The sequence below is a fragment of the Streptomyces sp. NPDC033229 genome, from assembly GCF_055576875.1.
Window position 1 is genome coordinate 64,839 of record NZ_JBVIQR010000008.1, and the last position, 81,578, is coordinate 146,416.

Consider the following 81,578-nt stretch of genomic DNA (forward strand, 5'->3'; position numbering starts at 1 on the left):
TTGTGTGGGAGGCGTTCTTTAAGGGGTTGGGGTCTCCCCCCCCCCGTTTTGTCTGATTTTTGTGGTTTTTTCTGCACAACCTTTTTTTTCGTCTGGGGAGGGTCGGGGCGGGCCCCCCCCCCCCCCCCCCCCCCGACGCGCGTTTCCGGGGCCCGGCCTCAACGCCCCTTCCCCGCAAGCCAGTACGCGGTGTGGCCGGCCGCCGGCCGACGGGCCTCCACCCGTACGGGTGGAGTCGCGGGTGTGCCCCCGGGACGGGATCCACAGCCGGGTTCGATTCGGCGCCGTGCGCGGGGCGTGACACGATGTGGTCATGGCTTTTGAATCCAGGGGGGCCTCGGCGCTGACGGGCCTGTTCCGGTATCCGATCGTGCAGGCCCCCATGGCGGGCGGCACCTCGTGCCCGTCGCTCGCCGCGGCCGTGTCCGAGGCCGGTGGCCTCGGATTCCTCGCCGCCGGGTACAAGACGCCGACGGCGATGCGCGAGGAGATCGCGCGCACGCGTGCCCTGACCGACCGCCCCTTCGGTGTGAACCTCTTCATGCCGCAGCCGCCCGTGGCCGACCCGGCTGCCGTGGACGCGTACGGGCAGCGCCTCGCGGGCGAGGCCGCCCGGTACGGGGTGCCGCTCGGCGAGCCGGACCAGAGCCGCGACGACGCGTACGAGGCCAAGCTGGCGATCCTTCTGGAGGATCCCGTTCCGGTCGTTTCCTTCCACTTCGGCTGCCCGGAACCCGAGGTCTTCGCGGCGCTCGCCGAGGCCGGCACGCTGACCGTGGTGACGGCCACCTCGGCCGCCGAGGCGCTGGCCGCGCAGCGGGCTGGCGCCGACGCGGTCTGCGTCCAGGGCGTCGAGGCCGGCGGCCACCAGGGCACCCACCACGACGACGCGGGCGCGGACGGGACGGGCCTCGGTCTGCTCACCCTCCTCGCGGAGGTCCGCGACGCGGTGACCGTCCCGCTGATCGCGGCGGGCGGCCTGATGCGCGGCGACCAGATCGCGGCCGTCCTCGCGGCGGGCGCGTCCGCGGCGCAGCTCGGCACGGCGTTCCTGGTCTGCCCGGAGTCGGGCGCCCATGACCTGCACAAACGGGCCATGACCGATCCGCAGCTCACCCGCACCGAACTGACCCGGGCCTTCTCCGGCCGCCCCGCGCGCGGCCTGGTGAACCGTTTCATCCGCGAGCACGGCCCGTACGCCCCGGCCGCGTACCCGCAGGTGCACCATCTGACGTCCGGTCTGCGCAAGGCTGCCGCGCAGGCGGGCGACCACCAGGCCATGGCCCTGTGGGCGGGCCAGGGCCACCGCCTGGCGCGGGAGCTTCCGGCGGGACGGCTGGTGGAGGTCCTGGCCGCCGAACTGGACGTGGCACGGGCGTCGTTGACGCGAGGCAGTGAACTGCGAGGGAGCGAGACATGACAGCACCGGTCTTCCTGGTCGAGGAGGACTCCCTGACGGGCGTCTTCCCCGGTACGGTCTTCCCCCTCGACGGCCCGGAGGGGCGGCACGCGGTCTCCGTCCGCCGGCTGCGCGTGGGCGAGGAGATCGTCCTGACGGACGGTGCGGGCACGGGCGCCTTCGGCACCGTCGCCGCCGTCGAGGGCAAGGACCGCCTCGACGTGGCGGTCACCTCGGTCCGTGCCGAGCCCCTGCCCCAGCCGCACATCACGGTCGTTCAGGCCCTGCCCAAGGGCGACCGGGGCGAGTTGGCGGTCGAGACCATGACCGAGACGGGCGTCGACGGGATCGCCCCGTGGTCGGCGTCCCGGTGCGTCACGCAGTGGAAGGGCGAGCGCGGGCTGAAGGCGCTGGGCAAGTGGCGCGCGACGGCCCGAGAGGCCGGAAAGCAGTCGCGCCGCCTCCGATTCCCCCCGGTGTCCGACCTCCTGACGACGAAGCAGGTCTCCACCCTGCTCGCGGACGCCGCGTTCGCGGCGGTCCTCCACGAGGAGGGCAGCAGCGCCCCGCTGGCCACGGCCTCGCTCCCGCAGACGGGCAACATCGTCCTGGTCGTCGGCCCGGAGGGCGGCGTCTCCCCGGAGGAACTGGCCGCCTTCGCCGAGGCGGGCGCGAAGCCGTACCGCTTGGGCCCGAGCGTGCTGCGCACGTCGACGGCGGGCACGGCGGCGACGGCACTGCTGCTGGGCCGGACGGGACGCTGGTCCTGAGGGCCGTCGGATCGTCCCCCCAGCGCCGGGCAGCCGGGTGAACGGCTGAGCGGCGCTCGACAGCCCCGGCGGATCCCGGCAGCCCCAGCCGACCTCGACGGATCCTGACAGCCCCCGGCGGCCGGTCCGGCCCCGCCGGGCGGTCCGATGTGACCGAAAGTCGATCGCCGTCGTGCCCCGGTCTCGCCCGGAATCCTTCCGGCCGGGATGCTTGCGGCCATGGCACAGCTCAGCTCCCGGGATTACGAGCGCATGCTCGACCTTGTCGTCGCGGTCCTCGAGAGCGACGACCCGGACGCGTTATGGCACCTGGTCGCCGGTCACCTCCACGAGGCCTTCGGCTGCGACACGGTGCTGTTCGCGGGGATCGACCTGGCGGAGCGGGCCGGACGGGCCGAGGGGTGGGCGCCCGAGCGGATCGGCCATGCGGTGGAAGACCTCATCGCGCGGCGCATTCACCAGCACCATCCGCTGCTTCCCTATCTCAGGGCAGGTGAACGGCAGCCGGTGACCATGAGCCGGCTCTGCGAGCGGTGGCGCCACTCCCAGTGGCGCAGCGAAGCGCTCCGCGACTTCGGCACCACGCACCAACTGGGGCTGCCGATGCCCGGCGGGGCGAACGTGCTGCGCACCGTCTCCCTCGGGCGCAAGGGGGAGTTCACCGAGCAGGAACTCGCCTTCGCCGCACGGATCCAGCCACTGCTCGGCAGCGTCGACAGCCATGTGCGGGAGTTGCGCCGACTGCGCGAGGCCGCCGGTCGGGGACTCGTGGTCGCGGACGCCGACGGGCATGGGCTGACTCCTCGTGAGTTCACCGTTCTCGGGCTCCTCGCGGAAGGACTCACGGCCGAGGTGATCGGCCAGCGTCTCACCATCTCCCCGCACACGGTCAACCGGCACCTGGAGAAGATCTACCGCAAGCTCGGCACCAACAACCGCGTCTCCACGGTATCGCTGGCGAGGCGGACCGGGCTCGTGGTCTGAGTAGGAAGTTCTTCCTATGGCGACGCGCCGGGGGCGTGGCCATGCTCGGAAGGCAGAGGGAACCGACGCCGGTCACGGGGGAATCGGCGTCGGCCGGGGCCCGGCTTCCGGGCCCCGGGGCGGGGCGGGAGCCGCTTGGCCACCGGGTGGCCTGACGCGTTCTTCCGCGCCGCCCGCCCGAGTGGGAACCTCCCTCTATGAGGGCATTGAGGCGACTGCGGGGTCGGCGGGTGCTGTCCGCGGCGGGTGCCGCGGCGTTGACGGGCACGGCGGTCGTGGCGCTCGCCGCCTGTCAGCCCTCCGACGCGCTCGACACGGGTACCGTCTCCGTGGTCACCGATCAGCTGGCCACCCGGCAGCTGGAGCGTGAGCACATCCCCGTGCGCTGGCTGACCTGCACAGGCAAGGCAGAGACCGACGGCAGCACGGACAAGGACGGCAAGCGCAAGGTGACGGCCGTGGGCGTCGACTGCCAGGGCAGGACCGACAAAAACAAGAAGATCATCGCCTTCGGCAGGATCACCGGCATCAACGGCCAGTCTTGCGTCACGGGCTCGCTGACCGTGAAGGTCGACGGGAGGACCGTCTTCGCGGGCGGTGTCCTCGGCGACTGCGGACAGGCCGGCGGCGGCCAGGGCAAGCCCCCACCGCCCCCGTCCCCGACGTGCACCGACAAAAAGGGCGACGGCGGACACGGCGAGCACCACGGCGGCGGCCAGGGTGGCAAACACGGCGGGAACGAGGGCTCCCCGCAGGGAAAGTAGGGCCCCGGAAGTCGAGAGCGCCGATGTCGGCCCCGCCGACGTCGGCACGTCCGCGCCGGGCACGGGGCCGTCGCCGTCCGAGGTCGGCCCGGTAGCATCCGGACCGTACGAGCCGACGACCCGGGAGGAGCCCACCGGTGGCGGGAGAACCGCAGGCCGATTGCCTGTTCTGCAAGATCGTGGCGGGGGAGGTGCCGGCGACCGTCGTACGGGAGTCCGACACCGCCGTCGCGTTCCGTGACATCAATCCCCAGGCGCCCACCCACGTCCTGGTGATCCCCAAGGTGCACTACCCGGACGCCGCCTCCCTGGCGGCGGCCGAGCCGCAGATCGCCGCGGACATACTGCGCGAGGCCGGTGAGGTCGCGGTGCAGGAGGGCGTGGACGAGAAGGGCTTCCGCATCGTCTTCAACACCGGCGCGGGCGCCGGGCAGACCGTCTTTCACGCGCACGCCCATGTGCTGGGTGGCCGGGGCCTCAACTGGCCCCCCGGCTGACCGAACCACCCGGCACGACACCGCACCCACGGAACACCCACGAAAGCAGCCCCTTGTCCGTACGCGAACTCGTCGTCCTCGGCACCGCCAGCCAGGTGCCCACCCGGCACCGCAACCACAATGGCTACGTTCTGCTCTGGGACGGCGAGGGCCTGCTCTTCGACCCCGGTGAGGGCACCCAGCGGCAGATGCTGCGCGCCGGAGTGGCCGCGCACGACCTGAACCGGCTGTGCGTCACCCACTTCCACGGCGACCACTCCCTCGGCCTCGCCGGGGTGATCCAGCGGATCAACCTCGACCGGGTGCCGCACCCCGTCACCGCGCACTACCCCGCGAGCGGTCAGCGGTTCTTCGACCGGCTGCGGTACGCCACCGCCTACCGCGAGACGGTGAAGCTGCGCCAGGAGCCCGTCTCCGGGCCCGGCGGAGTGCTGGCCGCGGCCCCCTCGTACACGCTGGACGCGCGCAGGCTCTCGCACCCCGTCGAGTCCTACGGCTACCGCCTGGTGGAGCCCGACGGCCGGCGGATGCTGCCCGCGCTGCTCGCGGAGCGCGGGATCGGCGGGCCGGACGTGGGCCGGCTCCAGCGCGAGGGCGTGGTCGGCGGGGTGACGCTGGACGAGGTGAGCGAGGTGCGGCCCGGGCAGCGATTCGCGTTCGTCATGGACACCCGGCTGTGCGACGGCGTGTACGAGCTGGCCGAGGGCTGTGACCTGCTGGTCATCGAGTCCACATTCCTCGACGAGGACGAGGGGCTCGCCGTCGAGCACGGCCACCTGACGGCCGGCCAGGCGGCTCGGGTCGCGGCGGAGTCAGGCGTACGGCATCTGGTGCTGACGCACTTCTCGCAGCGGTACGCCGACCCCGCGGTCTTCGAGCAGCAGGCCCGGGCGGCGGGTTTCGAGGGTGAGCTGACGGTCGCCCGGGATCTGATGCGGGTGCCCGTGCCGAAGAGGCGGTGACGCCTGTGCCTTCGGCTGAGCTCAGCCACGCTCAGCCTGCCCGGCGTTTGAGGACGCGCCCGCAGGGCGCCGGCCGCCGCGGGCGGCGAGACGGGTGCCGGTAGCAGAACAACCGCCGATGTCGGCCGCACCACCGCTGCGCGGCGGTTTCCTCAATCGCCGGACGGGCCGAGTTTGGGCTGAGCTCAGCCCAAAACTCAGCCCGTCCGGCGATTCGTCGGGCCCGAACCCTACGGGAGGTAGTACATCGGGTTGGGGATCTTGTAGGTGCGGTCGGCGTGGCCGCCCTTCAGGTCGCTGTACTGGTCGCCGAAGTTGGCGACGATGTCGTACCCCTGGGACTCGATGTGCTTCCGCGTGCCCGCCTTGTACTCGACCGTGGTGCACGTGGCACCGCAGGGCAGGTAGGCCGGCGGGTTCTGCTTGTTCTTCAGGAAGAAGTGCGCGGGGTCGGCGACGGGCTTGTAGCCGACGTTCTTGAGGTTGCGCGCGCTCCACTCGCGCTGGTGCTCGGCGCGCCCGGTGACGTAGAAGACCTCGATGCCCTTGGCCTTGGCCCAGTTGACGAGCTTCGGCATGCCGAAGACCGGGGACATGTCGGTGGACTTCAGATAGGCGTCCTGCGACTCGGGCGTGAAGTGGAAGCCGACCTGGAGCTCGTAGTTGTACGACAGCAGGGTGGTGTCGTCCAGGTCCAGAACGATGGCGGGCTTGGCCTTCTTCCCCTGCTTCATCCCCTTGCCGTTCTTCACGACGCTCTCGAGGTGGGCCTTGGCCTTCTTCTCGATCTCCGCGACCTGCTTGGCGTAGTTGCTGTCGGGCGAGGCGTAGTGCTGGCCCGCCGCGTCGACAGTGTCGCCGTAGTACGCCTTGATCTTGTCGGTGACCTTGGTGAGGTTCGGGATCTCCTTGTCCGTACGCGGCGCGGCGTGGTCGGCGGAGGCCGCACCGGCCGCGAACAGACCGGCGCCGACGGCCACGGCGGCGGTGGCGGCCGCGATGCGGACGCGCTTCGAGGAAGAAGAAAGGGTCACGTGCGGGCTCCTGGAGAACAGGTGAGCGAGGGTGGTCGAACAGTTGTCTACGCGCGCAGACCGCTGCCGTCAATCTACGCGCGGAGACTGTGGTCGACCGGCGGGGATGACGGCACGTCAGTACCCCTCCGGCGGGCCGCTTCCGCTGCGCGTACGGTGTGGACTGACCAGCGATGAGAAGGGGACCCGCCATGGCGCAGGAAGTACGTGGAGTGATCGCACCCGGCAAGAACCAGCCGGTGCGGGTGGAGACGATCGTCGTGCCGGACCCGGGACCCGGCGAGGCCGTGGTGAAGGTGCAGGCGTGCGGCGTCTGCCACACCGATCTGCACTACAAGCAGGGCGGCATCAACGACGACTTCCCCTTCCTCCTCGGCCATGAGGCGGCGGGCGTCGTGGAGGCCGTCGGCGAGGGCGTGAGTGAGGTGGCCCCCGGCGACTTCGTTATCCTCAACTGGCGGGCCGTCTGCGGCCAGTGCCGGGCCTGTCTGCGCGGCCGCCCGCAGTACTGCTTCGCCACGCACAACGCCAAGCAGAAGATGACCCTGACCGACGGTACTGAGCTGTCCCCGGCGCTCGGCATCGGCGCGTTCGCCGAGAAGACACTGGTCGCCGCCGGGCAGTGCACGAAGGTCGACCCCTCCGTCTCCCCGGCGGTCGCCGGACTGCTCGGCTGCGGGGTCATGGCGGGCATCGGCGCGGCGATCAACACCGGACAGGTCGGCCGTGGCGACTCCGTCGCCGTCATCGGCTGCGGCGGCGTGGGTGACGCGGCCATCGCGGGCTCCCGGCTGGCGGGGGCGGCCCGGATCATCGCCGTCGACATCGACGACCGCAAGCTCCAGACGGCCCTGACCATGGGCGCCACCCACACGGTCAACTCGCGCACCACGGACCCCGTCGAGGCGATCCGCGAGCTGACCGGCGGCTTCGGCGCCGATGTCGTCATCGAGGCCGTCGGCCGCCCCGAGACGTACGAGCAGGCCTTCTACGCCCGTGACCTGGCCGGCACCGTCGTCCTGGTCGGCGTCCCCACGCCGGAGATGAAGCTGGAGCTGCCGCTGCTCGACGTCTTCGGCCGCGGTGGCGCGCTGAAGTCCTCCTGGTACGGCGACTGCCTGCCCTCCCGCGACTTCCCGATGCTCGTCGACCTGCACCTGCAGGGGCGGCTCGACCTCGGCGCGTTCGTCACCGAGACGATCGGGCTGGGGGACGTGGAGAAGGCGTTCGAGCGGATGCACGAAGGCGATGTGCTGCGTTCGGTCGTCGTGTTCTGATCACGGGAGCCCAACCGCCGGACGGACTGAAGTGAGCTCAGCTCCATCAAGCCCGTCCGGCGATTGAGGACGCGCCCGCAGGGCGCCCGCCGCCGCAGGCGGCACGGACGGCCCGCGGTCGGCACGACAACCCGCAGGCGGCACGGACGGCCCACCATCGGCAGGACAAACCGCAGATCCGCCGGACAGGCTTACGCCGGACAGGCGCGGTCCAGGATGCGGGCCGCGACGGCCGGGGAGTCGACCAGGGGGTGCAGGGCCATGGCGCGCAGCGCGGCGCCGTGGTTCTCGCCCACGGCCGCGTCGATGGCGGCCCGTTCGACGGCCTTGAGCTGGAGCATCAGCCCCAACTGGTCCTCACGCAAAGGGGCGCACGGCAGCGGCCGTGCGCCCCTCGCGCTCACCTCGCAGACCGTCTCGATGATCGCCTCGGGGTCCAGCGCCGGCACCGTCGTGCCGTTGCGGACGTTGAGGATCAGCCGGGTGCGCTCGTCCCTGGCGACCGCCCGCATCAGGGCCAGGGCCACCTGGTCGTAGCCACCGCCGTCCAGGTCGCAGGAGTCGCGCTGCCAGCCGCCGCTGGCCGCCCGGCTCTCGGCCATGTACGTCTCCTCGCGGTGCAGCCGGGTCCGCTCCCACAGCGCGTACGCCCGCTCCGGCTCGGCCGCGGCCGCCGCGAAGAAGCCGCCCTGCTGCTGGTCGAGGAACTCGCCCCGGGTCTCCGGCGACTCCAGCACCGCGTGCAGGGTCTCGCGGCGGAAGTAGTAATAGTGCAGGTATTCGTTCGGCAGCGAGCCGAGGGCCTGGAGCCACCGCGCGCCGAAGAGCTTGCCCTCCTCGAAGGAGGACAGGGCCGCCTCGTCCGCCAGCAGTCCCGGCAGCAGGTCCCGTCCGTCGAGCGTCAACCTCCGCAGCCAGCCCAGGTGGTTGAGGCCCACGTAGTCGAACCCGACCCGGTCCGGGTCGGCGCCCGCCGCCCGCGCGGCGCGCCGCACCAGCCCCACGGGTGAGTCGCAGATGCCGATCACCCGTTCACCCAGAACGGCCGACATCGCCTCGGTCACCATGCCCGCGGGATTGGTGAAGTTGATGACCCAGGCGTCCGGGGCGAGAGCCGCGACGCGCTCGGCGATGCGCAGCGCCACCGGGATCGTCCGCAGCCCGTAGAGCACGCCGCCCGCGCCGACGGTCTCCTGCCCCAACACGAGCTCGCCGAGCGGAATCCTTTCATCGCGCACCCGTCCGGCCGTGCCGCCCACCCGGATCGCGGAGAAGACGAAGTCGGCCCCGCGCAGCGCCTCGTCCAGGTCCTCGACGGCCGTCACGACGGGGGCGCCGGGGATGCCCTCCGCCTGCTCGGCCAGCACGGTCGCGATGACCTTCAGTCTCGCGGAGTCGGTGTCGTACAGCGTGAGTTCGGTGCAGCGTCCCGGTGCCTCGCGTCGCGCGTCGTCCAACAGGGCCCGGTGCACCAGAGGCACCCGGAAACCGCCACCGCCGAGAATCGTCAGCTTCATGGCCCGGAACGTATCGCAGCATCGGGCAGACTGTCGGGACCCGCACCCCGTGAAGAGGAGCAGCGAGCGAGCATGACGATTTTCTCGCCTCATGCGGCACCGCAGACGGCACTGTCCGGCGAGCGTTCCGAGGTGTTCGAGGGCGCAGCGCCGGTCCTCGACCCGCTGGCCGAGGTCCGGGCGGAGGGCGACCCGGAGACCGACGTCTATCTGACCGGGACCGTCTTCCTCGACATCATCTTCACCGGCCTGGACTCCGCCCCCGTGCGCGGCACCGAGTCCTGGGCGCGCGGCATGGGCTCCAGCCCCGGCGGCATCGCCAACATGGCCACCGCCCTCGCCCGGCTCGGCCTGCGGACCTCGCTCGCCGCCGCCTTCGGCGACGACATGTACGGGGAGTACTGCTGGGAGGCGCTCTCCCGCGGCGAGGGCATCGACCTGGGGCTCTCCCGCACGGTCCCCGGCTGGCACTCCCCGGTGACGGTCTCGATGGCCTACGAGGGCGAGCGCACGATGGTCTCGCACGGCCACGAGGCCCCGCCGCCCGGTGAGGGCGGCGTGCCCGCTCCCGAGTGCCCGCCGCCCGCCCGCGCCTGCGTGGCGCTGCTGGTGCCCGGTCGGCAGGAGGAGTGGATCGGCACCGCGGCCCGGCGCGGCAGCCGGGTCTTCGCCGACGTCGGCTGGGACGAGACCGGCCGCTGGGACCCCTCGGACCTGGCCGACCTGGAGCACTGCGAGGCGTTCCTGCCCAATGCCGAGGAGGCCATGCGCTACACCCGGACCGACTGCCCGCGCGCCGCCGCCCGGGCACTGGCCGAGAAGGTGCCGCTCGCCGTCGTCACGATGGGCGAGCGGGGCGCCTTCGCGGTGGACAGCCGCACCGGGGAGAGCGCCGAGGTGCCGGCCATCGCCGTCGAGGCGCTCGACCCCACCGGCGCGGGGGACGTCTTCGTCGCGGGGTTCGTGACCGGCACGCTGGCCGGCTGGCCGCTCGCCGACCGGCTGGCCTTCGCGGGACTGACCGCCGCCCTGTCCGTACAGGAATTCGGAGGGTCGCTCTCCGCGCCCGGTTGGGTGGAGATCGCCGCCTGGTGGCAGCACGTGCGGTCCTACGACGACTCCCCGTCCGCCCCGCGCCGCTACGCCTTCCTCGACGGCATCCTCCCCGCAGCCGCCCGCCCCTGGCCGCTGCGCCGGGCCGTGCCCACGCTGGGGTTCCGCCAGCCGTGAGGCGGCGGCCGCGGGTCCGCTTCGGCGGGCTCGCGGGGCCTGCGGTCACAGGCCCGCGAGGCCTGCCCCCCGTCCCCTGCCGGGCCTGCCGTAAAACCCCTCGGGTCGACCGGCGCACCGTCGTACCCTTGATATCCCAAGGATGTCCGGAGACATCGGGCGGATTTCGCTCGCTCCGGGCGCGTCGGATCGCAGGAAAAGAGGGGATGAGCAGGCCCGAGTGGCCGGCCCATGACTCAGACACCCACACGACCGCAGGCGACAGCCCGGTTCACGGTCCCGGCCAAGCACCCCATGGTGACGGTCCTGGGCTCCCGGGACGCGCTCCTGCGCGTGATCGAGAAGGCCTTCCCCCACGTGGACATCCACGTCCGGGGCAATGAAGTCAGCGCCGCCGGGGAGCCGCGGGAAGTCGCCCTCGTGCAGCGCCTGTTCGACGAGATGATGCTGGTGCTCCGCACCGGACAGCCGATGACGGAGGACGCGGTGGAACGCTCGATCGCGATGCTGCGGGGCGAGGGCGACGGGGACGAGACCCCGGCCGAGGTCCTCACACAGAACATTCTCTCCAGCCGCGGTCGCACGATCCGGCCCAAGACGCTCAACCAGAAGCGCTACGTCGACGCCATCGACAAGCACACGGTCGTCTTCGGCATCGGCCCCGCCGGCACCGGCAAGACGTATCTGGCCATGGCCAAGGCGGTCCAGGCCCTGCAGTCCAAGCAGGTCAACCGGATCATCCTCACCCGGCCGGCCGTCGAGGCGGGCGAGCGGCTCGGCTTCCTGCCCGGCACGCTCTACGAGAAGATCGACCCGTATCTGCGGCCGCTCTACGACGCCCTGCACGACATGCTCGACCCCGACTCCATCCCCCGGCTGATGGCCGCCGGGACGATCGAGGTCGCGCCGCTGGCCTATATGCGCGGCCGGACGCTCAACGACGCCTTCATCATCCTCGACGAGGCGCAGAACACCAGCGCCGAGCAGATGAAGATGTTCCTCACCCGCCTCGGGTTCGACTCCAAGATCGTCATCACCGGTGACGTCACCCAGATCGACCTCCCCGGCGGCACCAAGAGCGGTCTGCGGCAGGTCGTGGACATCCTGGAGGGCGTCGAGGACGTCCACTTCTCGCGGCTCACCAGCACGGACGTGGTCCGGCACAAGCTGGTCGGCCGTATTGTCGACGCGTACGAGCAGTTCGACGAGCGCAACGGAAAGTAAGTAATCGAAGCGATGGCAATCGACGTCAACAACGAATCCGGCACGGACATCGACGAGCAGGCGATCCTCGACGTCGCCCGCTACGCCTTGGCCCGGATGCGTATCCACCCGCTCTCCGAACTCTCGGTCATCGTCGTTGACGCCGACGCCATGGAGCAGCTCCACATCCAGTGGATGGACCTGCCCGGGCCCACCGACGTGATGTCCTTCCCGATGGACGAGCTCCGCCCGCCGGCCAAGGACGACGACGAGCCGCCGCAGGGCCTGCTCGGCGACATCGTGCTCTGCCCGGAGGTCGCGAAGAAGCAGGGCGAGGAGGCGCCGACCGGGCACTCCATGGACGAGGAGCTCCAGCTCCTGACCGTCCACGGCGTCCTCCACCTCCTGGGCTACGACCACGAGGAGCCGGACGAGAAGGCCGAGATGTTCGGCCTCCAGGCGGCGATCATCGACGGCTGGCGCACCGAGCGCGGGATCGAAGGAGCCTCCCCGGCTCCCACGATCACATGACCGGGCAGCTGATCGCCGCCGCGGTCCTGCTTCTGGTCGTCGCCTGGCTCGCCGCCTGCGCGGAGGCGGGCCTGGCCCGCACCACGCGGTTCCGCGCCGAGGAGGCCGTCCGGGCGGGCCGCCGCGGCAGCGCCAAGCTGATGGCCGTCGCCGCCGACCCGACCCGCTACCTCAATGTGGCGCTGCTGGTGCGCGTCGCCTGCGAGATGGCGGCCGGCGTCCTGGTGACGTACGTCTGCCTGCGCGAATTCGACAGGACCTGGCAGGCGCTGACCGTCGCCATCGGGGTGATGGTCCTCGTCTCCTACGTGGCCGTCGGCGTCTCCCCGCGCACCATCGGCCGCCAGCACCCGCTCAACACCGCGACCGTGTCCGCGTACGTCCTGCTGCCGCTCGCCCGGATCATGGGCCCGGTGCCGCGGCTGCTGATTCTCATCGGCAACGCCCTCACCCCCGGCAAGGGCTTCCGCATGGGCCCGTTCGCCTCCGAGGCGGAGCTGCGGGCCATGGTCGACCTGGCGGAAAAGGAATCGCTGATCGAGGACGACGAGCGCCGGATGGTGCACTCCGTCTTCGAACTCGGCGACACGCTCGTCCGCGAGGTCATGGTGCCCCGCACGGATCTCGTCGTCATAGAGCGCGGCAAGACCATCCGCCAGGCGCTGACCCTGGCGCTCCGCTCCGGCTTCTCCCGGATACCGGTCACCGGCGAGAGCGAGGACGACGTCGTCGGCATCGTCTACCTCAAGGACCTCGTCCGGAAGACGCACATCAGCCGTGACGCCGAGTCCGAGCTGGTCTCGACGGCGATGCGTCCCGCGGTCTTCGTGCCCGACACCAAGAACGCGGGCGACCTGCTGCGGGAGATGCAGCAGCAGCGCACCCACTGCGCGGTCGTCATCGACGAGTACGGCGGCACCGCCGGCATCGTCACGATCGAGGACATCCTCGAGGAGATCGTCGGTGAGATCACCGACGAGTACGACCGCGAGCTGCCGCCCGTGGAGGAACTCGACGACGACCGCTACCGCGTCACGGCCCGTCTAGACATCGGCGACCTCGGCGAGCTGTACGGCCTGGAGCTGGACGACGAGGACGTGGAGACGGTCGGCGGCCTGCTGGCCAAGTCCCTCGGCCGCGTCCCCATCGCCGGCGCCACGGCCGAGGTCGACCTCACCGCCGACACCACCGACCCCACGCTGCGCGCCCTGCGCCTGACCGCCGAATCCGCGGCGGGCCGCCGCAACCGCATCGTGACGGTCCTGGTGGAACCGGTCCGCACGCCGGAGCCGGCCGAGGACTGAGCGAGCACGACATAGCGACACCGATGCCCGGCTGCCCCTTGAGGCAGCCGGGCATCGGTGCGTTCGCCGGACGTCCGAAGTCAGCTGCCGTTGTACGAAACGACCTGCCCGTGCAGGCGCTCGGCGACGCGAGCCCCGAGCCCGTAGTCGCACAGGTTCACGGTCCAATTCCCGCCCGTCACCAGGGTGGCGGGCACCCCCTTGTACGCGATGGCCTTGCGCAGGGCAGCGTCCCGCTCGGCCCGAGTCGGGTACAGCGACAGCGTGGCGCAGTTCGGGGAACGTCCGACACGCTTGCCGGTAGTGCAGGTCAATACACCGGTGGGCCCTGTGCCGCGCTGCGTACAGCCGGCGGCGCTGTCCAGGTCGTCGGCGAGGGCATCGACGGACGTGTAGCGGGGAACGTCCGGGATCTTCGGTAGGGGGTAGTCGGGGATTTTCTCGCCCTCGGGTGGTAGGACGACACCGCGTAGGGCGGTGGCGATCTGAGGGGCGTAGCGGGGTTCGAGGACCCGGATGTACCAATTGCCTGCGGCCACGAGGGTGTGGCTGAAGGGGGGTTTACGGCGGGAGGCGATGGAGTTGCCGATGTCGTCGCGAGTGAAGACCTTGGGGTTGAGTGCGTGAATCTCGTTCTCGAATTTGATGCCCTGAAGTTCGGACAAGCACGTGAGGCTGGACCCACCGCTGCCGTCGCTCTGCGGGCGCCGGAGGACTCTGCAAGCAATGCCAGCCGAGTCGAGGGCACCCACGATGTCGTCAGCCGTGGTGAACCGAGGCGCCGCAGGCACGTTGCTGGGCATAGGTGTCGGTGGTGGCGGACCGCCGCCGTCCTTCCCTCCTCCGCAGGAGGTGAGAAGAACGGCTGTCGCCACGGCGAGCCATACGCGAATGGAGTTTTTCATGGATCAGCTGTCACCTGGGCGGAGTCGGGGCGGGGCCGGGAGCCGGAGAAGGGGTGCCGGGCTCGGGAGCGCCTGACCCGGTGCCGCTCGAAGGCCCACCGCCCACCTCGTATATCGGGTCGAGGCTCACGTGGTGCCCTTGAGGCGTCTGGCTTTCCAGATGCTTGAGTGCTTCGCGTCGCTGCTCATCGGTGAGAGCCTCCCAGCGCTGGGCGTCCTCGATGTGGGGCATCAATGCGTCCCAGTTCTTCGCGCGGTGGCGGATGGCCCCACCGCGTTCATCTGAGTCGTCGCCATATTTTTCGTTGGCCTCACGAACCTGGGGTGTGTCGGCAGCGTAGAGGATGAACAGCTGCTTGTCCGTCCCGGATCCGTAGGGGTTCTTCCTGAGGTCCTGGAGATGGTAGGCGCTCAGCCTGACGTCTTCGTTCGGGTTCTCCTCGATGTACTTCGTGAGTTCAGCGTCACTGAGACGGCCCAGATAAGTGCCTTGCACGGTGAACTCGTCCTGGTGATTACCAATGACCTGACGGGCGGTCTTCAGCTTCATATGCGTGATACCAAGCGACTTGTCCGGCTTGACGGTCTCTTCCAGAGACCAGTTGAAGACCCGCCCGGCACTCGGCAGGAAGCCACGCCCGTCCTTGTCGAAATTTTGGTACCACTGCTGCTCCTGCCAGAGAATGGCCAGAAGCAGAGTCTTACTCATCCCCGTCTCGCGGGAAGCACGGTCCACTGCCGCCAGTTGCGCGGCCGATACGTTGACGGGATGCAGGCCGCCCGAGCCGGCGGTCAGTCGCAGCGCGATATTGAGCGGGCTGCCGTCCTTGAGCGCCTGTTTGACGAGCTCCGGGTTTTTGATGTCCGTCAGGTTGCTGATGGCGCGGAGTGCGGCCGCTGCGGCGTTGTCGGCTGTCGTCGCCTTGCCCAGGGCGTCGGTGATGATGTCTTGGACGTGCCGGAGTTGTTGCGTAAGCGTGTCGTCACCGCCCGGGGGTGTGACGACGGGTTTGGTCGGCGCAACCCGGCCGCTGTCGTCGACGTGGAGTTCGTGGGAGCGCGCGTAGTCGAGGGCGCTGTTCAGATCCCGCTGGGCGGCCTCGATGGCGTCGGCCAGGTTGTCGTACACCTTGGTCAGGGCCCGGAGCGACAGGCCCGCTGCTTCGAAGTCGTCGGCGTGTTTGACGAAGACTCTACGAGCCTTCTCGCCTGTGTCGCCCACCCAGCACTGCTGGAGGGTGCGAGCCACGTCGTCGCGGGCCGCGATGCCGATCTCCTCGGAGTACTTGGCCGCGCGCAGTGCGTCGTCCGCGGCCTCCCGCCACAGGCGAGGCTGTGCGCTGTGCAGGTCCGGAACGGAAACCATCAGGCGCCTTCCAGTGCGTCGGCGCCCTTGCGCAGCGTCTCGGCTATGGAGGTGTCCACGCCGACGTAGTCGTCCATGGACTCCGTGATGGCTCCGGCGGCGGTCCGGGCGGACGCGCCCAGCTCGTGCAGTCGGTGGCGCCACGCCTTCACGCACGCGGCGTTCGGTGCTGCCACCGCCCAGCCGGAGTGGGCCTCTCCGGCGGTCGCGGGGTCGTCGAGCCTGATGCTGCTCTGCCCATTGGCGCTCTGTTCCTGGAACCTCGCCGCCACGCTCTTCGGCGTGGGCGGCTTGACCCCATAGCCCCCTAGTCCGTACATCGCACATCTCCCCCTCATTCGTCTGTCCGTTCGGCAGACTAGCCAAGGGTGCGGTCCGCGATCGTGGGGATTCTCGGTCGCCCTGATTGGGGGCGCGGACCGCCCGGCCGCGTCCGAGGCTGCCGGCACCGCCTCCGTGACGCCCGGTTTACTCTTGCGGGCCCGCTTCCCTCCGCTCACCTCAAGGAATCCCTGTGCGTCACCACCCGCGCCGTGGCGCATCCGCCGCCCTCGCCGCCGCCTCGGCCCTGCTGCTCGTCTCCGCCTGCGGCGGGGCGCCCGGCCGGGAGAGACCCACCGACGACGGGAGCCGGCCGGCGGCGACGCGCGAGGCCGCGAACGGTCAGGCGAACGGGACGCCGAAGGCCGAGCCCCTCACCCGCGAGCAGGCGAAGGCCGCTGTGCTCACCGCCAAGGACCTGCCCTCCGGTTGGAAGGTCATGGGCGACGTGAGCGACGCCTTCGGCCCGGGGCTGCTGCGGATCGGCACGACGGAGAAGAAGCCGTGCCAGCCGCTGTCGGCCCGGGGCTGCTGCGGATCGGCACGACGGAGAAGAAGCCGTGCCAGCCGCTGCTCGACGCCTTCGTCGGCCGGAGCGACGGCCCGAAGCCGGAGGCCCACGCCATGGCCGAGCTGGTCCAGGGCGGCGACGCCGGCTCCATGCTGGTCAACGGCGTCACCTCCTACCGCGAGTCCGACGCCATGAAGATCATGCGGGGCACGCTGGACGTCGACGCCTGCGACAGCTTCAGCGGCAAGCTCGGCGACGACCGCAGGGCCGACTTCACGGCCGAGCGACTGGATGTCCCCAGGACCGGCGACGAGTCGCGCGCCGTCCGGGTGACCGTCGCGGAGACCGCGAACGAGGCCAGCATGCAGCACGACATCGCGGCCGCCCGGGTCGGCGCGACGGTCGTGACCGTCGTGCGGACCAGCTTCAGCACGGCCGACAGCTCCAGCTTCGAGGACGCGCTCGCCAAGGTCGTCGAGAAGGTGAAGAAGGCGGAGAAGGCCGCGCGCCCGTAAGGCGTCCCGGCCCGGCGACCGGGGCCGGCTCCCCGTTCAATATGCTCCGCCGTATGACGGACAACGCCACGCTGGACCCCGAAGACCGCAAGCTGATCACGCTCGCCCGATCCACGCGCGCCCGTAACGCCGTGGCCGAGGGCGCCGCCGTGCGCGACGAGAACGGCCGGACGTACGTCGCCGGGACCGTCGACCTCGACTCGTTGAAGCTCAGCGCCCTGGCCACCGCCGTCGCGATGGCCGTGGCCAGTGGCGCGAAGTCGCTGGAGGCCGCCGTCGTCGTCTCCGAGGCCGAGGCCGCCTCCGAAGCGGACCGCGCGGCCGTCCGGGACCTGGGCGGGCCCGCGACGCCCGTGCTCCTCGCGGGCCCGGACGGGACCGTGCGCGCCGCCCTCACCGCGGGGTAGCCGGGCCGCTGGTCGGCGGGGGGCCGGGGATCGGGGAGAATACCGAGTATGGACAGTGCTGCCTCCCCCTCCCAGGCCCCTCACCGCGCGGGCTTCGCGTGCTTCGTCGGCCGCCCCAACGCGGGCAAGTCGACCCTGACCAACGCACTGGTGGGGACGAAGGTCGCGATCACCTCCAACCGGCCGCAGACCACCCGCCACACCGTGCGCGGCATCGTGCACCGCCCCGACGCCCAGCTCGTCCTCGTCGACACTCCCGGGCTGCACAAGCCCCGCACGCTGCTCGGCGAGCGCCTCAACGACGTCGTGCGGACCACCTGGGCCGAGGTCGACGTGATCGGCTTCTGCCTGCCCGCCGACCAGAAGCTCGGCCCCGGCGACAAGTTCATCGCCAAGGAGCTCGCGGGGATCAAGAAGACCCCGAAGATCGCCATCGTCACCAAGACGGACCTGGTCGACTCCAAGCAGCTCGCCGAGCAGCTCATCGCGATCGACCAGCTCGCCGTGGAGCTCGGCTTCGAGTGGGCCGAGATCGTCCCCGTCTCGGCGGTGGGCGACAAGCAGGTCTCGCTGCTGGCCGACCTCATCGCCCCGCTGCTCCCGGAGAGCCCGCCGCTCTACCCCGAGGGCGACCTCACCGACGAGCCCGAGATGGTCATGGTCGCCGAGCTGATCCGCGAGGCCGCGCTGGAGGGCGTGCGGGACGAGCTGCCGCACTCCATCGCCGTCGTGGTGGAGGAGATGCTCCCGCGCGAGGACCGGCCGGAGAACAAGCCGCTGCTCGACATCCACGCCAACGTCTACATCGAGCGGCCGAGCCAGAAGGGCATCATCATCGGCCCCAAGGGCGCGCGCTTGAAGGAGGTCGGCATGAAGTCCCGCAAGCACATCGAGGCCCTGCTCGGTACGCCGGTCTACCTCGACCTGCACGTCAAGGTCGCCAAGGACTGGCAGCGGGACCCCAAGCAGCTGCGGAAGCTCGGCTTCTGACTCTCATCCCACGCGTTACGCGCCTTCCTTCAGCACCAGCTGAATCAGCTCCCGCTGCTCCGGCGTGAGGTGCGGGTCGGCGCAGTGGATCGTACGGCTGTCCACCGTGATCTCGTAGTGGAAGCCGTCCGGCACACCGCGCGCGGTGGCACACCCTTCGGGGCCCGTGCCGAGCGCGCGGTGGGCCAGGGCCTTGACATGGGTCGCGTCGGGCCGGCCGGTCGTGTCCAGCTCGGCCCGGCGCTCGATACCGGCGAAACCGCCGGTACGGGTGATGGCAATCCGCATAACGCCATCCTTACCCCGTCCGCTCGTCTCTACGGGGCGGGGATCGTCTCTACGAGGTGGGGACCCCCACCTGTCCCCAGGCCTTGAGAACGGCCTCGAGTTCGCCCCCCTCGCCGAACCGGGCCCGCGCCGCCTCCACGGTCAGCCGCGCGAAGTCCTTGAAGTCGGCGTCCGAGGCCAGCTCGCCACCGGTCAGCGTGTCGTACCAGATGTGGCCCGCCCGCTCCCAAGCGTGCCCGCCGAGGGCGGTGGCCAGGAGATAGAAGGCGTGGTTGGGGATGCCGGAATTGATGTGCACGCCGCCGTTGTCGCGTGAGGTGCGTACGTAGTCCTTCATGGTGGCGGGCTGCGGGTCCTTACCGAGGACGTCGTCGTCATAGGCGGTGCCGGGCGCCTTCATCGAGCGCAGGGCCTCACCGCGGTCGACATTGGGGCCCAGCAGGCCCGCCCCGATCAGCCAGTCGGCCTGGTCGGCGGTCTGCCCGAGGGCGTACTGCTTGATGAGCGAGCCGAAGACGTCCGCGACGGACTCGTTCAGCGCGCCCGACTGGCCGTAGTACTCCAGGTTGGCCGTGTGCTGGACGACGCCGTGGGTCAGCTCGTGGCCGATGACGTCGACGGGGATGGTGAAGTCGAGGAAGAGGTCGTTGTCCCCGTCCCCGAAGACCATCCGCTCGCCGTCCCAGAAGGCGTTGTCGTAGTTCTCGCCGTAGTGGACCGTCGCGTTCAGCGGCAGCCCGGCGTCGTCGATGGAGTGCCGGCCGTAGACCTTGAGGAACAGGTCGAACGTCGCGCCGAGCCCCGCGTGCGCGCGGTTGACCGTGGCGTCCTGGGTCGGCTGGTCGCCCTCGGAGTGCACCTTCCGGCCCGGGATCGTCTCCTGGTGCCCGGCGTCGAAGATCGTGCGCTGCGGGGTGTCGGAGGGGGTGCCGAGCGGGGCCGCGACACCGCGCAGGGCGGTGATCCGGCGGCGGGTGCGCTGGAGGGAGTCGTGTTCCAGAGTGCGCCGCGCGGGCCCGGAGAGCCGCTCGTCCTCGGACTGCGCGAGCTTGTCCAGCACGTGCGGCGGAACGATGGTGCAGAAGACCTTGTGAGGTGTGACGTCCATGGCCTGAATGTGGCACTGGGTTTCCGTCGTGTCACTCCTTGCGGTCATGATTAATGAAATCGAGTGGTTGGGCTCCTTTTGGGTGGCACGCCTTCCGGATCCCGTCCGCGGCACGCGGCGCATCCCGCATGCTGATACGGGGCCTGCCGGGACCGGCCATCTCGGTTAGTGTGCTGTGCATCATGCGTTACGGGCTGCTTCTTCTTAGCTGCCGCGGCGAGGGTCTGTAAGTCGTAGGCCGACCCCCTCCCCGCGGAGTTCGGTGGTGCGCCATCCCGCCCCCCGTCGGCCGCTCGTTGCAGCGGACACATGAGGAGCCCTACGCAGATGACCGAGATTTCCGTCGGCAGGCCCACGCCCGTCACCGCGGCCACCGTGACCCAGAAGCCGTCCGGGATGCCGATCCACAAGTACGGCCGCTACGAGGCCGTGGACATCCCCGACCGCACCTGGCCGGACAACCGCGTCACCGCCGCCCCCCGCTGGCTCTCCACCGATCTGCGGGACGGGAACCAGGCGCTGATCGACCCGATGTCGCCGGCCCGCAAGCGCGAGATGTTCGACCTGCTGGTCCGCATGGGCTACAAGGAGATCGAGGTCGGCTTCCCCTCCTCCGGGGCCACCGACTTCGACTTCGTGCGGTCGATCATCGAAGAGGGCGCGATCCCCGAGGACGTGACGATCTCCGTCCTGACCCAGGCGCGCGAAGAGCTGATCGAGCGGACCGTCGAATCGCTGCGCGGTGCGCACCGCGCGACCGTGCATCTGTACAACGCCACCGCGCCCGTCTTCCGCCGCGTCGTCTTCCGGGGCTCGCGGGAGCAGGTCAAGCAGATCGCCGTGGACGGCACCCGGCTGGTCATGGAGTACGCCGAGAAGATCCTCGGCGACGGGACCGCGTTCGGCTACCAGTACAGCCCGGAGATCTTCACCGACACGGAGCTGGACTTCGCCCTGGAGGTCTGCGAGGGCGTCATGGACGTCTGGCAGCCCGAGGCGGGCCGCGAGATCATCCTCAATCTGCCGGCCACCGTGGAGCGGTCGACCCCCTCCACCCACGCCGACCGCTTCGAGTGGATGTCGCGGAACCTGTCGCGGCGCGAATTCGTATGCCTGTCGGCGCACCCGCACAACGACCGGGGCACGGCCGTCGCCGCCGCCGAGCTGGCGATCATGGCCGGGGCGGACCGGATCGAGGGCTGTCTGTTCGGGCAGGGCGAGCGGACCGGCAACGTCGACCTGGTCACCCTGGGCATGAACCTGTTCAGCCAGGGCGTGGACCCGCAGATCGACTTCTCGCAGATCGACGAGATCCGTCGCACCTCCGAGTACTGCAACCAGATGGAGGTCCACCCGCGCCACCCCTACGCGGGCGACCTGGTCTACACCGCCTTCTCCGGCTCCCACCAGGACGCCATCAAGAAGGGCTTCGACGCCATGGAGGCCGACGCGGCCGCCCAGGGCAAGACCGTGGACGACATCGAGTGGGCCGTGCCGTACCTGCCCATCGACCCCAAGGACGTCGGCCGCAGCTACGAGGCCGTCATCCGCGTCAACTCGCAGTCCGGCAAGGGCGGTATCGCCTACGTCCTGAAGAACGACCACAAGCTGGACCTGCCGCGCCGGATGCAGATCGAGTTCTCCCGCACCATCCAGGCCAAGACCGACGCCGAGGGTGGCGAGGTCACCCCGCAGCAGATCTGGTCGGTCTTCCAGGACGAGTACCTGCCCACGCCGGAGAACCCGTGGGGCCGTATCGCCCTGCGCGACACCCAGACCTCGACGGCCGGCGACGGCGTCGACTCGCTGACCGTCGAGGCCGTCCTGGACGGCCGGGACACCGTGCTGACGGGTACGGGCAACGGCCCGATCTCCGCGTTCTTCGACGCGCTCGGCTCGGTCGGCGTCGACGCCCGTCTGCTGGACTACTCCGAGCACACGATGAGCGAGGGCGCCAGCGCCCAGGCCGCCTCGTACATCGAGTGCGTGATCGACGGCGTGGTGCTGTGGGGCATCGGCATCGACCCCAACACCACCCGTGCCTCGATCAAGGCCGTCGTCTCCGCGGTCAACCGTGCCTACCGGAAGTGACCTTGGCCTGATCCCGGCCTGATCTTTTCCGGACGGAGGCCCGGCACCGATATGGTGCCGGGCCTCCGTCATGCCGTCGTCAATCAAGAGCCGCCGAAACCACCGGTTCTGATGGACTCGGTGGCATGTTCGGCCTGCTCTTGCCCGAAGACCCCCCGCAGGAGGTGCTGACGGGCATCACCGATGTGGCTAACATCACGTCAACGCGGCGACGAGGCCGTGGCGTTATGGAGGTGCGCCGTGATGCACGCGCAAGGCCGACACAGCCCGGATCGGTGTGTGGTGGGCGTACGCACCGTATGGCGCACCGTCGGGGACGGCGAGTTCTTCTGCCCCGGCTGTGGCGGTGACCGCAACTACCGGCGCCGCACGGGCCACCGCCGCCTCGTCGCCTTCGGGGTGCCCCTGCTGCCGCGCGGCCCCGTCGGGCCGATCGTCGAGTGCGCGGCCTGCCACGCCCGGTTCGGCATGGACGTCCTCGACCACCCCACCACCACCCGCTTCTCCGCGATGCTCCGCGACGCCGTGCACACCGTGGCCCTCGCCGTCCTCGCCGCGGGCGGCACCGAGGCACGCACGGTCCGCAGGGCCGCCGTCGGCGCGGTGCGCGCGGCGGGCTTCGCCGACTGCAGTGAGGAACAGCTGATCACCCTGATCGAGGCACTCGCCGCGGACACGGGGCGGCTGCCCGGCATGTTCGCCGGCGGCGCGTTCCCGGCCGGCGCCGGGGGAGGACGGGGCGGCTTCGACCCGTGCGGCACGGCTCTGGCCATCGAGCTCCACGAGGCACTGGAACCACTGGCCCCGCACCTCGCCCCTGCCGGGCGCGAGGCGATCCTGCTCCAGGGCGCCCGTATCGCCCTGGCGGACGGCCCGTACCGGCCGGCTGAGCGGGAGGTTCTGGCGACGGTGGGGCGGGCGTTGCTGATCTGCCCGGAAGACACGGATCGCCTGCTGGCAGCGGCGCGGATGCCGACGTAGTTTGTTTCGTCCTCAAGCGCCGGACGGGCTGCAGTGCTTTTGTCCTCAAGCGCCGGACGGACTTTTTCAGCCCGTCCGGCGCTCGAGGACAACGGGGGCCGGGGGCCCGCCCACGGTTCGGGAAGGGGAGGGCAGGGGAGAAGTCCGCCGGAGGCGCCCCCGGCCCGAGCCGCCCCGCCCGTACGGGACAATGGATCCATGAGTCTCTTCCGCGACGACGGCATCGTGCTGCGCACGCAGAAGCTCGGCGAAGCGGATCGCATCATGCTGTGTTCTTCCGGGGGGCGACCCCCGTACCCCCGGCCGGGTGTCCGTGGGGGTGGGCGATGAGTCTCTTCCGCGACGACGGCATCGTGCTGCGCACGCAAAAGCTCGGCGAAGCGGATCGCATCATCACTCTGCTCACCCGCGGTCACGGTCGCGTACGCGCGGTAGCCCGTGGCGTGCGGCGGACCAAGTCGAAGTTCGGGGCGCGGCTGGAGCCGTTCTCGCATGTCGACGTGCAGTTCTTCGCGCGCGGCAGCGAGCTCGTCGGGCGCGGGCTGCCCTTGTGCACGCAGAGCGAGACCATCGCCGCGTACGGTGGCGGGATCGTCACCGACTACGCCCGCTACACCGCCGGCACCGCCATGCTGGAGACCGCCGAGCGGTTCACCGACCACGAGGGCGAGCCCGCCGTGCAGCAGTATCTGCTGCTGGTCGGGGGGCTGCGGACGCTCGCCGCGGGCGAGCACGCGCCGCACCTCATCCTGGACGCCTTCCTGCTGCGCTCCCTCGCCGTCAACGGCTACGCGCCCAGCTTCGAGGCGTGCGCGAAGTGCGGTATGCCCGGGCCGAACCGATTCTTCTCGGTCGCGGCCGGCGGGGTCGTCTGCGGGGAGTGCCGAGTGGCCGGAAGCGTCGTACCCTCCTCGGAGTCGATCGAACTCCTCGGCGCGTTGCTGACCGGGGACTGGGCGACGGCGGACGCGTGCGAGCCGCGCCATGTCCGGGAGGGCAGCGGCCTGGTGGCCGCGTATCTGCACTGGCACCTGGAGCGGGGGCTTCGCTCCCTGCGCTACGTGGAAAAGTAACTTGGTATCGAGGAGAAGTGGCACGCATGGCACGACGCGGGATTCTGGGCCGTTCCCGACGCGAGTACCTCACCCCTGAGCCACACCCGTCCGGGGCGCGGCCGCCGAAGATCCCGGGCGAGCTGGTCCCCAACCACGTGGCGATCGTCATGGACGGCAACGGCCGCTGGGCGAAGGAGCGCGGGCTGCCGCGCACCGAGGGGCACAAGGTCGGCGAGGGCGTCGTCATGGACGTGCTCAAGGGCTGCCTGGAGATGGGCGTCAAGAACCTCTCCCTGTACGCCTTCTCCACCGAGAACTGGAAGCGCTCGCCCGAAGAGGTGCGCTTCCTGATGAACTTCAACCGGGACGTCATCCGCCGCCGCCGCGACGAGATGGACGAACTGGGTATCCGGGTGCGGTGGACCGGCCGGATGCCGAAGCTGTGGAAGTCGGTGGTCGAGGAGCTCCAGGTCGCCCAGGAGCAGACCAAGAACAACGACGCCATGACCATGTACTTCTGCGTCAACTACGGCGGTCGCGCGGAGATCGCGGACGCGGCGGCGGCGATCGGCCGGGACATCGCGGCGGGCCGGCTGGACCCGTCGAAGGTGAACGAGAAGACGTTCGCCAAGTACCTCTACTACCCGGACATGCCGGATGTGGACCTCTTCGTACGGCCCTCCGGTGAGCAGCGCACGTCCAACTACCTGATCTGGCAGAGCGCTTACGCCGAGATGGTCTTCCAGGACGTCCTCTGGCCGGACTTCGACCGCCGTGATCTGTGGCGCGCCTGCCTGGAGTACGCGCAGCGCGACCGCCGCTTCGGCGGCGCGATCCCGAACGAGGACGAGCTCGCCAAGGACCCCGCGTCGAAGGCGTGAGCCCCTCGCCGGTGCGGACATGACACTGCTCCGGGCGTCGGCCGACGCCCGGAGCAGTATTCGTCAGCTTTTGCGTCAGCTTCGGGAGCGCGCGGCGGCGCAGTCCCCGCAGGTGCCGAAGATCTCGATGGTGTGGGCCACGTCGACGAAGCCGTGGTCGGCGGCGATGGAGTCCGCCCACTTCTCCACGGCCGGGCCCTCGACCTCGACGGCCTTGCCGCACACCCGGCAGACCAGGTGGTGGTGGTGCCCACTGGAGCAACGGCGGTAGACCGCCTCGCCCTCGCTCGTGCGCAGCACATCGACCTCGCCGGCGTCGGCGAGGGACTGCAGCGTGCGGTAGACGGTGGTCAGACCGACCGAGTCGCCGCGGTGCTTGAGCATGTCGTGGAGCTCTTGCGCGCTGCGGAACTCGTCCACCTCGTCGAGCGCCGCCGCGACAGCGGCCCGCTGCTTGGTGGACCGGCCGCGTACCGGGGGACCCGCGGTCGCCACAGTTGCCTCCTCAAGCTCGCCTGAACACGCATCCGTACGTAGTGCCCGGCCAATTGTGCCAGGCCCGGCGTCATCCCCCGTACGACTGCGCGTCCCCGGCCCCCTGCGGGCGGCCGCGGGCGGGCCCCGTCAGGCCTCCACCCGTACGTCGTCCGCGGGGGTGCCCGGCACGTCCAGTGTGCAGTGCTTCTCGGCGTCGGCAACGCGCCTGGCCCGTTTGCGGGCCAGTGGCGCGGCGAGCGCGGTCAGGACCAGGAAGACGCCGATCGCGAGCAGCACGATGGTCGCGCCCGAGGGCACGTCCACGTAGTACGAGGTGGCGGTCCCGGAGACGGTCACCAGGACGCCGATGGCGACGGCCAGCGCGAAGGTGGTCGCGAAGCTGCGGGCGATGGCCTGCGAGGCCGCCACCGGGATCACCATCAGGGCGCTCACCAGCAGCAGGCCGACCACACGCATCGCGACGGTGACGGTCAGCGCGGCGGTGACCGCGACCAGCAGGTTCAACAGCCGCACGGGCAGCCCGGTGACGCGGGCGAACTCCTCGTCCTGGCAGATGGCGAACAGCTGCTTGCGCAGCCCCACCGTGGTGAGGATCACGAAGGCGGCCAGCACGCAGATCGCGACGATGTCCTCCTGCGCGACGGTGGTGATCGAGCCGAAGAGGTAGCTGATGAGGTTGGCGTTGGAGCCGCCGGACAGGTGCATCAGCATGACGCCGCCGGCCATGCCGCCGTAGAAGAGCATGGCGAGCGCGATGTCGCCGCGCGCCTTGCCGGAGGAGCGGATCAGCTCCATGACCACGGCGCCGACCACGCACACGGCGGTGGCCACCCACACCGGGCTGGTGTTGAGCAGGAAGCCGAGGCCGACGCCGGTGAGGGCGACATGGCCGATGCCGTCGCCCATCAGCGCCTGGCGGCGCTGGACGAGGTAGATGCCGATGGCGGGGGCGGTGATGCCGACCAGCAGGGCGGCGAGCAGCGCCCGCTGCATGAAGGCGGGATTCAGGATGTCCATCAGGTGAGCAACCCCGTCCGGATCGGTTCGGCAGCCGGGTCGGCGTGCGGGTGGACATGGTCGTGGCCGGGCAGCGCGTGCTGGCCCACGGCTTCCGGCGGCGGGCCGTCGTGGACGACACAACCGTCGCGGAGCACGACGGCCCGGTCGATGAGCGGCTCCAGGGCGCCCAGCTCGTGCAGGACGAGCAGCACGGTGGCGCCCCGGGAGACCTGCTCGCGCAGGGCGCTCGCGAGGACCTCCTGGCTGGCCAGGTCGACGCCGGCCATCGGCTCGTCCATGATCAGCAGCTCGGGTTCGCCGGCCAGCGCGCGGGCGATGAGCACCCGCTGGTGCTGGCCGCCGGAGAGCGCGTTCACGGAGTCCTGGAGCCGGTCGGCCATGCCGACCAGCTCCAGGGCCCGGACCACGGCCTCCCGGTCGGCCTTGCGGGTCGGGCCCAGCTTCGTACGGGCCAGCCGCCCGGCGGCGACGACCTCGCGCACGGTCGCCGGGACCCCGCTGGCAGCGGTGGTGCGCTGCGGTACGTACCCGAGGCGAGCCCAGTCGCGGAAGCGGCGCTTGGGGGTGCCGAACAGCTCCAGTTCGCCGCCGGTGAGCGGCACCTGGCCGACGATGGCCCGGACGGCCGTGGACTTGCCGGAACCGTTGGCGCCGAGCAGCGCGACGACCTCGCCGCGCCGCACGGTGAGGTCCACGCCGCGCAGCACGGGACGGGAACCGAGCGAGGCCGTGGCCCCGCGCAGCGCTATGACGGGCTCCGCCCCTTCACGCCCTCGGCTTGCCTCCGGGCGCTTCGATCCGGTCATGTCGGCCTCCGCCGGGTTCGTCTGACTCACTTGGTGCCGAGTGCCTTCCGCAGGGCGGCGAGGTTGGACTCCATGACCTCGAAGTAGTCGTCGCCCTTGGACTTGTCCGTGATCCCCTCGAGCGGGTCGAGCACGTCCGTCTTCAGCCCCAGGTCCGAGGCCAGGGTCTTCGCCGTCTTCGGGTCGGCGAGGGTCTCGAAGAAGATCGTCGAGACGTGGTGCTTCTCGGCGACCTCGTGGAGGTCCTTCATGCGGGCCGCGCTGGGCTCGGACTCCGGGTCGAGGCCGTTCACGGCCTCCTCGGTGAGGCCGTAACGCTCGGCGAGGTAGCCGAAGGCGGCGTGCGTGGAGATGAAGGTGTCGGAGGCCCGGTTCTTCAGACCCGCCTCGAACTTCTTGTGCAGCCCGTCCAGCTTATGCGCCAGCGCGTCGGCGTTCTTCTCGAAGTCCGCCTTGTGGTCGGGGTCGGCCTCGGTGAGGGTCTTGGCGACCCCCTTGGCGACCTCGGCGTACTTCACCGGGTCGAGCCAGATGTGCGGGTCGCCGCCCTCGTGCCGGTGCTCGTGACTCTCGTGCCCGCCCTCGGACCCGTGGTCGTGGCCGTCGACCTCGTCGCCGTGCTCCTCCAGCTCGGTGAGGGAGGCGGCGTCGGCGACGTGCTTGGCGCTGGACTGCTTGATCGCCTTGTCGACGGCGGGCTGGAGGCCCTTGAGGTAGACGATCGCGCCCGCCTCGTCGAGGGAGGCGGTCTGCTTGGGGGTGAGCTCCAGATCGTGGGGCTCGGTGCCGGGCTTGGTCAGGGCGGAGACGCTGACGTGATCGCCGCCGATCTCCCTGGCCAGGAACTCCATGGGGTAGAACGACGCCACCACCTTGAGCTTGCCCTCCGAATTTTTTCCGTCCGTCTCCGAGGAGCAGGCGGTGAGGGAGAGCAGCCCGAGGGCGGCGATCGCGGCGATCGCGCCGGTGGTTATTCGGGCGGATCGGGCGGATCGGGGAGAGGTCGGGCGTACGTTCATGACACTCATTTTCAACAAAAGTGGAAACGATTGTCAACTAGAGGCTCGCTCGGGGGGCCGGGTGAAGCCCAGGCCAGTGCCGATTTGATTAGGGGGGTGGCGCCGCCGGTAACCTGAAGCATTCGCTGTTCGTCGTCGCAATGAAGAGAGCACCGTGGCCGCCGACAAGATCGACACCATCGTCAGCCTGAGCAAGCGCCGTGGCTTTGTCTATCCGTGCAGTGAGATCTACGGCGGCCAGCGTGCCGCCTGGGATTACGGACCCCTCGGCGTGGAGCTCAAGGAGAACATCAAGCGCCAGTGGTGGCGCTCCATGGTCACCTCGCGCGACGACGTCGTCGGCCTCGACTCGTCGGTGATCCTGGCCCGTGAGGTGTGGGAGGCGTCCGGTCACGTCGCCACCTTCTCGGACCCGCTGACCGAGTGCACCTCCTGCCACAAGCGCTACCGCGCGGACCACCTGGAGGAGGCGTACGAGGCCAAGCACAACAAGCTGCCCGCGAACGGCCTCGCCGACCTCAACTGCCCGAACTGTGGCAACAAGGGCGCCTTCACCGAGCCCAAGCAGTTCTCCGGCCTGCTGGCCACGCACCTCGGCCCGACCCAGGACACCGGTTCGGTCACCTACCTGCGCCCCGAGACCGCGCAGGGCATCTTCACCAACTTCAGCCAGGTGCAGCTGACCTCGCGCAAGAAGCCGCCGTTCGGCATCGCCCAGACCGGCAAGTCCTTCCGCAACGAGATCACGCCGGGCAACTTCATCTTCCGCACCCGCGAGTTCGAGCAGATGGAGATGGAGTTCTTCGTCAAGCCGGGTGAGGACGAGGAGTGGCACGAGTACTGGATGGCGCAGCGCTGGAACTGGTACACCGGCCTCGGCATGCGCGAGGAGAACATGCGGTGGTACGAGCACGCCGCTGAGAAGCTCTCCCACTACTCGAAGCGCACCGTCGACATCGAGTACCGCTTCAACTTCGGCGGTTCGGAGTTCTCGGAGCTGGAGGGTGTGGCCAACCGCACCGACTTCGACCTCAAGGCGCACTCGAAGGGCTCCGGCCAGGACCTGTCGTACTTCGACCAGGAGGCCGGCGAGCGCTACTTCCCGTACGTCATCGAGCCGGCGGCCGGTCTCAACCGCGCCATGCTCGCCTTCATGCTCGACGCGTACAACGAGGACGAGGCGCCCAACGCCAAGGGCGTCATGGAGAAGCGCACCGTCATGCGCCTCGACCCGCGCCTCGCCCCGGTGAAGGTCGCGGTCCTGCCGCTGTCCCGCAACCCGCAGCTGTCCCCCAAGGCCAAGGGCCTCGCGACGGACCTGCGGAAGAACTGGAACATCGAGTTCGACGATGCCGGCGCCATCGGCCGCCGCTACCGCCGTCAGGACGAGATCGGTACCCCGTTCTGTGTGACCGTCGACTTCGACACCCTCGACGACAACGCCGTGACCGTGCGCGAGCGCGACACGATGAAGCAGGAGCGGGTGTCGCTCGACCAGATCGAGGCCTACCTGGGCGCGCGGCTGCTCGGCTGCTGAACCCCTGCCTGACGACCGAAGGCCCCGGCCCCGCTACGGCGGGGGCGGGGCCTTCGGGCTGTGTCAGGCCTGCCAGTCAGCGGTGTCGAGCTCGCAGTCGAAGGGGGCGGGGATCCGCACCTTGTCGCCGAACTTCACCTGGGTGTGGGTCCCGTAGCCCCGGTCGGACGGGGACGAATAGACGGTGACGGTGGTCTCCAGCATGTCCACGAGCACGTAGACGGGCACACCGGCCCTGCCGTACACCTCGACCTTGTCCCGACGGTCGAAGTCCGCCGTCGACCGGGAGGTGAACTCACCGACCAGGGACAGGGCCTCGCCCGGCAGATGAATGCTGTCGACGTCCGTCAGAGCCTCGTCGGAGACGTGGATGTCCGGTCCGAAACTCCTGGCGAAGCCCGGGAAGGTGAAGAGGCACGGAGCGCTGTCGATCTCGTGGCCGTCCGGCACATGCGGGCGGAGCTGGCGCATGAAACCGCGCATCATGCGTAGACAGGCGCCCTTGGACCACGGTGACACGACCACTCTCCCCCTGATGATCTCCGCCTTGTAGCCATCGGGGAGACCGGCGTCGATCTTCTCGAGAACGCGGCACAGCTCCTCGTAGCCCTCATCGGACTCCGAGGTGCGGCTTATCGTCCGAGGTGGTGTCTCGACCATGGTTGCCATGATGCTCCTACGGGCGTCGGTAAGCGTCCTGACACACAGCGTAGTGGCGCCGGCTGACAACACGGCCCGGCTTCCCGACAGCCGCCGAGGCCCGACGGCCGGCGCCGCGGGCGATCAGGTCCGCAACCCCCGCAGCACCAGCTCGCACACCGCGTCGAAGGCCGCGTCGATGCCCGGGCGGGACCAGTCGGCCGCGTAGGCCGGGTCGTGGAAGCGGTTGGTCGCGTCCCAGACCGCGCGGGCGGCCGTCGTCGGGTCGACGGGGCGGAACTCGCCCTGGCTTATGCCGTTTTCGACGATTCCCGCGAGCTGTTCGATCATCGTCTCGATGTGCCGGTCGACGACGCCGCTGTTCTCGCCGACGAGCACCATGTACGTCGCGAACAGCTCGGGGTCGCTGCCCGACTTGCGGCGCTTGGCGGCGAAGAGGGCGGTGAGCCACTCGCGCAGCCGGGGCCCCGCCGGGCCGGCCGCTTCGGCGACGGCGGACAGCTCCGCGTGCGACTGGTCGAGCCAGCGCTCGGTGACGGCCTCCCGCAGTGCGGCCTTGCTGCCGAAGTGGCGGTAGACGCTGCCGTGGCTGACGCCCAGCGCCCGGGCCACGTCGACCACGGTGGCCTTGGCCGGGCCGAAGCGGCGCAGCACGTCCTCGGTGGCCTCGAGGATGCGGTCGGGGGTCAGGGTCTCGGGCGGCATCGCGGGCAGTGCCTTTCGGTCGGGGCGGGGCGGCGGGACGCCCCCTGGTAGAGGACCGTACCCGGCGGTGCCTCGGAGGGCCGAGGAGGCCGGACTGCGTCGGTACGGCAAGCCACCAGGCTCCGCCGCGGTGGTTTCCGGTCGTCGCGGCGGAAGCGTGCGCCGCCGGGACGGCCGAAACCACCGGTCCGCTTGGCGGTGCCCGGCCGCCGCTGCCGACCGGGCTTGCCCGGGCAGGGGGTGTCGCCATCACGTGCCGATCCGGGGCGGCCTTCTCCCCGGGACCGGCCCGGAGGGCTCACCGCTCGCTGTCGAGGTGTGCCATCTGGTCCGTCGGGTAGCGGTCGCCCGCTGCGGCCCCCGCCGGGACGGCTCGCTCGATGGCGGCGAGGTCGTCGGCATCGAGGGTGACGTCCAGCGCGCCGAGGGCCTCGGTGAGGCGGTCGCGGCGGCGGGCGCCGACCAGGGGGACGATGTCCTCGCCCTGGGCGAGGACCCAGGCGATCGCCGTCTGCGCGACACTCGCGCCCTTCGACTCGGCGATCTTGCGAAGCGCCTCGACCAGGTCGAGGTTGTGCCGGAGGTTCTCGCCCTGGAAGCGCGGGCTCATGCCGCGGAAGTCGTTCGCGGCGAGCTGCCGGTCGGGCGTGAAGTGGCCGCTGATCAGGCCGCGCGAGAGCACGCCGTACGCGGTGACGCCGATGCCCAGCTCGCGGACGGTCGGCAGGATGCTCTCCTCGATGCCGCGCGAGATCAGCGAGTACTCGATCTGGAGATCGGCGATGGGGGCGACGGCGGCGGCCCGGCGGATCGTCTCGGCGTTGACCTCGGAGAGGCCGATGTGCCGGACGTGCCCGGCCTCGACCAGCTCGGCGATGGCGCCGACGGTCTCCTCGATCGGCACCTTCGGGTCGAGACGGGCGAGGCGGTAGACGTCGATGTGCCCGGTGCCCAGGCGCTGGAGGGAGTACGCGGCGAAGTTCTTGACCGCGTCGGGGCTGCCGTCGACGCCGGTGAAGCCGCCTTCGACCGTGCGCAGGGCGCCGAACTTGACGCTGGTCAGGGCCTTCTCGCGGGCCCCGGCGGGCGCGGTGCGCAGGGCTTCGTTGATGAGCAGTTCGTTGTGGCCCATGCCGTAGAAGTCGCCGGTGTCGATCAGGGTGACGCCGGCGTCCAGGGCGGCGTGGATCGTGGCGATCGACTCGGTGCGGTCGGCGTCGCCGTACAGGGCGGACATGCCCATCGCGCCGAGGCCGAGAGCGGATACCTGGGGGCCGGTGGTGCCGAGAGTGCGGTGCAGCACGGGGGACTCCTTCGGAGCGGTGAGGGGACGTCGGAGAGGGGGACCGACACCAGAAGAGTGGCACATGGAATGACAGATTTCAATATCTGTCATTCCATGTGCCATCGGAAGGTCCTCTGGGGGTGCCCCGAGCTCTCTCCGGCGACGCCGCTCACCCCACCGTGCGCGGCAGCCGCAGGCTCAGCAGCAGCGTCGCGGCCACCGCCGCCAACTGCGCCCCGAGCGTGATCGTCAGCGCGTCGCGCATCCCGACCGAGGGGGCCAGGGAGAGGAAGAGCGTGCCGAGCGTGGCCACGCCGAGCGCCATGAACGACTGCTGCGTGGTGATCATGACGCCGCCCCCGACGCCCGCCTGCGCCGCCGGCACCTCGCTCAGCACGGTCCGCAGCGTCAGCGGCAGCAGCACGCCCTGGCCGAGCCCCAGCACGGCGAGCCCCGGGGCCAGCCCCAGCGCGCCCAGTCCGTCCCAGCCCCAGTGGAAGGTCGCCACCAAGGCGATCAGCCCGGTCGCCTGGATCAGCGTCCCGGCCGTCACCGCCCGCCGCCCGTAGCGCGCACCCAGCCGGGGCCCGACCATCGAGCCGATCAGGAACGTCAGGCACAGCGGCACCAGCGCCACCCCCGCCGCGAGCGGCCCCAGCCGCAGCCCCTCCTGCAACGCCACCGCGACCACGAACATGAAGCCGCCCCAGCCGGTGGAGAACGGCACGAGGAGCGCCAGCCCGCTGCGCACCGAGTGGATCCGCAGCAGCGACGGCGGCACCAACGGCGTCCGCCCGGCCCGCTCCTCACGCCGCTCCACCACCACGAACGCCACGGCCGCGAAGGGGAACACCGCCAGCAGCACCCACGACCACACCGGCCACCCCGCCGAGCGGCCCTCCGTCAGCGGCAGCAGCAGGGACACCAGCGTCAGCGACAGCAGCGCCGTGCCGCGCCCGTCCACCCCCGTCGGGTGCTCCGAGCGGGTCTCGGGCACCGTGCGGGCCGTCAGCAGCAGCGCGAGCGCCGCGACCGGGGCGTTGACCAGGAAGATCGAGCGCCAGCCGGTGCCGAAGAGGTCGACGGAGACCAGCACTCCGCCCAGCACCTGGCCGACCGCGCTCGCGACCCCGGCCGTGCCGCTGTACATGCTGAGCGCCTTCGTGCGGCGGGCGCCGTGGGTGGTGGCCTGGATGGTCGCCAGCACCTGCGGCATCATCAGCGCGGACGCCGCGCCCTGCGCGACCCGCGCCGCGACCAGCGTCCAGGCGTCGGGCGCGAGCCCACACGCCACCGACGTCACACCGAAGGCAGCCGTGCCCCACAGGAACAGCCGCCGTCGGCCCACCATGTCGCCCAGCCGTCCGCCGAGCACCAGCAGCACCGCGTACGCGACGCCGTAGCCGCCGACCACCATCTCCAGCATGGCGGGGCCCGCGTGCAGATCGTGGTCGATGGTGGGCAGCGCGACGTTGACGATGAAGAAGTCCACCATCGGCAGCGCCGCGCCCATCAGCACGGTGAACAGCGCGAGCGGGCTCAGCGCGGCTCTGGTGGCGGGGACCGCGGGGGTCGTGGGGGCTATAGGGGCGGACAGGACGGGGTTCGCTATCGGGATTCGACTCACGGATACGACGATGACGGCTCACCAAGCCGGGTACCAGAGTGCCTTTATCCTGGTACAAGCAGTACCTGGCAACCGGCTGGGGCGTCCCGCACTCTTGGAGAATGACCACGATGGTGCAGGAGACGCCGGCAGTCACGGCAGCGATGCCGGCCACGACGGCCCCGACAGGTACGAAGGGCATGTCAGGCACGGCAGCCGTGTCAGCCCCGGTGGCCCCAGCGGTCACGGCAGCCCCGACCGCCCCAGCAGTCACGGCGGCTCCGGGGGCCACGTCAGCCATGACCGCCTCCGACGTCCGCCGCGGCGAACTCGCCGCCTTTCTGCGCAGCCGCCGTGAGCGCATCTCCCCGGAACAGGTCGGCCTCCCGCGCGGCCCTCGCCGACGCACCCCCGGCCTGCGCCGCGAGGAGGTGGCGCAGCTCGCCGCCGTCGGCGTCACCTGGTACACGTGGCTGGAGCAGGCCAGGGCCATCCAGGTGTCCGCGCAGGTCCTCGACTCCATCGCCCGCGCCCTGCTCTTCGACCCCGGTGAGCGCGCCCACCTCTTCGCCCTGGCGGGCACCGCCGATCCGTTGCCCGACACCGCGTGCGCGGGCGTCTCGCCGGCGCTCCGGCTGATCCTGGAGCGGCTGGACCCGTTCCCCGCCTGTGTGCAGAACGCGCGGTACGACATCCTCGCCTACAACCGCACCTACGCGACGCTGATGTGCGACCTCGACGCCCTGCCGCAGGAGGAGCGCAACTGCCTGTGGCTCACCTTCACCAACCCCGACTGGGCCGCGAGCGTCGTCGACCGGGAGGAGCAGATGCGGGCCATGGCCGGCAAGTTCCGGGCCGCCATGGCCGAGCACATCGCCGAACCCGCCTGGAAGTGCCTGCTCAAGAGGCTGCTCGACGCCTCGCCCGAGTTCCGGGAGATTTGGGCGCGACACGAGGTCGTCCAGCCCGTCGCCCACCGGACGAAGGCCTACCAGCAGGCGCGCGTGGGCCTGCTGCGCCTGGACCACAACGGTCTGTGGACCGGCCCCCACCCCGGCGCCCGCGTGGTGACCTTCACCCCCGCCGACGAGGAGACCCACGAGCGCCTGCGGCGACTGCACGCCCTGGCACTCGCCGAGGACTGAACCGAATGGGGGACAATGGACGGTCGACCCCCTCCGCACGAGCCCGAGGAAACCCGCTTTCATGACGCAGCTCCAGATCGGCCCGCACTCGGTGCAGCCGCCGGTGGTCCTGGCCCCGATGGCCGGCATCACCAACGCGCCCTTCCGCACGCTGTGCCGTGAGTTCTCCGGCGGCAAGGGGCTCTTCGTCAGCGAGATGATCACCACCCGGGCGCTCGTCGAGCGGGACGCCAAGACCATGCGGCTGATCCACTTCGACGGCACCGAGAAGCCGCGCTCGATCCAGCTCTACGGGGTCGACCCGGTCACCGTCGGCCGGGCCGTCCGCATGATCGTGGACGAGGACCTCGCCGACCACATCGACCTGAACTTCGGCTGCCCCGTCCCCAAGGTCACCCGCAAGGGCGGCGGCTCCGCGCTGCCGTTCAAGCGGAACCTGCTGCGCGCGATCCTGCGCGAGGCCGTCGGCAACGCGGGCGCGCTGCCCGTGACCATGAAGATGCGCAAGGGCATCGACGACGACCACATCACCTATCTCGACGCCGGCAGGATCGCCGTCGAGGAGGGCGTCACCGCCATCGCCCTGCACGGCCGCACGGCCGCCCAGCACTACGGCGGCACCGCCGACTGGGACGCCATCGCGCGGCTCAAGGAGACCGTCCCCGAGATCCCGGTGCTCGGAAACGGCGACATCTGGTCGGCTGACGACGCCGTGCGCATGATGCGCGAGACCGGCTGCGACGGCGTCGTGGTCGGGCGCGGCTGCCTCGGCCGCCCCTGGCTCTTCGGCGACCTGGTCAACGCCTTCGAGGACGGTGGGGCCGCCCCTGCCGCGCCCACCCTCAAGGAGGTCGCCCGGGTCATGCTGCGCCACGCGGAGCTGCTGGGCGAGTGGCTGGAGAGCGAGGAGCGCGGTGTCATCGACTTCCGCAAGCACGTCGCCTGGTACACCAAGGGCTTCTCGATCGGCTCGGACATGCGCCGGAAGCTCGCTATCACCTCATCTCTGGGCGAAATGGACGCTCTTCTGAGCGAGCTCGACCTGGACCAGCCGTGGCCGGTCGGCGCCGACGGTCCGCGCGGGCGGACCTCGGGGCGGAACCGGGTCGTCCTCCCGGACGGCTGGCTCAACGATCCCTACGACTGCGCGGCCGTGGGCGCCGACGCCGAACTCGACACGTCCGGCGGCTGAGGGCAGCGTGATTCTCGCCACCACTGATCGGGTGTCCGCTCAGATGAGCGGTTGAGGCGAGGGTCAATCTTCTGAGGGGTGGCACTGCGTGCCACCCCTCTTGCGTTCACTTTCCGACGGCGAATGGTCTGTTTTCTCGACACCCTGTGATGGCACAGATGATTTCCGTGAGGTTGAGTTCAAGCTTTGAAGTTGGCCCCCTTCGCCCTGCGTCAGGTGGATCACTTTCGATCTGTTGGCGGACGGGTGGTTACAGCCGTATGACGGCGGAGTGGACCTGCCCAGAAGCCTTCGATCTGGGTACGCTCCCCGCCGTCAGCACGTTTGAGCAGGCCCTCCCCCAACTGTGTACGGGGGGACCCCAGTGAGGAGTCGAGTCCCGTGCCGGAAACCACAGATCGCCAGAAGTTCGTCTACGACTTCACCGAGGGCAACAAGGACCTCAAGGACCTGCTCGGCGGGAAGGGCGCCAACCTCGCCGAGATGACCAACCTCGGTCTGCCGGTCCCCCCCGGCTTCACCATCACCACCGAGGCGTGCAAGGTCTACCTCGCCAGCGGCGCCGAGCCGCCGGAGATGCGGGACGAGGTATCCGCCCACCTCGACGCCCTCGAGGCGGGGATGGGCAAGAAGCTCGGCCAGGCCGACGACCCGCTGCTGGTCTCCGTCCGCTCCGGCGCGAAGTTCTCCATGCCCGGCATGATGGACACCGTCCTGAACATCGGCCTCTCCGACGCCTCCGTCGCCGGTCTCGCGGCCCAGGCGGGCAACGAGCGGTTCGCGTGGGACTCCTACCGCCGCCTCATCCAGATGTTCGGCAAGACCGTCCTCGGCGTCGACGGCGAGCTGTTCGAGGAGGCGCTGGAGGAGACCAAGCGCGCCAAGGGCGTCACGACCGACGTCGACCTCGACGCGGCGGACCTCCAGCGGCTGGTGGAGGAGTTCAAGGGCATCGTCTCCAAGGAGACCGGCCGGGACTTCCCGCAGGAGCCGCGCGAGCAGATGGACCTCGCCATAAGGGCCGTCTTCGAGTCGTGGAACACCGACCGCGCCAAGCTCTACCGCCGCCAGGAGCGCATCCCCGGCGACCTCGGCACGGCCGTCAACGTCTGCTCGATGGTCTTCGGCAACCTCGGCCCGGACTCCGGCACCGGCGTCGCCTTCACCCGCGACCCCGCCAGCGGCCACGCCGGCGTCTACGGCGACTACCTCCAGAACGCGCAGGGCGAGGACGTCGTCGCGGGCATCCGCAACACCGTGCCGCTCGCCGACCTGGAGCAGCTCGACAAGGCCTCGTACGACCAGCTGATGCAGATCATGCAGACGCTGGAGACGCACTACAAGGACCTGTGCGACATCGAGTTCACCATCGAGCGCGGCAAGCTGTGGATGCTCCAGACCCGCGTCGGCAAGCGCACCGCGGGCGCGGCCTTCCGCATCGCGACGCAGCTGGTGGACCAGGGCCTGATCGACGAGGCCGAGGCGCTCCAGCGCGTCTCCGGCGCGCAGCTCGCCCAGCTGATGTTCCCCCGCTTCGACGAGAAGGCCGCCACTGAGCTGCTGGGCCGGGGCATCGCCGCCTCGCCGGGCGCCGCGGTCGGCAAGGCCGTCTTCGACTCCTACACCGCGGTGAAGTGGTCGCGCTCCGGCGAGAAGGTCATCCTGATCCGCCGCGAGACCAACCCCGACGACCTCAACGGCATGATCGCCGCCGAGGGCATCCTGACCTCGCGCGGCGGCAAGACCTCGCACGCGGCCGTCGTCGCCCGCGGCATGGGCAAGACCTGTGTCTGCGGCGCCGAGGAGCTGGAGGTCGACACCAAGCGCCGCCGCATGACCGCCCCCGGTGGCGTGGTCATCGAGGAGGGCGACGTCGTCTCCATCGACGGTTCCTCCGGCAAGGTCTACCTGGGCGAGGTCCCGGTCGTGCCGTCCCCGGTGGTCGAGTACTTCGAGGGCCGCATGCACGCGGGCGCCGACGACGCCGACGAGCTGGTCCAGGCCGTGCACCGGATGATGGCCTACGCCGACCGGACGCGCCGCCTGCGGGTGCGCGCCAACGCGGACAACGCCGAGGACGCCGCCCGCGCCCGCCGCTTCGGCGCCCAGGGCATCGGCCTGTGCCGCACCGAGCACATGTTCCTCGGTGAGCGCCGCGAGATGGTCGAGCGGCTCATCCTGGCCGACACCGACGCCGACCGGGACGCCGCCCTCGACGCGCTGCTGCCGCTGCAGAAGGCCGACTTCGTCGAGCTGTTCGAGGCCATGGACGGCCTGCCGGTGACCGTGCGGCTGCTGGACCCGCCGCTGCACGAGTTCCTGCCGGACATCACCGAGCTGTCGGTGCGCGTCGCGCTCGCCGAGGCCCGCCAGGACGCCAACGAGAACGACCTGCGCCTGCTCCAGGCCGTGCACAAGCTGCACGAGCAGAACCCCATGCTGGGTCTGCGCGGTGTCCGCCTCGGCCTGGTCATCCCCGGTCTGTTCGCCATGCAGGTACGGGCGATCGCCGAGGCCGCGGCCCAGCGCATGAACGCCAAGGGCGACCCGCGCGCGGAGATCATGATCCCGCTGGTGGGCACCGTCCAGGAGCTGGAGATCGTCCGCGAGGAAGCAGACCAGGTCATCGCCGAGGTCGAGGCCGCCACCGGCACGAACCTCAAGCTGACCATCGGCACGATGATCGAGCTGCCGCGCGCCGCGCTGACGGCCGGCCAGATCGCCGAGGCCGCCGAGTTCTTCTCCTTCGGCACGAACGACCTCACCCAGACCGTGTGGGGCTTCTCGCGCGACGACGTCGAGGCCAGCTTCTTCACCGCGTACCTGGAGAAGGGCATCTTCGGGGTCAGCCCGTTCGAGACCATCGACCGCGACGGCGTGGGCTCGCTCGTCCGCGAGGCGGTGAAGGCCGGCCGGGCCACCCGGCCCGACCTCAAGCTCGGCGTCTGCGGCGAGCACGGCGGCGACCCGGAGTCGGTGCACTTCTTCCACGAGGTGGGCCTGGACTACGTTTCCTGCTCCCCGTTCCGCATCCCGGTGGCCCGCCTGGAGGCGGGCCGGGCCGCGGCGATCGGCGGGGGCAGCGACAGCCGCTGACGCGGCTGCGTGTCATCGAACGCCGGGCGGGCTGGAAATCCAGCCCGCCCGGCGTTCGATGACGCCGCGCGCAGCGCGGTCAGGGGGCCTGGGGCGAAGCCCCCCGGCAGCCGCGTGACCGGCAGGTGACAGGTGGGTTTCACCCGGCGCCAGGACAGGGCGAAGGGGCGGCGCCCGTGCGGGAGCGCCGCCCCTCTTTACTCCCCCACCGGGAGTTGTTGCCGCCCGCATCGGCTCGGGCGGCAACTCGCATACTCAGCGGCCGCTTTTTCGCTCGCCACCCCCCACGGGAACGAGCGGGTGCGGCCCTGAGTGCGTGAATAGCATTTCGCTTCTGCGATGTTCGCCGCGACTCCTTTCAACTGTGGCCAAAAGGGCGTGGTAACACCTCGTATCGGTGTGCATACTCAGTGAGCGGGGGGTGGTTGCGGATGTCTCATGTGGGGGTTTGGTGCTGCGTGTCCATTTCACTGGACTCGATCTGGCCCGGTTGCGCCTGGCCGGAGACCCGGACGCACTCTGGGAAACCGTATTGAGCTTGCACCGACTTCGGGACAAACAAGGCGAGTCGATCTTCGGGGATTGGCGCTCGGAAACCCGCACTCGGTTGAATGGTGAAACTCGGCTTCTCGCGCCGCTGGTACCCTCGCGCGGATATTTCCCCGACTTCCTGACCCCGCCCGAAGGCGTACTCGGGCTCGAGTCGGGGATGCAGGCGCTGCGGGCCACGCCCGCCGACCGGGTCCACCAGGAGCTGGGCCGGCTGGCCGGCGCGCGGACGCTGCCCGCTTGGATACGATCGCTCGCCGAGGGCGACGCCCGGGCGTTCGGCAAGCTGATCGGCGCGCTGCATGCCTATCACCAGGCGGCCATAGAGCCGTACTGGCCGCACATCCAGGCGCAGATCGAGGCCGACCGCGCGGTGCGCGGCCGGGCGCTGCTGGACGGCGGAGCCGACGCGCTGCTGTCCTCGTTGCCGCCGATGATGCGCTGGCGGGGGCCGGTGCTGGAGTGCGACTACCCCGTGGACCGGGATCTGCATCTGAACGGGCGGGGGTTACTCCTCCTGCCGTCGTTCTTCTGCCGACGCACCCCGGTGGCCTTTCAGAACCCCGAGCTCACCCCGGTGCTCGTCTACCCCGCCCGGCACATGTCGGAGTCCGCGCCCGCCGTCCCGCACGCCCCGCGCTCGCTGGGCAAGCTGGTCGGCCACACCCGCTCGGCGGTCCTCGGCTCGATAGGGGGCGGCTGCACGACGAGTGAACTGGCCCGGCGGGTCGGCGTGTCGGCGGCCTCGGCCAGCCAGCACGCCGGTGTGCTGCGCGAGGCCGGGCTGGTGCTCACCCTGCGCAACGGCAGCGCGGTGATGCACACGCTGACGCCACTGGGCGCGGCCCTGCTGCGCGGCGGCCACCGCGGCACCCAGCTGTGCCCCAGGGACCGGTCGACGAGGGTCCAGTCGTCGATCTCCGAGCGCTCGACCCCGGCCACGATGCTGCAGTCTCCCGGGGGATGACCCCCGGACCCCCAGCCGGGCCGGTCGGTGGCGCGGGTGTTCGGCGTAGGGTTCAGTCGTCGATCCCCGACCGCTCCACCCCCGCCACGATGTACCGCTGGAGCAGCAGGAAGACCAGCAGCAGCGGGACGATCGAGACGGCGGCCGCGACGAACAGTTCGTGGATGTTGACGACCTGCGCGGTCGTGAACGTGGACAGGGCGACCTGGACGGTCCACGCGTCGCGGTCCTGGCCGATGACCAGCGGCCACAGGAACGCGTTCCAGGCGCCGATGAAGACGATCGTGCCGACGGCGGCGAAGACCGGGCGGGAGTTGGGGACGACGACCCGCCAGTAGGTGCGCCAGTACCCGAGCCCGTCCACCTGCGCCGCGTCCTCCAGCTCCCGGGGGAAGCCCAGGAAGTACTGCCGGAAGACGAAGCACGCGAACGCGCTGAACAGCGTGGGGACGATCAGACCGCGCAGCGTGGAGACCCAGCCGAGCGAGGAGACGAGCACGAAGGTCGGTACGAACGTGACCGCCGCCGGGACCATCAGGGTGCCGAGGATCGCGTAGAAGACGGCGTTCGCGTGGCGGTAGGGGATGCGGGCCAGTCCGTAGCCGGCCAGGGAGGCGAGCAGCAGGGTGCCCACGGTCGTCGCCACCGCGATGAGCGTGGAGTTCAGCAGCGCGTGCGCCATCGGCACGTTCGGGTCGGCGAAGAGCTCGCGCACGTTCGACCAGCGCAGCTCTCCGGGGAAGAACGTCCACCCGGGCGCGGTGATCTCCTCCTCCGACGCCAGGCCGTTGCGCACGAGCAGATAGAAGGGGATCAGGAACAGCGCGGCCAGCGCGATCAGCAGCACCAGCCGCAGCGCCCGGCCGGCCCGTACCAGTGCGTCGTTCATCTACACCACCTTCTCGTCCCGGCCGCCGAGCCCGAACCAGCGCGCCTGCGCCACCGTCACCAGCGCGATGATCAGCGCGAGGATGACGGCCCCCGCGCTGCCGAGGCCGAGGTTCTGCCCCTGGCCGAGGGCGGTGTAGTAGAGGTAGACCAGCGGCGGCCGGGCATAGGGCGGGTAGCCGCGCGCGTCGGAGAGCAGGTTGTAGAACTCGTCGAACGCCTGGAAGGCGCCGATGACCAGCAGCAGCACCACCGCGACGGAGGTCGCGCGCAGCGCGGGGAAGGTGATGTACCGGAAGGTCTGCCACCCCGGCCGCGCCCCGTCCACGGCGGCGGCCTCGTACAGCTGGGGCGGGACGCGCTGGAGCCCGGCGAGGAAGAGCACCATGTAGAAGCCCGCCTGGAGCCAGAGCCGGACGGTGACGATGACCAGCCAGTACCAGGGCGGGTCGGTCGTCGACAGCCAGGCGATCTGGTCGGCGCCGAACCAGCCGAGGACGGTGTTGGCCAGTCCGAATCGCACCCCGTTGAAGATCGACAGCTTCCAGACCAGGGCCGCGACGACATACGAGCAGGCGGTCGGCAGGAAGAAGACCGACCGGAAGAACGCCTGGGCCAAGCGCAGCCGGTTGACCGCCAGCGCGAGGCCGAGTGACAGCGCGTAGGTGGCCGGGACGATGAAGGCGGTGAAGACCGTGAAGGTCAGCAGGGCGGAACGGAAGGACGGATCGCCCAGCATGGCCGTGTAGTTGTCCAGGCCGACGAAGTCCGTCGGGGAGACGGTGTTGTGGGCGTCGAAGAAGCTGAGGTAGACGCTCCAGGCCAGCGGTACGTACGTGAAGAGGACGAGCCCGGCCGCGAACGGGCCGACGAAAATCCAGAACCAGAGGGTACGGTTCCGCTGCCGCGCCGGGCGGGGGGTCGTGGGTGTCGCGGCACGGGGTGCCGTGCCGCGCTGTGCCGTTTCGGCCTTGCTCCGCGTCGCCATTCAGGACGTCTTCTTCACGCGTCGCAGCTCGGCCTCGGTCGTGCGGACGGCCGCCCTCAGCTCGCGGTCGGGGTCGGCGCCGTCCTTGATGATGCGGCTGAGAGCATCCTGATAGGCGGTTTGGCTCGCGACCGTCCACAGAAGGGGCTGCGCGTAGCCGTGATCGACGGTGAAGCGCACGATGTCGGCCGCTGCTCCCGAGCTCAGCTTGTCGGCCTTCTTCGCCAGGGAGATCCGGGCCGGGATGTGGAAGCCGTAGGAGAGCGCGAAGTCCTGCTGGAAGTCCGTGCGCTCCACCCACAGCCACTTCACGTACGCCTTGGCCGCCTCCTTGTGCCGGCTGTGGGCGCTGACCGCGCTGCCGTACGCGCCGACGGGCACGGCGGGCCGCCCGTTCGGGCCGTCGGAGGGGAAGGGCAACACCCCGAAGTCGTCCCCGAGCGCCTTCTTGATCTGTGGTAGCGCCCACAGCCCCGACCACTGCATAGCCGTCAGTCCTTGGACGAGGGCGGAGGGGTCGGACCAGTCGGCGGGGGCGCCCAGCAGCAGCGACTTGTCGGCGTAGAGCCGGCGGATCTTGCCGAGCGTACGGGCGGCGGCCGGGTCGTCGAAGCCGACCTTTCCGTCGGCGGTGACCAGGCTCAGGCCCGCCGCGTGCAGCGGGGTCCCGCCGAGAACGCCCGCGCCGCCGTCGTTGCCGAGGAAGAGCCCCTTGGTCCGGGCGTCGGTGAGCCTCTTCGCGGCGTCGACCAGCTCGTCCAGTGTCCGGGGCGGCTTCACCCCGGCCTTGTCCAGCAGGCTCTTGCGGTAATAGAGGACCTGGGTGTCGATGACCTGTGGGACCGCCCAGATCCGGCCGTCGTGGGTCTTGGGGGCGAGGGCCGCCGGGTGGAAGTCGTCCCGGACGCCCTTCACGAGGTCGGTGAGGTCGACGACCTGCCCGCCCCGGACCTGGTCCAGGGTCGGGCCGTTGACCTCGAAGACGTCGGGCCCCGAGTCGGTCAGCAGGGCGGCCGCGGTCTGCTGGTCGTAGTTTCCGGGCCGCCACTGCACCCGGACGTCCGCGTGTTCATACGCCTTCGCGTACCGCCGCACCGCCTGCTCGGTGCCCGCCTCGCCGTACTGGTGGTACCACTGGGACAGTTGGGACCGGGAACCGCTGTCGTCGCGCCCGGTGTTGGAGCCGCAGGCGGCGGCGAGACCGCCCGCCAGGGCGAGCCCACCGCCGGTTGTCAGGAGTCGTCTGCGGCTGATCGGCATGTCGCGTCCCCTCGCTGCGTTGACGTTGGCGTGTCACTGAGCGCCTGGATCGTACGGCTCAACGATCAACGATGGAGGGGGATTGCGACAGGGGGTGTTACGGCCTGTCCGACGGGTTTTCGGCTGCGGGCCGCCGGTGCCGCCTGCGGATGGGCTGGCTTGGGCTGGGCTCAGCCCCTTCCAGCCCGTCCGGCGTTTGAGGACACCGCCGCGCAGCGGTGGTGCGCCCCCGTGATCCGCCGGACAGACCCTAGCGCCGTGTTTCGGCCGTTTCGGCCGGTTCGCTGACTCGCGCCGCGCCGATCCGGAAGCGCAGCCGGCAGATCACCGCGTCGGTGTCCCGGCGCACCGCGTGCGCGACGACCGCGCCGCGCTGGTTCTGCAGCAGCCGCTGCCAGACGTGCGCGGGCTCGACCTCCGGGATGAGGACGGTGACGCGATTGTCCGGATGCCGGTCCGTGAGCTCGCGTACGTAGTCCACGATGGGGCGGCCCAAGGAGCGCGAGGGTGCGGGCAGTTCGACGAGGTCGACCCCGGGCCGCCACAGCTCCCAGTCGCGGCGCAGCGACTCCGCCGCCGCCCGCCCGCCCGGGTCGGCCTGGGTGACGGTCACCGCCACGACCTCGTCGCCGAGCGACACGGCGGCGGTCAGTGCCTTGCTGGTCAGCCGCGAAAGCGAGGAGACGGGCACGACGACCACGGAGTGGCAGCGGCGCGGCGCCTCGGGCACCCGGCCCAGCTCCAGACGCGCCCCGATCCGCCCGTACGCGCGGTGGACGGCCTCGAACACCAGGACAAGCAGCGGCAGCGCGACCACGATCAGCCACGCGCCCTCGGTGAACTTCGTCGCGGTGACGACGATGGCCGACACGCCCGTGAGCACCGCGCCGAAGCCGTTGAGGAGCGCCTTGCCCAGCCAGCCGGTGGAACGTTCTTGCCGCCAGTGCCGGACCATGCCGACCTGGCAGATCGTGAAGCCGACGAACACCCCGATCGCGAAGAGCGGCACCAGCGTGTTGACGTCACCGCCGGAGAAGACCAGCAGCAGCGCGGAGACGGCCGCGAGCGCGAGCACTCCGTGCCGGTGCACCTGCCGCTCGGCCTTGAGCCCGAACACGTGCGGCAGATAGTTGTCCCGGGCCAGCAGCCCCATCAGCACCGGCAGCCCGCCGAACGAGGTGTTCGCCGCCAGCGCCAGCAGCACGACGGTCGCGAACTGCACCACGTAGAACGCCCAGTTGTGGCCGAGCGAGGCGTCCGCGAGCTGCGCGAGGACGGTGACCCCCTCGACCGGCTGGAGGTGGAACCGGCCGATGAGGACCGACAGACCGATGAGCATGACGCCCAGCAACGCCCCGAGCGCGACCTCCGTGCGCTGCGCCCGCCGGGTGGCCGGGGCGCGGAAGGACGGCACGGCATTGGCCACGGCCTCGACACCGGTCAGCGCGGAACAACCGGCGGCGAACGCCTTCAGCAGGAGCAGCGCTCCGACGGTCGTGGCGTTGTCGGACAACACGGACGCGTGACCGGCGGCGGCCTCGGTACTGGCGGGCGCGTCCCGGAACAGCCCCACGACGACCACAGTCATGATCGAGCCGACAAAGACGGCGGTCGGAACGATGAAGGCCTTCGCCGAGTCCACGATGCCGCGCAGATTCACGGCAGTGACCAGCGCGAGGACGCCCAGGCAGATCCACAGCCGGTCGCCGTGGAGAGAGGGGACGGCGGAGGTGAGCGCTGCGACGCCCGCGGTGACGGACACCGCGACGTTCAGTACGTAGTCCAGCACCAGGGAAGCGGCGGTGAACAGACTGGTGCGCCGCCCCAGATGGCGCTTGGCCACGGCGTAGCTGCCGCCGCCGTCCGGGAAGGCCGCTATGACCTGCCGGTAGGAGGCGACGAGCACGGCCAGCAGCGCCGCGATCGCGAGCGTCACCGGCAGCGTGAAGCCGAGCCCGTGCGCGCCCGCGGCGGCGAGTACGAGGACGATCGCCTCGGGGCCGTACGCGACCGACGCCATCGCGTCCAGCGACAGAGCCGCCAGGCCCTGCATCGCGGTCAACCGGTGCCGGTCGTCCGCCGTCGGCTGGATGTCCGCCCCGGGCCGGGTGTCCGCCGCCGCGGGCCCGACGGCCCCGGTATCAGGCGGCTGCTCGCCGGTCCCGGCGGGCCGGTCGTGCTTGTTGGCCAGCATGGACATGAGTGGTCGTACCTCCGTGACGATGGTTCGCCGCATGGCGCGAGTCGCCGCTTGGCGCTCCGGAGGCTCAGGTTGCGCCCGTGATGCCAGGGAGGAGCCCGGCCTTGGCGGTGCCTTGGCGCGTTTTGGCGGTTTCTTCACGCGTTCTTGACGCCGGGGGAGGGGCGGTCGTCAGCGCGGCGTCAGGGTTGCCGGGGTCGGCGTCATGGCCGCGTCAACACCGCACGTACGGCGGGCGCGCCGGTTCTAGCGTCAGGACTATGGGACGCCGACAGACATTACGGTCACGGTCGCGGGTGCACGGTTTGCTGACGCATGGCCGTTCGCCGGAGTACGGACGGGGCTCGCTCCCGCGTCCCACGGCGGGCGGGGTCCTCGCCTGGGACCGAGGCTGGCGGCGCGAGGCCCGGGCCGCCTGGCTGTGCGGCTTGGCGCTCGCCGGCGTCCTCACCGCCATCGACCTCGGCCGGGGCGGGCTCGACTGGCCGCGCGGCTGCTGCTGGGCGGCGCTCGGCGCCACGTTCGTCCTCGTCCTGTACCCGGCCCGGATCACCGCCGGTGACGGCTGGCTGGCCTCGCGCGGCCTGCTGCGCGAGCGGCGCGTACGGACGGACCTGCTCACCCGGGTCCGGCGGGAGGACGGCATGGCACCACGCCTGGTCCTGCGGGACATCACGGGCGGCCGCGTCGAACTCGACCCCCAGGTCCTCGCCGACAACCCGCTGCTCTGGCACCACCTGGACGCCGGGGCCCGCCTCGCCCGCGAACGCGGCGTGCTGCTGGAGGGGGCGGGGGTGCTGACCGCGCTGGCGGAGCGGATCGACGGGGAGGGGGCGCGGAGGCTGTTGAGCTCAGCCGAAATCAGCCTGTCCGGCGATTGAGGACACCACCGCGCAGCGGAGGTGCACACCACCGCGACCCGCAGAGCAAAGCAAGCACCCGCGAAGATCCGCCGGACAGGCTACCCGTACCGCACGCCGGTCAGCCGCTCCGAGGCCGCCCACAAACCCGCGCTCGCCTTGTCGCTCAGCGTCCACTTCGCGCGGGCGGAGCGCGCGGGGGCGCCGCGCCAGAGCTGCACGCGGGGGCCGAAGAATTCGTCCTGGCGGACGTCCGGCGCGGTGGCCGCGTAGAGCGAGGGGAGTGCGCCTTCCTCGGCGCTCTGCGCGAGGAAGCGGTTGAGGAGCTCGGCGCCGCGTTCCGCCCAGGCGCGTTCCTCCATCCGGGCCCCCGTGGTCTGGAGGTTGGTCGCCGCGTACCCGGGGTGCGCGGCGACGGCCATGACCCGCGACCCCTCGGCGGTCAGCCGACGCGCCAGCTCGTGGGTGAAGAGGAGGTTGGCGCTCTTGGAACGCCCGTACTGGATCCAGCGACGGTAGCGGTGGTCCATGTTGAGGTCGCGCGGGTCGACCGTGCTCAGGAAATGCAGCCCGCTGGAGACGGTGACCACCCGCGCCCCGTGCCCGGCCTCCCGCAGCCGGGGGAGCAGCAGCCCGGTCAGCGCGAAGTGGCCGAGATGGTTCGTACCGAACTGCATCTCGAAGCCGTCGACCGTGCGGCGCTGCGGCAGCGCCATCACACCCGCGTTGTTGATCAGCAGGTCCAGCCGGTCGTCCGTGAGGTCCGCCGCGAAGGCCCGCACGGACGCGAGGTCCGCGAGGTCCAGCGGCGCGAACACCACGTCCGCGCCGGGCGCCTCCGCCCGTACCTGCTCCTCCGCCGCCTTGCCGCGCGTCGCGTCGCGGCAGGCCAGCACCACCCGCGCGCCGCGCCGGGCCAGCTCCCGGGCGGTGATGTAGCCGATGCCGCTGTTGGCACCGGTCACCACGGCGGTACGGCCGCTCTGGTCGGGGATGTCGTGCGCGGTCCAGCCAGTCACGTCTGCTGTGCTCCTCTGCTCGGCGACCCGGGCGGCTGTCCGCAACCGGTCGCTACGCGTCAGTAGCTTGCGTTCGTCCCAGCGTAGGCGAGGAAGGGGGCGCGCGGGCAGCCCGGGTGCCTATCAATGCGCCGTCCGCGCCCTGTTGGGCCGAACGGGTGCGCCGACGGGGCATGGCTGACGCTCACCGGCGTGTGCGGGCGTGGGCCCCCGTTGCCCGTACGATCGCGCCGGTGAGCCCCGACATATCGCTGACCACGCTGCTCCTGCTCTGCCTGGCCGCCGCCGCGGCCGGGTGGATCGACGCCGTCGTCGGCGGGGGCGGCCTCCTCCAACTCCCGGCGCTGCTGGTCGGCCTGCCGCACCTGCCGCCCGCGCACATCCTCGGCACGAACAAGGCCGTCGCCATCTGCGGCACCACCGCCGCCGCCGTCGCCTACACCCGCCGCGACCCCATGACGCTGCGCTCGGGCCTGCGCATCGGCGCCGCCGCCCTCGTCGGCTCCTTGGCGGGCGCCTTCTTCGCCTCCGGCATCAACAGCGCGGTCCTCCGCCCCCTGATCATGGTCGTCCTGCTCGCCGTCCTCGCCTTCGTCCTCCTCCGCCCCACCTTCGGCACGACGGCGCCCTCGCCCGGCCCGGTCACCCGCCGCCGCGTCCTGACCGCGATCGCCGTGGCGGGCCTGGGCATCGGCTTCTACGACGGCCTCATCGGCCCCGGGACAGGCACGTTCCTCGTCATCGCCCTGGCCGCGATACTCCACATGGACCTGGTGACGGCCTCCGGCACGTCCAAGGTCATCAACGTCTGCACGAACGTGGGCGCGTTGGTGACCTTCTCCCTCCAGGGCGCCGTGCTGTGGCAGGTCGCGGCCCCCATGGCGGTCTTCAACCTCGCGGGCGGCGCGACGGGCGCGCGGATGGCACTGAAGCGGGGGAGCGGGTTCGTGCGCGGGGTGCTGGTCGTGGTGGTGGTGTCACTGGTGTGCAAGCTGGCGTTTGACCAGTGGGGCTGGTGAGACGTTCCGTCATAGGGCTGCACAGGGGCCCGAGATGGGCGATATTTAGCTGCTCATACAGTTAGCGCTGCTTTGCAGGGCTCAATCTGCCGGTTCCTGACCGGTTCATGAACAGAGGTTGCCTAGATGAAGTTGTCAAGAATCACCGCGGTCATGGCCGCCGCCTCCATAGCCCCGGCCGTCTTCCTCGCCACCCCGGCGGTGGCCGACGGCACGGACGCGAAGCCGCCGGTGACGACGACGCAGGGGCAGGTGCCTGTGCCGGCTCCGGCGGGTGGGGCGAAGGCTCCCGCCGATGAGGAGAAGAAGGCTCCCGTCATCACGTCCAAGGACTTCCCCAAGGAGCTCACAGCGGGAGGCGAGTGGACGGCATTCTCGTTCGTCGTCGACAACCAAAACGGTGAACAAGTCAAGAACTTCACCTTGAGCTTCAACCTTTTCGGCCGGGAACAGGGGAATGGCGGGAAGATCGACCCGACGGACGAACGCGCCGCGCAGCTGGCGTACCGGACGGACGCCTCCACGTCGTCCTGGCAGTCGATGGTCACAGTCGTCAGCCCCGAGAAGGTGTGCGGAGAGGTAAAGATCGGTGACATCGCCAAGGGGGGCAAGCTCACCGTCGACCTGCACGTACTCCTGCCCAAGTCCTTCCCGGTAGGCCCGGCGGCCGCGAACGTGACAGCAACCATGGCAGCAAAGGAGGTTCTGACTCCGAAGCTGGGCGCGGTCACCGTCGTCGCCAAGGACGGCGGCAAGACACCCACCGAGAGCACGAGCCCCACGGCCAAGTCGACCGCCACTGGCGGGACCGACACCAAGCAGCCCACCGGCAAGGCCACCACCCCGAGCGTATCGGCCACGCCGACCACGACCACGACCGCCACCGCGACGCCCACGGTCACTGCCACACCGTCCGCGACCGCGTCGTCGACCTGGGCAGCCGCAGGCACCACGACCACCGGCAGCACCGGCGAACTCGCCAAGACGGGCGCCGACTCCACCACCCCGTGGGCCGTCGCCGGCAGCGCGGCGGCACTCGCGCTGGGCGCGAGCCTGGTCGTAGCGGCCCGCCGCCGCCGGGGCTCGCACGAGGCCTGACGCGGCAGTCGACCGCAGAACGATGAACGAGGCCCGGACCTGACGGTCCGGGCCTCTCGCGTTGTCTTGGTGCTTGTCGGCTTTGCCGACGGTTCTATCGCGCCACTGAGGTTATGCAAGGGAGTCTGCCTCCCCGGGGCCACCGGAAGGTAGACCCCAGGGAGTTTTCTTTAACGCGAGGCCTTCGATGCCGCAGCGTGCAGACACCTAGACGACACGTCAACGCCTGTCAGAAATTGGCATGCGCGTTATACCATGCCTGCTCGAATTCTCCTCGGCTAATCAATTCCGCTCTCAACTCTGGCTGGCTGGAGATTTCCTCAAGGGGTGGAAAGGGAATCTCTGAAAGTCCTGCACTACCGTCCTCGTGGCCCTGGTCAGCCCATTCGGATCGCCCATCCCGATAGATTTGGACTTTGCGGGTCTCGTAACCATCCTCGCCGAGCTCGCTGAGGAAGAGGATCGGGTCGTCAGGGATGATGTGGCCCCATGCGACCTTGACGTATTTCACTGCTAGTTCCTTCCAGGGTTCCGAATGCGACCAGACACGTCGAGTGGCCTATTGTTTGGTATGACGAAGACCCCCGGTCTTCCCTGGACCACCTCTAGCCCCCTGACGTCTATTTCGATGTAGTGCGTGTACTTGCGCCCAGCCCGCGGTACGCGCAAGAACGCTGCGGAGACTTGCCCGTCAGTCTTCGATCCGGGCTTGGTGTCGGGGGGGCCACAGCACTGGAAATAATGTCCGCCCAAGTGTTCGCCGGTATCAGCCCATCGAATCAGGATGCGCGAAATTTCCGCAGGTGTTGGAAACGTTGCGCTTCACATGGTTCCGTCGGACTATGTGATGTGGGCGTCTATGTTCTCCACCGTCTCTGCGCCCGGTCGTCGGCGCCGAGCAGGAAACAGGCCTTGAGGTGAGTCGTTCTGACCACGTGATAAATGCTACTCTCCGTGAGGTTCTTCACCTTTCATAACCTTATGCTCTTTGCCCTTGTCGGCCTTGCCTGCGATTTGTGTTTTGCCGCCGAGGTTCCCGGAAGCCGCCGCGCCGTCCGCGAGTGTGACGACGGGCGCGGGTTCCTGCGCCGAATGACTCGGGGCACTGTCGCGTGATCAGCCTGCGGCAGCAGCGCCGCCAACCATGCATTCTCGGCACAGCTCTTACTCCCCACAGGTCCCAACTCACCGCTAACGGCGTCCCGTGGCCACCGTTCCAGTGCGGGAAGTAGGAACCACCTGGCCGCCACGACCCTCGGTCGGGTGGTTTGGGACGCAGCTTTCGCTGAACCGTCGAACCGGCCGGAAGAATAGGCCTGTTGTTGCCGTCGGGAGGGACATTCGGATGGGAACGAAGTGGTCTGCGGCTCCATCGTGCGTGGGGCTGGCCTTGGTGGCCGTCATGGCGTCAGCGGCAGCGCCCGCGGCCGCTGACGGCCAGATGTCGCTTCTGCCGGCCAAGCGCATCGTGCTCACGAACGCGGACAGCGGCCGGTCCGTGTCCGCGAGCACGGGTGATGACATCGAGGTCCGCCTCACCCATTACCGGGAACGGGGGCTCAACTCCAGCTGGGCCGTGCCGCAGTCCAGCGAGCCCACGGTGCTTCGACGGACCTCGGGCGGTAGCACGCCGGCCGGCGATGCGACAGTGACCTTCCACGGGGAAAAGGCCGGCAGGGTCACCCTCAGTGCGCCTCGCCGTTGCCGCCCCGATCCGGGCAGTATCTGTCCCTTGGTCATCTCGCCTTGGCGCGTCACGGTGACCGTGAAGTGAACCGGCCTCACGCGACCCGCCGGGAGCCTTAGAAGAGAGCGTCAGCGAGGCGGTCGACCTGGTCGATGTCCGAGGACCAGCAGTAGAGGATGACCTCGTCGGCGCCGATGCCCGCAAAGGCCGCGGCCGCGTCGCGGATCTCCTGCGGTGTCGTGAGAAGACCGTTGGCCACATGGTCCGCGCGACCGGTGAAGTCGTAGTAGCTGCGGATGGTACGCCGGGCCTGCTCCACCGTGCTCTGCGGGCCAAGGGCGACGTTCACCTGGGCTACCAGGCGCGGGCTGCCAGGGCGGTCGTACTTTTCCCAGACCGCCTCGACGCTGCGGAACAGATCGGCCATGAACTGCGGTGGCAGCGCGGCACCGAGGAAGCCGTCCCCGAAGCGGCCGACCCGCTCGATCGCGGCCGGAGAGAAGCCCCCGAACAGTACTTCCGGGCCGCCAGGTGTCGAGGGCACAGGACCGATGGGCCCGACACCTTCGCCGTACGGCTCGCCGGTCCAGGTCCGACGCAGTAGGGGCATCTGCTCGTCGAGGCGGCGGCCCCGACGGCGGATGTCGATGCCTGCGGCCAGGCAGTCGTCCTCGCGACCGCCGACGCCGATGCCGAGCGTGAAGCGGCCGCCCGACAAGCGGTCGAGGGTCGCTGTCTGCTTCGCGAGGATCGCGGTGTTGTGGACGGGCGCGAGCAGCACCTCGGTCTGGAGGCGGATGCGGGACGTGGCACCGGCGAGGGTCGCAAGGGTGATGAGGGGCTCGGGGTTGTCGAAGACAAGCCGGTCCAGCAGGCCGAGCGTGCTGAACGGGCCGGCGTCGGCACGTTGCGCCCAGCTCAACAGCAATGCGGGGTCGTCAATGGGAAGGCCAAGGCCGATGTTCATGGGAAGGATCCTCCGGAGGGCATGCCGAATCAGGTGCCGCCCCTCCGTGGCTCCGCGCATGTGCGCGGGCTCGCTCCCGTTCTGCGACGTGGTTCCAGAGAGCGTGATCTTTAGAGTGCGGTCACCGTAACGCGGTCAGCCCGGCGTGAGCAACGCCTTTTCTGGCACGCGCCCCTGGGCACTGGTCGTTGGCCGAACGACCGAGACCTCCCTTACGTGGGCGGGACGGGCGGTTATCCGTCCCGTGTATCGCCGACGCTCCGCCGCGCGGCGGAGTGGGGCCCGCCTCTGGTGTGATGTGTGGGTGTCGGCACGGACGGCATCGTGGTGGGAGGTGATCAGCACGTCGCTGGCGCCGCTCATCCAGGAGGAAGCAATGTCCCGTGTTCGCCGTCCCTTTGGTTCCGCCGCCGCCCTTGCCGTGTGCGCGGCCGCCGTGCTGACCTCGGGTGCGAGCGGCCCGGCCGCAGCGGCCGGGAGCGACACCCGGGCCGCCGCCCGGCAGACACCGGACGAGCCCTCGCTCACCGGGTCCGCCAAGCTCAAGCGCAAGCCGGGTGACGACGTGCACTTCTCCTTCAACGCTCACGGCTTCGCCGAGAAGGCGCGCGGCACGTTCTACGTCAGCCACCACATGGGCAAGGACTGGGGCGGCTATTTCAAGGGCCGTATCGACTGTCTGATCACCGGTGGGCCGGTCGCCGTGGCCACGGGCGTCGTGACCGAGTCGCACTTCGAGGCCGCTCCCGGTCTGCCGCAGGTGGGGGATCTAAAGGGCAAACGGTTCGGCTTCACCGTGCTGGACGACGGCAAGAAGGATCGGCTGGGTTATAGCTGGGCGCTCGACGGGCTGCCGGAGAAGAGTGTCGGCCCCTGCCAGGGCAGCGCCCCCTTCGAAACCCTGGAGAAGGGCAACTTCAAGGTCCACCACTGGATGCCGTCACGAGAAGCCGCCAAGGCGACGAAGACGAAGGGCTGATCGTCGCCGATCGCAAGGGGGGAACAGTGGGGCCCGGCCGGAACACGGCCGGGCCCCACTGTGTGGGCCCGGGCGGCCGCGCCGTGCCGCGCCGTGCCAAAACCACACCGTCTACCCCGCCACTCGAGCAATGCGCCCGCATTTGGGCCGAGTTGCGGTCTGGACCAGGATGCCGTTCGGCAGCTACCCACTGGAAGATCTGCGGGTGGAAGCCGTATTTCGGCTCGAGTTTCCATCTGCTCCGGGTCGACGGCAGACTTTCCGAGAAGATCTCCGCCCTTGAACGATGCACTACCCAGGCGGAGTTGGCCTCTTCATGACCCACACCCGTCCGGGCCCCTCTGCGAGATCGTCCGCCGCTGCCAGCATGTGGCGGCACAGGCGGACGGGACGATCGCGTTCCGCCTCTTGAAGAAACGTTCCTGCTGCGGGCTCCGCCCGTGGTGGGCAGACGAGAGGAGAGACCGTGCAACGTCTCACCCGACGCGACATGGTTCGACGGTCCCTGCTGGTGGCGGCCGGTACCGCGCTCGCCGGTCAGACCGCCGTCGCCACTGCGAATGCCTCGTCCCAGACCCTGAATGCCCCGCGCGCCGCCGACGTGCCGGCTGCATTCGACGAGACGTATCTCGGCCGGCACATCAAAGGCTGGCCCGCCGAGGACGGTCATGGCGGCCATTCCGGTCATGGCGGAGCCGACAGTCACGGCCTCGTCGAGTTCGTCGTCCGCATCGACAACGACGATCTGCACGTGATGCAGAACGCCGACGGCACCTGGATCAGCGTGATCGACCACTACGAGACGCACCCCACGCCCCGCGACGTGGCCCGCGCCGCCGTACGGGACCTCAACGGAGCATCACTCGTGCCCCTCGCCGTCTGACATCGCGCTCGGCACCCCTCACCGAAAGGATCCGTCGCCATGGCAGACCGCAAGAATCAGGCAGACCTGTCGGCCACCGAGAAGCGGAATTTCATCGACGCCGTCCTCGCACTCAAGCGCCAGGGCCGCTACGACGAGTTCATCACCACGCACAACGCCTTCATCATGAGTGACACCGACGACGGCGAGCGAACGGGACACCGTTCACCGTCGTTCCTGCCCTGGCATCGCCGGTTCCTGATCCAGTTCGAGCGGGCGCTCCAGGCCGTCAATCCCTCCGTCATGCTGCCCTACTGGGACTGGACGGTGGACCGTTCGCCCAGCAGCTCGCTGTGGGCGGACACGTTCCTCGGCGGTGACGGTCGCAGCGGAGACGGGCGGGTCACCTCCGGTGCGTTCGCCTTCGGAGGCGGTAATTGGCCCATGAACATACGGGTCGACGGCAGGACCTTCTTACGGCGGGCGCTCGGCGTCGGCACCCGCGAACTCCCCACCCGGGCCGAGGTGGACGCCGTGCTGGCCATGCCCACGTATGACGCCGCCCCTTGGAACAGCAGGTCCGAGGGATTCCGCAACCACGTCGAGGGATGGCGCGGCCCCAACCTGCACAACCGGGTCCACGTCTGGGTCGGCGGTCAGATGACCAGCGGGGCCTCACCGAACGATCCGGTCTTCTGGCTGCATCACTGTTTCATCGACAAGCTGTGGGCCGACTGGCAGAGGCTGCACCCCTCCTCCGGCTACGTGCCCGTCTCGGCCCCGCGCAATGTGATCGGCCTCCGCGACACGATGAAGCCCTGGAACGACGTCACGCCGGAAGACATGCTCGACCACACGAAGTTCTATACCTACCGCTGACCAGGCGGGGGCTTGGCGGGCTGAGAGGAAGTCGGTATGAGCGTGGTGAAGGCTGTCGAGGTCCCGCAATCCCTGGCGTCGTCGTACGCCAGAGGCTTCGGCGAGCAGGGGACGGCCTGGATCACCGCGCTGCCGGCTCTCGCCGCAGAATTCCTGGACCGCTGGGAGCTGAAACGGGACGGCGTGGCCGGAGCGGGGGAAGCCTCGCTGGTGTTGCCGGTGTCGGGCAAGGACGGCACGCGCGCGGTCCTCAGGCTCCAGATGCCCAGGGAGGAGACAACCGCCGCGCTCATCGGGCTGCGCACCTGGAACGGTGAGGGGATCGTACGACTGCTCGACCACGATCCCGACAGCGGCACCATGCTCCTGGAGCGGCTGGACGGTGCCCGCACGCTGGAATCGGTCGAGGACGACGATGCTGCGATGGGCATCCTGGCCGGGCTTCTGGCCCGGCTGGTCCGCGTCCCCGCGCCGCAGGGGCTGCGCAGCCTCAAAGTCATCGCCAACGAGATGCTGGAACAGGTTCCGCAAGCGGTCACGGCGCTGGCCGACCCGGCAGAACGGCAGCTCCTACGCGGCTGGGCGTCAGCGGTGGCCGAGCTGATCGACGAACCCGGCGACCGGCTACTGCACTGGGACCTGCACTACGACAACGTGCTCGCCGCGTCGCGCGAGCCGTGGCTCGCCATCGACCCCGAGCCGCTCGCCGGGGATCCCGGCTTCGACCTGTGGCCCGCGCTCGACAGCCGGTGGGACGACGTCGTCGCGAAGGGCGACACTCCGCGCATCGTGGGGCGCCGCTTCGACCTGCTCACCGAGGCCCTCGGCCTGGACCGCGCACGGGCGACCGGTTGGACGCTGGGGCGGCTGCTGCAGAACTCCCTATGGGACATCAGCGACGGTGAGACCGCGCTCGCCCCGTCGTCCGTCGCTATCGGGGAAGCGCTGCTGAAGCGGTGACCCCTTAGCGAAGACGGAGGAGCCGGTTCAGAACGGGCCCTTCTCCAGCTTGACGGGCTGGAAGGGGTTCCCCGGGCCGTGAAGCTCGCTCTGGACGGGGTCCGCCACGTCGGCATCTTTCTTCGGCGTGACAACGGACTCGTAGCGTTGCGCCTGGCCGGCCACCCTCATCTTGGCCCCACCGCCCAGCTTTACGGGGTACCACCCGTCACTCGTTCCGCTGGTGACGTTGACCTCGACCCCGAATTCACAGTCTTTGTTTCCCGTGAAGAAGTAGAGGTCGAAGGAGCGGGCATCGGCCTGCTTCCCGCCGTCGAGGTAGATGCCCTTCGAGAAGGCGTTTCCCTTGGCCCGCCAGACTTCCGCCTTCGCGGCCGGGTCGGAGTCGACCCTCCCCTCGCTTTGTCTCGGCCGGGGGACGGGCTCCGTGAGATCGAAGGCGATCTCCGTGGGCGGGATTTCCTCCCCGCCGTCCCCGATCGGCGGCGGAACGACGGCGGTGCCCGCGTACCGTGTCGGCTGGCACTTAAGACCGGAGAGCCGCATGTTCTGGACCACGACGGTTCCCTCGTGGAGCGGTGACAGGGTGACCCTGGTCGCGGCCATGCCGACGGGAGCGACGCGGTTCTTTTCAAACCATGTCGAGTACGCCTGCGTGCCGTAGAGGGCTGATTTTCCTTCCCTCAGATCGGTGGTCCGATCGGGGAAGGCGAAACGTGAACCGTAGAAGGCAGGGGCCCCCGCCACGCTCGCGATCGGCGGGCCCGCCTCCTTCTTCTTGTCCTCTTCCACCTCCCCCTTCTCCCGGTCTTCCGCTTCCCGCGCGATCTTCACTGAGTCCTCGCCGGACTTGGTGCTGCGGTCCTGGTACCAGAGGCCGAGAATCACTCCGGGCACCCCGACCAAGGCGCTTAAGCCGCCGATCACGGCCATGACCTTGACCGTCTTCTTCCAACGCGGGGTTTCCTGGTCCGGTCCGCCGGTCGGCTCCGCCGAAGGTGGAGGTTCGGTCATCGTTTCCCCCGGTTCTTCCGCTACCTGAGGCCGATGTTCTAGCAGAAGGTGTGAGGCCCATCAACTCAGCGCAAGATCAGCTGCGTTGATCACCGACTCCGGGTGTCCGAAATCGCGTCGCCCTTAAGGGTGGCGCCCTGTTCGAGGCCTACTCCAGTCCTCCCGAGGAGGTGACGGTGAAGGCTCGGCCTCGCACCGCGATGTCCGACGTACTGTCCTCGTCCGCCCACGCGATGAAGACCGATTCGCCTTCCTCCCCGAAGGCCGCCGCGGCGCAGACATGGAAGCGATTACCGGTCGTCGCCCCACTGACCTGCACTTTATCGCTGAGGGAAAGTGCGGTGTCGGAACACATCTTCGCCATGACGGTGGGGACGGTGGAGAAGGTGGTCGCGCTCTTCTCCACCCAGGCGAGCAGGAAGCGCCCACCCGGCAACGATGCGAGGGCCGGGCTCGAACGGTTGAAGTCCATCGGCTGGCCCGCGGTCACGCTGGTGATCTCGCTGCCGTCTCCGTTCGGGTCGTAGACGCTGACTTCCACGGTGGTCTGATCGACACCGAGATCGCTGGGGCCGATGCTGTCGACGTGCGCGACGACGAACCGTCCGTTGTCGAGCAGGGTTATCGCGTTGTCACCCCTGAACCCGGATGCGTTCGGCTGGATCTCGCCTCCTTGAGGAGTTCCTTCGAAGTCGAAGACCCTGAACGTGAGGCGGCCGCCTCCAACCGCCGAAGGGTCGGACGTCCAAGCGATGACGTAATTCCCGCCCGTCAGGACCGTCACGGCCGGGTTCTCATGGAACCCCGCAGTGGTATTGACCGTGAACTCCGAGCCGGCCTTTGCGCCCTCGGAATTGAAACGCTGGGCACGGATGCGCTGGTCCGAGCCGGCACCCGCCCAGGTGACGAGGCAGCCGCCGTCGACCATGTTCGTGACGGACGGTCGGGTCTTCGTGTCGATGTCACTGCCATTGACCTGTATTTCGGCCCCCGACGGTTGCCCGTCGACGAGTCGTCGCAGCTTGAGCCGGGGGCCGGGAGGGGGGTTGAACGCCTCTTCCCTCCACACCGCGAATGAGGAGAATCCCGCGGGTTCAAATGTCGGCCACTGCCGGTTGGTGTTGCCACCGGGCGGCGTCGACTCGTTGACCTGGAACTGTTCGCCGAGCTTGGCCCCCGTGTGTCCCAGGTTCTGGCCCTTGACGCAGGCGTCACTCCCGTCCGCCCACATGGCCACGAACTGCGTTCCACGCACTGAGTCGACGGACGGTTGGAACTGGATCCCACTGGTGGTCGTACTGACCAGAATCTCGCCCATGGCCGTGCTCCGTTCGTCTCTTCGCTTCCCCTGACGGCTGCGAGACCGGAGCGGACCGCGGACCGCTATAGCAAGCCTGACACGTCTCCGCCGCGGGTGCATCCTGCGGCTTCGGGTGTTCGGGCCGCCCTGGCCGCCGACGCGGCGCTCATCGGTTGAACGTGCCGTTCAGCAGAGCTGTGCGGAAGGTGCCCCAGGAGGCTGGGGCGAGCCGGATGATCGACCCTCCGGGCACCTTGGAGTCGCGTATCGCCACGACGTCGGGGACGTTGGTGGCTATCTCTACGCACTCGGCTTCGTCATTGCTGAAGCTCGACTTACGGAACTGGAATATTGGCAGCACTTACAGTTCCTCTGACAAGGAGCTGATGAATGAACGGGTTTCGGCCGGGCTCAAGGCTTGCGCGGCGACGTCGACGAAGAGGGCGGAGTGCTGCGCTGCTTCCTCGCCGCCCTCGGCCCACCGCTGGGTCAGCGGTACCTCCATGAACACCACATCCATGGCCCCGGGGTCGGCGAACGAGACGACGTTGAATGCGGCGCCCAGGGCTCGGTGGGCACCTGCACGGAACGGCAGCACTTGGAGGGTGATATTCGGCTTTCTCGAGACATCGACCAAGTAGTTCAACTGGTCTCCCATCACGTCGGCCCCGCCTACAAGGCACCGTAGCGCGGCTTCGTGCACGACGGCCCAGAGGGCGAGCGGGGGACAGTCGTCCAACCGTCGTTGACGTTCCAACCGTGCAGCCACGAACTGCTCGTCCGGCCGTAGCGCACGCACGTATCCAGGGGTTTGCAGTAGGCCAGGGACGTAGGACACCTGCCATGTCTTGATGGAAGTCGCGACGCTCTCCAGTGCGATGTACTCCTTGATCGGGGCGACGAACGGAAGGTCGTTCCACCAGCCCTTGACCTTGCGTCGCTCGCGATCGATCCGGGCCAACTCCAGCAGCCCGCCGACCACCGTCGGCTCGCTCACCCCGTACAGCTCGCACAGCGCCCTGATGTCCGGGTCCCGTATCGGGACCCAGCCGCGTTCCATCTTCGCGACCTTCGTGGTGGACGCGCTCAGCACCTTCGCCGCCTGCGGCTGAGTCATGCCCGCCGCTGTCCGGAGCTTGATGAGTTCGCCGCCGAGTCTGCGGCCCAAAACGGTCGACGTGCTGTTGCCCTGCATGGGCTGACTGACTGTCACGTATCGCTCCTCGTGGGCGTTGCGCGCCCAGTTTGGTGCCGCGCCGCCCGCGCTCGCAACCTGGTTCGGAGGATATTTCCTGGGAGGAGGTTGCGGACTGGCCGGGCGCGGTCCTACCGTCCGTAACGAACCGATCGCGCCACGCAAATCAGCCACGCGCGCCGATCCCCCACGCCCGGAGGAGACCGAAAATGCTCGCTCCCGAGGAACTCCCCAGCCCCCTCCAGTACGACCGCATGAGCTACCCGTCCAGCCTTCAGTGCGTCACCATCGCCCGCCGCCACACCGCCCGTCTCGTCGATGTCTGGGGGTATCCCGAGGCCGCCGACGACGCCGCCGTTCTGCTGTCCGAGCTGGCGGGCAACGCCGTGCGGCACGGGCGCCTGCGAGGGCGGCTCTTCCAGGTGGAGCTGACGGTCACCGAGGCTGTCACCGAGGCCGTCCCGGAAGCCGTCACCAGGCCGGAGGCCACGCTGCGGATCGCCGTCTCCGACGCCCGGGGCGAGACCCTCCCCAGGCCACGGCACGCCACGCCGGAGGACGAATTCGGCAGGGGTTTGTTGATCATTCGTACGCTGGCCACGCGCTGGGGAGTGGCTCGGCGGACCGTGGGAAAGACGGTCTGGTGCGAGTTGGATCTTGGCGGATGCGGTTAGCCTGTCGATTACCTTCCTGACGTGGTGGGGGTTCTTGTGCGTTTCTCCCGGTGGAGCCGTGGTCCGTGGGTTCGGGCCGTGCTCGCGGGGCTGTATGTCGTCGCGCTGGCCGCTGCCGTGCCTCATGGGGCCGGTGGGCACGGGCGGGACGGCGATTGGTCGAGCGAGGAGGCCCAGCGGTTCTGGGGGCCCTCGCGGATGTCCGCGTCGACGACGGCCGGGGACGGTGAGGACGACGACGCCGAGTCACCCGCGCAACGGATCACGGGGAGCGCGCGGCACTTCGACGGGGTTCCGTCGGTGGGGGTGCTGTTCTACGTCGGCGAGGACATGAAGGACCACCACTGCACAGCCAGCGTGGTGCACAGCCCCAAGGGGAATCTGCTGATCACCGCCGGGCACTGTTCGGTCGGTGAGGACGCGGCCTTCGTGCCGGACTACCAGCGCGGCAAGGACACCCAGCCCTACGGGGTGTGGGCGGTGGACCGTACGTTCGTCGATCCCAGACGTGAGGACTACGGCGACGGCTCCGATCTGGATTTCGCCTTCGCCACCGTCAAGCCCGACGGCAGGGGGCGGCAGATCGAGCGCGTGACGGGCGCGAACCGGCTGACCCGGACGCCCGGGTACGTCAACCGGGTGACCGTCATCGGCTATCCGAACTCCGATGACGACCCCGCCGACCAGGCCATTCGTTGCACAACCCTGACGTCCCGGCTCGATGACCACAAGCAGCTGCGGATCCGCTGTGACGGCTTCTACTCGGGCACGTCAGGGAGCCCCTGGCTTGCTCACTTCAACGAGAAGACGAAGACGGGCGAGCTGATCGGGGTGCTCGGCGGGCTCAACGGCGGCGGTCCGGACGGTGACGACAGCGATCAGCTCTCGTACAGCCCGATCAACGACGAAGAGATTTTCAAGCTCTACCTGGACGCGATCAACGGCCGCGAGCCACGCCGCTCCTGAGGGTCGGAAACCTGCCTCGCCGTGTCACAGAAGGAGCGTACGGATCGGCGCCCGGCAGTGGCCGCCAGGTGCTGCCACTGCGCCGTTCGGGCCACTGCCGAGCGTCGCTGACCTCTTCGTACGTGCCCCCCGGTGTCCACTGGCCCCTCGGCGAGGAGGGCTGCATGGACGGGTTGAAGGACAAGGGCGGCGGGCACGGTCCCCTCCCGGCGTCGGAGGAGATCCAGGCCAGGATCGGCAAACGGCTGGACGACGTCGCCAAGATCCTGGCCGGTGCCCTGGTCGCCGTGGCCGGGGTGATGACCGCACTCGGGCTCAACAGTGAGTTCGTGTTCGTCGCCCTCAACAACGAATCGTGGCCCATCTACGTGGCCTCGCTCTGCGCCATCATCGCCATCGTGTGCAGCATCGTGGCGTTGCTCATCCACCCCACGCGGCGGGGCAACGTGTGGGAGACCGCCGTGCTCGTCCTCGGGGTGGTCTTCTACATGGTTTCCCTGAGTGTGGCGGTGATCGGCGCGGCCAAGGCCGCCGATGGGAACGGGCGGCCGACGATCATCGACGTCAAGCTCGAAGGGCCACGATCCGATCTGAAATTGAGCTTCGACGTGCATGCCGACGGTGTCGAGACGTGGGCGAGCCTTGCCGTGTACGTCGAGTCGGTGGACGCCCGGGGGGAGCCGCTCGCAGATTCCGACCTCTACGAGAGCTCGCTGCGGCCGAACGACAAGGGTGTGGTCGAGCAGCGGATCGCCCTGCCGATCTCACCGCCGGCCCGGGCGGTCGGCGTCGCGATCACGGCCCTCAACGCAGGCGGCAAGGACACGGAGGAAATCTGCCAGGCCCGCGCGGAGCGTGGGCCCGCGTGCACGACTCTCCGGCTCCCGGGGAAGTGACAGGCGGGGTGCTTTCCATGGCATGCCGAGGCGGCTTCCCACACCGCTCACGTCGCCAACGGCAGTCGGGTCGGGTGGTGCCGGCTGATGTTCTTCGTCAGGAGTTCCGTGGCCTCCCCGACGCCGATCGTCTCGGTCAATTCGGGGTCCGGCAGTCGTCCGTCCGTCTTCCTCAGCTCCGCCAGGGCGCTGTCGATCGCGTGGTGCGCGGCGAACAGACAGGGAGTGCTGTAGATGGCGACGTCCACGCCCAGTTCCGCGAGTTCCGACAGGGAGAGACGCGGTGATTTGCCACCTGCGATCTGGTTGAACAGCAACGGTTTGGTGCCGACGACCGAACGAATCTTATGAATGCTTTCGACGCTTCTCACCCCGTCGACCAGGACGACGTCCGCCGCGGTTTCCGCCAGCGCCGCCGCCCGGCGCATGATCTCGGCTTCCTCGGTGGCGTCCGTACGGGCCACGACGACCAGTTCCTGTCTGCTGTCGAGGACCCTGTTCAGCTTTTCCAGGTACTCGTCCAGCGGCAGGATCAGCTTGCCGTCCACGTGCCCGCACCGGCGGGGACGCTTCTGGTCCTCCAGGATCACCCCGGAGGCGCCCGCCCGCTCCAGTCTCCGCACGACGTGGCAGGCGACCTCCGGGTCGCCGAAACCGTCGTCGATGTCCACCAGCAGATGGTGGCCGGGGAAGGCCGCGCGCAGTCGTTCGGTGAAGGCCAGGATGTCCGGCCAGGCGATGAAGCCGATATCCGGGAGGCCGTAATGGGAGGCGGCGAAACCGAATCCGGATACGAAGAAGCCGTCGTAGTAGCGAGCCGCCAGCGAGGCGGAGTACATATCGTAGATTCCGAGTAGGGGCATGGTCCGGGGAGCCGCGATCGCTTCACGTAAGGCGTTTCCGTGCAGCATGTCTTCTCCTTGCGGTGGGTTCGCACAGGCAGCCGAGGCGGCTACGCGCGGATGCTTTCCGAGCCTCAGGTGGTGCAAACCGGCCCGCACTCCCATTTTGTGGTCGAATATGTAAAAAGAGAACAAGAGTGTGGGGCCGTGGGTGGCCCTTGCAGGTTTACGCTGGCAGGGCACCCCCGGACAGGAACAGAACAGGAAACAGGTCCCACCGTGTCGCTGCCCCCGATACCCAAAGCAGAACTGCACCTCCACATCGAGGGCACGCTGGAGCCCGAGCTGGCCTTCGCGCTCGCCACGCGCAACGGCGTCGAGCTGCCGTACGCCTCGCAGGACGAGCTGCGAGCCGCCTACTCCTTCTCCGACCTCCAGTCGTTCCTGGACCTCTACTACGCGCTGATGGCCGTGCTGCGTACCGAGGACGACTTCGCCGACCTCGCCGACGCCTATCTGGCCCGCGCGCGGGCGCAGGGCGTGCGGCACGCCGAGATCTTCTTCGACCCGCAGGCCCACACCGCGCGCGGTGTGGAGATCGGCACCGTCATCGAGGGCCTCACGCGCGCGCTCGACGCCGCCCCGGCGAAGTACGGCATCAGCACGCGACTGATCATGTGTTTCCTGCGTGACGAGAGTGCGGAATCCGCGCTCGCGACCTTCGAGGCCGCCCGCCCCCATCTGCACCGGATCGCGGCCGTCGGACTGGACTCGGCGGAGGTCGGCAACCCGCCGTCGAAGTTCCGCGAGGTGTACGCGCTCGCCCGCGAGGCCGGGCTCAAGTGCGTGGCCCACGCGGGGGAGGAGGGCCCGCCGGAGTACGTCTGGGAGGCGCTCGACCTCCTCGGCGTCGACCGGATCGACCACGGGGTGCGCGCCATGGAGGACGACGCGCTGGTGGCCCGACTGGTCGCCGACCAGGTGCCGTTGACGCTCTGTCCGCTGTCGAACGTACGGCTGCGCGTCATCGAGCGGCTGGCCGACCATCCGCTGCGCGCCATGCTCGACGCCGGGCTGTTGGTGACGGTCAACTCCGACGACCCCGCCTATTTCGGCGGCTACGCGGACGACAACTTCGCGGCTGTGCGCGACGCTCTCGATCTCGACGTCGAGACGCTGCGCGTCCTTGCCCGGAACTCCTTCCGGGCCGCGTTCCTCGACGACGAGACGCGCGAGCTGTATTTGAAGGAAGTCGAGGCGTATGGCCGGCCGGCCGCGTAGGCCTGGCCGGCGGGGCTTCGGCTGCGGGCCGTCTTGCCGCCTGCGGCGGGGGCGCCCTGCGGGCGCGTCCTCAAACGCCGGACGGGCTGGTTTTGGCTGAGCCCAGCCGGACCGTGATCCGTTGGCGGGGGGTTTCCTCAAACGCCGGACGGGCTTTTACGGGCTGAGCCCCCTACTCCCGCTCCGCGGCCGACAGGGCCCGCTCGACACCCGGCTCGTGGGGGCCCAGGAACGTGGGGCTCGGGCGGACGACCGCGTCCAGCGCGGCCTTGCCCGCGGCGAGGACCTCACGGGCCCCGCCCCCGTACCAGGTGACGTCGTGCACGGCGTCGACCCCGACGCCGTACGCGTCGATGCCCGCCGCCCCGCACAGCGCCAGCGCGCGGCGGATGTGGAAGCCCTGGCTGATCAGCACGGCCCGGTCCACCCCGAATATCCGCTTGGCGCGGGCGCAGGAGTCCCAGGTGTCGAAGCCGGCGTAGTCGCTGACGACCCGGTTGTCCGGCACCCCGTGAGCGGTCAGATAGCGGCGCATCGCGTCCGGCTCGTCGTACTCCGTGCGACCGTTGTCACCCGTCACCAGGATCACCCGGACCTTGCCCGCGCGGTACAGCTCGATCGCCGCGTCCAGGCGGTGCGCCAGGTACGGGGACGGCTTGCCCTTCCACAGGCCCGCGCCGAAGACCATCGCGACCGGCGCCGACGGCACGTCGCGCACCTCCCGCAGCCGTGGCTCTGCCGCCGCGTACACCCATGTGACGGGCAGCAATGCCAGCACACAGCCCGCCACCACGGCCCACAGCGCGCGCCGACGCCCGCGTCTGGTCGTCGGCAAGCGCAGGCGCTGCCGCAGATTTCGCGCCAACCTCATGTCGTTGTCCCCCGTTCGCCAAAGCCTCAACGCCCCGGCTTTCGGTGCGGTTCCCGTCGGCGGGCGTCCCGTCCGGGGGTGCACCACCGCTGCGCGGCGGTGTCCTCAAGCGCCGGACGGGCTGGTTTTGGCTGGCCTCAGCCGACATCAGCCCGTCCGGCGATTGAGGACGCGCCCGCAGTCGAAGGTGGCCTCTGGCGCGGCCAGACGCAGACGCGGCTGTCACCCCCGGCGGCTACGGTCGGAGTATGAACGGCACAGCACGGACCGCAACGGAAAAGCCCGGCATCGCCGGATACGACGCGCCGGACCTGGAGCGATGGGCCACCGAGCCCGACAAACGCCCTGGTCGCACCGCCTTCCAGCGCGACCGTGCGCGGGTGCTGCACTCCGCCGCGCTGCGCCGCCTCGCGGGCAAGACCCAGGTCGTCACGCCGGGCGTCAGCGGTCAGGCCTGGGACGCCAGCCCCCGTACGCGCCTCACGCACTCCCTCGAGTGCGCCCAGGTGGGCAGAGAGCTCGGAGCCGCCCTCGGCTGCGACCCCGACCTGGTCGAGGTCGCCTGTCTGGCCCACGACCTCGGCCACCCGCCCTTCGGGCACAACGGCGAACAGGCGCTCAACGAAGTCGCCGAGGCCTGCGGCGGCTTCGAGGGCAACGCCCAGTCGCTGCGCCTCCTCGCCCGCCTCGAACCCAAGCGCTTCGTGCCGGAGACACTCGGCGGCGCCCCGACCGGACGGCTGGTGAGCGTCGGCCTCAACCTCACCCGCGCCGCCCTCGATGCCGCCACCAAGTACCCCTGGCCGCGCGGCGGGCACCCCACCGACCCGGGTTCCCGGAAGTTCGGGGTCTACGCCGACGACGTCCCCGTCTTCGAGTGGTTCCGGCAGGGCGCTCCCGAGCACCGCAAGAGCTTCGAGGCCCAGGTCATGGACTGGGCCGACGACGTCGCCTACTCCGTGCACGACGTGGAGGACGGGCTGCACGCCGGCCACCTCGACCCCAACATGCTCCAGGCCGACCCCGAGCGCCGCGAGGTGTTCGCCGTGGCCGCCGGCCGCTACGCCCCCGGAGCCGACGAGGCCGCGCTGGCCGAGGCCCTCGACCGCCTCCTCGACCAGGAGTGGTGGCCGCACGGCTACGACGGCTCGGCCGTCGCCCAGGCCCGCCTCAAGGACGCCACCAGCCAGCTCATCGGCCGCTTCTGCCTCGCCGCCGAGTCCGCCACCCGCGCCGCCTTCGGGCCGGGCCGGCTGACCCGCTACCACGCGGAGCTGGTCGTGCCCCGCGAGACCCGTCTGGAGTGCGCCGTGCTGAAAGCCGTCGCCGACCGCTACGTCATCCAGCGCGAGGACCAGGAGAAGCTCCGCGCCGACCAGCGGATCGTCATCGCCGAGCTGGCCGAGGCGCTCATCGCCCGCGCGCCCGACGGGCTCGACCCGCAATTCCGTTCCCTGTTCGCCGAGGCCGACGACGACGCGGGGCGGCTGCGTGCCGTCATCGACCAGATCGCCGCGCTCACCGACGCCTCGGCCCGCTCTCTGCGGGCTCGCCTCGCGGCGGGGCGGCCTGCGGCGAGGCCGCGGATGTGACCCGTGGGGCCGGGGTGCTGTCCCTCTCCCGGGGCTCCGCCCCGGACCCCGGTCCTCGAACGCCGGACGGGCTGAGATCGGGGTCTGACCCGTCCGGGGTACTCCCTCTTCCGGCGGCAGGCTCCGTGCGGGACGCTCGGCACTGCTGATTTTACGACCGGGGGCGGTTAACGCAGACGTTCTGCGTGGCATCGAGGAGGCAGCAAGTGGTCGACGCACACCAGACGTTCGTCATCGTCGGAGGGGGCCTGGCCGGGGCGAAGGCCGCCGAGACCCTCCGGTCGGAGGGCTTCACCGGGCGGGTGATCCTCATCTGTGACGAGCGCGACCACCCCTACGAGCGGCCGCCGCTCTCCAAGGGCTACCTCATCGGCAAGGACGAGCGCGAGAGCGTCTTCGTCCACGAACCCGGCTGGTACGCCCAGGCCGACGTGGAGCTGCACCTCGGCCTGCCCGCCGTCCACCTCGACCGCGAGGCCAAGTCCGTGCGCCTCGGCGACGGCACCCGGATCCACTACGACCGGCTGCTGCTGGCCACCGGTGCCGAACCCCGCCGGCTCGACATCCCCGGCACCGGCCTCGCGGGCGTGCACCATCTGCGCCGCCTCGCCCACGCCGAGCTGCTGCGCGGCGTCCTCGCCTCTCTCGGCCGCGACAACGGCCACCTCGTCATCGCCGGCGCGGGCTGGATCGGCCTCGAAGTGGCGGCCGCAGCCCGCAGTTACGGCGCCGAGGTGACCGTCGTGGAGTCCGAGCCCACCCCGCTGCACACCGTCCTCGGCCCCGAGCTGGGCCAGCTGTTCACCGATCTGCACTCCGAACGCGGCGTCCGCTTCCACTTCGGGGCCCGCCTCACCGAGATCGCCGGCCACGACGGCATGGTCCTGGCCGCCCGCACCGACGACGGCGAGGAGCACCCCGCCCACGACGTCCTCGCCGCGATCGGCGCCGCCCCGCGCACCGTCCTCGCCGAAGCCGCGGGCCTCGCCCTTGTCGACCGGGCCGACGGCGGCGGCATCGCCGTCGACGCCTCGCTGCGCACCTCCGACCCCGACATCTTCGCCGCCGGTGATGTCGCGGCCGCCGAGCACCCGTGGCTCGGCACCCGGCTGCGCGTCGAGCACTGGGCCAACGCCCTCCACGAGGGCCCCGCCGCCGCCCGCGCCATGCTGGGCCAGGAGGTGTCGTACGACCGGGTGCCCTACTTCTTCTCCGACCAGTACGACGTGGGCCTGGAGTACTCCGGCTACGCGCCCCCCGGCTCGTACGACCAGGTCGTGTGCCGCGGTGACGTCGGCAAGCGCGAGTTCATCGCCTTCTGGCTGGCGGAGGGCCGGCTGCTCGCCGGGATGAACGTCAATGTGTGGGACGTCACGGACACCATCCAGAAGCTGATCCGCTCCGGCCACCGGCTCGACCCGGACGCCCTCGCCGACCCGGGCACCTCCTTGGAGTCACTGCTTCCGTAGGTGCGGCTTCCACGCGGCGCCCCGCCGGACGTAGCGTGATCCGTATGACGACCTCACCGGCCCGTACGGCCGTGGTACCCGTGGCGGAGATCTTCGAGCTGCGCCGGTCGGTGCTGCGGCCGGGCCTGCCCGCGGAGGCCGCGGTCTTCGCGGAGGATGCCGCCCCGGACACCTTCCACATCGCGGCGTACGACGAGCGGGGGGCGGTACGGGCGTGTGTCAGCTTCTTCCCGGAGGCGCTCCCCGGAGAGGCCGGGGACGCCGCCTTTCGCTTCCGGGGCATGGCCAGCGATCCGGCCGTCCGGGGTCTCGGCTACGGCGTCGCCGTCCTGCGGGCCGGGCTGGACCAGGCCGCCGCCCGCGGCGCCGGTCTCGTCTGGTGCAACGGCCGCACCTCCGCCCGGGGCTTCTACGAGCACCAGGGCTTCACCGTCACCGGCGAGGAGTTCGTCGTGGAGTCGGTCGGCCCGCACTACCTCTTCACGATCAAGCTCCCGGGGTGAGCGGTCCGGACTGTCGTACCCCGGCCGTAGAATTCACGGCGTGGCAGGCAGGATCAACGATGACGACGTGAAGGCGGTCCGGGACGCGGTCCCGATCGACGCCGTCGTTTCCGAGTACCTCCAGTTGCGCAACGCGGGCGGCGGAAACCTCAAGGGCCTGTGCCCCTTCCACGACGAGAAGTCCCCGTCGTTCCAGGTCAGCCCCGCCAAGGGACTCTTCTACTGCTTCGGCTGCCAGGAGGGCGGGGACACCGTCGACTTCGTCATGAAGATCGACCACCTCTCCTTCGCCGAGACCATCGAGCGCCTCGCGGGCCTCGCCGGCATCACCCTGCGGTACGAGGAGGGCGGCTACACCCCCGGCCGCCAGCAGGGCGAGCGCATCCGCCTCGTCGAGGCGCACAAGCACGCCGCGAAGTTCTACGTCGAGCAGCTCGACAGTCCCGAGGCCGAGATCGGCCGCGCGTTCCTCGCGAGCCGCGGCTTCGACCAGGCCGCCGCCCAGCACTTCGGCGTCGGCTACGCCCCGGCCGGCTGGGACCACCTCACCCGCTTCCTGCGCGGCAAGGGATTCAGCGACAAGGAGCTGATCCTCTCCGGCCTCGCCCAGGACAGCCGCAACGGCCGGCCCATCGACCGCTTCCGCGGCCGGCTGATGTGGCCCATCCGCGACATCACCGGCGAGGTCATCGGCTTCGGCGCCCGCAAGCTCCGCGACGACGACAACGGCCCGAAGTACCTCAACACCCCCGAGACCCCGCTCTACAAGAAATCCCACGTCCTCTACGGCATCGACCTCGCCAAGAAGGACATCGCCAAGACCAGCCGCGCCGTCGTCGTCGAGGGCTACACCGACGTCATGGCCTGCCACCTGGCCGGGGTCACCACCGCCATCGCCACCTGCGGTACCGCGTTCGCGGGCGACCACATCAAGATCCTGCGCCGGCTGCTGATGGACAACTCCGGCGCGGAGGTCGTCTTCACCTTCGACGGCGACGCGGCCGGGCAGAAGGCGGCCCTGCGCGCCTTCGAGGACGACCAGAAGTTCGCCGCCGAGACATCCATCGCGATCACCCCCGGCGGCATGGACCCCTGCGAGCTGCGCCTCGCCCAGGGCGACGCGGCCGTCCAGGCCCTGGTGGACACCCGCACCCCGCTCTTCGCGTTCGCCATCCGGCAGGTCGTCGCCCGGCACAACCTGGACACCGCCGAGGGCCGGGCCGCGGCCCTCGAAGCCGCAGCGCCCATCGTCGCGAACATCAAGAACGGTTCCATCCAGCACGAGTACGCCGTGCAGCTCGCGGGCATGCTCGGCATCCTCGACACGCAGTTCGTCGTCCGCCGCGTGGGCCAGCTCGCCCGCTGGGCCCGCGAGCGGGGCGTCCGCCCCGGCGAGGGGCAGGGCGGGGCCCGGCAGCACCGCGCCGCGCCCGCCGCCCCCCAGCAGACCCCCGCGCGCGGCGGCCCCGCGCTGAACCTGCGCAGCCCCGCCCACCGCACGGAGCGCGAGCTGCTGAAGCTCGCCCTCCAGCGCCCGGAGCTGGTCGCCCCCGCCTTCGACGCCTACGGCGAGGACGAATTCACCGCCCCGCCGTACGTCGCCGTGCGCCGCGCCATCGAGCAGGCTGGGGGAGTCACCCAGGCCGCCGAGGACTACCTCGCCCGGGTCCGCGAGGTCGCCCCCGACGACACGGTGCGGGCCATGGTCACCGAGCTGGCCGTGGAGGCCATCCACAACAAGAACGTGGACGAGATCTACGCGGGCGTGCAGCTCGTCCAGGTCCGCCTGCGAGCGGTCGAGCGCCGCATCGAGGAAGTCCAGGGCAGCCTCGTCCGCCTGGGCCCGCAGGCGGCCCCGGAGCAGGTGGCCGCCGTGCAGAACGAGCTGTGGGTGCTCGAGCAGTACGGGCGCTCGCTCAAGGATCGCGGAGCGTCTGCGCTCTAGCGCTGTGGTGTCGGCTGCCCAGCCACATCGAGCCCGGCCGCCGCAGGCGGCGAGACGGGCCGGTGGTCGAAGAACCGCCGGAGGCCGTCGGCACCACCGTTGCGCGGCGGTCGTCCTCAAACGCCGGACGGGCTGGTTTGGCTGAGCCCAGCCATATCAAGCCAGGCCGCCGCAGGCGGCAAGACGGGGCCGGTGGTCGAAGAACTGCCGGAGGCCGTCGCAGGGATCCGTTCAGTAATCGACCGGTCACCGTGCGGGCTCAAAAAGTCCCCGCACGCCCCTCGTAGCGGAGCTGTGTCGTACCCCACACTGGTGGGCGGTGCCTGAGTCCTCGGAGCGCGGCAGGTCCGGGCGACTGGACCCGGAGCCCTTCGCGAAGTCGCTCTTGATCCCCGGGACGGACGGCGGCCCGGCCGTCTCCGTCCCTCCTGCGCATGCCGCCCCCGAATCGGCAGCGATCACCCTGGAGGTCGCCCCCGTGCAGACCCGGACCACGACCCTGCCCCAGGCCCCGGCCGAACCGGCCCCGGCCGTGCCACGGCAGTCCGAGCCACCCGCGTCCGAGAGCTTCGCCGACGAGCCGGCCCCGGAGCCGGCGGTGCGGGCCGCCGACACCGGCGGCCCCTCCTCCGACCTCTTCCGTCAGTACCTCCGCGAGATCGGCCGCATCCCGCTGCTCTCCGCCGCCGAGGAGGTGGAGCTGGCCCGCCGCGTCGAAGCCGGGCTCTTCGCCGAGGAGAAGCTCGGCAGCACCCCCGACCTCGACTCCCAACTGGCCCTCGACCTCGACCGGTTGGTGGTCCTCGGCCGGATGGCCAAGCGCCGGCTCATCGAGGCGAACCTGCGCCTCGTCGTCTCCGTGGCCAAGCGCTACATCGGCCGCGGGCTGACCATGCTCGATCTCGTGCAGGAGGGAAACCTCGGGCTCATCAGGGCCGTTGAGAAGTTCGACTACGCGCGGGGCTACAAGTTCTCGACGTACGCCACCTGGTGGATCCGCCAGGCCATGTCCCGGGCGCTGGCCGACCAGGCCCGGACGATCCGGGTCCCCGTCCACGTCGTGGAGTTGATCAACCGCGTGGTGCGGGTCCAGCGCCGGATGCTCCAGGAGCGTGGATACGAGCCCACCGCCGAGGAGGTCGCCGCCTATCTCGACCTCTCCGAGGAGCGGGTCAGCGAAGTCCTGCGGCTCGCCCAGGAACCCGTCTCGCTGCACGCCCCGGTGGGCGAGGAGGACGACGTCGCGCTCGGCGATCTGATCGAGGACGGCGACGCCACGTCCCCCGTCGAATCGGCCGCGTTCCTGCTGCTGCGCGAGCATCTCGAAGCCGTCCTGTCCACGCTGGGCGAGCGCGAGCGCAAGGTCGTGCAGCTGCGTTACGGACTGATGGACGGCCGTCCCCGCACCCTGGAGGAGATCGGCCGGATCTTCGGCGTCACCCGCGAACGCATCCGCCAGATCGAGTCCAAGACCCTCAACAAGCTCCGCGACCACGCCTTCGCCGACCAGCTCCGGGGCTACCTGGACTGACCGGACCTCACGCGCCGCCCTGGAAGGCCCCGGGGTGGGTCTGCTCGCGCACGGTCACGTACTGCTGCCGCACGGCCTGCCCCACCGCCAGATCCTCACCCGGCTCGAAGACCTGGCTGGCCGCGGCCGGCCAGCGCGGCGGCTCGAGGTGCGACATCACGCCCTGCTGGACGCCCAGCGCCCACGCGGCCTGCCGGGCCGCGCCCAGCGCCGCGTAGTCCGCCGCCTGTGGGACGACGATCTGCGTGCCGAACAGCGTCGGCGCCACGGCCTGCACCGCCGGCAGCTCGGCCGCCGCACCCAGCAGGAAGACCCGACGCACGTCGACGCCGCGCCCGCGCAGCACGTCCAGGGCGTCCGTGAGCCCGCACAGCATGCCCTCGAAGGCGGCCCGCGCCAGGTGCTCCGGCTTCATGCTCTCGCGGCGCAGCCCCGCCAGCGTTCCGGCGGTGTGCGGCAGCTGCGGGGTGCGCTCGCCCTCCAGATACGGCAGGAGCACCAGCCCGTACGCGCCGGGCGTGGACCGCAGCGCCAGCTCGGACAGCCCGTTCAGATCCGTACCGAGGATCTCGGCCGTGCCGCGCAGCACCCGTACCGCGTTGAGCGTGTGCACCACCGGCAGATGCCGCCCGGTCGCGTCCGCGAACGAGGTGATCGTGCCCGTGGGGTCCACCAGCGCCTCGTGGTGCACGGCGAAGACCGAGCCCGACGCGCCGAGCGAGATCACCGCGTCGCCGGGGCCGACGCCCAGCCCGAAGGCCGCCGCCATCGTCTCGCCCGTACCCGCGGAGATCAGCAGGCCCTCCGGGGTGTGCCCGGCGGGCTCGGCGGGGTGCAGCACGTCGGGCAGCGCCGCCTGGCGGCCCAGCGCCAGCTCCACGAGATCCGGCCGCCAGCTGCCGGTCGCCGCCGACCAGTAGCCGGTCGAGGACGCGGCACCGCGGTCGGTCGTACGCCGCACGGGGCGGCCGAGCAGCTGCCACACCAGCCAGTCGTGGGGCTGCATCAGCATGGCCGCCCGCGTCGCCGATTCCGGTTCGTTGCGCGCCAGCCACCGCAGCTTCGCCACGGCCTGTCCGGCCTGCGGCACCGACCCGACGGCCTCCGCCCACGCGGCCCGGCCGCCGAGCGCGTCGGTCAGATCGGCCGCGGCGGCCTGCACGCGCCGGTCGTTGCCGAGCATCGCGGGCCGGACGAGCACCCCGCCGGCGTCCAGCACGAGCAGCCCGTGCTGCTGCGCGGAGACGCCGATGGCCTGCACGCCCTCCAGCAGTCCGCCCGCGGCGGCCTCGCCCAGCGAGACCAGCCACGCCTGCGGATCACCCTCGGGGCCCGTCGTCGGATGCGGGGCGTAGCCCTGCCTGAGCACGGTGCCCGTCTCCGCGTCGCAGACGACGATTCTCGTGCTCTCGGTGGAACTGTCCAGCCCCGCGACTATGCCCATGCGGAGGATGATGCCAAATCCCCGGCGTCTGTCCGTCATCGGTCAGGTATTGCTGGTGCCCCACTCGTCCTCGCCGGGCGCGCGCTGCTCCCGCAAGGACCGGAGCCGCTCCGAGACGGGGGTCGGCAGCCGCTCGCCGAGCGTGTGGAGGGCCTTGCCGGTCATGGCCCGGCCGTTCTGCGCGGCGGACTCCGCCGTATTGCGCACCGCGGGGTTCTGCGCGACCCGCTGCGCGCCCTTGCGCAGCTGTTCATAGCGCTCACGCCCGGCTCGTGCGCCGAGTACGTACCCGACGGCCGCACCGATGATGAACGTCAGCCGGTAGCGCATCGTGCTCCACCTTCCCTCGGATCCCGCAGACCCTGACGACCCTCTTAACCCTTGAGCCCTGCCGGGCCCCGCGCGTGTCGGCGGGGGCCGTTCGGGGCTGTGCACCGCCTACCCGCCGGACCCGAAGGTCACTCCCGGGATACCGATTGGCGGAGCACCCCCCAGCTTGCGCTAATGTATGTGTCGCAGCGAGCGCACGCCGCCCGGGAGACCGGAGGGCAGAGCATTCGAGGCACCACAGCAATCCCCTGTAGCTCAATTGGCAGAGCAGCCGACTGTTAATCGGCAGGTTACTGGTTCGAGTCCAGTCGGGGGAGCGCAGTCCCCTGTAGCTCAATTGGCAGAGCAGCCGACTGTTAATCGGCAGGTTACTGGTTCGAGTCCAGTCGGGGGAGCAGTGGAGGAAGGGCCCCTTCGGGGGTCCTTTTTTCGTGCCCGGCGGGAACCATCCATGCGTGATCGAAGTCCTCATGGGCAGGCTGGTCACGCAATGCGGACCCTCAGGGGCAGCAGATCGTATGAGCAGCTATGCTGCGGCAGACGGCGCGCACAGATGTGCGCGACGCGCCGTGAATGGGGCGGTAGCTCAGCCGGTTAGAGCAGCGGACTCATAATCCGTCGGCCGTGGGTTCGAGTCCCACCCGCCCCACCACACGGTTACTTCGAAGAAACGTTTGACCTGTGTGCTTGTACAACCAAGGGCCGCCACACATTGATGTGGCGGCCCTTGGTCATGGCGCGTCTGTGCTGGTGAGGCCGAGGTGAGGCCCAGCCGTGAGGGTCAGGAGGCGACGGTCTCGGGCTGGCGTTGTCCGGGCACGGGCTCGGGCTCGGCAGCGGGGGCGTCGAGGACGGGGTCGGGATCCGGCAGGCCCACGCGGTGCGCCTGGACGCCGGCACGCACGGCCCAGAAGTAGAAACCCACGGCCGAGACGGCGACCAGCGTGATGTCCAGGCCGCCCGGGATGACGCCGTGGCCGCCGAACTCGGCACTGCCGAGGGCGGACAGGAGCGCCAGCCACAGCAGGAACGTCACCATCCACCAGGCCGGCGCGAACTGCCGGCGCAGGCTCGTCCCGCCGCGCCGGCGCAGCACCACGGCGGCGATGGGCACCGAGACCAGGGTGAGCACGGCGACCTTGCCGGTGTTGGGCCACTTCGACCAGTACAGGGCGCAGGCCGCGAACGCGAAGGTGATGGGGCAGAGCACCGAGGCGGCGGGGAGGCGGAAGGGGCGGGGCAGGTCGGGCTTGGTCTGCCGGAACACGCCGACCGCGATGGGGCCCATGAGGTAGGAGACGACCATCGCGGCGGAGACCACGCTCGCCAGGGCCTCCCAGCTGTGGCCGACGGTGAGGAGCAGCAGCACGGAGAAGCCCAGGTTCAGCCACATGGCGGGGCGGGCGACGCCGTAGCGGGGGTGCACCTCTGCGATCTTCTTGGGGAAGAAGCCGGTGTCGGCGAGGTTCTGGGCCAGATACGCGGCCGAGGCGACGTTGCCGATGTTGGCGCCGTTCGGTGAGATGAAGGCGCCGAACTGGAGCATGGTGACGACCCAGTGCAGCATCAGCAGCTTGGCGAGGTCGGCGAAGGGCGACGCGAAGTTGATCCCGTTCCAGCCGCCTGCCTCGGCGAGCCGCTCCGGCGGTACGGCGCCGAGGAAGGCGATCTGGAGGGCGAGGTAGATGACCAGGCCGAGGGAGAGCGCGCCGACGAGGGCGAGCGGGATGGCCCGGCCGGGGTTCTTGGCGTTGCCGCCGAGGTTGACGACGGCCTGGAAGCCGTTGAAGGCGAAGACGACGCCGGAGGCGGTGACGGCGGTGAGGACGGCGGACCAGCCGTTCGGGGCGAAGCCGCCGTGCGCGGTGAAGTTGTCCGTGTGGAAGCCGGAGGCGATGAGCGCGCCGACCGCGAGGACCGGAATGGCGAACTTCACCAGGGTCAGGAGATTGTTGGCACGTGCCAGCAGCTCGACTGACCAGTAGCAGGCCAGCCACAGGGCGACGGTCAGGAGCAGCGCCGTCGCCATGCCGGTGCCGGTGAGGCTGCCGTCGGCGACCATGCCCCGGGCCCAGCCGAAGCTCCAGGACGACATGTACTGGGTGCCGGCGATGGCCTCGATGGGGATCAGGGAGGCGGTCGCGATCCAGACCGCCCATCCGGTGACGAAGCCCAGCACCGGGCCGTGCGAGATGGAGCCGAACCGCGCCATGGCGCCGGGCAGCGGGTAGGCGGCGCCGACCTCGGCGTAGGTCATGGCGATCATGCCGATGAAGACGGCGCCGATCACCCAGGCGACCAGCGCGGCGGGCCCGGCGACCTGGGCCGCCTGACCGGCTCCGAAGAGCCAGCCCGAGCCGAAGATCGACCCCAGTCCGATCATTATCAGGGCGAAGAGACTGAGGCCTTTTCGATTGGCCGCGCTCATGTCCACGACGTGCATTTCCGTTCTGTCCGGAGACCGAGGGAGCGCCTCTGCGTGCCTCTCGGCCCATCCGGTTGCCGGGCCTGCTCCGTCGGCGCGCACCGACCGGCGACGCCGTCTGGTGGCTGAGCGGAAAGCAGCCGCCCGCACTGCGTGCGGTCCCATGGGCTCCGCCGAATCGGCCCCCGGGAGCGGACACCGGGTATGGCGCGAACGAGTCCGGTGGGCCGTGAATCAAGATCAACGGCTGTTCGGGCTCGATGACGACGGGATGACCGAGGACGCAGTAGCGACGCCGGACATACTACGCCAACCGGTAGTAACAGCTGCATTCGACCGTGGCGGTGGCGATGTCATGCTCGCCTCGCCCTCGACTACGGAGCGTACGCCCGGACGCGGAGTGGCTCATTCCAGGGCCCTGGGGGAGCCCCTGCATTCTTCGGTGGAGGGGCAGTCGGCCATCACGCCCTCTCCATCCGCACGCCGAAGTGATGACGGCCGCTTTCCCGGCCGGGGCGACGCGCTGTCCGCGGCCCTGCCCTGTGCTCTCCGGGCCTCTCCGGGGCCCTTTCGCGCCGGTGTGGCGCACATCGCACCACCGTCCGCCGCCGGCTTGGCACACTGAGTCCGCGAGATCACGACATCGTGGGGGCCCGGCACGGGCGGGTCGTGGCCGGAACGACGACGGGCGGGGTGCGTGGACTTCATCGGCAACGGCATTTCCGGCGGCACCTTCACGGGAACGGTCATCCAGGCGCAGAACGTGCACTGGGGGCAGGCGGCTCCCGTCCGCACGCCCCGGATGCTGCTGCCCGAGCCGGAGGAGTTCGTCGACCGCGCCGCGCCCCGCGCGAAGCTCGACGCCCTGCTGACCGGACGGGACGGGACGGCCGCAGGGCCCCGCGGATCGTGGTCATCACCGGCATCCCGGGCATCGGCAAGACCGCCGTCGCGCTGCGCTGGCTGTACGACGTGCGCGACGACTTCCCCGGCGGCCAGTTCTACGCGGACATGAGCCCCCAGGGCCCGCGCTCACCGATCGACCCGGTGAGCGTGCTCGAGACCTTCGTCGGGCAACTGGGCACCCCACGCGAGGAGCGGCCCGCCGGTCTCGCCGGACTGTCGGCGTACTTCCGGTCCCTGACGGCCGATGAGCCGAGCCTGATGCTGCTCGACAACGTCGTCGTCCCGGCCCAGGTCCGCCCGCTGCTGCCCGGGGCGCCCGGCAGCGTCGTGGTCGTGACCAGCCGCAATCGGCTCACCGGCCTGAGCGTCACACAGCCCGGACCGGACTATGTGACGCTCGACGCGCTGGACGACGACGCCTGCGCGCAGTTGTTCGGCCCCGTAGCCGAGTCCGGCCCGGGCGGCGGGCGCGACGGCGGGCGCGACGACGGGTGCGACGGCGGGCAGGCGCTCCGTGAGGTGATCCGCGCCTGCGCCGGGCTGCCGCTCGCGGTCCGCATCGCGCGCGTGCGCGCGGCAGAAGCGGAAGGGGCGGAGGCGCTGCGCGAGCTCGCCGACGAGCTCACCGATCCGCAGACCGTATGGGAGGCGCTGTCCGTGGCCGACGAGATCCCCTACCCCAAGGTCCTCGACGTCGCCTACTCCGCCCTGGACGAGAGAGCGGCGGCGGTCTGGCGGATGCTCGGCGGACACCCCACCGGCGAATTCGCGGGTGACCTGGTGAAGCGGCTGGGCGGCGACGGCCGGGAGGGGGCCAAGGCGTTACGCACCCTCGTCCACGAACGGCTGTTGGAGCCCTCCACAGCCGGCCGCTACCGCATGAACGGCCTGGTCCACGCCTACGCGCGCAGGCTGCTGGAGGAAACGCCCGCGTCCGGCACGTCCTCGTCCGACGCGGCCACGGACGTGATCATCGACTGGTACCTGGAGCGGGCCGCGGCGGTCGAGTCCCTCGTGTCAGACCGGTGGCGCTTCGGCTCCCGCTTCGCCCACCCGGGCGGTCGGCCGGTCGCGGTCTTCGAGAGCGAGGCGGCGGCCCTGGACGCGCTGGAGCCGGACGGGGAGAACGCGGCCGCCGTGGTCGCGCTCGCCGCCCGCACCGGCCGTGACCGGCTCACCTGCGAACTCGCCGAAGCGCTGCGGGGCTTCTTCTTCCGCCGGAAGTACCACACGCGCTGGATCGACGTGTGCGGGCAGGCCCTCGAAGCGGCCGGGCGGTTGCGCGACGACCTCGTCCTGGCGCGGATGCACTACGAGACCGCCTTCGCGCTGTACGACCGCGCGGGCGACGGCGACAACGACGCCGCCCGGCACCACTACGAGCGGGCGCGCACCCTCGCGGCCGGCATCGGGCACGCGCGCACCGCGTCCTCCGCTCTGGAGGGCCTGGGGCAGCTCGCGCTCCGGGAAGGCCGTCCCCACGACGCGATCGCCCTCTTCCGGCAGGCCACCACCGCGCTCGGCGACATCGAGCACCCACGGGGGCGTGCCCTGCTGGAGTACCACCGGGGCCGCGCCCACAGCGCCGCCCGCGACCACGCGGAGGCGGCGCGGCTGCTGCTGAACGCGCGCCGCCTGTTCGCCGCCCTGACCGACCGCCACGACCCCGCCGTCCCCCGCCCGGACCGCTACAACGAGGCCCGCGCCCTCACCCGCTACGCGGAAGCCCGTCTCCGCGCCGACCGCCCCGACGAGGCACTGGCGGGCCTCGACGAGGCGATGGCCCTGTTCCCGCCCGGCGTCGCCCCGAAGGAGCGGGCGGACGCGGTACTGCTGCGGGGCGACGTCCTGGCTGCGAGCGGCGACCTGGAGGGCGCCCGCCGGGAGTGGCGGGTGGCGCTGGAGACGTATACGGGGATCGGCAGTGTGAAGGCCGCTGCGGTGCGGTTGCGACTGGCCGCGCGGGGGGTCGACGGTGCGGTTGCCGACGGCTCGTAGGGGCGGGCGCACCACCGCTGCGCGGCGGTGTCCTCAAGCGCCGGACGGGCTGGTTTTCGCTGAGCTCAGCCGTATTAAGCCTGTCCGGCGATTGAGGACGCCTCGCAGGGCGCTCGCCGCCGCGCGGCCGCGCGACTGGCACGTCATCCTCGGCGCCCGGCCGCAGGTTCACCACCGCTGCGCGGCGGTGTCCTCAAGCGCTGGGCGGGCTGGTTCTGGCTGAGCTCAGCCGTATTCAGCCTGTCTGGGGGCACCTCCCAGCGGTAGCTGGGGGAGATTGAGGACGCGCCCGCAGGGCGCTCGCCGCCGCGCGGCCGACACGGTCATCCCCGGCGCACGGCGGCAACCGTCAGTACGGCGGGTGGCAGGCCTTCTCCCACCCGGACCGTGATCTCGCCCTCCCAGGCCGGGCCGAATCGGGCCAGGCAGGCGTGGGCGGCCGTCGCCGCCGTCTGCGGTGTGGTCCACCACTGCGGGGCCCGCCAGCGGGCCGTGAGCTCCGGGCCGTCGCGCAGGGCGAGCCCGCAGTCTTCGTTCAGGCCGCCCGGCTCGGGAACGGCGACGACGCCGCACCCCGGATACCGGTCGAACAGTGGCCCCGCGACCTCCCTCGTCGGCCGTCCCGTCGCGGCGGGGCGGGCCACGACGATGTCCGTCATGTTCAGCCAGCGGGCATCCGGCTCTCCTTCGGCGGCCACGAGGTGGGGGTCGGGGAGGTGCCCGGCCTCGGCGCCCTGCACCGCCGCGGGGTAGTGGCGGACCGTGACCGTCGGGGCGTCCCCGTCGTGCTCCTCGAAGTGGGCCGTCACGAACGCCGGGGGAGGGGCGGGGTCCCGGCGCCGGTCGTGCGGACGCCGGGGGACGGCTACGGGTCGGACGACCGCGGGGTCGGCCGGTTCGGGCAGCCCGAGGTGTTCGTAGAACAGGCCGCGCAGCAGGGCCATCGACCGCATCGGACGGGACGTCACCAGGCCGCCCACCTCGGCCAGCCGTTCGTCGCCGGGCTGCGTGGCCGCGGCGTCGGCCAGCTGCCCGGCCAGCGGGCGTCCCGTCGTGACGCGCGGCAACAGCCCGCCGAGGAGGTCCATCGGCGAGCCGGGTGCCACCACGCCCTCGTCGAAGGCGCCCAGCAGGCCGGGAAGGCCCAGCGCGACGCCGTAGAGGGTGACCGAGCCGTGATCGCCGATGAACGCGTCGGCGGCGGTCAGGGCGGCCTTCCAGGTGTCCGTCTCCGGGACGGGCAGGACGAGGCCGGCGCGGACGAACGGCGCGAGCCAGGTGTGTACCTGCCAACCGCCGTGGCCGTGCCAGGCGTTGGGGTGCACCGCGGCCACCACGCGGTATTCGTCCTGCGGCAGCTCGGCGAGCGCCCGGCGTACCGTGTCGCCGCCGTGCCCGAGGAGGGAACGTCGGCCCCAAGTCGACGTCAGGACCAGCAGTTTCTGGCCGGGGCGTACGCCTAGGGCCGCCCGGTAGGCGTCCCGGAACGGGGCGGAGGCCCGCAGTTGGTCGGCGCACGGATCGCCGACGACGGTGGCGAAGGGCACCGCTCCGGGGCAGCCGTCGCGCAGGCGTTCGCGTTGTTCGTCGTGGGACAGGACGATCGCGGAGGGGATCAACCGGCCGTCATGGACCAGCCATTCGTCCGTCAGGCCGAAGGCTCCCGGCTCCCGGCTCCCGGCTCCCGGCTCCCGGCTCCCGGCTCCCGGCTCCCGGCTCCCGGCTCCCGGCTCCCGGCTCCCGGCTCCCGGCTC

The 81,578-nt window shown here is 70.5% G+C and carries 74 protein-coding genes, 3 tRNA genes and 1 pseudogene; 45 read left to right on the top strand and 33 right to left on the bottom strand.

Going from position 1 to position 81,578, the window contains the following annotated elements; translation table 11 throughout:
• Positions 1 to 313 precede the first annotated feature (313 nt).
• The 6 genes from ACZ53N_RS09850 (at position 314) to ACZ53N_RS09875 (ending at position 5,376) form a co-directional block, all read left to right on the top strand.
• Entirely contained in the window at positions 314 to 1,420 is a 1,107-nt protein-coding gene (locus ACZ53N_RS09850; protein ID WP_469140399.1) for a nitronate monooxygenase, read from the top strand.
• Complete coding sequence (locus ACZ53N_RS09855) at positions 1,417 to 2,169, top strand: 16S rRNA (uracil(1498)-N(3))-methyltransferase (protein WP_209514846.1); 753 nt, start codon at positions 1,417 to 1,419, stop codon at positions 2,167 to 2,169. The genes ACZ53N_RS09850 and ACZ53N_RS09855 overlap by 4 nt, the downstream gene beginning before the upstream one ends.
• Positions 2,170 to 2,388: 219 nt before the next feature.
• Entirely contained in the window at positions 2,389 to 3,153 is a 765-nt protein-coding gene (locus tag ACZ53N_RS09860) for a helix-turn-helix transcriptional regulator (protein ID WP_469140400.1), read from the top strand.
• Between the two features lie 197 nt (positions 3,154 to 3,350).
• Positions 3,351 to 3,917 carry a hypothetical protein gene (locus tag ACZ53N_RS09865; RefSeq protein ID WP_469140401.1) on the top strand — a complete coding sequence of 189 codons (567 nt, stop codon included), beginning with the start codon at positions 3,351 to 3,353 and terminating at the stop codon, positions 3,915 to 3,917.
• 137 nt (positions 3,918 to 4,054) lie between these two features.
• On the top strand, positions 4,055 to 4,414 hold the full coding sequence (locus ACZ53N_RS09870; protein WP_469140402.1) for a histidine triad nucleotide-binding protein: 360 nt from the start codon (positions 4,055 to 4,057) through the stop codon (positions 4,412 to 4,414).
• Positions 4,415 to 4,467: 53 nt separating this feature from the next.
• Positions 4,468 to 5,376: a ribonuclease Z gene (locus ACZ53N_RS09875; RefSeq protein WP_469140403.1), complete on the top strand. Its 909-nt coding sequence runs from the start codon at positions 4,468 to 4,470 to the stop codon at positions 5,374 to 5,376.
• A gap of 230 nt (positions 5,377 to 5,606) precedes the next feature.
• Here the strand turns inward: ACZ53N_RS09875 and ACZ53N_RS09880 are convergent, their stop codons facing one another.
• Complete coding sequence (locus ACZ53N_RS09880; RefSeq protein ID WP_469140404.1) at positions 5,607 to 6,410, bottom strand: HAD family acid phosphatase; 804 nt, start codon at positions 6,408 to 6,410, stop codon at positions 5,607 to 5,609.
• 191 nt (positions 6,411 to 6,601) lie between these two features.
• Here ACZ53N_RS09880 and ACZ53N_RS09885 point away from each other — a divergent pair, with 191 nt between their 5' ends.
• Positions 6,602 to 7,687, top strand: a complete 1,086-nt coding sequence (locus tag ACZ53N_RS09885; protein WP_469140405.1) for an S-(hydroxymethyl)mycothiol dehydrogenase — start codon at positions 6,602 to 6,604, stop codon at positions 7,685 to 7,687.
• A 191-nt stretch (positions 7,688 to 7,878) separates the two neighbouring features.
• Here ACZ53N_RS09885 and ACZ53N_RS09890 read toward each other — a convergent pair whose 3' ends face one another.
• Positions 7,879 to 9,204: a family 4 glycosyl hydrolase gene (locus tag ACZ53N_RS09890; protein ID WP_469140406.1), complete on the bottom strand. Its 1,326-nt coding sequence runs from the start codon at positions 9,202 to 9,204 to the stop codon at positions 7,879 to 7,881.
• A gap of 72 nt (positions 9,205 to 9,276) precedes the next feature.
• Between ACZ53N_RS09890 and ACZ53N_RS09895 the strand changes: the two genes are divergently transcribed.
• From ACZ53N_RS09895 to ACZ53N_RS09910, 4 genes are all read left to right on the top strand, one after another.
• On the top strand, positions 9,277 to 10,434 hold the full coding sequence (locus ACZ53N_RS09895; RefSeq protein WP_432906725.1) for a PfkB family carbohydrate kinase: 1,158 nt from the start codon (positions 9,277 to 9,279) through the stop codon (positions 10,432 to 10,434).
• Between the two features lie 231 nt (positions 10,435 to 10,665).
• On the top strand, positions 10,666 to 11,658 hold the full coding sequence (locus ACZ53N_RS09900; protein ID WP_469140407.1) for a PhoH family protein: 993 nt from the start codon (positions 10,666 to 10,668) through the stop codon (positions 11,656 to 11,658).
• A 12-nt stretch (positions 11,659 to 11,670) separates the two neighbouring features.
• A complete protein-coding gene (ybeY, locus tag ACZ53N_RS09905; RefSeq protein WP_130877678.1) occupies positions 11,671 to 12,168 on the top strand; it encodes an rRNA maturation RNase YbeY in 498 nt (165 codons plus the stop codon).
• The gene (locus tag ACZ53N_RS09910) at positions 12,165 to 13,472 is read left to right on the top strand and encodes a hemolysin family protein (RefSeq protein WP_469140408.1); all 1,308 of its coding nucleotides are present in this window, start codon (positions 12,165 to 12,167) and stop codon (positions 13,470 to 13,472) included. The genes ybeY and ACZ53N_RS09910 overlap by 4 nt, the downstream gene beginning before the upstream one ends.
• 80 nt (positions 13,473 to 13,552) lie before the next feature.
• On the opposite strand, the gene ACZ53N_RS09915 is transcribed toward ACZ53N_RS09910, so the two are convergent.
• The 3 genes from ACZ53N_RS09915 to ACZ53N_RS09925 all read right to left on the bottom strand — a co-directional run bounded on the left by ACZ53N_RS09915 (position 13,553) and on the right by ACZ53N_RS09925 (position 16,063).
• A complete protein-coding gene (locus ACZ53N_RS09915; protein ID WP_469140409.1) occupies positions 13,553 to 14,137 on the bottom strand; it encodes a hypothetical protein in 585 nt (194 codons plus the stop codon).
• Positions 14,138 to 14,387: 250 nt separating this feature from the next.
• Positions 14,388 to 15,743 (bottom strand): hypothetical protein, encoded by a 1,356-nt coding sequence (locus tag ACZ53N_RS09920; protein ID WP_469140410.1) that lies wholly within the window; start codon positions 15,741 to 15,743, stop codon positions 14,388 to 14,390.
• Positions 15,743 to 16,063: a hypothetical protein gene (locus ACZ53N_RS09925; RefSeq protein ID WP_469140411.1), complete on the bottom strand. Its 321-nt coding sequence runs from the start codon at positions 16,061 to 16,063 to the stop codon at positions 15,743 to 15,745. Before ACZ53N_RS09925 ends, ACZ53N_RS09920 begins: the two co-directional genes overlap by 1 nt.
• A 505-nt stretch (positions 16,064 to 16,568) precedes the next feature.
• Between ACZ53N_RS09925 and ACZ53N_RS09930 the strand changes: the two genes are divergently transcribed.
• Genes ACZ53N_RS09930 through era form a run of 3 tightly spaced genes read left to right on the top strand, consistent with a single transcriptional unit; the run spans position 16,569 to position 18,487 of the window.
• Entirely contained in the window at positions 16,569 to 17,090 is a 522-nt protein-coding gene (locus ACZ53N_RS09930; protein WP_469140412.1) for a hypothetical protein, read from the top strand.
• 53 nt (positions 17,091 to 17,143) lie between these two features.
• The gene (locus tag ACZ53N_RS09935) at positions 17,144 to 17,497 is read left to right on the top strand and encodes a cytidine deaminase (protein ID WP_469140413.1); all 354 of its coding nucleotides are present in this window, start codon (positions 17,144 to 17,146) and stop codon (positions 17,495 to 17,497) included.
• Between the two features lie 48 nt (positions 17,498 to 17,545).
• Positions 17,546 to 18,487 (top strand): GTPase Era, encoded by a 942-nt coding sequence (gene era, locus ACZ53N_RS09940; RefSeq protein WP_469140414.1) that lies wholly within the window; start codon positions 17,546 to 17,548, stop codon positions 18,485 to 18,487.
• A gap of 15 nt (positions 18,488 to 18,502) precedes the next feature.
• On the opposite strand, the gene ACZ53N_RS09945 is transcribed toward era, so the two are convergent.
• Both ACZ53N_RS09945 and ACZ53N_RS09950 read right to left on the bottom strand, forming a co-directional pair.
• Positions 18,503 to 18,775, bottom strand: a complete 273-nt coding sequence (locus tag ACZ53N_RS09945) for a protealysin inhibitor emfourin (RefSeq protein ID WP_469140415.1) — start codon at positions 18,773 to 18,775, stop codon at positions 18,503 to 18,505.
• 49 nt (positions 18,776 to 18,824) lie between these two features.
• Complete coding sequence (locus tag ACZ53N_RS09950) at positions 18,825 to 19,883, bottom strand: M4 family metallopeptidase (RefSeq protein ID WP_469140416.1); 1,059 nt, start codon at positions 19,881 to 19,883, stop codon at positions 18,825 to 18,827.
• A gap of 327 nt (positions 19,884 to 20,210) precedes the next feature.
• Between ACZ53N_RS09950 and leuA the strand changes: the two genes are divergently transcribed.
• The 5 genes and pseudogenes from leuA (at position 20,211) to ACZ53N_RS09975 (ending at position 24,891) form a co-directional block, all read left to right on the top strand.
• Positions 20,211 to 21,974, top strand: coding sequence for a 2-isopropylmalate synthase (gene leuA / locus ACZ53N_RS09955; RefSeq protein WP_469140417.1), 1,764 nt, complete (start codon positions 20,211 to 20,213; stop codon positions 21,972 to 21,974).
• 243 nt (positions 21,975 to 22,217) lie between these two features.
• Positions 22,218 to 22,955 (top strand): TerB family tellurite resistance protein, encoded by a 738-nt coding sequence (locus tag ACZ53N_RS09960; RefSeq protein WP_469140528.1) that lies wholly within the window; start codon positions 22,218 to 22,220, stop codon positions 22,953 to 22,955.
• A gap of 198 nt (positions 22,956 to 23,153) precedes the next feature.
• Positions 23,154 to 23,270 (top strand): annotated as a pseudogene (locus tag ACZ53N_RS09965) (DNA repair protein RecO); the annotation flags it as partial.
• An 11-nt stretch (positions 23,271 to 23,281) separates the two neighbouring features.
• A complete protein-coding gene (gene recO / locus ACZ53N_RS09970) occupies positions 23,282 to 24,028 on the top strand; it encodes a DNA repair protein RecO (RefSeq protein WP_469140418.1) in 747 nt (248 codons plus the stop codon).
• A gap of 26 nt (positions 24,029 to 24,054) precedes the next feature.
• On the top strand, positions 24,055 to 24,891 hold the full coding sequence (locus tag ACZ53N_RS09975) for an isoprenyl transferase (RefSeq protein WP_365370703.1): 837 nt from the start codon (positions 24,055 to 24,057) through the stop codon (positions 24,889 to 24,891).
• A gap of 75 nt (positions 24,892 to 24,966) precedes the next feature.
• Here ACZ53N_RS09975 and ACZ53N_RS09980 read toward each other — a convergent pair whose 3' ends face one another.
• From ACZ53N_RS09980 to ACZ53N_RS09995, 4 genes are all read right to left on the bottom strand, one after another.
• Positions 24,967 to 25,386 (bottom strand): Fur family transcriptional regulator, encoded by a 420-nt coding sequence (locus tag ACZ53N_RS09980; RefSeq protein ID WP_130877668.1) that lies wholly within the window; start codon positions 25,384 to 25,386, stop codon positions 24,967 to 24,969.
• A gap of 129 nt (positions 25,387 to 25,515) precedes the next feature.
• Complete coding sequence (locus tag ACZ53N_RS09985; RefSeq protein WP_469140419.1) at positions 25,516 to 26,406, bottom strand: metal ABC transporter permease; 891 nt, start codon at positions 26,404 to 26,406, stop codon at positions 25,516 to 25,518.
• On the bottom strand, positions 26,406 to 27,215 hold the full coding sequence (locus ACZ53N_RS09990) for a metal ABC transporter ATP-binding protein (RefSeq protein WP_469140420.1): 810 nt from the start codon (positions 27,213 to 27,215) through the stop codon (positions 26,406 to 26,408). Before ACZ53N_RS09990 ends, ACZ53N_RS09985 begins: the two co-directional genes overlap by 1 nt.
• Positions 27,216 to 27,241: 26 nt before the next feature.
• Complete coding sequence (locus tag ACZ53N_RS09995; RefSeq protein ID WP_469140421.1) at positions 27,242 to 28,234, bottom strand: metal ABC transporter substrate-binding protein; 993 nt, start codon at positions 28,232 to 28,234, stop codon at positions 27,242 to 27,244.
• Between the two features lie 154 nt (positions 28,235 to 28,388).
• Here ACZ53N_RS09995 and ACZ53N_RS10000 point away from each other — a divergent pair, with 154 nt between their 5' ends.
• Positions 28,389 to 29,771, top strand: a complete 1,383-nt coding sequence (locus ACZ53N_RS10000; RefSeq protein WP_130877664.1) for a glycine--tRNA ligase — start codon at positions 28,389 to 28,391, stop codon at positions 29,769 to 29,771.
• Between the two features lie 63 nt (positions 29,772 to 29,834).
• Here the strand turns inward: ACZ53N_RS10000 and ACZ53N_RS10005 are convergent, their stop codons facing one another.
• From ACZ53N_RS10005 to ACZ53N_RS10020, 4 genes are all read right to left on the bottom strand, one after another.
• The gene (locus tag ACZ53N_RS10005; protein ID WP_469140422.1) at positions 29,835 to 30,440 is read right to left on the bottom strand and encodes a Uma2 family endonuclease; all 606 of its coding nucleotides are present in this window, start codon (positions 30,438 to 30,440) and stop codon (positions 29,835 to 29,837) included.
• Between the two features lie 114 nt (positions 30,441 to 30,554).
• Positions 30,555 to 31,136, bottom strand: coding sequence for a TetR/AcrR family transcriptional regulator (locus ACZ53N_RS10010; protein ID WP_469140423.1), 582 nt, complete (start codon positions 31,134 to 31,136; stop codon positions 30,555 to 30,557).
• A 298-nt stretch (positions 31,137 to 31,434) separates the two neighbouring features.
• Positions 31,435 to 32,439, bottom strand: a complete 1,005-nt coding sequence (locus ACZ53N_RS10015; protein WP_469140424.1) for an aldo/keto reductase — start codon at positions 32,437 to 32,439, stop codon at positions 31,435 to 31,437.
• Between the two features lie 151 nt (positions 32,440 to 32,590).
• On the bottom strand, positions 32,591 to 34,048 hold the full coding sequence (locus tag ACZ53N_RS10020; RefSeq protein ID WP_469140425.1) for an MFS transporter: 1,458 nt from the start codon (positions 34,046 to 34,048) through the stop codon (positions 32,591 to 32,593).
• A gap of 278 nt (positions 34,049 to 34,326) precedes the next feature.
• On the opposite strand from ACZ53N_RS10020, the gene ACZ53N_RS10025 reads away from it, so the two are divergent.
• The 4 genes from ACZ53N_RS10025 (at position 34,327) to ACZ53N_RS10040 (ending at position 40,976) form a co-directional block, all read left to right on the top strand.
• Positions 34,327 to 35,172, top strand: coding sequence for a helix-turn-helix transcriptional regulator (locus tag ACZ53N_RS10025; protein ID WP_469140426.1), 846 nt, complete (start codon positions 34,327 to 34,329; stop codon positions 35,170 to 35,172).
• Between the two features lie 61 nt (positions 35,173 to 35,233).
• Entirely contained in the window at positions 35,234 to 36,364 is a 1,131-nt protein-coding gene (dusB, locus tag ACZ53N_RS10030) for a tRNA dihydrouridine synthase DusB (RefSeq protein ID WP_469140427.1), read from the top strand.
• A 381-nt stretch (positions 36,365 to 36,745) separates the two neighbouring features.
• Entirely contained in the window at positions 36,746 to 39,460 is a 2,715-nt protein-coding gene (gene ppdK / locus ACZ53N_RS10035; RefSeq protein ID WP_469140428.1) for a pyruvate, phosphate dikinase, read from the top strand.
• 451 nt (positions 39,461 to 39,911) lie between these two features.
• Complete coding sequence (locus tag ACZ53N_RS10040) at positions 39,912 to 40,976, top strand: ArsR/SmtB family transcription factor (RefSeq protein ID WP_469140429.1); 1,065 nt, start codon at positions 39,912 to 39,914, stop codon at positions 40,974 to 40,976.
• A gap of 52 nt (positions 40,977 to 41,028) precedes the next feature.
• On the opposite strand, the gene ACZ53N_RS10045 is transcribed toward ACZ53N_RS10040, so the two are convergent.
• From ACZ53N_RS10045 to ACZ53N_RS10060, 4 genes are all read right to left on the bottom strand, one after another.
• Positions 41,029 to 41,865, bottom strand: coding sequence for a carbohydrate ABC transporter permease (locus tag ACZ53N_RS10045; RefSeq protein ID WP_469140430.1), 837 nt, complete (start codon positions 41,863 to 41,865; stop codon positions 41,029 to 41,031).
• Entirely contained in the window at positions 41,866 to 42,852 is a 987-nt protein-coding gene (locus ACZ53N_RS10050; protein ID WP_469140431.1) for a carbohydrate ABC transporter permease, read from the bottom strand.
• Positions 42,853 to 44,112, bottom strand: coding sequence for an ABC transporter substrate-binding protein (locus ACZ53N_RS10055; protein WP_469140432.1), 1,260 nt, complete (start codon positions 44,110 to 44,112; stop codon positions 42,853 to 42,855).
• A gap of 250 nt (positions 44,113 to 44,362) precedes the next feature.
• A complete protein-coding gene (locus ACZ53N_RS10060) occupies positions 44,363 to 46,312 on the bottom strand; it encodes an APC family permease (RefSeq protein WP_469140433.1) in 1,950 nt (649 codons plus the stop codon).
• A gap of 305 nt (positions 46,313 to 46,617) precedes the next feature.
• On the opposite strand from ACZ53N_RS10060, the gene ACZ53N_RS10065 reads away from it, so the two are divergent.
• Complete coding sequence (locus ACZ53N_RS10065) at positions 46,618 to 47,193, top strand: hypothetical protein (protein ID WP_469140434.1); 576 nt, start codon at positions 46,618 to 46,620, stop codon at positions 47,191 to 47,193.
• Positions 47,194 to 47,273: 80 nt separating this feature from the next.
• On the opposite strand, the gene ACZ53N_RS10070 is transcribed toward ACZ53N_RS10065, so the two are convergent.
• Positions 47,274 to 48,191 (bottom strand): oxidoreductase, encoded by a 918-nt coding sequence (locus ACZ53N_RS10070; RefSeq protein WP_469140435.1) that lies wholly within the window; start codon positions 48,189 to 48,191, stop codon positions 47,274 to 47,276.
• A 233-nt stretch (positions 48,192 to 48,424) separates the two neighbouring features.
• On the opposite strand from ACZ53N_RS10070, the gene ACZ53N_RS10075 reads away from it, so the two are divergent.
• Positions 48,425 to 49,210: a sulfite exporter TauE/SafE family protein gene (locus ACZ53N_RS10075; protein WP_469140436.1), complete on the top strand. Its 786-nt coding sequence runs from the start codon at positions 48,425 to 48,427 to the stop codon at positions 49,208 to 49,210.
• A 126-nt stretch (positions 49,211 to 49,336) separates the two neighbouring features.
• A complete protein-coding gene (locus ACZ53N_RS10080; RefSeq protein WP_469140437.1) occupies positions 49,337 to 50,308 on the top strand; it encodes an LAETG motif-containing sortase-dependent surface protein in 972 nt (323 codons plus the stop codon).
• 229 nt (positions 50,309 to 50,537) lie between these two features.
• Here ACZ53N_RS10080 and ACZ53N_RS10085 read toward each other — a convergent pair whose 3' ends face one another.
• Positions 50,538 to 50,819 (bottom strand): DUF6881 domain-containing protein, encoded by a 282-nt coding sequence (locus tag ACZ53N_RS10085; RefSeq protein WP_469140438.1) that lies wholly within the window; start codon positions 50,817 to 50,819, stop codon positions 50,538 to 50,540.
• Between the two features lie 2 nt (positions 50,820 to 50,821).
• Entirely contained in the window at positions 50,822 to 51,061 is a 240-nt protein-coding gene (locus tag ACZ53N_RS10090) for an HYD1 signature containing ADP-ribosyltransferase family protein (RefSeq protein ID WP_469140439.1), read from the bottom strand.
• A 592-nt stretch (positions 51,062 to 51,653) separates the two neighbouring features.
• Here ACZ53N_RS10090 and ACZ53N_RS10095 point away from each other — a divergent pair.
• Positions 51,654 to 52,082 (top strand): hypothetical protein, encoded by a 429-nt coding sequence (locus ACZ53N_RS10095; RefSeq protein ID WP_469140440.1) that lies wholly within the window; start codon positions 51,654 to 51,656, stop codon positions 52,080 to 52,082.
• Positions 52,083 to 52,110: 28 nt separating this feature from the next.
• Here the strand turns inward: ACZ53N_RS10095 and ACZ53N_RS10100 are convergent, their stop codons facing one another.
• Positions 52,111 to 52,962: an LLM class flavin-dependent oxidoreductase gene (locus ACZ53N_RS10100; protein ID WP_469140441.1), complete on the bottom strand. Its 852-nt coding sequence runs from the start codon at positions 52,960 to 52,962 to the stop codon at positions 52,111 to 52,113.
• 376 nt (positions 52,963 to 53,338) lie between these two features.
• Between ACZ53N_RS10100 and ACZ53N_RS10105 the strand changes: the two genes are divergently transcribed.
• From ACZ53N_RS10105 to ACZ53N_RS10120, 4 genes are all read left to right on the top strand, one after another.
• Positions 53,339 to 53,941 carry a hypothetical protein gene (locus tag ACZ53N_RS10105; protein WP_469140442.1) on the top strand — a complete coding sequence of 201 codons (603 nt, stop codon included), beginning with the start codon at positions 53,339 to 53,341 and terminating at the stop codon, positions 53,939 to 53,941.
• 466 nt (positions 53,942 to 54,407) lie between these two features.
• On the top strand, positions 54,408 to 54,824 hold the full coding sequence (gene melC1, locus ACZ53N_RS10110; protein WP_469140443.1) for an apotyrosinase chaperone MelC1: 417 nt from the start codon (positions 54,408 to 54,410) through the stop codon (positions 54,822 to 54,824).
• A gap of 39 nt (positions 54,825 to 54,863) precedes the next feature.
• Positions 54,864 to 55,682: a tyrosinase MelC2 gene (gene melC2, locus ACZ53N_RS10115; protein WP_469140444.1), complete on the top strand. Its 819-nt coding sequence runs from the start codon at positions 54,864 to 54,866 to the stop codon at positions 55,680 to 55,682.
• A gap of 36 nt (positions 55,683 to 55,718) precedes the next feature.
• Complete coding sequence (locus ACZ53N_RS10120; protein WP_469140445.1) at positions 55,719 to 56,642, top strand: aminoglycoside phosphotransferase family protein; 924 nt, start codon at positions 55,719 to 55,721, stop codon at positions 56,640 to 56,642.
• Between the two features lie 27 nt (positions 56,643 to 56,669).
• On the opposite strand, the gene ACZ53N_RS10125 is transcribed toward ACZ53N_RS10120, so the two are convergent.
• The 4 genes from ACZ53N_RS10125 to ACZ53N_RS10140 all read right to left on the bottom strand — a co-directional run bounded on the left by ACZ53N_RS10125 (position 56,670) and on the right by ACZ53N_RS10140 (position 60,151).
• Positions 56,670 to 57,575, bottom strand: coding sequence for a hypothetical protein (locus ACZ53N_RS10125; RefSeq protein ID WP_469140446.1), 906 nt, complete (start codon positions 57,573 to 57,575; stop codon positions 56,670 to 56,672).
• A 229-nt stretch (positions 57,576 to 57,804) separates the two neighbouring features.
• Positions 57,805 to 58,974, bottom strand: a complete 1,170-nt coding sequence (locus ACZ53N_RS10130) for a hypothetical protein (RefSeq protein WP_469140447.1) — start codon at positions 58,972 to 58,974, stop codon at positions 57,805 to 57,807.
• Between the two features lie 148 nt (positions 58,975 to 59,122).
• Positions 59,123 to 59,317 carry a DUF397 domain-containing protein gene (locus tag ACZ53N_RS10135; protein ID WP_469140448.1) on the bottom strand — a complete coding sequence of 65 codons (195 nt, stop codon included), beginning with the start codon at positions 59,315 to 59,317 and terminating at the stop codon, positions 59,123 to 59,125.
• Positions 59,318 to 60,151: a helix-turn-helix domain-containing protein gene (locus tag ACZ53N_RS10140; RefSeq protein WP_469140529.1), complete on the bottom strand. Its 834-nt coding sequence runs from the start codon at positions 60,149 to 60,151 to the stop codon at positions 59,318 to 59,320.
• A gap of 209 nt (positions 60,152 to 60,360) precedes the next feature.
• Between ACZ53N_RS10140 and ACZ53N_RS10145 the strand changes: the two genes are divergently transcribed.
• The 3 genes from ACZ53N_RS10145 to ACZ53N_RS10155 all read left to right on the top strand — a co-directional run bounded on the left by ACZ53N_RS10145 (position 60,361) and on the right by ACZ53N_RS10155 (position 62,687).
• The gene (locus ACZ53N_RS10145; protein ID WP_469140449.1) at positions 60,361 to 60,825 is read left to right on the top strand and encodes an ATP-binding protein; all 465 of its coding nucleotides are present in this window, start codon (positions 60,361 to 60,363) and stop codon (positions 60,823 to 60,825) included.
• Positions 60,826 to 60,846: 21 nt separating this feature from the next.
• Positions 60,847 to 61,791 carry a trypsin-like serine peptidase gene (locus ACZ53N_RS10150; protein WP_469140450.1) on the top strand — a complete coding sequence of 315 codons (945 nt, stop codon included), beginning with the start codon at positions 60,847 to 60,849 and terminating at the stop codon, positions 61,789 to 61,791.
• A 164-nt stretch (positions 61,792 to 61,955) separates the two neighbouring features.
• Positions 61,956 to 62,687 carry a hypothetical protein gene (locus ACZ53N_RS10155; protein ID WP_469140451.1) on the top strand — a complete coding sequence of 244 codons (732 nt, stop codon included), beginning with the start codon at positions 61,956 to 61,958 and terminating at the stop codon, positions 62,685 to 62,687.
• 47 nt (positions 62,688 to 62,734) lie between these two features.
• Here ACZ53N_RS10155 and ACZ53N_RS10160 read toward each other — a convergent pair whose 3' ends face one another.
• On the bottom strand, positions 62,735 to 63,598 hold the full coding sequence (locus ACZ53N_RS10160) for an isocitrate lyase/PEP mutase family protein (protein ID WP_469140452.1): 864 nt from the start codon (positions 63,596 to 63,598) through the stop codon (positions 62,735 to 62,737).
• 216 nt (positions 63,599 to 63,814) lie between these two features.
• Here ACZ53N_RS10160 and ACZ53N_RS10165 point away from each other — a divergent pair, with 216 nt between their 5' ends.
• Positions 63,815 to 64,810, top strand: a complete 996-nt coding sequence (locus ACZ53N_RS10165; protein WP_469140530.1) for an adenosine deaminase — start codon at positions 63,815 to 63,817, stop codon at positions 64,808 to 64,810.
• Between the two features lie 172 nt (positions 64,811 to 64,982).
• Here the strand turns inward: ACZ53N_RS10165 and ACZ53N_RS10170 are convergent, their stop codons facing one another.
• Complete coding sequence (locus ACZ53N_RS10170; RefSeq protein ID WP_469140453.1) at positions 64,983 to 65,681, bottom strand: SanA/YdcF family protein; 699 nt, start codon at positions 65,679 to 65,681, stop codon at positions 64,983 to 64,985.
• A gap of 248 nt (positions 65,682 to 65,929) precedes the next feature.
• Here ACZ53N_RS10170 and ACZ53N_RS10175 point away from each other — a divergent pair, with 248 nt between their 5' ends.
• The 5 genes from ACZ53N_RS10175 to ACZ53N_RS10195 all read left to right on the top strand — a co-directional run bounded on the left by ACZ53N_RS10175 (position 65,930) and on the right by ACZ53N_RS10195 (position 72,721).
• Entirely contained in the window at positions 65,930 to 67,273 is a 1,344-nt protein-coding gene (locus ACZ53N_RS10175; protein ID WP_469140454.1) for a deoxyguanosinetriphosphate triphosphohydrolase, read from the top strand.
• 206 nt (positions 67,274 to 67,479) lie between these two features.
• Positions 67,480 to 68,742, top strand: coding sequence for an NAD(P)/FAD-dependent oxidoreductase (locus ACZ53N_RS10180; protein WP_469140455.1), 1,263 nt, complete (start codon positions 67,480 to 67,482; stop codon positions 68,740 to 68,742).
• Positions 68,743 to 68,786: 44 nt separating this feature from the next.
• Entirely contained in the window at positions 68,787 to 69,245 is a 459-nt protein-coding gene (locus ACZ53N_RS10185; protein ID WP_469140456.1) for a GNAT family N-acetyltransferase, read from the top strand.
• Between the two features lie 40 nt (positions 69,246 to 69,285).
• Positions 69,286 to 71,190 (top strand): DNA primase, encoded by a 1,905-nt coding sequence (dnaG, locus tag ACZ53N_RS10190; protein WP_469140457.1) that lies wholly within the window; start codon positions 69,286 to 69,288, stop codon positions 71,188 to 71,190.
• Between the two features lie 319 nt (positions 71,191 to 71,509).
• The gene (locus tag ACZ53N_RS10195) at positions 71,510 to 72,721 is read left to right on the top strand and encodes an RNA polymerase sigma factor (RefSeq protein ID WP_469140458.1); all 1,212 of its coding nucleotides are present in this window, start codon (positions 71,510 to 71,512) and stop codon (positions 72,719 to 72,721) included.
• A gap of 7 nt (positions 72,722 to 72,728) precedes the next feature.
• Here ACZ53N_RS10195 and ACZ53N_RS10200 read toward each other — a convergent pair whose 3' ends face one another.
• A complete protein-coding gene (locus ACZ53N_RS10200) occupies positions 72,729 to 74,165 on the bottom strand; it encodes an FGGY family carbohydrate kinase (RefSeq protein ID WP_469140459.1) in 1,437 nt (478 codons plus the stop codon).
• Positions 74,166 to 74,207: 42 nt separating this feature from the next.
• The gene (locus tag ACZ53N_RS10205; RefSeq protein WP_469140460.1) at positions 74,208 to 74,495 is read right to left on the bottom strand and encodes a YtxH domain-containing protein; all 288 of its coding nucleotides are present in this window, start codon (positions 74,493 to 74,495) and stop codon (positions 74,208 to 74,210) included.
• Positions 74,496 to 74,739: 244 nt separating this feature from the next.
• Here ACZ53N_RS10205 and ACZ53N_RS10210 point away from each other — a divergent pair.
• The 3 genes from ACZ53N_RS10210 (at position 74,740) to ACZ53N_RS10220 (ending at position 75,147) form a co-directional block, all read left to right on the top strand.
• Positions 74,740 to 74,812 (top strand) — tRNA-Asn (locus tag ACZ53N_RS10210).
• A gap of 5 nt (positions 74,813 to 74,817) precedes the next feature.
• Positions 74,818 to 74,890, top strand: a tRNA-Asn gene (locus ACZ53N_RS10215).
• Between the two features lie 180 nt (positions 74,891 to 75,070).
• Positions 75,071 to 75,147 (top strand) — tRNA-Ile (locus ACZ53N_RS10220).
• 129 nt (positions 75,148 to 75,276) lie between these two features.
• Here ACZ53N_RS10220 and ACZ53N_RS10225 read toward each other — a convergent pair.
• A complete protein-coding gene (locus ACZ53N_RS10225) occupies positions 75,277 to 76,938 on the bottom strand; it encodes an APC family permease (protein ID WP_469140461.1) in 1,662 nt (553 codons plus the stop codon).
• Positions 76,939 to 77,829: 891 nt separating this feature from the next.
• On the opposite strand from ACZ53N_RS10225, the gene ACZ53N_RS10230 reads away from it, so the two are divergent.
• Positions 77,830 to 79,824, top strand: a complete 1,995-nt coding sequence (locus ACZ53N_RS10230; protein WP_469140462.1) for a hypothetical protein — start codon at positions 77,830 to 77,832, stop codon at positions 79,822 to 79,824.
• 323 nt (positions 79,825 to 80,147) lie between these two features.
• On the opposite strand, the gene ACZ53N_RS10235 is transcribed toward ACZ53N_RS10230, so the two are convergent.
• Positions 80,148 to 81,578 (bottom strand): hypothetical protein (locus ACZ53N_RS10235; RefSeq protein WP_469140463.1); only part of this gene is annotated, 1,431 nt, incomplete at its 5' end.

What these genes read in the sequence shown, in the direction of transcription:
- ACZ53N_RS09850 (WP_469140399.1), top strand. Translation starts at nt 314, where the DNA reads ATGGCTTTTGAATCCAGGGGGGCCTCGGCGCTGACGGGCCTGTTCCGG.
- ACZ53N_RS09855 (WP_209514846.1), top strand. Translation starts at nt 1,417, where the DNA reads ATGACAGCACCGGTCTTCCTGGTCGAGGAGGACTCCCTGACGGGCGTC.
- ACZ53N_RS09860 (WP_469140400.1), top strand. Translation starts at nt 2,389, where the DNA reads ATGGCACAGCTCAGCTCCCGGGATTACGAGCGCATGCTCGACCTTGTC.
- ACZ53N_RS09865 (WP_469140401.1), top strand. Translation starts at nt 3,351, where the DNA reads ATGAGGGCATTGAGGCGACTGCGGGGTCGGCGGGTGCTGTCCGCGGCG.
- ACZ53N_RS09885 (WP_469140405.1), top strand. Translation starts at nt 6,602, where the DNA reads ATGGCGCAGGAAGTACGTGGAGTGATCGCACCCGGCAAGAACCAGCCG.
- ACZ53N_RS09890 (WP_469140406.1), bottom strand. Translation starts at nt 9,204, where the DNA reads ATGAAGCTGACGATTCTCGGCGGTGGCGGTTTCCGGGTGCCTCTGGTG.
- ACZ53N_RS09895 (WP_432906725.1), top strand. Translation starts at nt 9,277, where the DNA reads ATGACGATTTTCTCGCCTCATGCGGCACCGCAGACGGCACTGTCCGGC.
- ACZ53N_RS09900 (WP_469140407.1), top strand. Translation starts at nt 10,666, where the DNA reads ATGACTCAGACACCCACACGACCGCAGGCGACAGCCCGGTTCACGGTC.
- ybeY (WP_130877678.1), top strand. Translation starts at nt 11,671, where the DNA reads ATGGCAATCGACGTCAACAACGAATCCGGCACGGACATCGACGAGCAG.
- ACZ53N_RS09910 (WP_469140408.1), top strand. Translation starts at nt 12,165, where the DNA reads ATGACCGGGCAGCTGATCGCCGCCGCGGTCCTGCTTCTGGTCGTCGCC.
- ACZ53N_RS09920 (WP_469140410.1), bottom strand. Translation starts at nt 15,743, where the DNA reads ATGGTTTCCGTTCCGGACCTGCACAGCGCACAGCCTCGCCTGTGGCGG.
- ACZ53N_RS09925 (WP_469140411.1), bottom strand. Translation starts at nt 16,063, where the DNA reads ATGTACGGACTAGGGGGCTATGGGGTCAAGCCGCCCACGCCGAAGAGC.
- ACZ53N_RS09935 (WP_469140413.1), top strand. Translation starts at nt 17,144, where the DNA reads ATGACGGACAACGCCACGCTGGACCCCGAAGACCGCAAGCTGATCACG.
- era (WP_469140414.1), top strand. Translation starts at nt 17,546, where the DNA reads ATGGACAGTGCTGCCTCCCCCTCCCAGGCCCCTCACCGCGCGGGCTTC.
- ACZ53N_RS09945 (WP_469140415.1), bottom strand. Translation starts at nt 18,775, where the DNA reads ATGCGGATTGCCATCACCCGTACCGGCGGTTTCGCCGGTATCGAGCGC.
- ACZ53N_RS09950 (WP_469140416.1), bottom strand. Translation starts at nt 19,883, where the DNA reads ATGGACGTCACACCTCACAAGGTCTTCTGCACCATCGTTCCGCCGCAC.
- leuA (WP_469140417.1), top strand. Translation starts at nt 20,211, where the DNA reads ATGACCGAGATTTCCGTCGGCAGGCCCACGCCCGTCACCGCGGCCACC.
- ACZ53N_RS09960 (WP_469140528.1), top strand. Translation starts at nt 22,218, where the DNA reads ATGCACGCGCAAGGCCGACACAGCCCGGATCGGTGTGTGGTGGGCGTA.
- recO (WP_469140418.1), top strand. Translation starts at nt 23,282, where the DNA reads ATGAGTCTCTTCCGCGACGACGGCATCGTGCTGCGCACGCAAAAGCTC.
- ACZ53N_RS09975 (WP_365370703.1), top strand. Translation starts at nt 24,055, where the DNA reads ATGGCACGACGCGGGATTCTGGGCCGTTCCCGACGCGAGTACCTCACC.
- ACZ53N_RS09985 (WP_469140419.1), bottom strand. Translation starts at nt 26,406, where the DNA reads ATGGACATCCTGAATCCCGCCTTCATGCAGCGGGCGCTGCTCGCCGCC.
- ACZ53N_RS09990 (WP_469140420.1), bottom strand. Translation starts at nt 27,215, where the DNA reads ATGACCGGATCGAAGCGCCCGGAGGCAAGCCGAGGGCGTGAAGGGGCG.
- ACZ53N_RS09995 (WP_469140421.1), bottom strand. Translation starts at nt 28,234, where the DNA reads ATGAACGTACGCCCGACCTCTCCCCGATCCGCCCGATCCGCCCGAATA.
- ACZ53N_RS10005 (WP_469140422.1), bottom strand. Translation starts at nt 30,440, where the DNA reads ATGGCAACCATGGTCGAGACACCACCTCGGACGATAAGCCGCACCTCG.
- ACZ53N_RS10010 (WP_469140423.1), bottom strand. Translation starts at nt 31,136, where the DNA reads ATGCCGCCCGAGACCCTGACCCCCGACCGCATCCTCGAGGCCACCGAG.
- ACZ53N_RS10025 (WP_469140426.1), top strand. Translation starts at nt 34,327, where the DNA reads ATGACCGCCTCCGACGTCCGCCGCGGCGAACTCGCCGCCTTTCTGCGC.
- dusB (WP_469140427.1), top strand. Translation starts at nt 35,234, where the DNA reads ATGACGCAGCTCCAGATCGGCCCGCACTCGGTGCAGCCGCCGGTGGTC.
- ACZ53N_RS10045 (WP_469140430.1), bottom strand. Translation starts at nt 41,865, where the DNA reads ATGAACGACGCACTGGTACGGGCCGGCCGGGCGCTGCGGCTGGTGCTG.
- ACZ53N_RS10050 (WP_469140431.1), bottom strand. Translation starts at nt 42,852, where the DNA reads ATGGCGACGCGGAGCAAGGCCGAAACGGCACAGCGCGGCACGGCACCC.
- ACZ53N_RS10055 (WP_469140432.1), bottom strand. Translation starts at nt 44,112, where the DNA reads ATGCCGATCAGCCGCAGACGACTCCTGACAACCGGCGGTGGGCTCGCC.
- ACZ53N_RS10060 (WP_469140433.1), bottom strand. Translation starts at nt 46,312, where the DNA reads ATGTCCATGCTGGCCAACAAGCACGACCGGCCCGCCGGGACCGGCGAG.
- ACZ53N_RS10080 (WP_469140437.1), top strand. Translation starts at nt 49,337, where the DNA reads ATGAAGTTGTCAAGAATCACCGCGGTCATGGCCGCCGCCTCCATAGCC.
- ACZ53N_RS10095 (WP_469140440.1), top strand. Translation starts at nt 51,654, where the DNA reads ATGGGAACGAAGTGGTCTGCGGCTCCATCGTGCGTGGGGCTGGCCTTG.
- ACZ53N_RS10100 (WP_469140441.1), bottom strand. Translation starts at nt 52,962, where the DNA reads ATGAACATCGGCCTTGGCCTTCCCATTGACGACCCCGCATTGCTGTTG.
- ACZ53N_RS10105 (WP_469140442.1), top strand. Translation starts at nt 53,339, where the DNA reads ATGTCCCGTGTTCGCCGTCCCTTTGGTTCCGCCGCCGCCCTTGCCGTG.
- melC2 (WP_469140444.1), top strand. Translation starts at nt 54,864, where the DNA reads ATGGCAGACCGCAAGAATCAGGCAGACCTGTCGGCCACCGAGAAGCGG.
- ACZ53N_RS10120 (WP_469140445.1), top strand. Translation starts at nt 55,719, where the DNA reads ATGAGCGTGGTGAAGGCTGTCGAGGTCCCGCAATCCCTGGCGTCGTCG.
- ACZ53N_RS10125 (WP_469140446.1), bottom strand. Translation starts at nt 57,575, where the DNA reads ATGGCCGTGATCGGCGGCTTAAGCGCCTTGGTCGGGGTGCCCGGAGTG.
- ACZ53N_RS10130 (WP_469140447.1), bottom strand. Translation starts at nt 58,974, where the DNA reads ATGGGCGAGATTCTGGTCAGTACGACCACCAGTGGGATCCAGTTCCAA.
- ACZ53N_RS10140 (WP_469140529.1), bottom strand. Translation starts at nt 60,151, where the DNA reads ATGCAGGGCAACAGCACGTCGACCGTTTTGGGCCGCAGACTCGGCGGC.
- ACZ53N_RS10145 (WP_469140449.1), top strand. Translation starts at nt 60,361, where the DNA reads ATGCTCGCTCCCGAGGAACTCCCCAGCCCCCTCCAGTACGACCGCATG.
- ACZ53N_RS10155 (WP_469140451.1), top strand. Translation starts at nt 61,956, where the DNA reads ATGGACGGGTTGAAGGACAAGGGCGGCGGGCACGGTCCCCTCCCGGCG.
- ACZ53N_RS10160 (WP_469140452.1), bottom strand. Translation starts at nt 63,598, where the DNA reads ATGCTGCACGGAAACGCCTTACGTGAAGCGATCGCGGCTCCCCGGACC.
- ACZ53N_RS10170 (WP_469140453.1), bottom strand. Translation starts at nt 65,681, where the DNA reads ATGAGGTTGGCGCGAAATCTGCGGCAGCGCCTGCGCTTGCCGACGACC.
- ACZ53N_RS10175 (WP_469140454.1), top strand. Translation starts at nt 65,930, where the DNA reads ATGAACGGCACAGCACGGACCGCAACGGAAAAGCCCGGCATCGCCGGA.
- ACZ53N_RS10185 (WP_469140456.1), top strand. Translation starts at nt 68,787, where the DNA reads ATGACGACCTCACCGGCCCGTACGGCCGTGGTACCCGTGGCGGAGATC.
- ACZ53N_RS10200 (WP_469140459.1), bottom strand. Translation starts at nt 74,165, where the DNA reads ATGGGCATAGTCGCGGGGCTGGACAGTTCCACCGAGAGCACGAGAATC.
- ACZ53N_RS10205 (WP_469140460.1), bottom strand. Translation starts at nt 74,495, where the DNA reads ATGCGCTACCGGCTGACGTTCATCATCGGTGCGGCCGTCGGGTACGTA.
- ACZ53N_RS10225 (WP_469140461.1), bottom strand. Translation starts at nt 76,938, where the DNA reads ATGCACGTCGTGGACATGAGCGCGGCCAATCGAAAAGGCCTCAGTCTC.